Source organism: Ammoniphilus sp. YIM 78166, assembly GCF_004522215.1.
Classification (GTDB): domain Bacteria; phylum Bacillota; class Bacilli; order Aneurinibacillales; family RAOX-1; genus YIM-78166.
Window position 1 is genome coordinate 55,964 of the sequence record NZ_SDLR01000008.1, and the last position, 115,343, is coordinate 171,306.

Here is a 115,343-nt window from a genome sequence, read left to right on the forward strand (position 1 = left end):
ATCTCAGTCTCCAAAAAAGAGGGGGAATTGAACATCGCGGTTTCATCCAATATCACGAATTACATTCTGCCCGGCCTGATCAGAAGGTTCAAAGAGCAGCATCCCTATATCAGGATTAGAATCGTTCAAAGCTCCAATCATCAATTGGTGGATCGGATCAGCGATGGGTATATGGAGCTTGGCATTGCCAATCACTTTGTGAATGAAGGCGGCGTAACGAGCCAATTATGGTTCAAGGATAGAATTGTGCCCATTCTCGCCAAGGGCCACCCTCTATCTGAACGCAAGACACTATGCCCGGAAGATATTAAGCCTTATCTATTTATAGGGTATGCTAGCCATACTCGCAAATGGAAAGTGATCAAGGACTGGTTTGCCCATGCGGGGATTGAACCCCGTGTCGTCATTGAAGTCGATGAGGTGGGTCTAGTGAAAAAATTTGTGAAAAAAATGGGCGCTATCACCTTTTTGCCCTATATTTCAGTCAAAAGGGATTTGAATAAGGGCAGCCTGATCACCATTCCGCCAAATCCGCCGATAAAGGAGAGGGATACCGTTTTTGTGTTCAAGAGAAATCTGGAACTCTCCCAAGCCGCTAAGCTATTTATGGAGTTCGCCCAACATGCAAGAGGGGAGGAGCATCATGGAATTGCTTCATTTGGAAACCTTTGCGAATCTGGTTCAGTATCGTAATTTTAGTCTTGTAGCTAAAAAAATGAATATCTCCCAACCGACCGTAACCGTTAGAATAAAAATGCTAGAGGAAGAATTGGGCGTTGACCTGGTCATCCGCGTGGGCAGAAAAGTAGAAATTACTCCAGCCGGACAAGCCTTTTATGATGCCGTCGACCGGTCTTTGCGCGTTCTACGCGATGGGCTGGAAACGATGAGCAATCCTAGGGAAAACAGCAAGCCTCATCTTTCTTTAGGCGGAACCCATACCGTCAGCTACTATTTCTTATCTGAAATGATCCCGGATTTTTGCCATCAGCTTGACCTGGACCTGTCTCTTTACACCGGTCAGACCGCGGAAGTATTTGAAATGATACTAGATCAGGTCGTAGATATGGGATTTGTCTGCACGAACCTGGAGCATCCTGATTTAATCAAAACCAAGCTTTATCAGGACCTGTTTTATCCTGTTGCTCTTCCCTCACATCCTCTGGCCAAGGAGATAAAAATCAGAATTCTTGACTTGAAGGATGAGCCTTTAATCACGTATCAAAAAGGCAGAAGCCTAAATTATAGAATTGAAAGTTTGTTCAGGGAAGAAGGCCTGCGTTCCAATACGATTATGGAATTGAAATATGTAAATAGCATTAAAAAAATGGTTCTGGAGGGAAACGGAATCTCATTTCTTCCTTGGATTTCTATAGAAAAAGATGTGAGAAATGGGCAAATGGCCGTGCTCCCTTTGGCTCTTGCCAAACCTCTGGCAAGAGATGTTCATTTCGTTTTCCACCGCAAGCATATCCAATCCGAGAAAATTGTTGCCCTAGTTCAATTCGTCAGGGACTACTTAAATTTGAAAGGATTTCCTGTTCATTCCCAATAATACTAGTGTTATTACATCGCTATGCAACGAAAACAGAGAAGAGTATATACTTGGAAATGTAGAAGGAAAACCAAACGAGAAAAGGGGTTGGAAATATTGGGGCGTGAATCGCATTACACAAGCACGAAACCTAGGGTATTCGTTAGAGGACTGGAAGGCAAGTATAACCTAAAGGAAGAATTGAAACGACTCCGTTCCTTGCCAAGAGTCATCCGTGGGGATGAAATCAAATTTATGGACGGCCCGCAATCCTTCAGCAAGCATTTTGTAGAGCCGGTGGATGGCATGACGCAAACGCTTCACATCCATTTGGAAGAATACGCTCCAGGTGGAACCAATCAAAAGCATGGCCACGTAAATGAAGCTGCATTCTATATTTTGGACGGAAAAGGCTACGAAATCCATGATACGATCCGCTATGATTGGGAAGCAGGCGATGTGGCCATCGTTCATAACAACTGCGTTCACCAACACTTTAATGCAGACAAATATAAGCCAGCTCGTGCGCTGGTCATTAAAACCAAGCCGATGTACCTGTTCATGAATATGCTCTTCCAAAAAAATGTGGTAGCACGCCCAACAGAGCCTACTCCTGAAGGAAGAGGATTTGAGCCAAGGCATTATGAGGATAACTTTAATCATCTGGATGACTAATTTGTGGGTTCTAATATCTGAATAATCTAAAAAGTGAGGGGATTTTAAAGATGGCATGGGATGAATCAAAAAAATGGATTCAAGGCGAAGAAAACCAAAAATTTTATCAGGACCTGCTCGATGATGCGGCCACTAAGCCGATTCGCGACCAGCAGCGGAAAAAAATAGTTAAGCCTAAGGACATGCCGTGGGAAATGTCTCGCCAAGGATTACTAAAACATTTAATCAATGAACAAATGAACACCCGAATGGAAACGGTTGACGCTTATATGCAAATCATTCCGCCGGGAAGCAAATCAGGAAAGCACCGCCATTTAGCGGAAGAATGCCTCTATGTTCTAGAAGGGCAAGGCTATGATTTACATCAGGACTGTGATGTGGAAATCGGGGACGTTTATGAGTTTGTTCCTCAAGATGAGGTGAAGAAATTCGAATGGAAGGCAGGGGACGTCATCTATATTCCCCCAAATACGATTCATCAGCATTTTAATGCCAATCCGGATCGTCCTGTCCGATTGATATCAGCTATTAATCGCATCTATAAATATTGTGGATTAAATGACTTGGAACAAATTGAAAATGCTCCTGAATTTGATGAATCGATAGAGCTCAATGACAGAGTCATCGAGCAATACTTAACAAAAAAGGTAACGAAATAACTCTGCTCGGGCTTGATCATAAATAGATATGGTCAAGCCTTCATTGTAAAAGAGAGGAGGTTTAGACTAATGCAGCCCTTGATAGAGGCGTTTGTCACTCTATTTACAGGAGTACACTTCTGGCTCATGATCGGGGGAGCCCTTTTGGGATTGCTCGTAGGCGCACTTCCGGGACTTGGCGGAGGGATGGCTATTGCCTTGCTTCTGCCCTTAACCTACAGCATGGATCCGGGGATGGCCGTCGTGCTACTGATTACGGCCTATGGGGCCAACCCGTTAGGAGGAAGCATACCTGCCATCCTCATCAATACGCCAGGCAGCGGGGAAAATGCCTCCACTACCTTGGATGGCTATCCGTTGGCTAAACAGGGTAAAGCAGGCATTGCCATCGGAGCCGTCATGATGTCCTCAGCCCTGGGTACCATTATTGGGTTCATTGCGCTTATTTTCCTGATTCCCTTTTCGCGCGAAATTGTCTTAGCCTTTTCCTATCCTGAGTTTTTCATGATGGCCTTATTTGGTTTAACTGTCATCGTGATGGTTACCAAGGGAAATCGCGGAAAAGGCATGATTGCAGCGGGCTTTGGGCTTCTCTTTTCTTTTGTTGGCCGCGAGCCAGTCAATGGAAGTTCGCGTTTTACCTTCCACAATATCCATTTGGAAGACGGACTTGCTGTGGTTGCCGTGGTCATTGGACTAATGGCCTTGGGTGAGGCTATTTCACTGTACGCCAAAAATGAAACCGTTTCAAAAAACGATGAAAACATGAAGGTAGATGGCATTCTCAAAGGATTTTGGGAAGCCTTCAGGCATTGGGGAGTGACCTTGCGTTCCTCCATCATCGGAATCATTATTGGAGCGGTTCCAGGCGTTGGCGGTCAAGTTGCCGGCTTCTTGGCCTACGGTCAGGCAGCCCAATTTTCAAAGCACCCCGAGCGGTTCGGAAAAGGGGCGGTGGAGGGGGTCATTGCCAGCGAGGCTTCTCATAATGCCAAGGAGGCTGGTTCCTTCTTGCCTACTCTGGCATTTGGAATACCAGGCAGCTCTGCGATGGCTATCCTATTGGGAGGGCTTATCCTGCATGGCATCTCTCCGGGTCCGGAGATGATGCTGAGAAATCTGGATGTCGTCTATCTACTTATGGTCGCCTGGATGGTCGGGGGAATCGTGACAGCGATTGCGGGGTCCATAGCTGGAAAATATCTAGTGTTTATTACCAAGGTGCCAAGCCAATACATTGCGCCAGCCATTATCTTCTTGACGATCATTGGCGTATACTCCCTAAAGCAATCCATGGTCGATGTCTTCGTCCTGGTGTTTTTTGGGATGCTTGGTTTCCAAATGAAGAAATACGGATTTCCCCGAGTTGCAATGGTCATCGGGTTTGTTTTAGGCTCTCTGACGGAAATCTCTTTTCAGCAAACGGTAAGCGGAATGGGGTATCTGGGCTTTTTCACCAGACCGTTCAGTTTGATTTTGCTTATCCTAACGCTAGTCGCTTTCTTTTACCCTTCATGGCAAAGCCGGAGGCAAGCGAAAAAGCTGCAAAAGCCATGGCAAGATGAGAATGTGTCATAACGGGAAGGAGATGAACCGATGAAAACTCATTTGGAGGAAAAGGTTACTATCGCATGCTTGACGCTGATCGCCTTGGCCTTCCTGATCATTTGTTTCCAGGCGAAAAGCTTCGCCAGCATCCGTGTTCCGCTGTTAATCCTAATCCCAACCTTTTTGGGATTGCTGTGGCAATTAGGCAAAGCATGGATTCCTGCATGGAAAGAATGGACGCTTCAAAAACAAAAAAGCAATGATGAAGCCTTCCGGATGGATGCTGAAGTCATGGAGGAAACAAGCGAGGAAAAAAAAAGACGGCTCCATTTTTCCCTATGGCTTGTATTCGTCACGGCACTCGTCTACTATCTTGGGTTCATATATGCGATCTTTGCGAGCTTATTATTCTATTTCCGAGTCCTAGCCCGCTTTCCATGGTTAAAGAGCATATACGCGACTGCAGGATATCTTGCATTCCTTTATCTCTTCTTTGTAGTCTTTTTGAAGATGGATTTACTATAATTTACCGAATAAAAAGTGAAGAAGGAGGGTTATTAAATGACAAAAAATCGGATTTCCCTCAAATGGGTGGCAATGATTGGCGCTCTTATGTTTATCGCTAGCGGGTGCGGTGGTGCCCCTTCGTCGTCAAATGAAAGCGCGTCCACGGGCAGCCCTCCTGCAAAGGAAACAACGGCTCCTGTGGATCAGGAACAGAAAAAGACAGATTATCCGAAAAAGAACATTACCTTCCTCGTGGGCAGCAAGCAAGGTGGAGGCTATGACAGCTGGGCAAGAGGCATAGCTCCATTCATTGAAAAGCATCTTCCCAATAACGTGAATATTATCGTCCAAAATGATGGCGCAGCCAATGGAAAAGTGGCGGCAACCAAATTGCACCGGGGTGCTCCGGATGGCTATCTCTTCAATATTGTCAATTCCGGCTTAGCGGCTACCGAAGGTGAACCCGGCGTTGAATATTCTATGAAGGAATGGACTTGGCTGGCCTCATTGACGGACGAGTTTCAGGTCATGGTGGCCAGTCCGAAATCCAACATCAAAACGCTTGATGACCTGCTGGCAAGAAACAATAAATTCATTTACTCGTCCTCCGGCTTTTCAGGGACTTCGGGCACATCCTTCCTCATTTTTAGCGATACATTAGGGCTTGGGTTCGATCATATTTATCATGATGGAACAAGTGAGGTCATTCTAAGCCTCGTGCGGGGAGATTCCGATATTACTTTTGGATCACTGGAGAGCGTAATCGATTATATTGAACGCGGCGATGTGGTGCCGATTGTTTACTTTGGGGAAACCAGACACCCTAGCTTGCCGGACCTCCAAACCATCGTTGAAGCAGGGCACCCTGAGCTGGTTGGGCTTGGCGGGAACCGCTTACTGGCTGCCCCTCCTGGGCTTCCGGAAGACATTAAGCAAATCCTTGTTGCATCGATCGAGAAAGCAGTACAGGATCCAGGCTTCCAGAAATGGTTAGAAACAGAGGAGCGGACCGTCGATTATGCAGGCCCAGAGAAGGCAATGGAGCATGTAAACCGTCATATTGACCGATTTAAGAAGCATGGGGAAATTATTTCAAAGTACAATAACTAAATGGAATATGCTTGCCTTTCCCGGCAAGCATATTCTATTGCCTGTTGGGTTGAGGTGCAGGGAGGTACGGGATGATTTTCTATTACATCTTAATCATGAACGTGTTGAACCAGATTGCCTTTAAAGGAAATAAATTCTTGACTACCTTGTTTGCCATAGAGTTAGGGGCTAGTCCTGTTGCCCTTGGGATTCTAGTGGCGCTTTCGTCTTTATTTCCCTTGTTTCTGGCTTTCCACGCCGGCCGGATTTCAGATGTGTTCGGGAATCGGTTGCCTCTACTTTGCGGGGCTGCGGGAGTAGGGCTAGGATTATTTTTGCCCTTCATCTTTAAGAATTTAAGCATTTTATTTGTTTCCCAAATTTTGATTGGGGCATTTTATCTATTTTTTCATGTCGCGATCCAAAATCTAATCGGGGCTCTAAGCGATGATCAATCTCGAACAAATAACTTTTCCTTATTTAGCCTTGGGGGAGCAGGATCAGGCTTGATTGCTCCCCTCTTCGTTGGATTTTCTATCGACTATATGGGACATTCCTTCACCTATTTCTGGCTTAGCCTATTTGCTTTTATCCCGGGCGTTATCCTGCTTCTGATTCCTCTGCCCCTGGGGCTCACCAGGGAGAAAAAAGAAAAAGTGGCCAAGGCTTGGTATCGCTCCGGCATGATGGAGCTGTTGCGAATTGCTCCCTTGCGCAAAGCCATTTTTACAAGTGGAATCATTCTTACGGCAATTGGGTTTTATCAATTCTATTTTCCCATTTACGGCGCATCCATTGGTCTATCAGCTTCGATAATCGGGATCATCTTAAGTATTTACTCCGGCGCCTTTCTTGTTGTGCGCGTCATCATGCCATTCCTGGTTCGAAAGACGAGCGAGGAAACAGTCCTAGCTAGTTCGATGCTATTCGGAAGCGTTCCGTTTTTACTTATGCCGTCTGCGGAGACGACAGTTGCGCTTTCCTTCCTCTCTTTTCTGCTCGGCTTGGGGCTAGGCGCAGGTCAACCCTTATCGATTGTGTTAACCTACAATCATTCCCCGGAAGGGAGAACGGGGGAAGCTCTTGGGACGCGGGTAACCATAAATAAGCTCATTCAAGTCACTATTCCCCTTGCTGCTGGCTTTTTCGGCTCCACTTTTGGGCTAATGCCTATCTTTTTGGGTACCACTGTACTGCTGTTATACGGAGCTGGTAGCAATTCGAAGATTCTTGCAAAGAAAACAGTCCCGGGAGAGAAGTAGGCATGTACCTTTCCTAGGACTGCATTCTTTTTTAATCTTCCATTGAAAGTCTTTCGGAGATCTCCCTACCAGCAGCTTGGGCTTCCTTGATCAGATGGGCTAATTTCTTCCGGTTCACTGCTTGAATGGGAACAGGAATGGAGATGGCGGCAAAAACACAACCCTCAGCATCTCGAATCGGGGCGGCAATGTCAACAATCCCCTCTTGGAACTCTTCCTCACTTACCGCATAGCCTTGGCTTCTGATTTGTTCTAAAGTCTCACGAAAGCGCCTCTCCGTTGTTATGGTTTTCCTGGTGAAGGGTCGGAGTCCGTGATGTATAATTTTGTCAATTAATTCTGCTTCCTGGTAAGCAATAATCACCTTTCCAGAACTCGTACAATAAGCTGGTGCCTTTTTTCCGATATGACCATAGTACTTGACTGCATGGCTTTTTTCGATGGAAAAGATATAAGACACTTCCAGATCTTCAAGAATCATAAATTGAACGCTTTCATTTATCGATGCGACAAGTTTATGAATAATAGGTAGAGACTCAGTAAGGGCGTTTTGCTCCGAGCTTGCGATACTGCTTAGGGTTAGTATTGATTGGCCTAGACGATAACGTCTTGTCTTGGGATTCTGAGTAACAAATTCTTCACTGGCTAAAGTAAGTAATAATCGACTAATTGTACTTTTGCTAAGACCAAGTGAAAGGGATAAATCTGTCACTTTTTTTTCAGGTTCCTCCTGCGAGAAGCTGCGTAAAATACGTAAAGCATTTTTGACGGACCAAAGGAGGTATTCCTCATTTGATTTTCTAGCTTCCATAAGTATCCTTTCTCATTTCGTTATTTGTTAATTTAAAATATTATAAATAATGATACGGGTGTAGTGACCTGTTCTTCTATATGGAAAATAAGGTGATTAAAAAATATAAAAAAACGTTCCGCCTATAAGAACAACCAAACCTACTTTAGTCTAAATTAAAATAAAATTCAAATAACTAATATCTTTATAGAAAGAGGGAGCGTATTATGCACGACCATGAACATGACCACGACCACGAACATGACCACGACCACCATCATGATGAAAATGTGGATGATGGTACAGATGAGGATAATGTCCTCTATAAAATGGAAAATATCAAGCTAGTATCAGTCGGAATTGATATTGGTTCCTCTGGAACACAGGTGATTTTTTCTCTTCTGAAGTTGAAGAGAGCGGCAAAAGATCTTTCCAGCAGATTTGTTGTGGTTTCAAGGGATTCTATTTATCGCTCACCGGTAACTCTGACCCCCTATATAGACTCCGAAAAAATTGATGACCAAGCAATTGGAAAAATTGTAGGAGATGCATACACGGAAGCGGGGATCAAACCAGATGAAGTACATACAGGTGCTGTTATCCTAACAGGCGAAGCGATTCGACGACATAATGCTCGGGCGATTGCAGATGTGTTGGCGGTGGAAGGCGGACAGTTTGTTTGTGCTTCAGCAGGACATAATATGGAAGCACTTTTGGCTGCTTATGGTTCGGGCGCCTCCCATGAATCCTATGAACGGGAATGTCGGATACTTAACATTGATATCGGTGGAGGCACAACAAAACTTGCCATTGTGGAAAAAGGAAGAGTAGTAGAAACGGCTGCCGTTCATATCGGTGGGCGATTGATTGCTTATGATGAAAATAATCGAATTACTAGATTAGAGCCAGGAGGAGCCTTTATCGCCGAGAAGGCAGGTATTCCACTCCAACTCGGCGATAAACTTGAACCTGAAGCACTTGGAAAGATTACATCATGGATGGCTCAAGCGATTGTGGATATCATCCAAAACGAACAATCCGACTCGCCGTTGATGGAACTCTACTTGACTGCTCCCTTGATGAATGTGGGAAAGATTGGAGGAGTCTTGTTCTCCGGAGGGGTTGGGGAGTATGTGTATGGCCGCGAACAGCGATCATTTGGAGACTTGGGTAAGATGCTGGGACATGCGCTAATGCTGAAGGGAGCAACCGGTGAGATTCCTTGGCCTTTGCTTCCGGCAAAAGAGTGCATCAGAGCGACAGTAGTCGGAGCTTCAGAATTTAGCGTTCAAGTCAGTGGAAATACATTGTACCTATCCAATGAAAGCTTGATTCCCAGAAAGAATTTGCAGGTATTAAAACCTTCCTACGAACTTAAGGGCCCCATAGATTCCATCAGCTTGGCACGATCTATAAGGGAGCATTATGAAGCATTTGATTTGATAGAGGGGGAGTCGGAGGTCGCGCTTGCTTTTCAGTGGGTGGGAGAGCCTTCTTACGAAAGGGTATCTGCTTTCGCCGAGGGTCTAGTTGAAGCCCTGCCCCAGACCATACAGAATAAGAAGCCAATCTACGTAGTCTTGGATGGTGACCTTGCGCGGACTGTAGGATCTATCCTTAAAGAGGAATTCCATGTTGAAAATGACTTGCTCACGATTGATAGTATTACCCTTCAAGACTTCGATTTTATTGATATTGGGCAAATGCTTCAACCTTCAGGGACGATTCCCGTTACGGTGAAGTCATTGATTTTTCAGTTATAAATAGTGAAGGAGCTAATCTAATGGACACGCAAAGTGACCATAGAAAGAGCTCCTTTTTTTGTATGTGCTTCTGTGTTAATAGTTCTTCTGATTCGCTTGGTACAACCATGCAATTTTATCACTGGTAATTACTCCTACTCCTACGACTGGATCCCGCATTCCGTTTTTTTATCCAAAATAACCTAAGTTATCCGAGATCTCATTGGCCACTCGAACAAGTTCTTTAGATATAATAGGGATGTTTCGCTCTTTTATTCGGTCTTTCGGGCCGACGACATTAATTGCTGAAATCACGGATCCTGTATAGTCTCTGATTGGAGCAGCGATGGAGAGAATGCCATCACCTAGCTCTTCATTTCCAACGGCATAACCTTGATTCCTGACCAACTTCAGATGGTTTTTAAATGCGGCAGGATCGGTAATGGTACGTTCAGTATAGGGATAGAGTCCTTTTTCAGTGATGAAGCGATCAATGAATTCATCATCTTTATACGCTAAAAGTACCTTTCCGCAACCGCTGCAATGAGCAGGATTATATTTTCCAATATGGGCAAATATGCGGATAGGATGACTGGCTTCAATTTTATGTAAGTATATGACCTCGTATCCGTCGAGCACTCCGATATGCGTAGACTCAGAAAAACGATCAACAAGCACTTTCATAAATGGTAGCGCTTCCCTGTGGAGCTCTAAATTTGTGGTAATAATGGTTCCTAGAGATAAAAAACAGGTTCCTAACCGGTATTTTTGGCTTTCCGGCACTTTGGTAACAAACCCTTCAATCGCCATGGTATGCATGAGTCGCTGGACCGTGCTTTTCCCGATGCCAAGGGATTTTGATAATTCGCGTATCCCTTTTTCAGGCTCTTCCGCGGAAAAGGAACGCAAGATTCTTAGGGCATTCACAACCGATGACAAGATGTAGTCCGGATTGATTTGCATATACTTCTCCTTTCTAATTTTGTTTTGTCCCACATGAAGGGAAGTGCTCCCATAATTAATATATAAACATTATAAAACAAATCATAAAAGAAAAAATAGTCTTAAATTTTTAATTAGTGTCCCGTATGAAGGTTCATAGATCTTTTATGGTGTACGAAATCGAATATAATACTATTAACAAGGTGATAAACAAAAAATAAATACCAAATTGTCCCGCATGAAGGTGCTAGGTACTTTTATACGGTCTAAAGTGAAGGTAGAATTCAGAATATAACCAATACAACAAACAAAAAACAGAATATTGAATATTGATTGTTTAGGTCAGCGTGAAAGAGATGTTGGGTATGGAGAATAAAGAGTTGCTGAAGGGAGTGATGAGACCCTCGGATGAAGGTAGAGGGTGTAGGCCTTTTAAAAAAATCTTTGGTGGTGAAAACAATGTCAGGAAAAGCAAAGTGGTTCACATCCTTGTTCCAAGAAGGGTATAGGGCTGTTCCTCAAGGAATTACTTACTACTTATTTGTTGGGTTAGCACTCGTCCTGTCTGCTTTTGAACTCTGGCTAGGTTCAGTAGGGAATATGAGTCCTTATTATTACAGTGTTGTATTCTTGACTTTTATCCTGCCCATTACCTTATTGACGACGAGAAGCACGAAAAAAGCATCAGCCAATCCAAGTGTTATGGACTATATCTTTGCGGTGCTTACTCTCCTTTCAGGAGCCTATATTGTAATTAACGTCAAGTCATTTCTAACGAGAATCAGTGGGGTGGATCCCCTATCGAACATTGACTTGGCTGCTGCCTTTGTTTTGCTAGCCGCAGTCCTGGAGCTGACGCGGCGGACGCTGGGATTTGGCTTAACAGCTCTTCTCTTAATTGGGATTGGATACGCTTTCTTAGGGCATCTCATCCCTGGAACCTTTGGACATCGTTCGGTAACACTTGAGCGTTTCCTAGAAGAGATGGTGTTTACCGCAAATGGGATTTTTGGATCGCCTGTTCAAGTAGCAGCAACGTACGCGTTCTTATTCATCGCTTTCGGTCACTTTTTTCAGGCCGCAGGCGCAGGACAATTTATTTTCGATATATGTGCCGTGTTTATGGGAAGACGGGTAGGGGGATTGGCGAAGGTTGCTGTTAGCTCAGCAGGGGTATTCGGGAGCATATCAGGAAGTCCATCCGCAGATGTGGCTACAACGGGCTCCATCAACATCCCAATGATGAAAAAAAGGGGATATTCCCCGGTATTTGCTGGTGGCGTAGAGGCAGCTGCAGCATCTGGAGGGACGATCCTACCTCCCATTATGGGTTCCGTTGCCTTTCTAATGGCCGAATTTACAGGGATCGCGTACGTAGATATAGCAATTGCAACGATCTTATGTGCTGTCCTCTACTACGTAGGGATCTACATGCAAGTTCATTTCCGTTCCCTTAAGTTGAACCTGGTTGGCATGGATGATAAAGATATTCCAGACTTCTGGAAAACCTTCAAATCCGGATTCTACTATGTATTCCCAATCATCATTCTTATCTGGGCAATGCATAAAGGGTTTACGCCATCGTTAGCGGCCTGTTATGGGATCGCTGCCATTTTCATCTTTAGCTTCGTGCGCAGGAGCACGTGGATTACACCTAAGCATTTAGTTGAGATATTTACTAGCGTGGTCTACTCCATTGCCCCTTTAACGGTAGCGACAGCTGCGGCGGGAATTATTATCGGGGTTATTAATCTAACAGGAATGGCTGGAAAATTTACTTCTCTCATTTTCACGCTGACTGGAGGAAGCATTCTGCTTTCCTTAATCGTTTCGGCTATGATCTGCATTGTATTGGGGATGGGGATGCCGACGCCTTCCGTGTATGTGTTGGTTGCAGCGTTGGTTGCTCCGGCTCTTATGCAGCTGGGATTAGAATTGTTGCCCGTACATCTATTCCTTGTATTTTTCGCGGCCCTATCTGCCATTACGCCACCTGTGGGTGTTGCAGCCTTTACAGCTGCAGGAATAGCGAATGCAAATCCTCTTTCCATTGGAATTCAAGCGAGTAAATTGGCTTTCGTCGGATTTGTCATTCCATTCATGTTTGTTTATCAACCGAGCTTACTCCTGCAGGGGGATGTAGGAATGATTATTTTCACGGCAATTACAGCGCTATTCGGTGTTTATGCCTTGGCAGCGGCATTTGAGGGTTACTTAATATCCCAGCTGAACCTTGTGGAACGCATTCTATTATTAATTTCAGGGTTAACCATGATCTATCCGGATATCACCCTTAACGCCATTGCGGCCATTGGAATCGCTGTCATTTACATCAGGAGCCGAAACCAGGTGAAACATCAAGTGAAAGTGAAGGCAGGCACAGAAGAACAGCCGGTGGCCCTTACCCATTCTCGATAAGGTAATGCTTAAACCGCATTATTCTATAAATCTATAAAAATCCTAGGGGGAAAAAGTATGAAGAAACGACTTGCTGCATCGTTTATTACCGTAATGGCTAGTTCTCTGCTGTTAATTGGATGCGGAGGACAACCGACTGCTAAGGAACCAAGTCCTGCAACACCCGCTTCACCACAAGCTTCTGCACCTGCTCCAGAAACGCCTGCAGCAACCCAACAGCCGCAAGGTGCAAAAGTCGTCGATTCTATGGTTTTGACCTTGGGTGGTGCCTCACCTGGTGGGTTTTGGTCCCTCATTGGTGAAGGTATTGGGAATATCATTCGTGAAGCCGTACCCAATACCCAATTTAGTTACGTGACAGGAAATGGGGTTTCTAATACGATTCAGGCTGCTAACGGAACAATTGAATTGGGATTGGCTCATAATTTTGAAGTGAAAGCTGGCCTCGAAGGTGCTGAGCCGTTTAAAGAAAAGCTGCCGGCTGTAACGGCCATTGCAACCATGTATAACAATGCACCCCAGCAGTTCATAATGACTCAGGAATTTGCTGATAAGTATGGAATTACTAGCTTAGCAGATATCGCAGAGAAAAAGCCGCCAATTAAAGTAGCTGTGAACCAGAGAGGAAATTTAACCGAAGCTATTAATCGCTATGCTTTTGAAGCCAATGGCTTCAATTATGAAAATATCAAGAGTTGGGGCGGGGAAGTATACTATGAACCTTATAAGCCTGCTGCCGACATGATGAAGGATAATAAAGTTGATTTGTTTGGAGTGCCTGTATTCGCACCCGACGGGAAGATGCTAGAGCTTTTGACTGCTAAGAAGCTAGTCATGCTACCGATAGACGAAAAGGCACAACAATTATTACATGAGAAGTTAGGAATTCCTGCTGGGGTGATTCCTGCTAACTCCTATGAATTCCAGAAAGAAGATGTGGCGACTTCGAACGCCTCTGCTATTCTAACAGTTGATCCGAATTTGTCTATCGATGAAGCATATACAATTACCAAAACATTAGTAGAAAATCTTGATAAGATCAAGGCGCTTCACAAGGATCTTAAGATTTTAACACCTGAGATTATGGCGAATGTCGCGCCGGCCAATCTACATCCAGGGGCAGAACTTTACTATAAGGAAGCTGGCATTATCAAGTAATTATCTATTAGGGTGTTTAAAGAGTTGCTGCTATGAAATAGCAGCAACTCTCAAAAATAATAATCAGGGATACGAGGAGGAGAACGTATGTTAACAAGAGAGCAAAACGATACCTTAACGCAAGTAGGACCAGGCACCCCGATGGGGGAATTGCTTCGCAAGTATTGGTTCCCCATCGGAGCGGTTTCTGAACTTGAGACCAAACCAACGAAAAAAGTTAAACTGCTAGGTGAAGACTTAGTTTTATATAAAGATCGAAGCGGAAACTACGGTCTTGTACAGGAACGATGCCCACACCGCGGAGTATCCATGGTGTATGGGATCCCTGAGGAAGATGGCTTGCGCTGCCAATACCATGGCTGGTGCTTCAATAAAAAAGGGCAGTGTACCGAACAGCCCAATGAACCAGCGGACAGCACCTTTAAGAATCGTATCAAGATCAAGGCGTATCCTGTGGAATCTTTAGGTGGCTTGCTATTCGCCTACCTCGGCCCAGAGCCTGCACCGCTCCTGCCGAAATATGATCTATTTGTCCGCGAAGACGTTATTCGTACGATCGGATATGCGGTAATCCCTTGCAACTTCTTTCAAATTATGGAGAATTCACTTGATCCTGTCCACTTGGAGTGGTTGCACGGCCGATACTTTGAACATGTTTTTGAGCAGCAAAACAAGGACGTTGAAAACTGGTATATCAGCAAGCATCACGTGAAAATCGGATTTGACGTGTTTAAGCATGGGATTATTAAACGCCGCTTATTGGAAGGGCAAACCGAAGATTGCGATGGCTGGAAAATTGGCCACCCAGTCGTATTCCCGAATATGCTTCGAGTAGGTGATGGAGCCATCCATTCTTTTCAAATCCGAGTGCCGATGGATGATAAAAATACGTACCATCTCTGGTATTCCTGCTTTATTCCTGGAGAAGGAGTAGAGATTCCGAAGGATTATCCGATCACCTATTGGGAAGCCCCATTAACAGACGAACATGGCGAGCTCGTTACCGATTACATTGACGGCCAAGATGCGATGGCTTGGGTCACACAAGGTGAAATCGCCGATCGAACAGAGGAAAAGCTGGGAACAAGCGATAAAGGGATCATTATGTACCGCCAGCTTTGTATGGAGCAAATCAGGAAGGTGGAGAATGGCGAAGATCCGATGAATGTTTTCCGTAATCCTGAGGAAAACGAAAACATAGAATTGCCGCAAGAGCATGATATTTTCATGGAAGGGCCGATGCTTTTCAAGGTGGCCAAAGAATGGAACACCCGCTATGCCCCGAACATTGACGAAATTCTTGATATCTTAAAGAAGAAAAAGTCGCCAGCAAACGTAGACTAAGGATCAAATCGGGGTTCCTTTGGATACAAAGGAACCCCCTCTAGAAAGGAGAAACAGCATGTCAAAGAACGAAGAGAAGATCCCAGGAAAGGGAATCCAATTTTGCCCAAGCTGTGCCCACCCTCTCAACGATCCTAAAAGCATATTGAATGAGTATTGGATTTCGGAAGATACGGCCTATTTTTGCTGGTGCAAGAACTGTTCATGGAAGGGCGACATTATTAAGACAACCCGAATGGTAGCCCCAGAGCTCGTTTAGAAAATGGAGGGAGAAATTATGTCAGACCTACAAGAGTTAAGAGAGAAGGTAGCTTTGTCCTGCCGGATCATTGCGATGAATGGTTTGGTAGATGATATTTTAGGACACGTGAGTGTAAGAGTTCCTGGCTCAGATGAGATGCTGCTCAGATGCCGAGGGGAGGAGGAGTATGGGCTACCCTTTACCACCCCTAGCGCTATTCGAAAAATGAATTTTGATGGAGAAGGTCCGGAATTAGGAGACCGATATAAAGCCCCTAAAGAACACCCTATTCATGGGGAAATTTATAAGGCACGCCCCGAAGTCGGCTGTGTCATCCATTGTCATCCGCCGGCAGCCATTTTTTGCAGTATAGCCGAATTGGAGTTCCGGCCGATCTTTGGTGCCTATAACATCCCAGCAATGCGAATGGCTTTAGAGGGAATCCCGCTTTTTCCTAGCTCTGCTTTGATTACGCGTCCGGAAATGGTCACGCCGATGATTGAAGCTATGGGTAATAAGCACATTTTATTAATGAAAGGACACGGTATTACCGTTACGGGCAGAACGGTAGAGGAAGCTACGGTTCGCGCCCTGAATTTTGATGTCTTAGCCAAAGCTACATTAGAGGTGGCTAAAACAGGGAGAACAGCGGAACATATTTCGTTGGAGGATATCGAAGAATTGCCTGATTTAGCGCCACTGCTTCCAGACGGGGATAAATGGGTCTGGAGATATCAAGTGAAAATGCTAGAGGACAGGGGATGGGGGTTAGAGCGATGAAGCTGCGGATTGGAATTGCAGGGTTGGGCATAGCAGGAAGCTCCTTGCTTCCCGCTATCAAGAAGCATCCGCATGTGGAGGTTACTGCGGCGTCGGGCAGAAACAAGGAGAGGCTAGAGAAATTTGCCCATGATTACGGGGCAGATATCCATTACAGTATGGAGGAACTCTGTCAAAACCCCAATGTGGATGCTGTTTACATAGCGACGCCGACTGAGCTTCACAAAGAGCATGTCCTGATCGCAGCTGAACATAAAAAGCACATTATCGTTGAAAAGCCCATCGCTACTTCATTGGAGGATGCAGATGCACTAATTGCTGCAGCAGAGAGCAATGGCGTTCAGATGATTGTTGGGCATTCCCATAGCTTTGAACCCCCTATTCGAAAGATTCGAGAAATTGTTAAGAGTGGGGAAATTGGCTCCCTTCGCATGATTAATAATTGGTATTTCAATGATTGGATCTATCGTCCTCGCACCCCCGAGGAACTGGATACCCGGCTTGGAGGGGGGGTTACTTACCGACAAGGCTCGCACCAATTTGACATTATCCGTTATATCGGAGGCGGAAGATTGCGAAGTGTGCGTGCTATGACCGGAGTTTGGGATCGAGATCGCCCCACAGAAGGAGCCCATGCCGCCTTTTTGGAGTTTGAAGATGGTACGGGAGCAACTGCCGTTTATAACGGGTATGATCATTTCCATACGACGGAACTTACCTTCGGGATTGGTGAAGGAGGTCCTTTAAATACCACTGGTATATACGCCAGCTCTAGAAGAGCAGTTAGAGAAGTAGCTGATCCAGCTATGGAAACACAATTAAAAAGCCAAGCAGGCTATGGCGGATCCCGCGCCAAAAAATATGATTCTGAAGAAATTCATCAGCCATTTTTCGGTTTGACTATTGTAAGTTGTGAGAGAGGGGACATTCGCCAATCACCTAATGGATTATTCGTTTATGGTGAGGATGAAAAAGTAGAGATTCCTTTAAATGAAGAGACAGGACGCGATGTGCTTATTGCCGAGTTATATGATGCGGTGCATAAAGGACGCAAAGCTGTCCACGATGGGCGATGGGGAAAAGCGAATTTGGAGGTTTGTATTGCTGTACTTAATTCAGCAAGAGAGAGAAAGGAAATCTACTTATCCCATCAAACCTCGGTAATAGATTAAAGATACTCTAGCGGAACGGAGGCACTGCGAATGCCATTTATACGCGTGGATATATTGGAAGGACGTTCAGAGGAGATGAAACGTCAGCTAATCACGGAGCTGACCGATGCGGCTGAGCGTGCCTTATCAGCACCTCGAGAGACCATTCGAGTTGTACTCACCGAGATTCCCAAACAATATTGGGCGGTTGGCGGAACCCCCATGTCTGAGCGTCAAGTGAAAAAATAATTTAGAAGGGGACTGTTTTAAATGGGCGTAATGAGAATTGGACGTGCAGAGCTCCGAGTGATGGATATGGAAAAGGCTGTTGATTACTACACCCGCGTGATTGGATTAGAGGAAACGGGAAGAAGGGACGGTCGTGTCTATCTCAAGGCTTGGGATGAGTATGACCATCATAGCTTAATCCTTCAAGAGGCGGATTCTCCTGGAATGGATCACTGTGCTTTTAAGGTTGAAACGCTAGAGGATCTTGCTCGTTACGAGAAGAAGATTGAACACTTTGGCTTAACGCTGAAAAGAGTATCAAACCGCTCCCGTTTGGGAGAAGGAGAGGCAATACGCTTCGAGCTTCCAACAGGGCATCAGGTGGAGCTCTTTCACGAGATTGATTATGTCGGGAAAATCATGGGTTTGGAAAACCCTCATCCTTGGCCAGATAACCTAAGAGGCATTGCGCCGCACCGTCTTGATCATGTTCTTCTGACAGGCGATGATGTCGACAGTACGACTCGTTTTTTTATCGAGGCCCTTGGCTTCCACCAAAGTGAAAAGATCATGAGTGTGGATGGGGAAGTTACGATCGGAAGCTTCTTGTTTACGAATAATGGAAAACCTCATGAGATTGCATTTATTAAAGGTCCGGATAAGAAATTGCATCATGCGGCTTTCTTTGTTGACAACTGGTACGATGTGCTAAAAGGAGCCGATATCCTTTCCAAAAATAATGTTCCTGTGGAAGTAACGCCAACTCGCCATGGGATTACGAGAGGGCTCACCACTTATTTCTTTGACCCATCCGGCAATAGAAATGAAGCATTTGCTAGCGGATACATTACGTATCCTGACTTTAAGACGATTACCTGGACAGAAGATAAGATTGGCCAGGGTATATTCTACCACCGAAGAGAAATGCTAGAGTCCTTTGGGCGGGCATTAACTTAAAACGTATAGAAGGAGGGGGAGAGATGAGTGATCAAGGCAAGTTCGTAACAGCAGGGGGGATTCATACCCATTATCATGAAAGCGGGGAAGGGGAACCTCTTCTCCTGATCCACGGATCAGGACCGGGAGTATCCGCTTGGGCCAATTGGAGACTGGTATTTCCGATCCTTTCTGAAAAGTACCATCTGTATGCGCCAGATGTCGTCGGATTTGGCTATACGGAAAGACCACATGACATTTCGTACTCTGTCGACACTTGGGTGAATCACCTTATTTCTTTTATGGAAGCAAAGGGTCTAGAGAAAGTGTCCATTATCGGCAACTCGATGGGCGGTGCTTTAGCCCTCCAGATCGCCCAGCGGAGGCCAGATCTTGTTCGCAAATTGGTACTTATGGGAAGCGTTGGGATTGAATTTCCGATAACAGATGAATTGGATGCCGTTTGGGGATATACGCCAAGCTTTGAAAATATGAAAAATCTTGTGGCTACTTTTTCATCTAACAGCAGCTTGGCTGACAATGATGATCTTGTCCAGCTGCGCTATCAGGCTAGTATTCAAGAAGGTTTTCAAGAATCCTACGCAGCGATGTTCCCGGCGCCTAGACAAAGGCATGTTAATGCCTTGGCCTTGACTGAAGAAAAGTTAAGGAAAATCGATTGTCCCGTATTGCTAATCCATGGACGTGAAGATCGGATTATTCCACTTGAGTATACAAGCTGGAGAATCTCGCAGTTGATACCCGAAGCCGAGCTTCATGTTTTTTCCCAATGTGGGCACTGGACACAAATCGAAAAAACGAAGCCATTCACGAATCTCGTATCGGAGTTTCTAAGTCGTTAACAGCAGAGGGGGAGACCTATGTATAAGGTTGAATTGGCGGAGCATGAAGAAGTATCCTTCGTATGCTACGAAGGAGAGGATGTCCTAACTGCAGCCAAACGGCAAGGGGTAAGCATTCCTTCCGGTTGCCGAAGTGGCGGATGCGGAATGTGTAAAATTAAAGTACAAGAAGGGGAGTACCAGATTGGCACCAGTTCAAAGGCGGTGCTAACGGAGACCGAGCGAGGCCAGCGTTTTGCCTTAGCTTGCCGAACCTTTCCCAAGAGTGGGCTCTTGCTTTCCAATGTAACGCATGAAGCAGCGGAGCCAAATAGTAAGGAATCGAAAAAAAAAATAAATTCCCTTCGTGACTTCCTTGATTTGCTCAAAAAGCATGCACAATGCATTACTTGGCCAGAGTCAGTCATGCCGGAGCCAGATATCCGTAATATTGCGGTAGCTGGGGCACGGGATGCCAATGGGGGACCTGCCATCCTGTTTGATCAAATAAAAGGATACCCAGGAAAAAGACTGGCTCTTGGTGTCCATGGCAGCTTCGATAATCTTGCCTTATTAATGGGTCATCCAAGAGGAACGACGGTAAAGGAGCTATTCTATGACCTGGCTGATCGCTGGGGAGCGACTAAGGGACAGCTGATTCAGGTTCCTCCAGAAGAAGCGCCTGTTCATGAAGTGCGGATTGAAAAACAAGTTAATCTGTATGACCTCTTGCCATTGTTCAGGATCAACGAGTATGATGGCGGGTTTTATATTGGGAAGGCAAGCATTGTCTCACGAGATCCTCGGGAACCAGATGACTTCGGCAAGCAAAACGTGGGGATTTACAGGCTTCAGGTTCATGGGCCCGATTTGCTTTCATTAATGACCATTCCTAGCCATGATATCGGCAAACAAATCATGATGGCAGAAAAGGATGGCACTCCTTTTAAGATTGCGATTATGCTAGGGAACCATCCGGCGATGACGTTATTTGCCGGGACTCCGCTTGGTTATTCAGAATCAGAATTTACTTATGCATCGGCCATGATGGGGACCCCCCTTTATCTGACGAAATCAGGCAATGGGTTGGATATTTTAGCTCATTCCGAAATGGTGATTGAAGCTGAACTTGTTCTTGAAGAGCGCATATTTGAAGGACCTTTTGGTGAATTCCCGGGGAGCTATAGTGGGGTGCGCAGAGCGCCCATGTTTAGAGTGACGGCCGTTTCTCATCGCAAGGACCCCATTTTTGAGAATATTTATATTGGAAAAGGCTGGACTGAACATGACACTTTAATCGGCTTGCATACCTCGGTACCGGTTTACGCCCAGTTAAGAGAAACCTTTCCTGAGGTTGTTGCAGTCAATGCCCTTTATCAGCATGGGCTAACAGGGATTATCTCGGTAAAAAACCGATTTGGTGGCTTTGCCAAATCCGTGGCCTTGAGAGCCTTGGGTACACCGCACGGAGTGATGTACTTAAAAAACATCATCATGGTCGACGAGGATGTGGATCCGTTTGATCTGAATCAAGTCATGTGGGCTCTATCCACGCGTACGAGGGCAGATGATATTATGGTTCTTGATAATATGCCGATGGTCCCGATCGATCCCTCTGCAGTGGTTCCGGGAAAAGGCCATCATCTGATCATCGATGCAACGAGCTACGCAGCACCCGATACGTCTGGCGACGATGCCAAGATTGTGACCCCGCCTACGGGACGCCACATTGATGACTTAGCGAAGAAAATTAGAGGACTTCAAGAGGAGGCGTTAAAATGAGCGGCTGTCCTCGTTGTGAGAAAAAGCAATTGCGAGTAGAGCATAAGGGGTATGAAAACAATCAATTAGTCTGGACTATTTATTATTGCCACAGCTGCTCTTTTAGTTGGAGAGATACGGAACCAGAAACGACGATTGTCCATCAGAAAAGGGATTCCTTCTTTAGGGTGGAAATGGATCGCAAAGAAAAATACCCTATCGTTCTCCCACCAGGCCTTATTTGATTGTTGCTTTTAGCGATTTATAGCAAATTTTGCTTAAATCGCTCTTCGCCCTTTCGAGATGATGTGAAAACTCCTCAGTCGAAAGGGGGAAGAACATTTAACGCTAAGCTAAAGAAAGAGGGGTTGATCATGAAGATCATCGTGGGTATTACTGGAGCGACTGGTGCTATATTTGGAATTAGACTGCTGGAAGCCTTAGGTGAAGCAGGTATCGAGACTCACCTCGTCTTGTCTAAATGGGCAGAAACGACCATCCGGCTGGAAATGGAATATACGGTAGAGCAGGTTCAAGCGCTAGCCTCTGTTATGCACAGTTCGATGAATCAAGCGGCGTCTATTTCCAGTGGATCTTTTCGAGTGGATGGCATGGTGATCGCTCCATGCAGCATGAAGACACTGGCATCCATTCGAATGGGGTTTGCAGATAATTTAGTGAGCCGAGCAGCGGACGTAATACTAAAAGAACGAAAAAAACTGGTTTTGTTAACGAGGGAAATGCCATTAAATGACATTCACTTAGAAAACATGCTGGGATTGTCACGCATGGGTGCGGTGATTCTGCCGCCGGTTCCGGCTTTCTATAATCATCCTAAGACGATTGAAGATATCGTGAATCACATTGTTGCTCGGACCTTAGATCAACTAGGCATTGATAATCAGCTGACCCATCGCTGGATGGACCGGAAACCGAAAGGAGAAGCACATGTATAAAATTTCAGTAGACCCAGGGTACGGTTATGTCAAGGCGATTAGTGAATCTGGAAAGCAAGTCCGGTTTCCGTCTTTGGCAGCCCCCTCGCACGACCGGTTTCTGACTGGTTTGCTAGACTCATATGGGAACGGAGATCTATATAAGGAATTGGTCGTACACTATGAAGATGAAGATATTGCTGGCGAGTTTTTCGTAGGGGATCTAGCGAAGCATAGTCGGTTTGCTTCTTCTGCCTACGATGAAAACAAAATTAATCATATTCATACCAAAGTGTTCTTGGCCTCGGCTGCTTTGTTATTGGCACCTGATCAAGAGAAGATTTGGATCGGATGCGGATTGCCGCTGGAGCATTTTAAGGTTCAGCGAGAAGAAATGCAGGACATGCTGCACAGCTTTAGGGCTAAAGTTCGGATATTCGGAAAGACGAGAGATATTTCTTTTGAAAAGGTTTCGATCTTTGCCCAAGGGGCCAGTAGTGTCTATGATGCGCTGATGTATCACAATGGTCGTCCACGGTATCCGGAACTGTTAAGAAAAGGCAGCCAGATTGCAATGATCAATTGGGGAACGAGGACGGTGGACGTGGTCGTATTTAAGGTCGATGACGCATTTCAAATCCAGCCCGAGCTGTCATTTACATTGGATGATTATGGGGCAATGGAGATTCGCAGAATGCTGCAGCAAACGTTTAGCAAGGAAACAGGATACACCATTTCCGTATTGGAGGCGGAACAAATATTACAAGATAAAGGCCTCTTTTATTACAAAGGAAAAGAATATAACTTTTCTTCTTATATTACGGTTTTGAAGAAGCATTTGACCAGACTGGTCTTTGATAGTATCAAAAGCCGATGGGGAGCCCAAAGCGGGTTTATCCGAACCGTCTTTTTTTCTGGCGGAACCGTGGAAGATCTAAAGGATGCGGTGGATTTGACCTCTTTCCACCATGATGTCCATCTTGTGGAAGATCCGCAGTTTGCAGATGCAAGGGGAGTGCTGTATATGATGAGACTCCAGCAAATGAAAAGAAAGGGAGATGCATCGCTTGGAAACTTGCAGCCAGTTAGCGCGATGAATCAGGGGTAATGGATTGAAAATAGACTGCCGATTGGAAGAGGGGACGCAGCTGGCCCAGCATCTGCAGAAGCTTCAGGAAATGGGAAGAGGCAAAAAAAGCGAATATATCCGGAATGCGTTGGAGTTTTACTATACTTTTGGCGAGAAGCAAGAAGCCATGATGAACATATTGCTAGAGTTGAAAGAGCAGCAAGAAGCCGTAATGAGGAGGTTAGACAATTTAGAGGAGACGAGAGGCAGAGTTAATAGAGACTGCACTGTGGAAGAAGAGAAAGATCCATCGCTTGGCGAAGGGATATCAGACGATGCGGTCATTGAGTATTTATCCACAGGTATGAAGGATATCGCATTCTAAAGTATAAATAGATCAATCACCCCTTCAAATGAAAGGGTGATTTTCTTTTACCCTTTGTAACCTAATCTCCGAGAAATTTCGTTTGCAGCATCCTTAACCTTGTTCGCATAGGTTGCTAGATTCTTTGAATTCATCCGTTGGACGGGTCCCACTATGGAAACGGCAGCAAACACGTGACTTGATTGGTTTCGTATGGGAGCGGCGATCCCCACTACGCCATCTAGCAATTCAGAACGGCTAATGGCATACCCCTTCTCTCTTATTTCTTTTAGATTCTGCCTTAATTGATCGGGGTTAATGATAGTCGATTTCGTGAAGGGCACCAGTTCTTCGCTTAAGATTTCTTCTAAGGTTTGTTCATCCTGGAAGGCGAGGATGGCTTTCCCTGAACTTGTGCAATACGATGGATTGGACTCACCTACTCGAACAAAAAACCGAACCCTATGGCTAGATTCTACGGTATTTAAATATGTGACCCGTGAACCCTCCAATATACTGACATGTGTAGTTTCATTGATATCCTCCACAATCCTCTGCAAGACGGGTAGAGATTCCCGATGTACATCTAATTGAGAGGTAACGATCGAACTGAGTGAAAGGAGAGAAACTCCTAATCTATATTTTTGGCTTTCAGGATCTTTAACGACAAATCCCTCACTGGCAAGGGTAAGCATGAGTCTGCTAATCGTGCTTTTTCCTACCCCAAGTGTTTTGGCCAAATCAGCCATCCGTTTTTCGGGCTCTTCCATGGTGAAGCTTTTTAAAATCCGAAGAGCGTTTCGAACGGAAGCAAGTGAGTAGTCCCTTTGTGAGGATTCGGTTTGAAGCTCCATGCAGTTAACTCCTTTCCGAAAAGATAAAAGGTTAAAAATATTATGTATTGTTAATTATAGCCTAAAAGAATGTGTGTGACTAGCTGGCATTAAGTTTATACATAAAAATATTGTTGTCCCGCATGAAGGAACCTAGATCTTTTATATTAGACAATGATTAAATAAAATAAGATAAATTTATAAATTCTTACAATGAAAGGGAAAAGATAAAATGATACTAAATCAAATAAAACTAAAAGAACTGATTAAAATCTGGCTTGAAGAAGACATCGGGTTTGGGGATGTAACTACTCATGCAACGATCCCTAATGAAAATAACGGTATTGGTTTAATCGGAGCAAAATCGCAGGGGGTTATTGCTGGCCTTCCCATCGTTCAGGCCATTTTCTCTGAAGTAGATCCACAGCTCGAGTTTAAGCCTTTAGTGGAAGAGGGGCAATGGGTCGAAAAAGGGACGGTACTTGCTGAGGTGAATGGCAAAGTAGCTTCCATCCTAACCGGTGAACGTGTGGCCTTAAATGTCATTCAACGAATGTCAGGGATCGCGACTAAAACTTATCGCTTGGTTCAGGCAGCGAAACAAGGGAATCCCAATATTCGTATTGCGGATACGAGAAAAACAACCCCAGGTTTGCGGATGATTGAAAAATATGCGGTTACGGTAGGTGGGGGTACCAGTCACCGATATGGGTTGTTTGATGCGGTTCTGATCAAGGATAATCATATTAAGGCATCAGGTGGAATTTTGAAGGCCGTTGAACAAGCCAGAAAGGCTATCCCTCACACGATGACTATTGAAGTGGAAGTTGAAAGCATTCCTCAGGTGCTTGAAGCACTTGAAGCCAAGGCAGATATTATTATGTTTGATAATATGTCAATCAAATTAATGAAGGAAGCACTCTCTTTGATTGGTGACCAAGCGTTGACGGAAGCCTCCGGAGGGATTATGATTGACAACATTGCGGATATTGCTGCATTAGGAGTCGATGTCATCTCAATGGGAAGCTTAACGTATTCCGTGGAAGCACTGGATATTAGTCTAGATCTTTTTGATAGGAAAGATAGGGACTAGCGAATATTACTATTTGTAGTGAAAAAAGGTGGATTCCCCCTTCTTTTTTTCAGCCCTGAAGGAAAGAGTACGCGAAGAATAAAAGAGAAAGAGGAGTCGTATGGGAGAATTTTTAGCTATTTTTGCGCTGTTTCTATTCTCAGCTAATATTATATTAACGAAAGTAGCTTCGGGACGACTTGATCTGCATCTGGGATTTCTAATATCCGTCACGGTTAATGTCTTGTTTTCCTTTTTGCTGCTCATCGTACAGTTTGGGTTTCGAGAAGATCCCTTCCAAATGAATTATTTAGGTTTTTTCTTTTTCCTCTTGGCAGGTTTTTTTAATACGTATCTTGGAAGATGGTTTTTCTTTGATTCAATAGCCATACTTGGACCTGCTAAGGCTAGCACCTTTCAGGTGAGTAACCCCTTATTTACCGTTGTGATTGCGTGGGTCTTCTTAGGTGAACGGCTATCTTGGTTGGATGCTCTTTCCATCATTGTAGTGCTGCTTGGATTATTTTTTGTCAGCTATAATCCTGAGCTGTTTTCCAAAAAGCAAACGGCTGCTGCAAGAGAAGTAGTAGAAGTAAATACTCCTGCCCAAGAGAGGCGTTGGTCCTCAAAGTGGAAGCTTTTACTTCAGTCTGGGATTTTCCTCGCTTTTTTCAGTACACTCTCTTATGCTATAGGAAATGTTCTGAGAGGAGCGGCCATTCAGACATGGAATGAGCCCATTTTAGGAGGGTTAATTGGAGCAGCAATGGGCCTTTTTCTTCACTATAGCACTAGTGCCCATAAAAAGAACTTATGGCGATCTCTAAAGCAAGCAGACCGAAAAGGATTTTATTACTATGTAATTAGCGGGATTCTAACCATTACGGCTCAAATTTGCGTAATTGCATCGATGTGGTATATTCCGGTCTCCATTGCTACGCTGATCACCTTATCCACGCCGCTACTGGTAACGCCTATGAGTTACTTCTTGTTGAAAAATCAGGAAGGGATCGGATTACTTACGGTAGTAGGCATTGTCTCTGTCTTAGCTGGAATAACGATGATTGTATTGTTTTAGAAGGTATATAAGGCTGACATCTGTCTTAGACAGATCGTCAGCTTTTTTTATTTGCTTTCATTACATGTCTCGTTATTTCCTCCGCCGCCAGAACCACCCATTTCGTTATCTTAGGTATAGTCCCTTGATGTATGCGCTGGATCGGACCCGCAACCGTCACGCAAGCGATGGCGTAGCCTTGCGGATTTTTGACCGGGGCAGAAACAGAAGAAACTCCGTCATGGTATTCTTCCACACTAATTGCGAAACCTTGTTGTCTAATCTTTATAAGAAGCTGACGTAGGGCTTCCGGTTCTGTAATCGTCCGGGATGTATACTTCTCAAGCTTTCTTTCCAAAAACTGCTCGATCATAGCAGAAGGCTGGAACGCCATCAGCACTTGCCCTGAGCTCGTACAATGGGCAGGATTCTGCTTGCCGACATGGGAGAGGAGTCGGACGGGATGAGAGGAATCTATTTTAGAAAGATAGGTAGATTCCAAATTTTTCAGAACGGCTAGATGGACCGTTTCTTGACATTGATTTCGCAGCTTTTCGAGAATGGGCAGGCTCATTCGGTGGAGAACGTTTCTGGAATGAACGACGCTTCCAAGAGCTAGGATGGAAGTCCCTAATCGATACGTGTGAGACAAGGGATCCTTGGTAAGAAAGCCTTCACTTACTAGGGTGGTGACGAGCCGATGTGCCGTACCTTGTGCTACCCCTAGCTGCTCAGCGATATCTTTGATTCGCCATTCTGAATCTTCTAGAGTAAAAAGGTCTAAAACACTCAAAGCATTGTCCAATGAACTAGCCCTATTTTTTTGCTCCATTTCTTTCACTCCTCGATTAGTAGCCTAGTTTCTTAGATAGCTCGGCAGCGGCTTGTTTAAGCTTTTCGATACACATTGGAATCGCCTCTTGGGTTAATCTTCCTGTTGATCCTACGATATTTAATGCCGCGGTGACCTCACCCGTATAGTCTCTGACGGGAACAGCTAGGCTGGCAACACCGGCATGCAGCTCTTCGATGGCTAGAGAATAGCCATTCTGGCGAACTTGCTTTAAATCTTTCAAAAAGGAACCAGCTTCTGTAATCGTGTTCGGTCCATAGGGAGCTAGAGGGTTTCCTTGAAGGAATTCCTGAATTCTCTCCTCCGTTTGGTAAGCAAGAATGACTTTGCCAGCACTGGAACAGTGGGCAGGATTCCTTTTGCCGATATGAGAAAGCAGCCGTACAGGATGGCGGCTTTCAACCTTATGTAAGTACACAATCTCACGATCTTCTAAGATGCCGATATGAGCGGCTTCGCCGAGCTGTTCCACGAGCCGGTTCAGGAGCGGGATGGACTCACGGTAGATGTCATGGTGAGTCATCAATACTCCGCTTAGCGTTAGTAAAGCTAGTCCAAGTTGGTAGCGATCGTTCTCTATGTTTTTCTCAAGATAGCCTCTATTTGTCAAGGTTGCCATCAACCGATGAGTTGTACTTTTACTGAGCCCTAGGCTTGAAGACACCTCTGTAATCCCCCATTCGGGTCGGTCAGGGGTAAAGAGGCGCAAGATCTGCAGAGCATTTTTTACTGAATGAATGAGATAGTCTCTGGCCATAAGAGCTCCCTAAAAAAATTTTGTTTGTTCCATATTGCAGAAGATTGATCTTCTATAGGGAACGGTTTTATTATACATTGGATTCAGAAGGATTGAAACATTTCTATAACTGTCAGGGGGAGAAATCCATATGCGTACACAAGTTGGAATCATTGGTGCAGGTCCTGCGGGGTTAATGCTGTCTCATCTGCTGCATCTGCAAGGGATTGAATCCGTTATCATTGAGTGCCGAAGCCAGGAAGAAATAGAGGGAACGATTCGTGCAGGCGTTTTAGAGCAGGGAACGGTTGATTTAATGAATGCTATAGGGGTAGGAGAGCGCATGATGCGTGAAGGCCATTTCCATCATGGGATTGAACTACGCTTCAATGGAGAAAGTCATCGGATTAACATGAGTGCGCTTACGGAAGGGAAGAATGTCACCGTATATGCCCAGCATGAAGTAATTAAGGATCTAGTTGCCGCAAGAACCCAAGCGGGGGGTGAGATCTTATTTAATGTGAAGGAGGTCAGCCTGCATGATCTAGATTCAGATCAACCTAAAATTCGTTTTCGCAACCAAGATGGCGATTTGCAAGAGCTAAACTGTGATTATGTGGCAGGCTGCGATGGATTTCACGGCCCGAGCCGACCGATGATTCCTTCCAGTATCCGCAAGGAGTACCAGAAGATATATCCTTATGGATGGTTGGGAATTTTAGTGGAGGCACCTCCGTCCGCACCTGAATTGATTTACGCCAATCATGATCAAGGCTTTGCCCTTCTTAGTACCCGTTCACTGGAGATTCAGCGGATGTATCTTCAAGTCAATCCGAATGATGATATTGCGGAATGGTCGGATGATCGAATCTGGGGACAGCTCCATGAGCGTTTAGCGACGAAGGATGGATGGAAGCTGATTGAAGGCCCTATCATTCAGAAAGGCATTATTGCCATGCGTAGCTTCGTTTGTGATCCCATGCAGTATGGCAGGCTGTTCTTGGCTGGAGATGCGGCCCATATTGTTCCTCCAACGGGAGCAAAAGGATTGAATTTGGCTGTAGCTGATGTTCAAGTTCTCGCTCGCGCACTAGACGCTTTTTATAAAAAAGGCCAAAAAGATTTACTCCAAGATTATACCAAGACATGCCTAAGAAGAGTATGGAAGGCTGAGCGCTTTTCCTGGTATATGACTTCCTTGCTGCATACGGACCCTAAGCATTCTCCCTTTGAACGCCGGATCCAGCTAGCCGATTTGGATTATTTGACCTCTTCTCGTGCCGCGATGACAAGTCTCGCTGAAAATTACGTCGGGTTGCCTATGGAATGGTAAAAAACGATAAAACGCCTCTAAATTACAGAGGCGTTTTATTTCTTACCTTAGTAGTGTTTCTACCCCAAGGTTTGATTGTACGGCAGGAGGCCATGCGCACAAATCAAAGGGGTAGTCAGAACCCGGGACAACTCGATCTTCGCCAACAACATCAATGAGATAAGCTAGACTCGCTTCATTCCATAGAACGGAATCAAACCAGAAGCGGCGTAAATATTGAATAGGTTCCGCTTGCAAGGCTTGAGAGACTATGCTCCATTTTTCATAGCCTTTGTTCAATCTTCCAATCTGATAAGGTAAGAAACCTCCACCGTGGGCAAGAAGGATCTTGGCATCCGGGTAACGGTCTATCATACCGCTAAGCAAAATATCCGTTGCGCAAATCGTCGTTTCCCAAGGAACGCCAATGAGATTGGGCATCATCCGCTGTTTGAGGCGCGGGTCTTCGGCTAGCAAAGGGTGGATAAAAATGACGGCTTTCTGATGATTGGCTTCTTCCCAGAACGGGGCAAAGAATTCATGAGTAAGCATTTTATCCGTTAGTCCAGGACCGATGATGGCACCTTTAAGCCCTAGGTTCATAGCCTCACGCAGTTCCTTTGCTGCTTGTTCAGGGTGGTTAAGGGGAATGGTAGCTAAGGCTGATAACTGGCTAGGATGTTCCCTTACCCATTGGGCAAGAGCGCGATTGTATACAGTAGAAACTTCACTCGTTAAATCGGCTGGAAAGTCATACATGAATAATTGGGGGATTGGTGAAACCAGGGAGTGGGCTACTCCAGCTTTTTGCTGCTCTTCTAGGTAAAGGGCAGGATTGATGAAGGATTCCTTCAATTCAAAGCCCCACTTATTATTAATAGTAAGAAATTCTGCTTGAGCAGGGCTTTTCCTTTCCCACTTAGCGTGGACTACTTCCTGATTTTCTTTCAGCCAGTCTAATACAGCGGGTGGGATGAAATGGGTGTGCATATCGTACATAAGAACCTCTCCTTTATGTTTTATATGTAGAGGCTACTAGTTGCATTTCCAGTAGCCTAAACTTTCGGATATTTCTGCTGCTGCACTTTTAATCTTACTAATAATACTGGTGCTATAAGGATTTAATCGATGGACGGGTCCTATAACCGTTACGGCATAGACCACTTTCCCGGTATAGTCTCGAATCGGGGCGGCAATTGAGGCAACACCATCCGTGATTTCTTCAATACTGACGGCATATCCTTGTCTTCGAATCGTGATTAAAGATTCCAAGAAGTCATTGGGATCCGTGATCGTCTTGGCAGAATATTTTTCAAGGCCTCTTTCCATAAAGCGGTTAATCTCCTCTTTACTCTGATAGGCAAGGATGACTTTACCAGAGCTTGTACAGTGTACAGGGTTTCTTCTGCCAATATGAGAAAGAATTTGCACGGGGTGCTTGCACTCTACACGATTGAGGTAGATCACATCGGAGTCTTCCATCACGGCAATGTGGGCCGTTTCTCCTACATCGTCAACGAGACGTTGCAGTATGGGGAGGGATTCACGATGAATCTCTAGATTCGAAGTGGCCACCGTGTTCAAATGTAAGATGGATAAACCTAAGCGGTATTTTTGTGTTTCTGGATCTTTTACGACGAAGCCTTCGCTGGCTAAAGTAGCCAATAATCGGCTGACTGTACTTTTTCCAATTCCAAGGGATGTGGCTAGATCAGTTACCTTTTTTTCGGGTTCTTCTATAGAAAAGCTGCGCAAGAGTCGCAAGGCATTTTTTACGGATGAAAGCAGATAGTCTTGGTTTTTATTTTCCATCTGAGTCTTCCTTTCATTGAGTTGTTCCATATAAAACAACATTAAACCTGTATAGTATACAACTATTATATTAACATATAAAGCGGCAAACTCAATAGTTTTAAGGCTTTATCGCAACTAATAAAAATATTTTTTATTGTTGCGTATAGCGGAACGCCAGTGTTGCATGGTGAACTGAGGTGAATTATTATTGGAATATAAGAAATGAGAAAATTCACGAATTGATGAATTTATAATCCTAAGGAGGTCCTCCCATGCAGGTTCAGACTACAGTTGATCAAGAAGTTAAGGCTTTTGATTGCTTACATTTTATTAATGGCCAATACGTCGTTTCTCACAATGGAAAAACCTTTAACAACGTAAATCCAGCCAACGAAGAAGTACTAGGCCAAGTTTCCGAGGGTGGAAAAGAGGAAATCGATCTTGCAGTAGCAGCAGCAAAGAAAGCGTTAAATGGACCTTGGAAAAAGATGACGTTAAATGACCGTATTGCAGTGATCCGACGAATTGGTGACATCATCCTAGAAAGAAAGGATGAATTAGCCAAGTTAGAATCATTAGACACGGGTAAGCCTTACTGGTTGGCCAGTACGATAGATATTCCGCGTTCAGCTTACAACTTCCACTTTTTCGCCGATTATTTAAGAGGATTGGGTACAGAAGCCTACCAAACGGATGATGTAGCTATCAATTATGCCATCCGCCGTCCGGTTGGGGTAGTAGGGTTGATCAATCCTTGGAATCTTCCGCTTCTACTATTAACTTGGAAGCTGGCACCATGTTTAGCTGCTGGAAACACCACCGTTATTAAGCCAGCTGAACTGACACCTATGACAGCCACTTTATTAGGAGAGATTTGCCGGGAAGCTGGCGTTCCAGACGGTGTGGTGAATATCGTTCACGGATTCGGTCCTGATTCTGCGGGTTCCGCTTTAACGGAGCATCCGGATGTCGATGCGATTTCCTTCACAGGTGAAACGACAACAGGTAAGGTTATCATGAAAGCAGCTGCGCAGTCTCTAAAGAAGCTTTCATATGAGCTAGGCGGAAAAAATCCAAACATCATCTTCGCAGATTCTGATTTAGATGAAGTGATTGAAACTACATTAAAATCTAGCTTTATTAACCAAGGTGAGGTTTGCTTGTGCGGTTCCCGTATTTATGTTGAGCGACCTGTCTACGAGCAGTTCGTAGAAAAGTTTGTGGCTAAGACCAAGGAGCTAGTGGTGGGGGATCCATTTGATCCAAAAACCAAAGTTGGAGCTCTTATAGGGGAAGAGCATTATAGCCGTGTCATGAGCTATGTGGAGTTGGCGAAGGAAGAAGGAGGCCAAATCTTAACAGGTGGTCGCCGCCCAGAGGGATTGGAAAAAGGATTCTATCTAGAGCCTACCATCATTGCAGGGCTAGACCGCAATTGCCGCGTCGTTCAAGAAGAAATCTTTGGTCCCGTAGTCACGGTGATTCCGTTCGACTCGGAAGAAGAAGTAATAGCGCAAGCAAACGATACTCATTATGGATTGAGCGCATCCATCTGGACGAATGACCTGCGAAGAGCCCACCGTGTGGCAGGACAAATCGAAGCAGGTATTATCTGGGTAAACACTTGGTTCCTGCGTGACTTGCGGACTCCATTCGGCGGAATGAAGCAGAGTGGAATCGGTCGTGAAGGCGGCATGCATAGCTTTGAATTCTATAGTGAACTAACGAATATTTGTATCAAGTTATAGGAGGGAATAACATTGAGTTCGAATCATACCGAGAAAGCCGTTCGTTTTTCTAATCATCTTGCTCAAGCCACCATCCAGCGTCAGGGCGTAGCCCCCCTGACGTCCTTGGATCCTGAGCTTACCATTGAAGAAGCATACCAAGTCCAGCTCGTGACGATCAACAATCTGATTGATAGCGGCCAGCGTGTCGTCGGAAAGAAGATTGGCTTAACCTCACTTGCTATGCAGAAGCTGTTAGGCGTAGACCAACCGGATTATGGACATTTACTCGACAGTATGGTCGTGGAAAATGGCGGAACGATTTCTTTCGAGAAAGTGTTACAGCCTAAAGTAGAAGCGGAGATCGCGTTTGTATTAAAGAAAGATTTGGTGGGTCCGCGCGTAACCGTCTTGGATGTATTGCAGGCGACAGATTACGTGGTTCCTGCGTTGGAGATTGTAGATAGCCGTGTAGCGGATTGGAAAATTAAGCTTCAAGATACGATTGCAGACAATGCGTCATCTGGTCTTTATGTGTTAGGCGGTAAGCCCGTTTCCGTTGATCAGGTAGACTTAGCTTCGCTTGGCGTAGTTCTTACCAAGAATGGAGAGATCATGAATACCGGAGTAGGAGCAGCGGCTCTAGGTCATCCCGCTACTTGTGTAGCCTGGTTAGCAAACAAGCTTCATGAGTTCGGAATAACCCTTCGTGCGGGAGAAGTGATCTTGTCAGGAGCGCTTTCTGCTGCCGTGAACGCAGAGCCAGGAGATCATTTTCAAGCGCGTTTTGCCCATCTTGGTGAAGTGAACGTACGCTTTACGAGCTAAAAGACGATAGAGGGGAGCTAAATCATCATGTCGAAAATGAAAGTCGCCATTCTAGGCTCAGGAAATATTGGAACAGATCTTATGATGAAATTAGAACGATCGGATATCTTGCAATTAACAACGGTGATCGGGATTGATCCGGAATCCGATGGACTTAGACGTGCGAAAGAGCATGGCTATGAAGTGATTAGTACCGGGATCGAAGGTTTTCTTGAACGTCCGGAACTAGCTGACATCGTATTTGATGCCACCTCAGCAAAAGCACATTTGCGCCATGCGAAGTTACTAGAAGAAGCGGGGAAAATCGTACTGGATTTGACCCCTGCTGCAATAGGATCCCTGGTGGTTCCTCCTGTTAATCTTGGCGAACATTTAGACCAAACGAACGTCAACCTTATTACTTGCGGAGGCCAAGCAACTATCCCTATCGTGCATGCGATCAACCGAGTAAGTCCTGTAAGCTACGCGGAAATTGTAGCAACGATTTCCAGTAAAAGTGCTGGACCTGGGACTCGTGCGAATATTGATGAATTTACGCAGACTACTTCACGGGGGATTGAAGTGATCGGTGGTGCAAAAAAAGGAAAAGCCATCATCATCCTTAACCCGGCGGAACCGCCAATTTTGATGAGAGACACGGTTCATGCCTTAGTTGAGGAAGGAACGATGAATGAAGCGGGAGTAACCCAGTCCATTCTGGATATGGTCAATACGGTGCAGTCCTATGTTCCTGGTTACCGTTTGAGAACGGAACCGATTTTTGAAGGAAATCGGGTGACAGTTTTCTTGGAAGTAGAAGGAGCTGGCGATTATTTGCCGAAGTATTCAGGGAACTTAGATATTATGACAGCCGCAGCTGTTAAAGTAGCAGAAGAACTGGCCAAACATCAGATGGCCCATAAAGTGGTGTAAGGAGGGAATGGAGATGACCAAGCAACGTGATATCTATCTAACAGAAGTAGCTTTGCGTGATGGGAGTCACGCGATCGCTCACCAATTTACGGTCGAGCAGGTTCTCGCCGTGGCAAAGGGACTTAACGATGCCAACGTACCCTATATTGAGGTGGCGCACGGGGATGGATTAGCCGGTTCCTCTTTGCAATATGGGCTATCCCGCACTAACGAGTTCGAGCTCATTGAAGCGGCTGTTTCCGTCTGCGATCAAACCAAAGTAGCCGTCTTGCTGTTACCGGGTATCGGAACAGTGAAAGAACTGAAGCAAGCGGCGGACCTAGGAGCCAAGATGGCTCGTATCGCGACACATGTCACCGAAGCAGATGTATCCGCACAGCACATCTATAAATCCAAGGAATTAGGGCTTGAGACGGTTGGATTCCTTATGATGTCCCATATGGCACCTGTGGAGAAGCTGGTGGAACAGGCGAAACTCATGGAGAGCTATGGAGCGGATATTGTTTACACGGTGGATTCAGCTGGAGCGCTACTTCCTCACCAAGTAAAAGAACGCATCCAAGCACTCAAACAAAGTCTAAGTGTTGAAATCGGTTTCCATGCGCACAATAATTTATCTTTAGCTATGGCTAATACGCTCGTGGCGATTGAAGAAGGTGCTACTCGTATAGATGGAAGTGTGCGCTGCTTAGGAGCGGGAGCGGGCAATACGCAAACGGAAGTGTTGGTAGCCGTCTTGGATCGTCTAGGGATCGAAACAGGTGTAGATCTATATAAGATGATGGATATTGCTGAGGATATTGTGGCTCCGATTCTTCAAGTTCCTCAGGAAATTACCCGCGATAGCCTTGTTCTTGGCTACGCAGGCGTGTATTCCAGCTTCCAGCTGCATGCTCAGCGTGCTGCGAAAAAGTTCGGCATTGATTCCCGCGATATCCTCATTGAGCTAGGAAAGCGGAAAGTGGTCGGCGGACAAGAAGACATGATTGTAGATGTAGCAGCCGAGATTGCCAAAAAGCGTCAAGAAGTGGCCGTTCGATAAGGGAGGATAAGCGATGAGTGGATTAGATATCAAAGCAACAGCCGATTTTTTGAATCGCGCTGAGTTAGAAAAAAAAGAGGTTACTAGAATTACGATTGAACATCCGGAGCTATCTGTTAAGGATGCTTATAAGATCCAAGAAGAATTGGTTTCTTTAAAGCTTCAAAATGGAGATCGAATCATTGGGCCGAAGATGGGCTTGACCAGCCAGGCGAAAATGAAGCAAATGAACGTGGAAGAACCAATCTATGGATATGTATTTGATTATATGCTGATCCCTGACGGAGGCACTCTTTCTATGAGAGATGTGATTCATCCTAAGGTGGAAGTAGAGATTGCCTTCATTATGGGGAAAGATCTAGAGGGGCCTGGCGTTACGGGTGCCCAAGCATTAGCTGCTACAGAATACGTGATTCCTGCCTTGGAAATTATCGACAGCCGTTATGAGAACTTTCAGTTTACCTTGTCTGATGTAATAGCGGATAACGCCTCGACTTCTAGGGTCGTGTTCGGTAATCGCATGGTGAAACCGGAAACTCTAGAACTAGATCTAGTAGGGGCAACGCTCTCTATTAATGGAGAAATTAAAGACTTGGGTGCTGGTGCGGCGGTAGTGGGTCACCCTGCAAACTCTGTAGCCATGCTTGCTAATATGTTGGCGAGAAAAGGACAAAAAGTGAAGGCTGGAGATGTAATTCTAACTGGAGGCATAACGGGTGCTGTGTTGTTATCAGTTGGAGATACAGTAACAGCGAAGCTGGACGGACTAGGAGAAATCGGGTTTAAGGTTGCAGAATAATAAAGGTGGAATGACAAGATGCCAATCATCAACATTCAAATTGCTCAAGGAAGAACAGAAGAGCAAATTAAGGAATTGATCCAAAATTTAACGAACACAGCGTCAGAAACGCTAGGAGCACCCAAACAGAATGTTCGGGTGATCGTTACAGAGGTTCCCAAGACCCATTGGGGAATCGGCGGGACCGCCATGTCCGATATTCCTGGGAGATAAAAGCAAAATCTAATTGGGGGAGGGCTCGGAATGACCATTGAATTAGGCGTAATAACAGCACACGTTCCGCGCATTTGCTTTGAAGATCGAGCACCTGCATTCTATCAACCTTTAATTCAAGGAATGAAACAGGTTGCACAACAAATTGAGCGGATGAAGCCGGATGCCGTCATTCTCATTTCTACTCACTGGCAGTCAACCTTTGATCATTTTGTCGATGCCACACCACGGCATAAAGGAGTCTTAACGGCTTTTGAAGCACCTGATCTCATCTCGGATGTAGCCTATGATTACCCGGGAGATGAGGAGCTAGCAACCCAATTGGTTGAAGCCGGATTGAAGGAGAATCTCCGTATTTTGAAGGTCAATGATCCAACCTACGTTTTGGATTACGGGACGGTCGTGCCTCTTCGATATCTCGTTCCAAAAGAGGATATTCCTGTGATTGAGCTTTCCTGCTGCTGGGCTGCCAACCTAGAGGAAACCTATAAATGGGGCAGAGTCATGGCAAAGGTATGTCGTGAAAGCAACAAAAAGATCGTCTTTGTAAGTAGTGGTGCCCTTGCGCATAATCTTGTGCGTGGTCCGGAAAAGATGCCTACTTTGGCGGAACAAGCGATGGATAATCAGTTTATTGAATATCTTAACAAGAATGACTATCAAACGGCTTGGGAGATGCTTCCTCAATATGCAAGAGCAGCGGGTATTGAGGCTGGCGGAAGGCATTTAGCTGCTTTGTTAGGATTCCTTGAAGGAAGCTATCAAAGTAAGTTTCTTGGTTACGGTCAATCTTCAGGCAGTGGAAATGTCATTATGACATTTACTCCGCAATAAACTTAATGTAACCCAGGAGGTCTTAAACCGCCTGGGTTATTTTGATAATCTCCGATGCTCCCTCCGGTGAATGGAGGCGCGGAAAAAGATTAACCGGATCGTATTCCGACTAATTACTAAAAATAGGGTAAAACACACGATATAATCGGAGGAAACTCCGACTATTTCAATATAAATCCCTAGAAACACTCCTCACTGACCAAATAACCGGAATGTCTTCCGTCTAAATGGTTTATTTTGTATGCTCTCATTAGAATAACCGCAATCCCCTCCGGTTGTTTTCACACCCTGCCTGGCATCCACTCTAGCATCGCCCTGGTCGGGTGATATAATGGAGATAATACTTATACATGAATTGGAGAATATAGATGAGGGATTTAAATGTTGAACCGATTAGAGCTGTAGAACGTGCCATCCAAATTTTAAATTGCTTCAGCTTCGAAAGACCTAATCTATCAATAGAAGAGATTGTAGAAAAAACAGGATTAGCAAAAGCCACGGCATACCGTTTACTGTGGACCCTGGAACGAAACGGACTGATCCAGTTTGATCAAAGAGCGAATCAATATCGCTTGGGACATAAATCCATCGAATATGGCGGCATTGTCTTAGAGAATTTAGATATTAGAAGAGAAGCTGAACCTTTCTTATTAGATTTATTTGAGGCCACGGGCCACTCAACCGTTCTCGCCGCACAGCAAGGAAAGAGCCTTCAATATCTATTAAGGTTTGACAGTGATGAAGACTTTCAGCCCCGTAATTTTATTGGGAGAAGAAGAATCCTCCATAACGGAGGATTCGGTATTGTGCTGTTAGCTTATCAGAGTGCTGATTTTGCTTCAGCGTTACTTGATGAATATCCGCTCGTGCCCTTGACTCCTTTTACCTTGGTGGATAAGAAAAAGTTTATGAATCGGCTGGAGGACATCCGAGCAGCTGGCGTTTACGTTGATGCAGATGAAACGTTTGTAGGCTTCACCGCCATAACAGCTCCAGTTTTTCAGGGGAAGGATGTGATTGCTGTAATTGGAATTTCAGGCCCAAGCTTCAAAATGGAAGGACAGGCTAGGGAGGATTTAATCAACCAGGTTGTTGCGACGGCGAACAAAATTTCTCAACAATTGGGCTATTCAAAGCACATCTTTTAATAAGGATGTGCTTTTTGTATTGGTCTAAATCGTTTGACAAGCGGAAAAATTTTATATATATTTTATATATGAAGTCACTTGATGAATTATTGATTCACTAGATGAATTTTAAACAAATAAGTACGATAAATTCTAGGAGGTTTAGAATATGAGGAGAAACCAGTTAGATTTGAAAACATTTAAAGTTTTAAAGCAAAAAATGGACGAAGGCTTGCTCCCGCAATGGGTAACAACGGATCCAGAGATTTACGAGCTAGAACAAGAGCAAATCTTTGCTCGTACTTGGCAATTTCTTGCGCATGAAAGTGAGCTGAAAGAGCCAGGAAGCTATGTCACGCGTTGGATGGTAAACGATCCGATCTTGGTGACGAGAAACAACTCAGGGGAAATTAAGGCGTTCCTTAATTCCTGTCCACATCGTGGAGCTCATTTATGTACAGCTGATTATGGAAAAAGGAAAACGTTTACTTGTGCTTATCATGGGTGGAGCTTTAACAATGATGGGAAGCTTATCGGGATTGTGGCTGGAGATAAGGTCTATGGGGAAGGCTTGGCTAAGGATGAGTGGGGCCTGCGACCAATTCCAAGAGTAGGTTCCTATCGAGGTATGATTTTTGGTAATTTGGACCCGAATGCGATGCCTCTTGAAGATTATCTAGGTGATATGAAGTGGTACTTTGATATCTTGCTCGGAAGAAGTGACGGAGGAATGGAAGTAAGGGGAGTTCCTCATCGCTGGGTGGCAAAAGCCAACTGGAAAGCGACAAGTGAAAATTTCGCAGCTGACCCTTATCATGTTCAAACCACGCACCGTTCCACAGTAGAAATGGGAATTAGCCCATCGGATCCCTTGTATGCCGGTTATGGACATCAAGTGGTGATGAGCAATGGGCACGGGATTAATGTCATTACTTCCGCTACGGGACGCTCAAAGCATACATACCAAGGCATGCCAGAATCCATGTGGCCGATGTTTGACAGAAATCTGACCCCTGAACAAGCAGATATTGCCTCCCGTACGACGGTGTTTGTTGGAGGCGTTTTCCCGAATCTCTCCTTTGTCAGTCCGGTACATGGGACAGGGGGGCATCTGCATAATTATTTGAACTTCCGCGTATGGAGACCGCTAGGACCAGATAAGGTCGAAGTATGGTGTTGGTTCATGATTGATAAAGCTGCGCCTGAGGAATATAAGGAAGAAGCATATAGAGGGTATATCGGTTCTTTTGGTCCGTCGGGTACGTTGGAACAGGATGATACCGAGACCTGGGCTCGTATTGTGGAGGCGAATAAAGGCATTATGGCTAGAGATAAAGAGCTAAACTATAACAGCGTCTCCAATTACCTGATGGGATTTGGCAATGTAGATCCGGATCCCCACTTTCCTGGACCTGGAACCGCTTATCCAACCTGCTATATTGATGCTATCTCACGCAGCATGCATGAGCATTGGCTGGAGCTATTAACGAAGGATTTAGTTGATCTAAAGGAGGAAGTCTAATGAATTTCGAGCTTGCTTACCAGATTTCCAACTTTCTTTACCAGGAAGCATATCTATTAGACCATAGGCAATATGAGGAGTGGCTGGATCTTCTTTCCGATGATATCGTTTACAGAATGCCTCTGCGTGTCACGACAGAAGGGAAAGATGGTGCCAATATCAACAATGATATGGCGTACTTTGAAGAATCGAAAGCATCCCTTACCACAAGGGTGAAGAGACTTTATACCTCTTCAGCCTGGGTAGAGAGCCCGCCAACGCGCCAACGGCATTTTGTTAGCAACGTCTTTGTAGAACCAACAGCAGATGCCAATGAATTCAAGGTGCGAAGCTACTTCTTATACAAGCGCAGCAGAGGATCGGATATTAATACGGAAGAGCTATTTGGGGAGCGAGTAGATGTAATTCGAAGAGTAGAGAATGAGTGGAAGATAGTGTCCCGAACCATTTATCCGGATCAAGCGGTACTAGGGGTTATGAACTTGAGTATGTTTTTATAGTTTATGAGTAATGAAGGTATGTCTCGTGATGAGGCATGCCTTTTTCAATATATAAGTGTGGAGCGGATGGACTCCAATACGGTCGGGTGTGACTAATCGCATCCATTTCCAAAAGTAGTTGACTTCGTTTTCAGATTAATATAAACTGTTTTTAAAAAGTAAAAACTTCATAAATTTATTACCTTTGAAGTGTAAACTTCAAATCTCGCACAATGGAAAGGTGACCTATGGATCCAATGCCTAATCTATTGAAAGAACGAATTCGCATGCATTATGCCTCTTTGACTGAGGGACAGAAGCGAGTAGCGGAATATCTATTAAAGAACTCGGATGAATTAGCCATGGAGTCGGCAGCGGAAATCGGAAAAAAAGCGGGGGTCAGTGAAACCACCGTCATCCGTTTCTGTTACGCGCTCGGGTATGAGGGGTTCACCGAAGTGCAAAAAGAGCGTCAGCGCCAATTGGTGATTTCGAAGAGCAGTTTGGATACCTTTGTTGAAAGCAAGCGCATATTGGCGAAAGATCCTCACTTTTATGCCAAGGTGATGGAAAAGGATCGCGAAAATATCGCGATGCTGATGCGAAATATCGATGAAAAGCAATTCGAAGAGGCGATTCGGTTTTTAGAAGAGGCAACCGATGTCTTAGTTGCCGGGTTGCGCGCGTCCTATCCCGCGGCGCTATGGTTAGGCTTTACGCTGAATATCCTGAGAGGGCGGACAAAGACGTATCGACCGGATGCCGATAATATCTTTTTGCTATCCTCGGAGATGGATCCGACCTGGACGGTCGTCGTGCTATCCTTTCACCGATATGCCAAGGAAAGCCTCGAGATCGCCAAAAAAGCTAAGGAAAGAGGAGCGAAGGTGATTGCTATTACGGATTCACTGCTTGCCCCTGTCGCCAGTCATGCGGATGTGGTGCTCCCGCTTGAAATCGAGCAAACCTCAACAATCGACATAACGGCTCCCTTGTTCTCGGTCCTCAACAGCTTGTTGTCCGGGTACTCGTTGAGAAACCTGGACAAGGTGGAACAGCGCATGAAAGTGTACGATACGACAGGGGATACGAATCCTTATTACAGACAAAATGATCAGTCAGGGGAGAAGTGAGTGAAGCAGGTTATTCTACATTTGCAGGACGAAATTTTCGGGATTTTTGATCATTTGCATCAGCATCCGGAATTGAGCTGGGAGGAGCATTCGACGACGGCGTTCCTTCGCAGCCAATTGGAAGGAGAGGGCTATCGCGTTCAAACCTTTGATGACTGCACGGGTGTGGTCGGGGAAAAAGGCGAAGGTCCTTTTACCGTAGCACTGCGTGCGGATATCGATGCCTTATGGCAAGAAGTGAACGGGAAATGGCAGGCGAATCATTCTTGCGGCCATGACGCTCATATGACGATGGCTCTGGGTGTCATCAAAGTTTTGAACCGATTAGGCACTTCCTTTCCGGGAAAAATCAAAGTCATCTTTCAGCCGGCTGAAGAAAAAGGGACAGGAGCGATCAAGATGGTGGAAAAAGGCGTCTTGGATGATGTGGACTTCTTATATGGCGTCCACCTTCGGCCGATTCAGGAGCTGTCCAGCGGGTATTCGGCGCCAGCCATTTTGCATGGGGCCGCTCAATTTTTGCAAGGGGAGATTCGCGGAAGCGCCGCCCATGGGGCCAGACCTCACCTGGGCGTCAATGCGATCGAAGTAGGAGCCAGCCTTCTTCAGGAAATCAGCAAAATTCACACAGATCCCATCGTTCCGTCCTCGATTAAAATGACCCGATTCCAAGCAGGGGATAAAAGCGGAAATATCATTCCGGATTATGCCGAATTTACCCTGGATGTTCGAGCCCAGACGAATCCGGTCATGGATGTGCTGGTGGATAAAGTGGAGAAGATCGCTCAAGGGCTGTCTTTGATCTATGGGGCGGAGATTCAGATCAAGCCCGGGGTTCGTGTCGCTGCGGCAGTTGTCGACGAAGACGCCCGGGGCTTGATGCAACGAGCCATTGAAGCGGTGGTAGGCCAAGACAAGTGTGTTCCCCCTATCGTTACATCCGGGGGAGAAGACTTCCACTTTTATACGGTACTTAAGCCTGAATTGAAGGCGACGATGCTGGGACTCGGCTGTGACCTGCAGCCGGGGCTGCATCATCCTCTGATGTCGTTTAATCGAAGCGATTTGATGACCGGGATTGAAATTTTGGCGACCGTACTTTTGGAGACATGGCATCATGGTCAGGGGAGGACATCAAATGGGCATTTGGCTGAAGAAGCTTGAAACGCTGATGGAGTTCCAACACATGGCGGATTTGGAGCGTCGAGTTTGGGGGATGGATCCGCTTCCGTACCATCAGACCTTGACCGCAGCGAAAAATGGCGGCATTGTCATCGGGGCGTTTGACCAGGACCAGCTGGTCGGTTTTGTCTACAGCTTTCCGGGCTACGCGAACAGGGAAGCGTATCTTTGCTCGCATATGATGGGGATTGATCCGGGGTACCGCAACCAAGGGATCGGCTACCGCTTAAAAATGAAGCAAGCGGAGGAAGCTCAAAAAATGGGGTATAAGAGGATCCGGTGGACCTATGATCCGCTGGAGAGCCGGAATGGGTATTTAAATATCGCCAAGCTGGGGGCCATCTGCTCCGACTATATCGAAAACTGCTATGGCGAAATGAACGATGAGCTGAATAAAGCTCTTCCTTCCGACCGCTTCAATGTGGAATGGTGGATTGACCATCCTCATGCCTTACAGAGGAAGGACAAGCTTTCTGTGCAGGCGGATGGCCTGTTGTTGGACTGGAGCCTTCGGTCCGACGGTCTTCCGCAAGCGATCTGCAAGGAGGTGGATTCTAATCCATCCACCATACTCTTTGTCCCAGTTCCCGAAGGGTTTCAACAGCTGAAGCAAAGGGACAGCGACCTGGCGATCGAATGGCGCTTAAAAACGCGGAAAGTATTTAGGCAGCATTTCGCGGAAGGCTGGGCGGTCGCCCATGTGCTTCGCCAGCCTGAGGAACCGGTGCAGTATTATGTATTGGTGAAGAGAGAAAGTCTAGCTTTAGAATGAGAGAGAAACCGGAGGTAATCTATGAATATTCAGCGCGTCACCTTGCGTCATCTTCAAATGGATTTGAAAGCCCCTTTTACGACCAGCTTTGGAACCTTTAAAACGAAGGATTTTATCCTGATTGAAGCGGTGGATTCAGAAGGCGCAGTGGGTTGGGGAGAATCTGTCGCTTTTCATTCGCCGTGGTATAACGAAGAAACCTTGAAGACCAATTGGCATATGCTGGAGGATTATTTGCTTCCTCTTCTATTTAAGGAACCGATCCAGCATCCTGGAGAAGTCAGCAGCCGTTTTGCCTTCATACGGAAAAACTATATGGCCAAGGCAGCCATTGAAGGGGCTATCTGGGACCTTTATGCGAAGATGTCTGGTGTAACGTTAAGCCAGGTGCTTGGCGGAGAGAAGAAAGAGATTGAAGTGGGAATCAGCATTGGCATTCAACCAACCGTTCAGGATTTATTGAAGCTCATTGAAGAGTATGCGTCTGAAGGCTACCGCCGGATGAAAGTGAAAATTAAGCCGGGCTGGGATGTCGATGTGATCCGGGAAGTTCGACAGCATTTCCCCGACATCGCCTTAATGGCCGATGCCAATTCCGCGTATCGGTTGACTGATTTCGACCGGTTAAAGGCATTGGATGAGTTTGGCTTGACCATGATTGAACAGCCGCTGTCACCGGATGATATTGTCGATCATGCGAAGCTGCAGGCAGAACTTCAGACCCCGATCTGTCTGGATGAGAGTATTCATTCTTATGAAGATGCGAGAAAAGCGATTGAGCTTGGAAGCTGCAAAATCATCAATATTAAAATCGGACGCGTAGGCGGCTTAAGCGAGTCGAAACGGATTCATGATCTTTGCCTGGAACATGGAATCCCTGTCTGGTGCGGCGGCATGCTGGAATCTGGCGTGGGAAGAGCCCATAACATCGCCATTACCACCCTGGACAACTTTATAATGCCGGGAGACACCGCGGCTTCTTCCCGTTATTGGGATCGGGATATCATTGAGCCGGGAGTCACTGTGCATAATGGACTCATCACGGTTCCGGATCAGCCAGGGATCGGATATGAGGTAAACCGCTGCCAAGTGGAAGAATATACGGTGGCGACGAAGACCTACCGTCCATAAAATTGAATACATTCGAATTTCCGATTGTTTTCAGAATAATAACTTGAATGTTTGATTTTGATTCTATATAATCATATCTATCGTGAAGTTTAGGCTTCTTATAAGTATATTTTTGGAAGTTTGAAATTCAAAAAACAATCACGGGGGGAAGAAATAAACATGACAAGAATAATGAAACCGTTCCTTATGACCTTATTCATCGTGTTGCTTTTAGCGGGATGCGGTGGAGGAAGCGAAACCGAAACGGGAGGAGAGCAAACAGAGGCTCCCCAAGCGGGCGGGAAGCTGAATATCGCGATTAATGCGCAGCCTCCAACCTTAGATCCGCATGTCACGACAGCAACGGCTACATCGGAAGTGGGAAGAAACATTTTTGAAACGCTCGTAACCGTCAATGCGGGCTATAAGCCGGTTCCGATGCTGACTGAGAACGTAGAACAGAGCGAAGATGGAAAGACCTTTACCTTTCACCTAAGAAAAGGCGTCAAGTTCCATAACGGAAAAGAAATGAAAGCGGAAGATGTTGTCGCTTCGATGAACAAATGGGTAACGATTTCCACTCGCGGAAAAACGGTATTGAATGGAGCTGCTTTTGAGGCCACAGACGAGTACACCGTGGTGCTTACGATACCAAATCCGGTGGTGGGCGTGTTGGACACGATTGCCGGAGCCGCGCAATTCGCAGCGATTATGCCGAAAGAAATCGTGGAAGCGGCAGGTCCTGAAGGGGTAAAAGAGTATGTGGGGACTGGTCCTTTCCGATTCACAGAGTGGAAGCAAGACCAATATATCCACCTCACCAAGTTTGACGAATACAGCGCACTCGAGACACCGGCGAGTGGATTGGCCGGAAAGAAAGAGGCTCTTGTGGATGAAATCTTCTTCCATATTGTAACGGATGGATCCACTCGACTGGCAGGTGTGCAAACGGGAGAATACGATGGGGCCACTTGGCTTCCGCGCGATAACTATGCGATGCTGCAAAGCTTGCCTAATGTAAAGACTTCGATTGACATCTATGGCGGTCACTACATTTTCTTCAATAAGAAAGAAGGCGTGCTTTCCGATGTTCGCATGAGACAAGCCGTCAATGCCGCCTTGGACATGGATCAAATCATGTTAGGCACGTTCTCCAGTGAAGAGTTTTATCGCTTAGACCATGGGTACATGCTGCAAGAGCAAGTCGATTGGTATAGCGAAGCGGGTAAGGAATTATATAATGAAAAGGATGTAGAAAAGGCAAAGCGCTTGATGCAAGAAGCGGGCTACAATGGGGAAGAGATCCGAATCCTGACGTCACGCGATTATGATCATGTGTATAATGCGTCCGTGGTGGTAAAAGATCAGCTTGAGAAGATTGGCATGAAGGTGAAGTTAGAGGTTCTTGATTGGGCCACCTTGGTAGACAAGCGCTCCAAGCCGGGTGAATATGAAGCGTTTGTTACCGGAATGCCTTTGTTCTCCACTCCAACGCAAATCGTATCGCTTAATCCGAATTTTGCCGGGTGGACCGAGGATCCGAAAATTGCCGAGTTAATGGCTAAGATCAGCGCCACGCCAACGATCGAGGAAGCCAAGCCCCTTTGGGATGAATTGCAGGGCTATTCTTATGAATATTTGCCTATGACAAAATTCGGTGACTTTTACTTGCTGAATGCATTTTCAGACAAAGTGGAAGGGAATAGCTTCCTAGAAGGCCTTATTCTTTGGAATACGACAAAAAATAAATAACCCCGTTACCCTTTCTGCCCATCACCCTCATCAGGATGATGGGCAGAAAACCATCAGCGGTCTTCTAATCGATAAGTCAACAGAGGGGTGTTCATTTTGAAAGGATATGTATTGAAACGGGTTCTTTCTCTTTTTCCTGTTTTATTTCTCGTATCGATTATCGTCTTTATGATTATCCACCTTACGCCCGGAGATCCCGTTTCGGTCATGCTAGGTGAAGAGGCGAGTCAAGAGGATATCGACCGCTTGCGTGAACAGCTAGGATTGAATCTTCCCATCTACCTGCAGTATTTGAATTGGGCGATGGGCATTTTTCAAGGAGACTTCGGCTACTCGTTCTTCATGGATAAGCCCGTCATCCAGGCCATCTTTGAACACTTGGGACCGACTCTATCTTTAGCTATTCTAGCCGAGTTGATGGCGGTCATCATTGCCATTCCTGTGGGGATTCTCGCTGCCACGAGAAGGGGAACCAAGACCGATCAGACCGTGATGGGGCTTTCCCTGTTGGGCATTTCCTTGCCTAGCTTCTTGCTTGGACTGTTTTTGACTCTTGTGTTTGCGGTTCAGCTGCGCTGGCTGCCGGTTGCCGGTTATCAGCCCTTAAGCGAAGGGCTTTGGACGCATTTGAAGTATTTAATCTTGCCATCGATTGCATTAGGCGCCATGCAGGGTGCCTTGATTGCCCGCATGACGCGGGCGTCCATGCTGGAAATCCTGAATGCCAATTTTATTAAAGCCGCTCGCTCCAAAGGGGTGAAGGAATGGGGCGTGACCTATAAGCACGCGCTGCGCAATGCCTTTATTCCGATTCTAACGGTGATCGGCCAGTCTTTTGGGACGCTGATTGCGGGGGCGGCCGTGACGGAGACGATTTTTAACATTCCAGGAATCGGCCAGCTGATTGTCAATAGTGTAGTCCGACGCGACTATTCGGTGATCCAAGGAACGGTCCTGTTTGTTACGCTCGCTTATCTCTTGATTAATTTATTGATTGATTTACTCTATGGGGTCGTTGATCCTCGCGTCAAATTAAGTCGCAAATAGAAAGGGGGCTTCTTTATGGAAGTGATTCACGATACGGTACGTACGAATATCAAACAAGATATGAAAAAAGAGCAACGAAAGCTGATGATTCGCCGTTACTTATCCAATCGGTTGGCGGTCACCGGGAGCATCATCGTGTTCATCCTCGCCTGCCTCGCTATTTTCGCAGATTTCATCGCAGCGACGGATCCCTATCATATGGAAGTAACGGAAAGACTGAAGGGCCCCTCGGCTGAGCATTGGTTCGGTACCGATAATTTTGGGCGAGATTTATTTAGCCGTGTCGTTTATGGAGCCCAGGTTTCGATGGGGGTAGGGTTTGCGGTCGCAGTGATTACGCTGGTACTAGGGTTGGTCATTGGCCTTTACGCCAGTTACTATTCCTTTTTGGATAATGTGTTGATGCGAATCTGCGATGCGTTGATGGCTTTTCCGGCGATCCTGTTAGCGATTGCGATAATGGCGGCCCTAGGGCCAAGGACGGAAAACGTCATTTTATCTCTTAGCATCGTCTTTACCCCCTATGTGGCACGTGTCGTACGATCCGCGGCTCTCGTCGTTCGGGAACAGACCTATATTGAAGCGATTCGCTCCCAAGGGGCCAGTTCGTGGAGAATCATCTGGCTGCATATCGCACCCAATGTTTTATCTCCCTTGATTGTTCAAGTCACGTTTACGTTTGCCGAGGCGATTGTGGTGGAAGCGGCCTTAAGCTTCCTCGGTGCAGGGGTTCCTGCCCCGGATCCAAGCTGGGGGAACATTTTGTACGATGGAAAAGTGGTCATATTCAATGCTTGGTGGATGACGGTTTTCCCTGGTATTTTGATCATTCTCTCTGTATTGGGCCTTAACCTGTTCGGAGATGGCTTGCGAGATGTACTCGATCCCCATACCACTCAAACGAAAAAATAATCTGGATGGCATACATTTCATTTATGGAGGGGGATTCTCTTGGGTCAACCACATCTGTTGGAAATTAACAATTTATTCACGCATTTTAATACGGAACGAGGCAAGGTGACTGCCGTCCATGGCATTACCCTTCATGTGGAAGAGGGAGAGATCCTGGGCATCGTGGGCGAATCTGGATGCGGGAAGAGTGTCACGTCCCAATCGATCCTGCGTTTGTTTGATGAGAAGTACACGGCAGAATATGATGGTGAGATAAAATTTGCAGGGAAGAATCTATTGAAGCTTCCGATGGCCGAGATGCAAAAAATTCGCGGAAACGATATTGCCATGATTTTTCAGGATCCGTTAAGCTCCCTCAATCCCGTTTACACGGTCGGCAATCAAATTGCCGAAGCGCTGCTTTTGCATCAGAACATCAGCAAAAAAGAAGCGTATGAAAAAGCAGCGGAGTTGCTTCGGTTAACCGGCATTCCCTCGCCGGAAAAGCGGGTTCATGAATATCCGCATGAAATATCCGGGGGGATGAGACAAAGGGTGATGATTGCGATGGCTTTAGCTTGCGAGCCGAAGCTGCTGATTGCCGATGAGCCGACGACGGCATTGGACGTGACGATCCAGGCCCAGATTCTGGATCTAATGCTGGACCTGAACCGGAAGCTGAATATGGGCATTATCCTTATCACCCATGACCTTGGAGTGGTAGCTGAAGTATGCACCCGTGTCGCGGTCATGTATTTGGGACAGGTGGTGGAGGAAGCGGATGTCCAAAGTCTTTTTGCCAACCCGCTCCATCCCTATACCAAAGGGCTGATGAAGTCCATTCCCCATTTGGATGGGGACAAATCGGAGGATCTGCATGTGATTCAAGGCGTCGTCCCTTCCTTGTACAACGTACCCAAGGGCTGCCGCTTTGCCCCTCGATGCGCTTATGCCGATGACCAGTGCCTGAAGGAAAATCCGGAGCTTAGGTTGCATGAAGCAAAACAAAAGGTCAGATGTTGGCATTACGACAAAATCGCTCAGCAGGAGGTGATGTAAACCATGTCCGAGCAACGAAAGCCCATTCTAGAAGTAAAGGGCCTCAAAAAGTTTTTTCCTGTAAAGGATTCTCTGGGCCGGACAACAGGCCAAGTCAAAGCGGTCAATGATGTCTCATTTAAGCTCTATGAAGGAGAAACCTTTGGGTTGGTCGGTGAATCCGGCTGCGGAAAAAGCACCACGGGAAGAACGGTCCTACGGCTGATTGATCCGACGGAAGGGACGGCGGAGTTTAAGGGGCAGAACATTTTCGATTTATCAAATAAGGATTTGCGAAAGGTGAGAAAGGATCTGCAGATGGTGTTCCAGGATCCGTATTCTTCCCTGAACCCAAGGATTCGTATCGGGAATGCCTTGGAAGAAACGATGCTGATTCATGGCCTGGGGAACAAGCAAAGCCGTACGAAAATCGCGATGGAGATGCTCAAAAAAGTGGGTTTGCTGGAGGATCACTATTATCGCTTTCCCCACGAGTTTTCAGGCGGCCAAAGGCAGCGGATCGGCATCGCCAGAGCATTGGTTGCCAATCCCCAAGTGATCGTTTGCGACGAGCCGGTCTCCGCGCTCGATGTATCGGTTCAATCCCAGATTATCAACCTGCTCAGGCAGCTGCAGAAGGAATTCAAATTATCGTATCTCTTCATTGCGCATGATCTCAGTGTCGTTCGACATATTTCCGATCGCATCGGGGTGATGTATTTGGGGAATATGGTCGAGGATGCACCGACAGAAAGCTTGTTTGCCGCCCCGCTTCATCCGTATACGAAGGCATTGCTGTCTGCTGTTCCCTTACCCAATCCGAATGCGAAAAAGGAACGAATCGTATTGAAGGGTGACATTCCTTCTCCGTTAAACCCGCCATCGGGCTGTATCTTTCATACCCGATGCCCTTATGTCACAGAGATTTGCCGAACGGCGGTCCCCGTCCGAAAAGAAGTGGCTCCAGAGCATTTTGTCGCTTGTCATTTAGTAGGTTAATAGTCTGATAGAGAAAGGGATGGTTGCAATGAGAATCGCAATAGGCCAAATTGCACATGAAACCAATACGTTTTCCAGCGTGCCCACAACGGTAGAGCTATTTCAAGCCTGGGAGTGGGATCATCACGAAAAGGTTATGCAGCGTCATGAAGGGGTCGAGGATTACCTCGGAGGCATGATTGAAAAAGGCAAGCAATTAGGGGTGGAATTGGTGCCTACGTTTTCCACCTTTACGGGTCCTTCCGGGATGATTACCCAGCAAACCTATGAAGCGCTGAAACAGGAGCTGATCACCCATATTGTTCGTGCCGGCGAGTTGGATGGGATCTGTCTGGCATTGCATGGGGCAGGCGTTGCCGAAGGCGTCGATGATCTGGAAGGAAGTCTATTAAAGGAATTACGCCAAGCCGTCGGATACGAGATTCCGATTGTCGTAACCCTCGATTTGCATGCCAATTTGACGGACTTGATGGTGCAAGAAGCCAGTGCCCTCTTAGGGGTCAATTTCTATCCGCATACCGATTCCTATGATCGAGGGATGGAAGCGATCGAGCTGCTGGTTCAGATCATTCAGGGGCAATTGGACCCAGTCATGCATCTGGTCCAATTGCCTTTGATCATCCCTACGTCTACGACCCTCCAGTCCCCGGCCAAGGATATTAATGAATGCTGCTGGGAGTGGGAAAAGCATCCCGATGTCGTCGACTGTACTTTTTTCCATGGGTTCCCGTACACAGACATACCGGATGTAGGCGTGAGTGTGCTTGCGATCACGAATGGGAAGGCGGAATTGGCTGAAAAAGCAGCGGCGGACGTAGCTCAGAGCATTTGGGAGAAGAGGCTGGAATTCGCTCCGAATCTTCCGGGTCCTACGGAGGGGATTCGCCAAGCCCTGGCTACTGAGGGCCAGCCAATTGTCATCAATGAAACGTCAGATAATCCAGGCGGAGGAACGCCGGGAGACGGTACCTATCTATTGAGAGCCATGATCGAAGAAAACGCCCCGAATACCTGCTTCGGCTTTATCTATGATCCGGAAGTGGCGAAGTTGGCCCATCAGGCGGGTCCAGGCTCCATGATTGATGTGAAATTAGGCGGAAAAACTGACTCCCTGCACGGTGAACCGTTATCGCTGAAGGTTTACGTCAAAAGTGTGACGGATGGCCAATTTATTCAGTCATCTCCAATGTGGCGCGGCATCCAAGTCAATTTGGGATTGTCCGCAAGGCTGCAGGTTGGCCATGTGGATATCATCGTTTGTTCCGTACGATCGCAGACCTTTGATGAGCAGGTTTTCCTGCTCCATGGCATCGATGTCATGGAATATAAAATTGTTGCTCTAAAATCCAGCCAGCACTTCCGTGCGGCGTTTCAGTCCATCGCTCACGAAATTATTTCGGTGGATTCACCGGGCCTCAGCACGTGTAACTTTGCTTCCTTTAACTATACGCGCCTTCGCCGGCCGATCTTCCCATTAGATCCTGTGGTTGAGGTTCGCGGAAAAGGGGTTTTACCATGAAGAAGCTGGATGGTTTATTCTCGAGACTCCTTGAGCTGTATCCAGAGTTGGTGGAGTTTCGCCGGGATCTTCACATGTATCCTGAGCTTTCGTTCCAAGAGGTGGTTACGCCTCAGAAGGTGGCCGACTACTTATTGGCACTGGGGTTGGACGTGAATACGGGAGTGGGAGGAAGAGGGGTTGTAGGCATCTTGACCGGAGGAAAGCCGGGGAAGACGGTGGCGCTTCGAGCTGATTTTGATGCCTTGCCCATCCAGGATGAAAAAGAAGTGCCCTACAAGTCCCGCATTCCTGGCGTGATGCACGCGTGCGGCCATGATATCCACACGGCAGCGCTGTTGGGTGTAGCGAAGGTCTTGAGTGAAGTAAAAGAGGAAGTTCCAGGAAAAGTGGTTTTTATTCATCAGTTTGCGGAGGAGCAGATCCCCGGAGGGGCCCAAGCGATGATTGAAGACGGATGTTTGGATGCGGTGGATGTGATCTACGGAGCCCATGTCTGGGCAGCCGAGCCGCTTGGCACCGTGGGAGTAGGGGAAGGGGCTATGATGGCTGCCGCAGACTCCTTCGAAATCGAGATTCAGGGAAAAGGGGGGCATGGTGCGACCCCGCATCTCACGGTTGATCCGTTAGTCGCGGGCAGCCAATTGGTCCTGAATCTGCAGCACATCGCTAGTCGCCGCGTCAATCCGCTGCACCCAGTCGTGTTGACGGTCGGCACGTTTAGCGCTGGACAGGCGTTTAATGTGATCCCGGACACCGCCAAAATCACGGGAACGGTTCGTACCTTTGATGACAGCGCCCGGGATTTGATTGAAGATTCGATTAAACAAATCACAGCCTCCACCTGTGAAGGGGCAGGGGCCACCGCAAGAGTAGAATACACGAGAGGCTATCCCGCCGTCTGGAACCATCCAGAGGAAACGAAGAAAGTGGAAGAGTTGGCCAAGCTACTCCTGGGTCCCGAGAATGTCAAGCGATTCGAGCCCATGATGGGAGCCGAGGATTTTGCCTACTACCTGCAAAAAATACCGGGAACCTTCTTCTTCGTCGGGGGAGCCAATCCCGAAATCGGTGCGGAGTATCCCCATCATCACCCCAAGTTTGACGTAGACGAACGTTCGATGATCAACTTAGGTAAATTGTTTATCTCGGCGATTTTTGGGTGAGTCACTGTCACTCACCGAGATTTGTAGATATATAGGCATCCCCCATTTTATATTAGCAAAAGGCTATGTTTTCAAAAACATAGCCTTTTTGGCTGTCAAACTTCCCGTACTAGCTTCCACGGAGGTCACTCCAAAATCTTTAAAACGAATTTTAACACTATTTTCACAGTTTGAAACTTTACAAAGTTTATATTGTTAAAATTATCTAATAATAGTATAATAAAACCACGATACGATATGCGTTTCGCATTGTGGAATGAACAGAACTATCATACAAACCATCAATCGATTTTCTAAGAGGAGGTTCTTAATAGTGAGTGAAGATCACCAGAAATTAAAACTTGAAGTAGCCATGGCTGTACGGATGCTGGAGAATATCGGACTGCTTGATATGAATGGGCATGTGAGCTGTCGAATTCCTGGAACGGACCAATTTTTAATTAATTCCCGCAAAGCCAGCCGCGCGTCTGTCAAGGTATCGGACATTGTATTGTGCGATATGAATGGGAATTTGTTGGAGGGCGACTCGGAACCTCCGAGTGAATACCACATACATACCGAAATTTATAAAAGGCGAGGGGATGTGCAGTGTGTCATTCATAACCATCCTCACTATCAAACGGTACTTGGGATTGCGGATATCGAGATGAAACCGGTATTTGGGATCGGCTCCTTTGTGGCGAATGTGCCGGTGTACGAAAAGTCCAGCTTGGTTAATACCGCAGAGATGGGGGCTGAACTGGCTGAAATATTAGGCGGTGGAACGACCATACAGCTTCGCCATCATGGAACCGTTCTCGTCGCGGATAGTGTGAAGGCTGCTTTTGCCAAGTCTGTATTTATTGAAGAGAATGCCAAGAAACAGTATGATGCCATGCTGTTGCGAACCGATATTCGCGTGCTGGAAGGAGAGAATCTGGTTCGTACGCGAGACACGGCTTGGCAGCCGAGCATTGTGCAAAAGGTCTGGACCTATCATGAAGAGAAGGCCGTTAAAGAAGGAGCTCTAGTGGGGCTTGTTGATTAAGGAAAATTTTAAATTATTCAAGAAGGAGAGAATTGTATGCTAAGCCAACAACAAAATGAATTATTAACCAAAGTCGGACCAGGAACACCGATGGGCAACCTGCTGAGAAGATATTGGATACCCGTGGCTGCCACCAGTGAATTGAAGGATAAACCAACGAAGAAAGTGAGAGTCTTGGGCGAGGATTTAGTCCTGTATCGTGACCGATCCGGTAATCTCGGATTGATTGACGAAAGATGCCCGCACCGGAAAGTATCGATGGTCTATGGAATCCCTGAAAAGGATGGATTGCGATGCCAGTATCATGGATGGTGCTTCAATAAGCAAGGGCAATGCCTAGAGCAGCCCAATGAACCCGCGACCAGTACCTTTAAGGACCGAATTAAAATTAAAGCTTATCCCGTTCAAGAGATGGGAGGACTGATTTTTGGCTATCTAGGACCGGAGCCAGCTCCTTTGCTTCCCCGCTTTGACGGATTTGTAGTAGAGAATGCCGTTCGCATGATCGGAAATGCCGTCATCCCATGCAATTGGCTGCAGATAATGGAAAATTCCATGGATCCGATTCATACGGAATGGCTCCATGGACACTACAACGCCTATATTTTAGAGCGGGACGGCAAGTCCCTGGAAGACGCATTCCAGCGAAAGCATAACAAAATTGAATTTGATGCCTTTGAGTATGGCATTGTGAAGCGCCGATTGTTAGAAGGGCAGACCGAGGAAAGCGATGACTGGAGAATTGGGCACCCGGTTGTATTCCCTTACATGTTAGCCGTAGGAAGCGGAGGTTTAGGGGCCTATCAGTTCCAGATCCGGGTACCGATAGACGACGAAAACACTTGGCACGTATGGTACATGGCTTATGCCCCTGGCGAAGAGGTGGAAATTCCAGAACATTTGAAGGAAATCCCGTTGTATGAGGTCCCGTATAAAGATGAAAACGGAGACTACCTGCTCGATTACATTGATGGGCAAGATATCATGTGCTGGATTACACAAGGGACCATTGCAGATCGTACGGATGAGCGGCTGGGAACTACCGACAAGGGGATCATTGCCTATCGCCAGATGCTGAAGGAACAGATTGCGAAGGTTGAGCATGGGGAGGATCCGATCGGGACCATTCGCGATCCAGAGAAGAACCAGTTTATCGAGCTTCCGTTGGAGCGCCATAAGCACCATTTTAGTGCCGGGTTTAAGAGTGTATTCAGTCGTTTTCAAACGCGGTTTTCTCCAACGATCGCTGAGGTTGTTGAACTGTTCGCGAAAGTGGGAGTGAAGTAATGATGCAGGATCGGTTGCGAAAGCATAGCGAGTGTCCTGCCCCATCCTCCCTCATCCATCCGGATGAGGGGGAACTATCTCAATATTTTACAAGAGTCCAATTCTGCAATTTTTGCGGAAATTCGATGTTGGATCCGCGCAGTTTTATCGTGGAATATTGGCGGTCGGAGCAAACGGTTTATTTTTGCTGGTGCCACTCCTGCCATAATCGTTGGGAGGTAGCTGAAGTAACAAGAATCACCATGATCGAACCGGAAGAGGAAGAGTAGCATTTTTTGAAAACGATGCCAACTTATTGGTGGACAGCTGACTGAAAACTATCTTAATTGGAGGAGTCAAATATGAAAAAAATCTCTCGCAAAGCTTATGTTCCCGCTTTCGTTTCTCTTGCCTTATCCGTGAGTCTGGTGGCTTGTTCCAGCTCGAGCACGGCACCCGTTGCACCCGAGACCACAAATACGAATGCCGGCGTAACCACGCCAGCGGCTACGGCTCAGCCGGAAAGCATTGATAAAGCCAATACGGACCCGCTTAAGGTCACCTTGGCTGGTGGGTCTGTGGGTGGATTTTGGTCTGGGTTAGGCCAAGTCATTTCCAAATCCTTTGCAGATACCTATCCAGGCTCAGCGGCCACCTATGAGCCAGGGAGCGGTGCGGGAAATATCAAGCTCATTGATGAACAGCAAGTTGAGATAGGTCTCGTACAAAACGTTGAAGTGGTGGCTGCTCAAAATGGATTGGCGCCGTTTGCGAAAAAGTACGATGAGATGATGGCCATTGGAACCATCTATAATAATGCTTACATGCAGATCTCGGTACGCAAAAACTTTGCGGATCAGTACGGGGTGAAGAGCCTAGCGGATATTGCGGCCAAAAAAGTGCCGGCCAGAATTGCGATTAATCAACAAGGAAATCTAAACTCCTTAGCAGCCCATTCCGCGTTGACTGCCAACGGCATCACGGAAAAGGATCTGAAAGATTGGGGCGGTTCATTGACCTGGGCTGGCAGTACCCAGCGGTGGGATGCCATGGGAAATCAACGGATGGATATTACCATTGACTTCGTGTTCGCACCAGATGCGAAGGTGCAGGAAAAAGCAGTTCATACTTCCTTGGAGCTTTGGTCCATCGACCAGAAGACAGCGGATGCCATGAAAACAGAGTGGGATTTGCCGGCTCAAACGATTCCAAAAGGCACCTATGAATTCCAACAGGAGGATGTCTTCACGGTTGGCATAAGCGGAATTATTCTCGTTAGCCAAAAAGTGAGTCCGACCGATCAGTACAAAATGGCGAAAGCGCTCGTGGAACAGCTTAGCATTATCCAAGCTCTTCATCCCGCGATGAAAGACATGACAGCTGAGCAAATAGCTAATACGGGATCCATTCCACTCGCTCCTGGCGCCAAGGAATTCTTCCAAGAGATCGGAGCGATCAAGTAATTCCTAACGCCCAAAAATAACGGTGAAGAAAGGTGGTACTGCATTTTGGTTTCACAATCGACAGAACAAGAGCTGAATTGGTTCCAGGCGTTTTTCAAAGAGGGCAATCGCAGGCATTTAACGGGAACCTTTCGCACTCTCATTTTAACCTTAGCCGTCATTTTATGTATTTTCGAGATTTGGCTGGGTGCCATTGGAACCATGGATTTGTACCAATATACGACCATTTTTTATCCTTTGGTTCTCACGGCAGCCTTTCTTCAGTTCAGTTCAACGAGGCGGGTGAAGGGACATCAACCGACGTGGCTGGATATCCTGTTGGCCCTGATTTCCTTGGCTATTGGTGTGTATTTCTTGGTTAATATCGATACCTATTTAAAGCGCATTCCCTTATTTAATCCACTGACACCGACGGAAATGGCGGTGGGGATTGCTACGGTACTGTTAACCCTGGAAGCCACGCGCAGGACCTTAGGCTTTACCCTCACAAGCGTAGTCCTTGTGATCTTGGCTTATGTCTTTTGGGGGCATCATGTCCCAGGCGCCTATTCTCACCGGCCCATTGCTTGGAATCACTTTTTCGACGATATGGTATTTACCGTAAACGGGATCTTTGGAACGCCATTGGGGGTTGCTGCGACTTATGTGTTTTTGTTTGTCCTGTTCGGGGGAGTTTTTACAGCCGCAGGTGGCGGGGATTTCTTCTTTCGCTTAGCGGCCTGTATTTCTGGACGAAGTGTGGGCGGCCCTGCCAAAATTACCGTGATCACTTCCGGCATGTTTGGGATGATTTCCGGCAGTCCGACGGCAGACGTGTTGACAACGGGATCGATTAATATTCCCACGATGAAAAAGATGGGGTATTCACCGGTCTATGCAGGTGGTTTGGAAGCTGCCGCTTCCACAGGTGGAAGTATCTTGCCTCCTATCATGGGGTCTGCCGCCTTCCTTATGGCCGAATATGCTGGAATTGGCTATGGCCAAATCATCATTGCCGCAACGGTACCCGCTATTTTGTACTATTTGGGCATCATGCTCCAAGTGCATTTCCGCTCAAAAAAGCAGAATATGGGGACCTTAGAGGGCGAGGACATTCCAACGTTCGGGACGGTGATGAAAGAGGGATGGGTGTATCTTCTTCCGCTGGTGTTCCTCGTCGTGGGAATTATGAACGGATTACCCGCTTCTTATGTGGCGGTAATGGCAACGGGAATTGTATTCGTTTGCAGCTGGTTTACCCCGAAGTATCGGATCGGCTTGCGGTCGCTGATTCAAATCCTGGAGGAGATCATTCAACGGATCGTTCCGGTAACGATGGCCTGTGCCGCAGCGGGGATGCTCATTGACGGGATTATGCTGACGGGACTGGCGTCCAAGTTTGGATCCCTCATCTTCTCCGTTACATCGGGAAGTATGTTCCTAACGCTTGTGGCGACTGCCGTGCTATGCATTGTGTTCGGGATGGGAATGCCTGTGTCTTCAGCTTATATCTTAACCGCTGTTTTGGCTGCTCCGTTACTGATTAATATGAATGTTTCGGTTATGAGTGCGCATCTGTTCATTGTTTACTATTCTTGCTTGTCGGCGATTACGCCTCCTGTAGCGGTGGCGGCCTTTTCCGCAGCCAGCATTGCCAATGCGGACCCGGTCAAAATCGCTCTCAACGCTTGTAAACTGGCGATCGTGGCCTTTATCATCCCCTTCATCTTTGTCTATGATTCAGCCCTATTATTAGAAGGAAGTATCCTCAACATCGCGACAAGTATTGTCATGGCGGTTTTTGGAGTGTTTGCTTTGGCTGTCGCCGCCGAGGGTTGGTTTAAGTCGGAAATGAACATGCTGGAGCGCGCCGCACTCCTTGCGGGAGGAATCTTGATGATTATACCTGGTTTGATCACGGATCTTGCCGGTTTAATCATCACGCTCATTGTCGTCAGCTTGAATCAGTTCAAGGCGAAAAAAGAATCAGCTGAAGTGATTAAAGCGTAAAAGCGGGGGAATATGGAGGATTAAGGATATGAGAACATTTGAAGATCACTGCTGGAAGGATATGGTGACTCCAGATATATTAGAGATTTATAAACACTATGAGCGGGAAACTTTTATTGGGAAACGGCCCGCCGTATTGTTGATTGATCTGTATAACTTGGTGTATGAAGGAGGGGGTCGTCCGGTCACGGAGGTAGTGAAGGACTATCCGAGTTCATGTGGCATTCATGCTTGGCAAGCGGTTGAACCGACCCAGCAATTGATCGCTTTGGCCCGAACGAAGGGGATTCCTTTAATCTACTCAACGCAAGGCACAAACCAAATTCAGGCGACCTATCGCCAGAAAAATGTCATTTTTGATCATTCCTACGAGATTAAAGAAGAGTTTTCTCCACAAAAAGAGGATGTGATTCTATACAAAGAAAGAGCTAGCTGTTTCTTTGGAACTCCTTTGATCGCTTATTTAACCCAAATGGGGATTGACTCCCTCATTATCTGCGGGGAAAGTACAAGCGGTTGTGTCCGGGCTACAACGGTGGATGCCTATTCCTATGGGTTCCATGCTGTCGTGGTAGAAGAGTGCACGTTTGATCGCAGCTGGCTTTCTCATCAAGTAAGCTTATTTGATCTTCATCATAAATACGCCGATGTCATGCATCTAGACGAAGTGAAAGAACATCTATCCCACCGGCCGAACCTGTGACAGGGCTATGAAAATCTTGCGGACGTGTTAAAATAATAGGTAAACAGAGGGGAAGGATAGGGGGCTAGTAATGAAAGAATCAGGACAGACTGTGCAGTCCGTGGAAAGAGCGATGCGGATTATGGAGTGCTTTACATTAGAAAAGCCCCAGCAGACACTCGGGGAGCTTGCAGCTCAGACGAATCTCTCCAAGAGTACGGTTTACCGCTTATTAAGCACGTTAGAAGGGATCGGTTATATCAAGCAGGATGATCTCACCCAAAAATATAGTCTAGGGTTTAAGGTGTTTTTTTTGGGCTCCGTCGTTACGGGAAACCTCTCTTTACGGGAAACCGCTTTGCCTTTTATGAGAAAGCTCGGCGAGGAAATATCTGAAACCGTGGACCTTAATATTATTGAAGGAGGCCAACGCGTCTGTATAGAGATGGTGGAAAGCTCGGAGCAGATCCGCAATATTGTTAAGGTCGGGCAGCGTAATGCTCTATGGGTAGGGGCCTCCGGTCGGGTTTTGCTAGCGAATCTGGAAGCGGCAGAACGCCAAAACATCTTGCAAGAAGCGGTCAGACAGAACCAGTTAGATATGGATCAGAGTGTCTTGGAAGAAAAGCTGGATCTCATTCGAACGAAAGGCTATGCGATCTCGATCGATGAGCGGGTGAAAGGGTCCTTTGCTATCGCATCGCCCATTTTTACCCATGAGGGGAAGTTAGCAGGTGGAGTTACAGCTGCAGGTCCCATCCATCGCTTGTCTGGTGACCAAACCCCATTCGTTATTCAACAGGTTATGCATACCGCATACCAAATATCGCAAGCCATGGGAGATATCCAGGCGAAAAATCGATATCCTTCCATGATTACCGCATAGGATTACTATAACCGTGACAACGCACTGGCTACATTGGCTGGTGCGTTTTTGTTAGGTTATTAATGATCATCGTAATATTGAAAATAATCAAACGAAATGCTATAATAATTTTAAAGATCCACTATGTGGAATGCATTTCGCAATACGGAATGTGTATATCTATCATTTAAAAACTGTGAAGTTCAAGGAGTGAGAAGATGGCAAACTACCTAAGTAGAGAGAATCCGCTCAGGATGGGAATTTTAGGTTTGGGTATTGCGGGCAGTTCGCTTCTCCCGGCGATGACCAAGCATCCCTATATCAGAGTGGCCGCGGCAGGCGGGAGAAACAAGGAACCGCTTGAGAAATTTGCTTCTGATTATGGAGCCGAATATCACTTGAGCGTAGAAGGATTATGCCGAAGCGATCAAGTCGATGCCATTTACATAGCAACTCCGACGGAGTATCATGTGGAACATGTCAAGATGGCCGCACAGTATAAGAAACATGTCATTGTTGAAAAGCCGTTGGCGGTCACGATGGAAGAAGCGGATGAATTGATCAAGATAGCGGAACAGTCTGGCATACATATGATGGTGGGGCATTCCTTTAGCTTCGAACCGCCTATACGGAAAATAAGAGAGATTATTGAAGAAGGATCGTTAGGTAAAGTGAGGATGATTCATAATTGGTATTTTAATGACTGGATGTATCGACTGCGGACCCCGGAAGAATTAGATACATCCTTAGGCGGTGGAGTCACCTACCGTCAAGGATCCCATCAGTTTGATATCATTCGTTATCTTGGTGGGGGGATGCTTCGAAGTGTTCGCGCCATGACAGGGCAATGGGATGAGACGCGTCCAACTGAAGGGGCGCATGCGGCTTTCCTGGAATTTGAGGATGGGACCGCAGCAACGGCGGTTTATAATGGGTATGATCGCTTTCATACGACCGAGCTGACATTTGGAATCGGCGAGGGGGGGCCATCAGTGAAGCCAGAAGGGTATGCCAGCTCTCGGAAAAACATCCGGAAGATGAGCGATCCCACTACGGAAAAAGCATTGAAGCGTAAAAAAGGATATGGCGGTAATCTAGCTAAAAATTATCAGAATGTTGCGCATCATCAGCCGTTTTTCGGTTTGACGGTAGTCAGCTGTGAACGGGGGGATATACGCCAGTCACCGAACGGTTTGTTTGTTTATGGGGAGGATGAGAAGGTGGAGCTGGAGCTGCAGCCAGAAACTGGACGTGACGTCATGATGGCTGAATTCTACGATGCCATTGTCCAAGATCGCCCTCCTTTGCATGACGGCAGATGGGGAAGAGCGAATTTGGAAGTATGCAACGCCGTTTTGCAATCTGCTAAAGAACGAAAAGAAATATTTCTATCTCAGCAAGTAGCCGTTTCAATAAACAAGTTAGGTGTAGGCTGATCGGGTTCAATTCTCCCGAACGGGAAAAGAGGAGCTTCACCTTGAAACTCTATAGTTTTTTACTCATCATCACTTTATGCTGCGTGGCATTACAGGGTACGCGGCCGATTGTATCCTTATTTGCCGATTCACAGGGGGCATCGTTGACAACCGTTGGAATGTTGGTCTCCGCGTACGCTTTTTTTCCCATGCTGATGGCCGTGAAGGTCGGCAAATGGTTGGATCGTTATGGGGCGCGTCGTATCTGCTTGCTGGGCAGCACGGGGATGCTGGTGGCGATCTTCATTCCTATCCTTTTCCCTTCGCTGGTTTCGCTGTTTATCTCTCAATTCTTGATGGGAGGATGTCAAGTTTGCGTGTTGGTATCTTTGCAGAAAACCGTCGGCAATCTGCCAGGGAATCGAGATAAGCTGATTGCGATGTTTAGCCTTACTGGTTCCATCGGCGAATTTATAGGACCGATCCTGACAGGATTTAGCTATGAGCATTTTGGCTTTCGGGTATCTTTTTCCGTTTCAGCTGCTTTAATCGGAATCGCCCTATTGATTGGCCTAAGGATACCCGCAGCATCTTGGAAGAGTAGTACGGCAGCAGAAAAGATTCCCATGGGTAAGATGTCTTCTTCGTGGACGATGCTGAAAGATCCCAACTTGCGTAAAGCTCTCATAATTAGTGGATTAGTGCTCTATTCCAAGGATTTATTTGTTGCTTATTTTCCGATCTTCGGTACAAGCGCAGGGATGTCAGCAGGGGATGTTGGGATTACGCTGTCCCTTATGGCTTCAATGGCGATTCTGGTTCGGCTATTTCAATTTCAATTGGTTCAAGCTTTTGGTCGAGGGAAGGTCTTAACCACCACGCTGGTCATCAGCGGCCTCGCATTTTTATGTATTCCGTTGACAACCCTGCCGGTCGTGTTCGGGCTTCTCGCTCTGTTTCTTGGAGCGGGATTAGGGCTGGGACAGCCGTTAAGCCTCGTATACGCGTTGAACGTAAGTCCACCGGAGAGGCAAGGGGAAGTTTTGGGCATGCGCTTGACCTTTAATCGGGCTTCTCAATTTATTTCGCCTTTCCTTTTTGGAGCCGTCGGCCGAATAGCAGGAGTTTCATCGATCTTTCTTTTCAGCGGCGTGGTGATCCTGCTAGGAGCCTACTTTACTCGGATGCACAGCAGCAGAAAGGAGCAACCTTTATCCGAAAAGGACAAGGATCCTGTTCGGGTGGAGGATCTAGCCGCTGGAACTCAAGAAAAGTCCATTTGAAACGGTAAGCAATTAAAACTAGAAGGGTGGAACAGAACAAATGTCAAAATTAAATTTAAGCTTTGCATGCTGGGATTATGATCGGATCCGCGCATTGACTGACGGAACGGTTCAGGTAAAAGGTATCGATCTGAATTGGTTGAATATGCCGGTGGAAGAGACATTCTGGAGAATGATGCGCCATCAGGAGTTTGATATTTCCGAATTGTCCCTGTCTTCATACTTGATTGCCAAGGACCGAGGTTATCCTAATTTTACAGCCATTCCGGTATTTATGTCGCGTTTCTTCCGCCATTCCGGCATTTATATCAATAAGCATTCGGGTATTAAGGAACCGGCAGATTTGCGCGGCAAGCGGATCGGGATTCCGGAATACCAATTGACGGCTTGTCTTTGGATTCGCGGAATTTTGCATCATGATTACGGAGTTCATCCAGCGGACATGAATTGGTATACAGGAGGACAGGAAACGCCGGGAAGAATCGAAAAAGTAAAATTGGAGTTGCCGCCAGAGATCAACATTCGTCCAATCAACGAAGAACAAACCCTGAACCAAATGCTTGAATCCGGGGAAATTGATGCTTTGATCGCCCCGCGCGCACCCTCTTGCTTCTTGAAAGGATCGCCTAACGTACAGCGTTTGTTTCCTGATTATATGTCTGTTGAAAAGGATTACTACCAAAGAACGGGCATTTTCCCGATCATGCATGTGGTGGCGATCAAGGACGAAATCTTGGAAAAACACCCGTGGGTAGCGGCCAATCTATACCAGGCTTTCGTAGAAGCCAAACAAAAGGTGTATGAAGGGTTCAAGCAAACCGCTGCATTGAAGGTTACCTTGCCTTGGTTCATATCCGAATGGGAGAACACCCGGGAGCTGATGGGAGAGGATTTCTGGCCGTACGGCTTAGAGAAAAACCGAAAGACACTAGAAGCGGCCGTGACCTATTCCTATGAGCAAGGAATGATTAAAAACCAATTGAAAATCGAAGATCTGTTTGCAAAATCTACGCTGGAAGAATATACGCTGTAAGGTAACGCAGGATATCCTATGCCGATCCACTGCTCTCATGCAAATAAATAACATATAAAGTCAAAAAGCTGCCATTGAGGTAGCTTTTTGCGCTTTAAATATCTCTTGGCCACAAAGGGGATCGAACATGTTATAAGCCCATATTGCTTTTTTAGATTTTGTTTTATGAAAAAATTTAGAAAATTAATTGACAAAAAGTTAACTAAATTATATATTTAAACCATACATAAACAAAAATAAGTAAGTTTAGATAAGTTCTAATGAGAAATTAATCAAGAGGAGGGATAAGAGTGATGGGGATTCGGACGCGAAGTGAAAACGAAGCATGGGCAAGGACGGTCTTAGATCGAGAATGGAAGATGCTCATTGGCGGGGAATTGGTCGAAGCGCAAGAGGGAGAGACCTTTGGCAGCTATTCCCCTGCAACCGGAGAATTTTTGGCAGCGGTACCATACGCCAAAAGAGAGGACGTTGATCATGCTGTAGAAGCGGCCAAAGCTGCTTTTCCAGCGTGGAGCAAGACGCCGGTTTTGGAACGTGTAAGAATGGTTCGTGAGCTGATTGCGCTGTTGAAGGAAAAGGCAGAGATCTTAGGGCTGATTGATGCCGTCGACTCCGGTAACCCGGTGACGGCCATGATTGGCGATGTCCACCTGGCTGCCGCCATGCTCGATTACCAGTGTAATGCTGCGATGGAAGTCAAAGGGGCAACGATTCCTTCCACCTCTCAGCATTGGCATATCACCCGCAGGGAACCCTATGGAGTCGTAGGTCGCATTATTGCATATAACCATCCGATTCTTTTTGCCGCTGCGAAAATCGGGGCTCCTGTACTGACGGGAAATACGCTCGTACTTAAGGTGCCGGATCAGACGCCTTTAGCCCCCTTGCTTCTTGCCGAATATATAAAAGACATTTTTCCGCCTGGAGTCGTTAATATCATATCAGGGGATGGTCTAACTACAGGAGACGCCTTGGTCAGGCACCGCGATGTGAAGCGAATTGCCTTGATTGGTAGCGTACAAACGGGACAGCGCATCCTGCGGTCAGCAGCAGAGGTGGGAATTAAGCATGTGAGCTTGGAATTGGGCGGGAAAAACCCGATGATTGTTTTTCCAGATGCTGACCTGGATAAGGCGGTAGAAGGAGCGGCGAATGGGATGAACTTTTCTTGGAGCCAGGGGCAGTCCTGCGGATCCACGACTCGCTTGTTCTTGCATCAAGCGATCCATGATGAATTTGTAGAAAAGCTGAGGAGGAGGGTAGAAGGAATACGTATCGGTCAGCCGCTCGATCCGGAAACGGAAATGGGTTGCCTAGTATCTGAAGCTCAATTCGACAAGGTGAATGCTTACATTCAGCTTGGAAGGGATGAAGGGGCCGAGTGCATCACAGGAGGAGGAAGACCGCATGGAGCGGAATTTGAAAAGGGATATTTTGTACGGCCTACGATCTTTACTCAGGTTACCAATGACATGCGGATTGCTCAAGAAGAAATCTTTGGCCCTGTGCTTAGCGTGATCCCCTGGTCAGATGAAGAAGAGGTAATCCGCTTAGCCAATGCTACAGACTATGGCCTAACAGCTGCGGTGTGGACTCAGAATATCAATAAAGCGTTTTCGTCGATTGATCAGCTGCAAGCAGGTTTTACTTGGATTAATGGGAGTGCGCGCCATTTTATTGGGGTTCCTTTTTCAGGGCATAAGAGCAGCGGGCTGGATTCGGAAGAAGGGATTGAGGAGTTGATCAGCTTTACGCAAAACAAAACGGTGAATGTGATGATCGGTTAATCGGAAGAATCTTGACCCTGTCTGCATGTACAGGAATAATAGAGGTATTATGGCACCGGGATAGGGGATCGAGATGGATAAGGATTATTTAACAATTAAAGAAGCGGCTAAAATGCTGGGAGTATCCTCAAGCACGCTGAGGAGATTGGAAAAGGATGGCGTGGTGGAAGGGTACGGACTCCATGTTTACTATACGCCAGGCGGGCAACGCCGGTATTACTATAATGAGGTCGAGTATGCGTACAAGAAATGGGGAGTATCTAAGAAAGTTGGTTTCGGGGCAAAACCCTGCATCATCGTGCGGGATTTGATCAGAGCTTTTACCGATGAATCATCGAAGGCTGGCTATGATTTGAGTGAGGTGATTGAGCAGACCCGAATCTTGCTCGAGCAAGCGAAGGAGGAGCAGATTCCGGTGATCTTTGCCATTACCTTTTATGAACCGGGGAATCGCTATTCAGAGATTTGGGCGAAAAAGATTGAATCCAATCAATTGCTGATCAAAGATTCCGTGTGGACGGAAATCGATCCAAGGCTATCTAGCTTTGCATTTGAAGAAGTGATGTTTAGTCCCTATGTATCGCCTTTCTTTCGTTCGCAGCTGGCCGACTGGATAGAAGAGCATGAGATCGATACGGCAATTGTGGCGGGCAACAGTACCAGCGGCTGCGTCAGGGTTACGGTGATTGATGCCCTACAGCATGGACTGCGTCCCATTATCGCTAAGGAAACAGTAGGTGATCGTTCTCCCTTAATTAATGAGACCGCCTTACTGGAATTGGATGCAAAGTATGCGGATGTGGTGTCCATGGAAGAGGTTCTCCGCTACTTTGCGAGTTTGCGGAAATAGACATAATGGGAGGTAGAGGAAGTGAACGGAGCCCAAGCGGTGATTGAAACATTGAAGCGGGAAGGCGTAAAGTACGTCTTTGGCTTACCCGGTACAACGATCATGCATCTATTGGATGCATTATATGATGAAGAAGAGATTCGTTACATTTCGGTGAGACACGAGCAAGTCGCTTCTTTTATGGCGGATGGCTTCGCCCGTTCATCAGGGAAGGTTGGCGTCTGTATGGCATCCCGAGGTCCTGGTGCTGCCAATTTAACCATTGGCATCCATAATGCCTACGCGGAGTCTGTACCGGTGGTTGCGATATTGGGACAAGTATCGGATGAGCTGTATCATCGCGACGCCTTTGAAGAAATGGACCTGGTCAAATTTTTCGAGCCTATTACCAAGTGGTCTTTTGAGGTTCACAACACCCATCGCATTCCCGAGCTTCTGCAGCGGGGAATCCGAACTGCGATGTCCGGTCGGCCGCGACCCGTGGCTGTATCGATTCCGCTGGATGTCCAGTTAAAGGAGGCTGACTTTGCTTTTGGCCCTGCCCTTCGCAGGCATCATCAGATTGTGGATGTGGAAGGCATCCGGAAGGCTCTTCCGATATTGAAGGAGGCTCAAAATCCCGTGATTTTTGCAGGAGGGGGAGTCGCCATCTCAGGCGCTTCGGATGAGCTGGTCCAATTGGCTGATCAGTTGCAGGCGCCCGTTGTGACCACATGGAGAAAAGCGAATGTATTCCCCAATGACCATGCGCTCTATTTTGGGAATGTGGGTCCGGGCTGTCCGCCCGTCAGCTGGGATGTGCTGAAAGAGGCCGATGTGTTGCTTGCTGTAGGGCTTCATTTTTCCGAATTTTCCACCAACCGTTGGACGACGATCTCCGAACATACCAAAATCATTCATGTGGATGTAGACGAAAACGAACTTGACAAGGTGTACATGTCGGAGGTTTCCTTATTGGGGGATGCCAAGGCCACGTTAGCCGAATTGCTGCGCGAACTGGATGGGTACCAAGTGGACTCCGTTCATCGGTCGCTCATCCCAGGCTATCGCGAGCGATTTCGAGCGGAGATACGGCTTCCTGAATGGAAAGAAAATACGCCGGTAGCCTCTTCCGCTGTGATGGAATCCATTGGCCGGATGATGGAAAAGCATGACGTGATCCTCGTCGAGGACGCGGCCACCTTCGGGGCCTGGATGCTGAGATATGGTTCGTTTCAGCCGGGGCAGTATTATGCTGCGGCCGGAGGCTCGATGGGCTGGGGCTTCCCGGCAGCGATGGGCATTGCGCTAGCTCACCCCGATCGCCGTGTAGTGAATGTCACAGGTGATGGCGCCTTTTGGATGGTGGCTCAAGATATGGAGACGGCGGTTCGCGAGAACATTCCGGTGATTAACATTGTATTGAATAATTTCTGCTACGGGAATACGCGAGATCGCCAAAAAACCGCTCATCAGGGCAGGTATATCGGGATTCACTATCAGAATATTGATTTCGCCCAATTTGCTCGATTGCTGGGGGCTCACGGGGAGCGCGTCGAGAGCGCGGATCAGCTCGATCAAGCGATTGAAAGAGCCATTGCCTCCGGCAAGCCGGCCATTATCGACGTGATCCAAGACCAGTGGGAGGGCTTGCCGCCAGGATCCATTCCCGCTGTGGCCAAATAGCCGTTTCTACTTATCAAGGAGGGATCAATGTGAAAAAGCAGCTTTTTGCATCGTTCATTTCGGTATGGGCTGGCATTCTGATTTTAGCTGGTTGCGGGGGACAGCAAGTGGAAACAGCGAAGGAGAATCCTGGAGCAGCCCCAGCTGCACAGCCACAAGGAGCCAAGGTCGTGGAGAATCTATCCCTGACTTTGGCAGGAGGAAATCCAGGCGGGTTTTGGTCTTTGATTGGGGAGGGCGTTTCGAGTGTGCTTCGGGAATCCATTCCCAATACGCAAGCCAATTATGAGCCAGGAGCTGGAGTCCCCAATACGATCAATACGGCAAGTGGAAAAATTACAATGGGGCTGGCTCACAACTTTGAAGTAAAAGCAGCGTTAACGGGAATGGAGCCCTACAAGGAGAAAGTTCCCGAAGTTCAAGCGATTGCAACCGTATACAATAATGCCCCCCAACAGTTTGTCATCACCCAAGAGTTCGCGGACAAATATGGCATTCAAAGTTTGGAGGACATTGCAGAGAAAAAACCGCCCATTCGCGTGGCCATCAATCAAAGGGGAAATATGACCGAGACGATCAATCGCTTGTCCTTTGAAGCAAATGGCTTTACTTACGAGGATATCAAGAGCTGGGGCGGTGAGGTATACTTTGATTCTTACAGCCAAGCCATACCGCTGATGAAGGATAATAAAATTGACCTTTTTGGTGTTCCCGCTTTTGCCCCAGATGGCAAAATTCTAGAGCTTCTAGGCTCGAGGAAAATTGCCTTGCTCCCATTGAATGAGAAAGCCCAAAAGCTCCTGGAAGAGCAGCTAGGCGTCCCTACCGGTGTGATTCCAGCAGGATCCTATGAATTCCTAAAGGAAGATGTCCAGACTTCGCTTTCCTCTGCAATTATTGTGGTTGATCCGAAGATGTCGGTGGATGAAGCGTACACCATAACGAAAACCTTGGTAGAAAACTTGGAGAGAATTAAAGCACTCCATAAAAACTTAAGTGTGCTCACTCCGGAAATCATGTCCAATGTCTCCCCTGCCCAGTTGCACCCTGGAGCTGAGCTATACTATAAAGAAGCGGGATTTAAGTAGTGTGCCTGTCACGCCCCAATTTTGTTGATCAAATTACCATGGCTAACGGGATGTAGCTACACTCCACCTCTAAAGGGTTAAGTCTCTTGACTCTTGAAGACTTTCAGCCCAGTAATTTTATAGGACGAAGAAGGACCCTTCACAATCGAGGCTTTGGCATTGTACCTTCGTGAACTTTTTCTTATTGTCGTTGGCTTTAGGCAGCTCCTGAGGAATATAAGGAAGAAGCGTATAGAGGGTATAACGGTTCTTTTGGTCCATCTGGTACATTGGAGCAGGATGACACCGAGACCTGGGCTCGGAGGAAGTCTAATGAATATCGAACTTATTTTTCAGATTTCCAACTTTCTTTACCAGGAGGCTTATTTATTAGACCATCGGCAATATGTAGAGTGATCTAGAACTTGCGTCTTTGCCAAACCAACCCATAGAAAAAATGGAAATGAAAGTGAGAGATTCGTAAAGAATGAACAAATAAAGCGCTGGAGAGTCCAGCGCTTTATTTGCCGTTTAGAATGGATACTGACGATTTTTCGTTTGGACGGAAACCCACTTGGTAACGGTAAATTCTTCGACCACCCATGGGTTGCCGAATCGGCCTAAACCGCTGGCCTTATTTCCGCCAAAGGGAATGAAGGGAGCATCGTTGACAGTTTGGTCATTGATATGGGTCATCCCGCTATCTACTTGCAAAGCTAAGGCTTCTCCTTTTTCTAAATCGCTGGTAAAAATTGCGGAGCTTAAACCATACGCCGTATCATTGGCAATCGCTATCGCTTCTTCATCCGTTTGAGCCCTAATGATGGTAGCAATGGGTGCAAAAAGCTCCGTTTGGGCTAACTTGCTGGAATTGTCTACATCTGTGAAAACATACGGAGTCAGAACGTTACCCACGCGTTGTCCTTCAAAGGCTACGGTTGCCCCTTCCCGCTTCGCATCTTCAATATACTGAAGGGCTTTTTGCATTTGGGTCTCATTCACTAATGGCCCGATGACAGTTGCCGGGTTGCTTGGATCTCCATAGGGCAGGGATTTCGCTCTTTCTACAAACTTTTGCACGAATTCATCATGCTTATCCTGGTGAACGATAATTCGGTTGATGATCATACAAATTTGACCCTGGTGGATAAACTTCCCGAATACAGCAGCTTTGACAGCTTGATCTACGTCCGCGTCAGATAAAACGACAAATGGGCTGTTACCGCCTAGTTCAAGGGCCACTCTTTTTAAATTTTGTCCTGCGATCCCGCCAATGTGACGACCTACTGCGGATGAACCGGTGAAGCTGATCAACTGGGCATGAGGATTCGTCAGCATCCCATCACCAATTTCCGGAATATCCGTTAAGATAACATTTAGTACTCCATTAGGAAGACCAGCATGTTCAAAAGCCTTCGCGATGATGGATCCGCCGGATAAAGCGACTTGGATATCAGGCTTATGAACAACGCTGTTTCCAAGCGCGATGGCTGGAGCAATGGTTCTCATCGAGAGATTCATAGGGAAATTAAACGGTGAAATGGATGAAACGACGCCAAGAGGCAGGCGATGGATATGATTCAGTTTTCCTTCAACGTGACCAGGGACCTCGCGAACTTTGTAAATCTCGTCCGCATACTTACTAGATTCTTCTAAAAACTCCAGGGTAAGATGGAGTTCAACATTGGCTTTTAAGACCGTTCCGCCTGTCTCCTTAACAATGATTCCCACAATTTCTTGGCGATTTTCCTTTAGATATTCGGCTGCCTTGTGCAGAACCTCCCGTCTTTCTTCAACAGAAGATTTCGCCCACTCTTTTTGTGCTCGATTGGCAATATCGAAAGCGCCTTCAAGCTGTTTGGCAGAAGCCAAGCGTACGGAGGTGATGATAGAATTATCATAAGGGTTTAAGATATCATAGGTACGATCGCTTAAGCCCTCTGTCCATTCTCCATTAATAAAGCTCAGGTTTAGGTCTTCATAACGTGCCATGAAAATACCCCTTTCAGTATGTAATAGTAAAGGAAGCGCTTGCAAGGTGTTGGTTTCATACTCCCTTTTGTTTAAATTCAGCCTATATACTGAATAAATTAAATTATATATTCTGGGTAATAATAGGGTAAACCACCTAATTCTGTTATATGAAACAGCATACAAATTTTTTGGTTGATCCTGTTCCTTTGTGAATCTATCAAAAAATGGTATACTTGATAGAGTATCCTGATAAAGGTGGTGAAAGGCTTGTCCGATCAAGAGAAAGAGAGAACAAAGCCTGCAGGTCTAGAAGAAGGAATTGTAACCGATTTCAAAAAGGATTTAACGTATGGCGACTATCTACAGCTTGAGAACGTATTGAACAGTCAGCATAGGTTGTCTGATCATCATGATGAGATGTTGTTTATTATCATTCACCAAAGCTCTGAGCTGTGGATGAAGCTAATTTTGCACGAAGTGAACGCTGCCATTGAATGCATCCGACTTGATAATTTGGACCCTTCTTTCAAGATGCTTTCCCGTGTATCGCGAATCCAGCAGCAACTGATACAGTCTTGGGATGTGTTATCGACACTGACTCCTGCGGAATATATGGAGTTTAGGGATAAGTTAGGCTACTCATCCGGGTTTCAATCCTATCAAAATCGGTTAATTGAGTTTGCATTGGGACACAAGAATGAAGAAATGCTCAAGGTCTTTTCACACCAGGCGGATCTATATAGAAGGATGGAGTCTGCCCTTCATCAGCCAAGCATTTACGATGTGGCCATACAAGTGTTAGCTCGCCGCGGGTTTTCGATCGACCCGGAGTGCTTGGATCGAGATTGGTCCAGAGACTACCAAGCGAACTCAAGTGTTGAAACGGCCTGGCTATCCGTATACCGAGACGTGGAACAATACTGGGACTTGTACGAACTAGCAGAGAAATTGATCGATATTGAAGACCGCCAGCAGCAATGGCGTTATAATCATATGAAAACGGTTGAGAGAATCATTGGCTATAAGAGAGGAACGGGAGGCTCTTCTGGTGTACACTATCTCCAGCAGAGACTAAGCCATCGATTCTTCCCTGAATTATGGAGTATTCGGACTCTATTGTGAAAAAAGAGGTGTGATCATGCTAGAGCTTCGCTATAAGTGGGAACCCTTTTTAGACTTTGGACAAAGACTTGAACTATCTAAGAACACGGTGGTTTATAGGCAAGGAGAGAGTGGAAAAGGATTCTATTATTTGAGTAAGGGCGGAGTGAAGATTCTGGTCCTTTCGGACAATGGCGACGAGCGCATTGTCAACTATGTTCCAGTAGGGATGCTGTTAGGTGAGCATGGAGTGTACCAAGAGGCTTATCTGACTTCGGCTGTCACGACATCTGATTCGGTTTTGTATTACTTTTCAGACGATGCCCTTTCCAAGGTTTGCTTGGATCATCCCGAGGCGGCTACCCTTTTTACGAATTCTTTAATTTACAAATTTAGAGTTTTGGCTGAGATCATTTCTATGTTGGATAGCCCGGTCGAGCAACAGATGGCTCATTACTTACTTAAACTGATTAAAGAAAACGAGACCGTTGCGATTGATCAAACCTCGTTTGCACAATATATCGGGACATCAAGAATTACGGTGAATAAAACTTTTCAGAAGTGGAAGCAGCAGGGGTTGATTGATATGATCGGTAGGGAGATTAAGATTTTAGATGTCAGAAGGCTAACGCAAATTGGCGAAGCATAGAAAAAAGGGTGGAGAAATTTTTAAAAGAGGTGCAAGCAAGGGTATTCACAAACGCTTTATTAAGTCGCTCTTTAAGTTGTTTTTAACACTTTAATTACATGGAAATTCACAAAAGAAGGGCTTCCATCAACTGTTAGGTTGATGAAGAAGTCCTTCTTTAATTTTGTTTGTGTTATTATGGAGGGATTTTAGCCAGTAAGATATTCTATTATGAATTCAAATAAGACCAGGATTCGGACTGGATCAAGCTTTTTTGGCTCTGCGCTGTCCGAATGAGCCCAGGATTCGGACTCGATCAAGCTTTTTTGGCTCCGGGCTGTCCGAATGAGCCCAGGATTCGGACTCGATCAAGCTTTTTTGGCTCCGGGCTGTCCGAATGAGCCCAGGATTCGGACTCGATCAAGCTTTTTTGGGCTCCGGGCTGTCCGAATGAGCCCTGAATTCGGACTCGATCAGACTTTTTTTTCTCCGCGCTGTCCGAAATAGAAGTGTATTCTTGCCCCTCGTAAGCAACCGTTACCTACGGAGTAGATTCTTTGATTAGAGCCCTTAATAGATGTGGCTTTAAGATGTGAAACTTGCGATCCTGGATTTCTATAATTCCTTCTTTTTTCCATTGCTTGAGGATCTTGTAGACGGTAATCCGGGTTAGTCCGGTGCAGTTTGCGAGGTCTTGCTGCGTGAGAGGAACCTCATGGTTTTTAAAATCATCAAAGATATTGAGGAGTAAAACGGCTATTTGTTGCTCGGAGGTAAGGGCGTTTAAGTTGATCCCTTCTAAAAGAATGCGCATTTTGTGAATGACCGTTTGGGCAAACACAATTCTTAGTTCGGGATGCTTGGCAATCAGTTCTTTGAACTGGTCGCAAGGGAAAAAATAAAGTACGGAATCTTTTACCGTTTGGGCTGTCGTGAAGTGAGCCTGCTGGTCCATGATCTGTACCCCAAGCAACTGGCCGGGAACGACGATATTGAGAATCCGATCCTTTCCTATAGCAGTAGCAGTTACAACTCTTACTAACCCTTTATGTAGATAGTAAAACCCGTCTCCAATGGAGCCTTGCTTATAGATGATACTTTTTCCCTTGACGAATTGTCTTGTTCCTAAACTCAAATAAGGCTCCCAATTGTATGCGCTTTCAAACAGAGTTGCCATGCTATCACTCCTATAGTTATAGATTGGATATGCTCGGATAGAAGAAATTAAAGCCAGCCTTACTTGCCTTTGTCCAGATCCTAGATTTTAGAAGAAAATGGTACTTTTGCGTTCATTATAATTCGTTAACACAATATTTACAATGACTATGTGAAAAAATCCAACAAACTAAAAACTTGAAAATACGTTAATTGCGCTACAGTTGTTTTGATCATTCGGTATTATAATGCAATTGTGAACAAACAAAATGCTACAAGTCAAAACTTAAAATAAAGAGGAGGAATTAGCATGGGAATCCGTACGGGGGCTCAATACATTGAAGCATTAAAATCAAGGAAACCTGAAGTCTGGCTATCCGGCAAGAAAGTGACCAACCTTTTTGATGAACCCGTGTTTAAGCAACCGATTCTCGAAATTGCCAAGCTCTATGATATGCAGCATGATCCAGCGTACCAGGATAAAATTACCCATCTTTGTGAGGAAACCGGAGAAAGAATCAACAACGCTTTCCTCGTTCCGAAGAATTATGAGGATCTTCAGAAGAGAAGAGCGGTTTTTGAAGAATTCGCGAAGGCTACCTTTGGTCTTATGGGAAGAACTCCTGACTTCTTGAATGTGGTACTGACCTCTATGGCATCTAACAGCTGGTTCTTTGAAAAATACAACAAAGAATGGGCAGAAAATATCCAGAACTATTTCCGTCATGTGCGTGATAACGATCTATTCTTAACGCATGCCATCATCAATCCCCAAAATGACCGTAGCAAATCTTCTCATGGACAGCAAGACATGTTTACTCACTTGGGCGTAGTCAAGGAAACACCGGAAGGATTAGTGGTAAGAGGTGCAAAGATGCTGGCTACGCTTGCTCCCATTACGGATGAAGTGATTATCTATACTTTCCCGGGATATCAGCCGGGCGATGAGCGTTATGCGATTTCTTTCGCTTTGCCTGTAGATACTCCAGGATTGCGAATTCTCTGCCGTGAAGCGATGCAGGATGGAACCCGTTCTTTGTTCGATCACCCGCTGGCATCAAGATTCGAGGAAATGGATGCTGTGCTTGTTTTTGATGATGTAGTTGTTCCTTGGAATCGAGTCTTTATCTACAACAACGTAGAAGCGGCCAATCTATTGTATCCGAAGACAGGAATTGCCCAACAGCCTGCACATCAGTCTGGTGTCAGAGGGCTAATCAAGCTTCAATTTGCCACGGAGGTGGCGGTTAAAGTGGCTGATTCCATCGGTGTAGACGGGTTCTTGCATGTTCAAAACGATTTAGGTGAACTCATCCAGGCCGTTGAAACGATTAAGGCGCTGTTGAAGGTGGCTGAGTATGAACATGAGGTAACCGCGCAAGGAGAAGCTATGCCAGATTGGATCGCCCTTGAAACAATCCGAGGATTAATGCCAAAGATGTATCCCCGGGCCATTGAGGTAATGCAAACCATTGGAGCCGGCGGATTATTGATGTCACCGACAGAGGCAGATATGAAGAGTCCGGAAATTTCAGGAGACTTTGAAAAATATTACCTAGGTCGAGCAGGCGTAACAGGAGCAGAACGCATTAGTGTATTTAAGCTCGCATGGGATCTGTGCGGAGAAGCTTTTGGTCAGCGATTACTGCAATACGAGCGTTACTATACAGGGGATCCGATTCGAAAAAGAGCGATCTTCTATAACACTTACAAGAAGCAGCGTTCCTTTACGATGGTTGAAGAAGCATTGAAGGGCGCAGAAGAAGAAAAAGCACTAATATCCAATAACTAGAGGTTAGGAGGAGGTTGAGAATGAAAACACATACCGATGGCGTTCTTCGTTTGCCAGCTTCGGTTATCGCAATCGGTGTCTTTGATGGTGTTCACCAAGGGCACCAGGCTGTGATCCAGCAAGCGGTTGACCGGAGCAGGGAGTTACAGGTGCCGAGTGTGGTGTATACATTTGATCCTCCTCCTCGAGCGTTTTTCCAAGGGGCTCGCATATTAACGCCCCTTCCAGTGAAATTAGAACGGTTAGCCGCCTTACAAGTGGACCATGCGATTGTGGCTCCATTTGATGAATCCTACGCCCGTTGCGGAGCAGGACCGTTTATTGAGCGTTTAGCTAAATTAAATCCACTTGAAGTAAGGGTGGGAGAAGACTTTCGCTTTGGCAGAAACCGTGAAGGAGATATTAACCTGCTTAACCAGCATTTTCAAGTTAAGATAACCCATCCCGTTTGTTGCGCGGAAGGGCAGCGGATATCCTCCACGAGAATTAGACAGTTGATTGCCCAAGGGGAGATCGAGCGATCTTTTTCCTTACTGGGATGGTCCGAACAACACTTTGGTTACGATGAAAGGGGATTGGAAAGATGAAAAGTGAAGCTGTAAAGCGTATCATGCCTCCATTACATCTATGGAAATTTATTGAGGAGCATAAGGACCAACTGAAGCCGCCCGTCAACAATAAGCTGATTTGGAAGGATGCTGAGCTGATGGTGATGCTTCTGGGTGGACCGAATAAGCGACGGGACTTTCACGTGGATCCTTCTGAGGAAATTTTCTATCAGTTAAAGGGAAGCTGCTTTGTAGAGATCATCAATCATGAAGGCAAACGAGAGGTCATTGAAGTCAAAGAAGGCGAAATGTTCTTGCTTCCTGCTAATGTGCCGCATTCCCCTCATCGGGTCCCTGACACGATCGGAATCGTCATTGAGAGAAATCGGGCAGAAGGGGAAATGGAGGATTTTGTATGGTATTGTGACGAGTGCGATCACGAGATGCACCGCGTTACGGTACAGTTAACGAATATTGAAACACAAGTCAAAGAAGCGATTTACAGCTTCAATAGCAACGAAGAGCTTAGGAAGTGCACAAATTGCGGATACGACATGCCGCCGGAAGCGAGTGAGTGGAAATGCGAGTAGATTTTCATACCCATATCATTCCAGAAAATTTTTCGGAGCTGACGAAACATTTTACAGGTGATAAATGGCCTCGACTTGAGCGCACATGCGCCTGCGGCGCTAATATTATGGTGGCTGGAAAGGTATTCCGGGAAGTGACCGATCAAGTATGGAGCCCCGAAAAGCGAATCCACGATATGAATGGTGAAGGTGTGGATATCCAGGTGCTATCTCCAATCCCGGTCACCTTCTCCTATTGGGCACCCGCAGAAGAAGCAGAGCTCATGGCGCGAATTCAAAATGATTTTATCGCAGAAACCGTAAGTCAAAATCCTACCAGATTCATCGGATTGGGCATGGTTCCGATGCAGAATGCAGAAGCAGCTATTCGTGAAATGGATCGTTGCATCCATGAGCTAGGCTTAAAAGGAATTGAAATCGGCACGAACGTAAACGGAAATAATCTGGATGATCCTTCTTTCCTTGAGTTTTTTGAAATGGCAGAGAAGTGGGAAGTTCCGCTCTTTATCCACCCGTGGGAAACGCTAGGAAAAGAGCGGATGCCGCGTCACAACTTGATGTACACGGTGGGAATGCCAAGTGAAACGGCACTTGCAGGAGCAAGCTTAATCTTAGGTGGTGTCATGGATAAGTTTCCTAACCTAAAGATTTGCTTTGCTCATGGCGGGGGATCCCTACCTTACCTCATCCATCGCTTGGATCAAGGTTGGAAGGTTTGGCCGCATCTTCGTCTCATTCAACGGCCTCCGAGTTATTATGCAAAGAAATTCTATTTTGATTCTTTAGTAAATGATCCTGTCAACATTCGCTATCTTGTAGACAACTATGGTTATGACCGCGTCATCATGGGGTCGGATTATCCATTCTTGCTAAGAGAAGTTCCACCAGGCAAGGTCATTGACGACACGCTTGAATTAACAGAAGAACAAAGACTGGCCATGTTGGGCACAAATGCCCTTCGCTTTTTAAATATACCGGTAAAAGAGGCGATACGAAAATGAACCAGCGAACCCTTACACCTGAAGAGCGTCTGGAAGAATTAGGCCTTCGCTTGCCTGAACCGAGAAAAGCTGCTGGCAACTATGTGAGTTGTGTACGAACAGGCAATTTGATTTTCACCGCTGGTCAAGGGACAGATGAGTACCGAGGCAAGCTTGGAGCAGACGTATCCATTGAAGAAGGTTACCTTGCGGCAAGACAATGCATGCTCAATCTCCTAACCGTTATTAAAGAAGAGGTCGGGGAGCTAAGCAAAGTGAAGCGAGTGGTTAAGATCCTAGGGTTTGTAAACAGTACACCTGAGTTTACGGACCAGCCCAAGGTGATGAACGGCTCTTCCGATTTGCTTGTCCAGGTCTTCGGAGAAAAGGGAAAACATGGGCGTTCTGCTGTTGGAATGGCCCAGCTCCCTCACAATAATGCAGTAGAAGTAGAAATGATTGTAGAAATAGAAGAATAGCAGGAGGGTGCCATATGATTCTTAAGAATGCTCAGCTCTTCATCAATGGGGAATATACAGATGCAATATCCGGGGAGACGTTTGATACCATCGATCCGTCCACCAATCAAAAATTGGCTACCGTTGCCAATGCAAGCGAGCAGGATGTCCAACGAGCGATAGAAGTAGCTCAACGGACATTTGAGAGCGGGGTTTGGAGTGAAATGCCAGTCGAGGAACGGGCAAAGATCCTTTGCAAAATGTCCGATCTTGTGATGGAGCGCGTAGAGGATTTAGCACTTGTCGAAACGATGGACGTTGGAAAACCGATTAAGGAAAGCAAGGGCTTCGATATTCCTAGATCTGCATCGAACCTGCGCTTCTTCGCGGAAATGGCCAAGTATGTCCATCATGAGCACTATGAGCAGACCCGACACATGTCTTATTCCAAGTATGCGCCGGCAGGAGTCACGAGTCTGATTATTCCATGGAATCTTCCCTTCATGCAAATGACCTGGAAAGCTTCCGCTGCTCTGGCAGCTGGAAATACCGTTCTTGTAAAGCCAGCGTCCTATACCCCGTTAAGTGCGGTGATGCTTGGAGAGATTGCCAATGAGGCGGGTCTTCCTCCGGGAGTATTAAATATAGTTACAGGTCCAGGCGGAACCGTGGGAACCGCCATGACGACTCATCCGCATGTCCGACGGATTTCGTTTGTAGGAGAATCATCGACAGGAAAAACAGTGATGCGAAATGCGGCTTCCCAACTCATTCCTGTTTCTCTTGAGCTGGGAGGAAAGTCAGCTAATATCGTGTTTGAAGATGCAGATTTGGACGAAGCCGTAGCGGGTTCTCTTGAGGCTATCTTCAGAAATCAAGGAGAAATCTGCTTGGCTGGCTCTCGTCTGCTTGTTCAGGAAAGTATCTATGATACGTTCTTGACTAAATTTGTAGAAGCCGTAAAAGGCATTAAGGTAGGAAACCCTTTAGATGAAGAAACAGATATGGGAGCGCTGGTTTCCAAAAGTCATTTAGAGACGGTCGAAAATTATGTTCAAATTGGCTTGAACGAAGGGGCTAAACTAGCTATCGGCGGCAAGCGGGTGGAAGGTTTGCCGGAAGGAAATTTCTATGAACCTACTGTTCTTTACGATGTAGATAATAAAATGAGAGTGGCTCAAGAGGAAATCTTCGGTCCCGTACTGGTGGTTATTCCATTCAAAACAGAAGAAGAGGCCATTAGAATAGCAAATGATTCGATTTACGGTCTAGCCGGCGTGGTTTGGACGAACGACCTGCGTCGAGCACATCGTGTTGCATCGCGCATTAACTCCGGCTTGCTCTGGATTAATTGCTGGTACTATCGAGATTTAAGAACGCCATTCGGAGGATCTAAAGCAAGCGGCATTGGCCGCGAGGGTGGAAGACATAGTTTCGAATTCTATACCGAAGCTAAGACGATAACCATGAAGCTATAGCATAAAAAAGAGTGGCCTAAAAGCGTCACTCTTTCTTTTCATAAGGAGGAACAGGCTATGAATCTACTAATCGAATCGATTGCCAATGAATTGCTTGAAGCAGAACGGACAAAGGTTGGAATCACGCCGCTGACTCAACGTTATGAAGAATTAACGGTGGAAGATGCATATCAAATCCAGTTGGATGTGATTAAGAAGAAAAGAAGTGAAGGACGACAAGTGATCGGAAAAAAAGTAGGGCTTACCAGCTTAGCCATGCAAAAAATGCTAGGAGTAGATGAGCCGGATTACGGTCACTTGCTTGATGACATGCGGGTGTCGGATGGGGAAAAGGTCAGTATTGCGGATATGTTAAGCCCCAAAATTGAAGCGGAAATTGGCTTTATCTTAAGTCAGGACCTTACAGGACCCCATGTGACCTATCTGGACGTCTTAATGGCAACCAAATACGTAGTACCAACGTTAGAGATCATCGATAGTCGAATTGCAGACTGGAAGATCAAATTGATCGACACGATAGCGGATAATGGTTCCTCTGCCAAAGTGGTTGTCGGAAATAAGCTGAGCACGATTGATGGCTTGGATTTGCGCGCTCTAGGGATGGTTCTTTATAACCATGGCGAGCTCATGGCCACCGGTTCCGGTGCCGCTGCCCTAGGCCATCCTGCTGAAGCGGTCGCTTGGTTAGCTAATAAGCTACATACATTTGGCATTACACTGAAGGCGGGAGAACTGATCCTGCCGGGTGCCCTATCGGGGGCCATGAGCGTAAAGAGTGGAGATCGCGTGTCTGCAGATTTTGGTCCATTGGGTTCGGTTTCAGTTACTTTTGTGTAAAACGGAGGTGGAGACATTGAGTAAAGTGAAAACAGCGATTATCGGCTCAGGCAATATTGGGACCGATCTTATGTATAAGTTAGAACGTAGCGATTGTTTAGAGTTAACTGCGATGATCGGGATTGATCCTGAATCGGATGGGCTAAAGCGGGCCAAGGAGAGAGGATATCAGGTGTTTTCTAATGGCATTCAAGGTTTAGTAGAAAACCCAGATCTGGCGGATATTGTTTTTGATGCTACATCTGCAAAAACACATGTCCGACATGCGAAGGTGTTGCAAGAAATGGGGAAGATCGCCATAGATTTAACCCCTGCCGCACGCGGGCCTTTTGTATGCCCGGCAGTGATTCAAACCTTAAGTTTGGATGCCACAAACGTAAACATGATCACGTGCGGCGGTCAAGCAACGATACCCATTGTTCATGCCGTGAACCGGGTGGCCAACGTGACCTATGCAGAAATTGTAGCAACGATCTCAAGCGAAAGCGCAGGCCCTGGAACCCGAGCGAATATTGATGAATTTACCATTACCACTCGTCGGGGGATCGAGGAGGTAGGCGGAGCGAATCAAGGCAAAGCCATTATCATCTTGAATCCGGCAGAGCCTCCAATTCTGATGAGAGACACGGTCTATTGTGAAGTGAAAGAAATGAATCAAGAGGCCATCCTTCAATCCATTTATGATATGGTAGCCACCGTAAGCCAGTATGTTCCTGGCTACCGATTGAAGCAAGAGCCCATGTTTGACGATCATCGAGTGACGGTGTTTCTAGAGGTAGAAGGGGCTGGAGATTACTTCCCTCGTTATGCAGGTAACCTCGATATTATGACAGCAGCCGCTGCACGAGTGGCAGAGGACTTGGCCCGTCGCAAGCTAGGAATCAAAAATGAGGTGACACGATGAAACGAAATAGCGATAAACCGATTCGAATTACGGAGGTCTGCCTAAGAGACGGCAGTCACGTGATGGCTCATCAATATACAGAGGAACAAGTTCGTCAGGTCGCTCGAGCTCTGGATGATGCGGGGATGCATTATATCGAAGTAAGTCATGGAGATGGGTTGGGAGGGTCGACCCTGCAGTATGGCCGATCTCTCATCGATGAAATGAAGCTGATTGAAGCAGCGGTGGAGGAGTGCCGTCAAGCAACGGTGGCTGTTTTATTGTTGCCGGGAATCGGGACCGTACATGAACTAAAGCAAGCTCGCGAATTAGGGGCCGGTTTGGTGCGCGTAGCTACCCATGTAACCGAAGCGGATATATCCGCGCAGCATATTCATTCCGCAAGAGAATTGGGGATGGAAACGTTAGGCTTTTTAATGATGGCGCATATGGCTCCAGTAGAGAAGCTAGTGGAACAGGCTAAGCTAATGGAAAGCTATGGAGCTCAAGCGGTCTATGTAACAGACTCAGCAGGAGCGCTCCTGCCGGATCAGGTGCGAGAACGGATTCGCGCATTGCGTTCCGCCCTGGATATTGAGGTAGGCTTCCACGGTCACAATAATCTGTCGGTGGCCGTTGCGAATACGATTGCAGCTATTGAAGAAGGTGCGACTCGCATTGATGGCAGTGTCCGTTGCTTGGGAGCTGGGGCCGGCAACACACAAACCGAGGTATTGTTGGCGGTATTGGAACGCATGGGACTTCAGGTAGGGATTGATCTTTACCAAATGATGGATGTTGCAGAAGACATTGTAGGGCCTATGCTTCCCAGATCACAGGAAATTAACAAAGGCAGCTTAGTCTTGGGATATGCCGGCGTGTATTCAAGCTTCCTGTTGCATGCGCAAAGAGCGGGAAAAAGATTCGGTGTAGATCCAAGAGATATACTCATCGAGTTGGGTAAGAGAAAAACAGTGGGCGGCCAAGAGGACTTGATTCTAGACGTGGCGGCTGAGCTGGCCAAAGCACAAAAGCTGGAGGTGTAGAGAAGATGAATCTAACACGGGGTGTTGATGAAGAAATAGTAGACTATTTATTGTCCGCAGAGAAAGAATGCCGTGAGGTCACTAAGATCACCGATCAATATCCAAACCTGACCTTCGAAGAAGCCTATTTGATTCAGGAAAAGCTGATCCAGAGAAAAGAGCAAGAAGGTGCAAGACGCATTGGGCTAAAGTTGGGTTTGACAAGCAAGGCAAAGCAAGAAATGATGGGAGTTCATGAAGCGATATATGGATATCTTACAGATGATATGCTGGCGGTCGAGTGGAAGCCACTGGCGTTCACAAGTTTCATTCACCCTAAAGCAGAGCCCGAGATTGCTTTTTTCATAGGAGAAGATCTTCAAGGAACCCATGTGACAGCAGCGGATGTATTGTCTGTGACGCAGTATGTTGCCCCTGCCATTGAAGTGATAGATAGCCGTTACCAACATTTCAAATTTACTCTTACCGATGTCATAGCAGACAACTGCTCTTCTGCTCGTTTTGTAATAGGAAACAAGTGGTTATCTCCTGCCGGTCTCGATTTGGCGAGCTTAGGGATGGTGATGTCCAAAAACAGTGAAGTCGTTACAGTGGGCGCCGGTGCCGCTGTGCTTGGTCATCCAGCGACTTCTGTGGCTTGGGCGGTAAATAAACTAGGGGCGATAGGAAAAGGTTTGAAGAAAGGGGATATTGTGCTTAGCGGTGCTATATCGGAAGCCGTCGCCTTTGAAGCAGGGGATTCCATTTCCGTACAATTTGCAGAGCTTGGGGGAGTATCCTTTTCTTGTAAATAAATTAATCGAAAGACGCTTAGCTGTAGTGAGCGTCTTTTCTATTGAATCGAAAGTTAATAATATTGTAAATAGATTAATAAGTAGAGTATTATAGATGATAGGTAAACCATGATTCAAGCATGCTAATATTAAAATCCCTAAAAAACGTTAACTAGATTACACTAAGCTTAAATGACTGATATTATAATCAATTTAGAATTGGTCAATGAAAACGAATACAAAGGAAAAGGGGGCAATATTTAATGAGAAAATTTAAAAGGTTGAGCTTGACCCTAATCAGTGCGGCTATGGTGTTAACGGCTTGTGGTGGTGGAGGTTCACAAGAATCAAGCAATGCCGCCACGCCAGCAGCTAACCAGACAGAGGTAAACAAGCCGACATACAACTTTAAGCTCGCTCACATTACCCCCACCGACCATATGTGGCACTTAGCTGCCGAGAAATTTAAGAGTGAGCTTGAATCCAGATCCGGTGGACGAATGAAAATGGAAATCTATCCGAATAGCCAACTAGGAAAAGAAGCGGACATGGTACAACAAATCGAAGCGGGTTCGGTAGATTTCGGTTTAATTACGGCAGCCTATTTAAGCTCGCGTGAACCTTCCTTCACGGCCTGGTTTGCCCCTTATGCTTTTAAAGATTTGCAAAGTGCGAATGATGCGCGCAGTACGGAAGTAGCCAAGAAAATTTTAGGAACCTTAGATAGCCAAGGCCTAAAAGGACTAGACTACTTGTTTGCAGGCCAACGCGTCATGTTGTTCAAGAATCGTGAAGTGCTAAAACCGGAGGATATGAATGGACTTAAGTTCCGTGTTACCCCATCCCCACCTCTTCAGGATTTTTATAAGTCTCTAGGTGCTTCACCGGAATCTATTGCCTTACCTGAAGTGTATGCAGCTGTACAGACAGGGGTAATTGATGGGATGGATATGGATTTAGACGCAGCAATCACGAACAAATATCATGAAGTGACGAAGTTTGCCGCGGTAACCAACCATATGGTTTGGCCAGCAATTGCTATGATGAACAAAGCTTCTTATGAAAAGATGCCGGATGAGGATAAGAAAATTATTGATGATTCAATCAAAGCTGCAGCTGAATTTGCGGTTTCCACGCGGGCTGCCCAAGAAGAGGAGTTTAGGAAGGAGCTTAGCGACAAAGGGATGAAGGTTTATGACATGGATGTTGCTTTATTCGAATCACATATCAAGCAATTTGATGAAAAATATGGACCAACAAACCCTCTCATCCAGGAGTTCATTGATACGTTCCGGAAGTAATATCTATGGGGAGGGAAGTATGTGAAAGCTGTTAGTGATGCCATAGCCAGTTTCGAAAAGAAACTGGCTATGGCCCTCATGTTTGCTATGGCCGTCGTGGTTGTGCTGGCTGTTTTTTTTCGCTATGTATTAAATAATCCGCTTGTCTGGGCAGGTGAGGTTTCGATCTTTCTCTTAGTCGCTATTACATTTCTGGGTGGTAGTTTAGGTCTGAAGTATAAGGCACAGGCTTCGGTAACGATCGTCCTCGAATTTATTCCGGAAGGAGTGAAGAGGTGGGTTCTCATTTTGGGACATGTGTTTATGCTGATCTTTATGTTTGTATTCCTGTACTATAGCTTCAAATGGATCCTGTCCCCTAATGTAGCGGTTCAAAAGTCAAGCGCTATGCTTCTCCCCATGTGGATACCCTACTCGGCTGTTCCTGTAGGCCTTTTATTTGCCACGATTCATCTCTCCTCTAATTTCTTAGATCTGGTGAGGGGGGAGGGAAGCAAATGACCATCATCGTGGTTCTATTATTTATCCTGTTTCTATTGATCGGCATTCCAATCTCTCTGGTTCTTGGTATGACCACGGTCGTTTACTTTTTCACAGCGGGTAATGCTGTTCTAATGGACTCAGCCCCCCAGCGATTATTCTCAGGTCTAGACAACTTCGGGCTGTTGGCTATTCCTCTTTTTATGCTAACAGGCGAATTAATGAATGGTGGTGGTATCACCAGTCGCCTTGTCGTATTTGCTAGGGTGCTAGTCGGTCATGTTCGAGGCGGACTAGCCTATGTAACCGTCATTGCCAATATGTTTTTAGCCTCCATTCTCGGGTCCGCGAATGCTCAAGCGGCCATGATGAGCAAAGTCATGGTGCCGGAGATGGAAAAGGAAGGCTATAAGAGAGAGTTTTCCGCAGCGCTTACCCTAGCGTCTTCTATCGTTGCCCCTATTATTCCGCCGAGTATGATCTTTATTATTTATGGAACGCTTTCTAGTACGTCCATTGGTGGACTGTTTATGGCAGGCATTATCCCAGGGATTATATTTGCCATTGGTTTTACTATGCTAATTGCTTATCTGGGATATAAGTATAAATTCCCGAGAAGTGAAAGATCTAGTGCAAGAATAATTTGGAGATCGTCCATAAACGTATTACCAGCGATGCTCGTTCCGTTAATTATTACGGTGGGGATCCTAACAGGAGCATTCACAGCTACAGAGTCTGCAGCTGTGGCATGTCTTGTAGCTTTTATCGTGGGAAAGTTTTTCTATAAGGAATTGGATTGGCGTAAACTTCCGGACATCCTCATTAATACAGTGATCAGTACGGCTACAGTCACCTTCCTGATTGCCATGGCTAACATCTTTGGCTGGATGATTGCGTTCGAACAAATACCGCAGCTTATCGCCAACTCCATGCTCTCTATTTCCAACAGCCCGTTTGTATTCCTGTTCCTTGTGAATATTTTCTTGCTGTTAATTGGAACGATTCTGGATGGAATTGCGGCCTTGATTATCTTAGTGCCTGTATTGATGCCATTGGTTACCGCTTTTCAAATTGATCCGATTCATTTTGGGGTTATTATTTGTATCAACCTCACGATAGGGTTGTTAACCCCTCCCGTTGGAACAGGTTTATTCATTGTTTCGTCCATAGCAGAGGTTCGATTCGAAAAACTAGTGAAAGCAACGATGCCAATGCTTTTATTAGGTATCGTCATCCTCTTTATTATCACGTACTGGGAGAGTACAACCTTGCTTATTCCTAGATGGTTGGGATTATAAATAGAAAGGGGTGTTCCAATTTTTGGTTTGGAACACCCTTTCTTTTATGGCTTTCGTAAAACGGCCCTCACAGGACTGCCATCTGCCCCTTCGAGAGGTAGAGGCAAGGCAATCAATTCATAGTCTCCTTCTTCTACGTGAGCCAATACTGCGCCCTCTAAGATATGAATGTCGTGTTGAAGGAGGGCATGATGCGCAGGTAGGTGCTTGCTATCCAGCGGATCAACGGATGGGACATCCAAGCCGATCAGACGCACTCCCTTTTCTGCAAGGTAAGGAGCAAGGTCAGGCCTCAGATAACAAATGTCGGTGGGGAAACGGGTAGGGTCTACCCACGAATCTGTTCGAATGAGGATTCGTGTAACTCCATCGAGATTAAAAGGAAAAAGATCTTCTGCCCCAAGGCTCTCTTTTTTAGGTAAATGGACAACTTTGGTCTTACCGACGTAGAGGTTGAGATCCAATTCCAATACTTTCTTTCCTTCGGTATCAAAATGGTAAGGCGCATCGATATGAGTACCAGTATGTGTACTCATTACAACTTTCCCGACATTCACCGACCCACTTTGTTCTTTCGTCCATGTAAGTTCAAAAGAGAAAGGGGTATCCCCAGGCCAGATGGGTACATTGGGATTCAAGCGTTGCGAGATATCAATTAGACTCATGTTGGGCCCCTTTAAGCGACAGTTTCGCGCTTGTTTTCGAATTTTTCATATTGCTTTTCTGTCATAATGATTTTTATTTTCTGAACGGCAGACCATACATCAACAAAAGAAGTATAAAGGGCTACAGGGGCGAGCCGGATGATATTCGGACTTCGGTAATCGGGTATAATTTGATGTTCTTTTAAGGACTTACAGATCCGAATGGCATCTGGATGCTCTATAGAGACATGTCCGCCTCTTCTAGCCTCTTCTCTAGGATTGGCAATGTTAAAGCCAAATGAGGAAAGCTCGTGTTCAATCAGATGCATCATGTAATTCGTGAGCTGCAGGGATTTTTCCCTAATTCGTTCGATTGTCGCCTCCTCAAATAGTTCAAGTGAACCGATTAAAGGAGCCATACTTAAAATATGTGGGGTTCCAATTTGAAAGGCGCCAGCAGTCTCGGCAGGAGAAAGAGTATACTCCATATCAAACTGCTTTTCTTTTGTTGAGCTGAACCATCCAGCCAGACCTGGAAGTTGTCCCCTATGCTTCTGGTGGACGAACAAGCCTCCAACGCCTCCAGGACCACTATTTAAGTATTTATAATTACACCAAACGGCAAAGTCAACCCCCCAGTCATGAAACTGATGTGGGATAGCCCCAATGGAATGGGCAGCATCAATGCCTAGAATGATACCTCTAGATTGGGCCTCCTGGGCTATTCGGCGAATATCAAGAAGCTGACCGCTTCGATAAAGGACAGATGGGAGAAGAATGAGCGCTACGTCCTCTGTCATGGCTGTAATAATATCATCTTCCTCAATGAAGCGACCGTCACGGCTTGGAACTTGTATCAGATGGTTCCTCGGGTCATACCCGCGTAATTGGAGCTGGCTCTGCAGGGCATAGATATCAGAAGGGAAGGTAAGAGCATCTGCAAGGATCTTCGTTCTAGTACCAGCCGGTTGATAGAAGCTAGAAACTAACTGATGGATATTGGTGGTAATAGAACCGGTTACAATGGTTTCGGATGGAAGGGCTCCGATGAGAGGGGCGGTTTTCTCTCCTAGTTTCTCCGCAAGCGTAAACCAAGGATGGAAACCTTTCATCCACCCATCGATGCCTAGTGTCTTCCAGTCTTCAAGGGATTCTAACAATGATCTTTCTGCTCGGCGAGATAACAAGCCAAGCGAATTGCCATCGAGATAAAGGCAGTCCTGGTTTATGTAGAACTCATCTTTAAAGCGGCTTAAGACATCCTGTTGATCTAGTTGCTGTGCTTCTTGAAGAGAGAAGCTGAAATGATCTCGATTCATCGGTCCACCTGCCTTTATTTGATTATTGTGAATAGAAACATCTTACTAAACAGTGTAAGATTATGTCAATTAATTATACTGAGGTGAGGAAAATGAAAGTAGTAGAATATCTCCATCATATTCAGGCGGAAGAGAGAGCTAGCAGAGATCTGGACTATGTATCCTATCTCCAAAGATGCCATGTCCTAAGGATATATTTTGAGAACTGGGATATTCTCAATCGCATTCCACTATCTCTAAAGGAGGAGGATCTGATTGAGAAGCTTGTCCATAGGCGGCGTGGAGGGGTTTGTTATGAACTGAACGGCTTGTTTTACCTTTTATTAAAAGAGCTTGGATATGATGTTGTACTCACATTGGGAACGGTGCTCCAACGAGACGGGAATTGGGCCCTGGAGGACGGGCATATGTTTATCATCGTCGTCTGGGAGCATGAGGAGTATCTGGTTGATGTGGGATTCGGTGGACATAGTCCTCGTCTGGCCGTTCCGTTAGATGGTAGGGAAGTAAGAGATACTGATGGTGACTATCGTGTAATTCGTGAGGGGAATATGCTCTATCTCCAGAAAAAAACAGAGGCGGAATGGTTCATTTTATATCGGTTTGAGAAGGGAAGAAAGGCGTGGACACTCACTGATATAGAACCAATCTGTGTGCTGACAGAGACTTCTCCACAATCTATTTTCAATAGGATGATATTTTTCTCTCGTGTATATGAAAATGGAAGAGTAACGTTGTTAGGGGACACCTTAATAGAGGTAGAGAACGATCATATGGAGAAGAGGAAGCTGGTTGGAGAGGAGATTAAAGAAGCAGCGAAGCGATACTTTCAGATATGTATTTAGATGGAGTATCTAATTCTGCAAATAGTCGAACATTCTCCAACTAAAACCCCTCAAGCAAACTCATAAAGGGTGTCCCGAAGCTCGGGACACCCTCTACCATTATTACTTTACTTCCACGGTCCAACCAAATGGATCCTCAATATTACCAAACTGGATTCCGGTTAACGTATAGTACAAATTACCGGCTAATTCACCAATTTTACCATCATTAATGGTAATTTGCTGGTCTTTCCAGCTAAATTCACTGATTGGGGAAATGACAACCGCCGTACCGGTCCCGAATGCTTCTTCTAGGGTGCCATTGGCATGAGCTTCGTAGATTTCTTCAATCGAAATTCTTCTTTCGGTGACATTGTAGCCCAAATGCTTAATCAATTGAATAACAGATCTACGAGTGATCCCATCTAGAATACTTCCGTTTAGAACAGGTGTTACGACCTCTCCATTAATCTTGAAAAATACGTTCATGCTTCCGACTTCTTCAATATACTTTCTGTCTACACCATCTAACCAAAGAACTTGGGAATATCCTTTTTCATTCGCTCCCCCTTGAGCTCGAAGGCCTGCAGCATAGTTACCTGCTGTTTTGGCTGTACCGGTTCCACCTTGTACGGCACGTACATAATGGTCTTCAACAAAGATCTTTACAGGTTGAATGCCTTCTGCGTAGTAAGCTCCAACAGGGGACATAATGATCAATAATTGATAGTGATTGGAAGGGGAAACCCCTAGGGATGGCTCAGTGGAAATAACGTATGGACGAATGTATAGGGAGGTTCCTTCTTCAGAAGGTACCCATTCTTGATCTAGCTTTACTAGTTCCTTCAGCGCATGAATCATAAACTCTTCCGGGATGGCTGGAATACAAAGGCGCTCGTTGGAATGATTCAATCGTTTCATATTCTGCTCAGGGCGGAATAGAAGAATGCGATTATCTTTTGTTCTATATGCCTTTAGTCCTTCAAAGACCGTTTGTCCATAGTGAAAGACTTTAGCAGCAGGGTGTAAGGTTATGTTCTGGAATGGTACAATTCTAGGATTATACCAGCCTTGGCTTGTTTCATAGTCCATAATGAACATATGATCGGTATAGTATTTCCCGAATCCAAGCTGAGTTTGATCGGGTTTGGTTTGCTTAGAGCTTGTTGTCGTAATTTGAAGATCATAGGCCATGGATGATACATCTCCCTAATATAAATTATCTATTGTTAGTAATAGGACTACCGTAATTGTCGTTTTATTCTGGAACTATATTTAGACTATAACTATATTAATATACTCTAAATATAATTTCTATAAAAATTATCTATATTTTTTGGTAGATTCTGTGGTGAGATCGAATCCTAGTATGGTAAAGACCCTGCAGAGCCATGCAAGGTCTTCGTCTTAAGGTCTATTTTAAGTTTTCGGGGTTAAGGGCCTCTAACTCGGGGATGACAAATCTTCCGTCTTTTCGAATAAGCCTTCCATCAAACCATATTTCCCCGCCGCCGTATTCTGGGCGCTGAATACAAACGAGATCCCAGTGGACCGAGGACTTATTTCCATTTGGTGCGTCATCATAGCATTGGCCAGGGGTAAAATGAAAGCTCCCATCGATCTTTTCATCAAATAGAATATCTTTCATTGGGTGTTGAATATAAGGGTTCACACCAATGGCAAATTCACCTATGTAACGGGCTCCTTCGTCCGAATTGAGCACCTCATTAATTCGAACATTATCGTTGGCTGTTGCTTCTATAATTTTACCGTCCTTAAATACAAGGCGAACGTTCTCAAATGTATATCCATTGTAAGGAGAAGGAGTATTATAGGTTATGACTCCGTTGACCGAATCTCGAACTGGGGCAGTAAAAACCTCACCATCCGGAATATTCAGGTTTCCTGCACATTTGATGGCTGGTATGTCTTTTATGGAAAAGGTAAGATCGGTTCCCTCCCCTTTAATATGAACACGGTCCGTATGAGTCATCAATTCAACAAGGGCATCCATGGCTTCTGACATCTTACTGTAATCTAAATTGCACACTTGGAAATAAAAGTCTTCAAAAGCTTCTGTACTCGTATTCGCTAACTGAGCCATGGAAGAGTTCGGGTAACGAAGTACGACCCATTTCGTATGAGGGACACGAATATCGTTCACAGGACGGGTCACTTTTCGAGAATAGAGATTTATTTTCTCACTGGGTACGTCCGCATGTTCGTTAATATTGACATCTGCCCGGATGGCAATGTACGCATCCATTTGCTTCATACGGTAAGTTTCCAGATCCGCTTGCAGTTCTAGCTGCTCCTCGCTAGCTCCTAGCATGATTTCTCTTACTACTTTGGGGTCGGTAATTTGAACAAAAGGTTGGCCGCCCGCGGCGTAGACTTCTTTCACCACTAATTTAAGGAGATCAGATGCTTCTCCTCTCATTTCAATCAGTACTTTTTCCGCAGGTTGGATACGAGTGGAATATTGAATTAGGTTTTTTGCAAGCTGCACTAATCGTGGATCTTTCATAACTACCCCCCAGATTTCTCATTTGTTTTGCTATATTCATGCGTTTCCCTTATTCATTCTAACTTTCTAATACGAAAAAACCAAATGTTTTTGTTCGGCATTTATTGCACTTTGTGTTTAAGTAAGGTTTGAAGTTTCTGACTTTTGTCTATAATGAAGAATATTACCAGACTTCTAAGGAGGAACGTGCAATGGAACAAGCAGATCGTTATATGAGTGAGGATCCGTCCGCTATATTCTCAATTCATGTGGGGCAAACCTTTAAGCCTTATGTTTGGAAGGCTAGCCATGATATGGATTTTCGCTCAGAATGCTTGTATTGCGATTCGGAGACGCTTAAAGGATACAAGGTGGAAGACGAATTTGGAAATTTGGGTCGCATCGCCACATGCCCAGATTGTGACCGTGTAAACGCCAAATACTAAAGGACTAGTCGACATAAGATCTCTTCGTGTAGAATGATAGGAGCTAACGAGGAGGTCTTTGTTATGGTTTATTGGTGGAGATGGTTGCCGGCAGCTGGCTGGATGGGCGTAATCTTCTACTTGTCGTCTCGTACAGGCAGCGAGCTTCAAGGAATGTTTCCATTTTTTAATAGCTTTAATTTCGGTCATGTTGTGGCCTACTTTATTCTTTCCATCTTTTTTTACTGGGCCTTATATCCTTTCCGTAGCGGAAAGATAGACATTCGGCTCCTTTCGGTTGGACTCTGCTTGTTATACGGGATTTCTGATGAGTGGCATCAGTCTTTTGTACCAGGCAGGATGCCCGACCTGTTCGACATCGTAAATGATGTGATAGGGGCGTCTCTTGGTATGCTGGCTGTGACGTTTTTCCAGAAGAAAATTTTAAAAAGATAAATCTATCAAATTTGTGACAATGGATGAAAAATACCGTGTTATGTATATCTTCCCTTTCCTTGCATGTGATTTAATCAAACTATGGGGGAATGAATGAAGGGGAGGTTATGTAAATGGATGCACAAACGATTACGATGATTGGTTTAGTATTATCAATGGCTATCCCAGTAACACTTATTGGAGTCGTATTTATCAAGTCAAAAAAGAAACCAACTGAGAATTAAACTGGCCTCTTAGAGGTCAGTTTTTTTTACGTATTTATGGGTACACTGGGAAGAAAAAAGGAGTGGTAGCATGTCACGGCAAATTCGACCATTACTTTTTCTTATTCTTGTGTGTGGTTTATTGACTTCCACCCTTCAGCCCACCACGTCGACAGCGGAGTCTGAAGGAAAAGGCCAAGCTCTCATTGTGGGCTCGATTGGATCACCTTCCTTACTCAATCCCTATTTTTCTGCAGATGCATCAAGCGCTCAAGTGGAATCCCTACTCTTTAATGGCCTCGTGAAATTTGATGAGAAACTGAATCCTGTACCGGACCTGGCAGACAGATGGGAGGTATCTAAGGATGGATATAGCTGGACTTTTCATCTTAAGAGGGGGATCTTATTCCATGATGGGGAAGAGCTGACATCAGAGGATGTTGTTTTTTCTTATAATATACCGAGACGGCCAGGCTATACCGGTCCTAGGGGATCGGATTTTGAAAAAATCAAAGACATTAGAGTAGTTGACCGCTATACCCTAAATATCACGCTGAAGGAGCCTTATGCGCCCTTTCTAAGCACTTGCGTCTATGCTATATTACCAGCGCACTTGTTAAAACAAGTACCGGCTGAAAAATTAGCAGAGCACCCCTTTAGTACAAAAAGCCCCGTTGGTACAGGTCCTTACCGTTTTGAGAGGTGGAAGGATGGTCAATTTGTACAGCTTTCTGCTTTTCCATCTTATTTTGATGGAGTCCCGCAAATCCAGAAGCTTTACTTTCGAATTATTCCAGACCAAAACGCTCAGCTCATCCAGCTTCACTCGGGAGGGATAGATGTGATGGGGGTACCAGCTACCGATTTGGCTGTGGGAAAGCTGTTCGAAAAGCAAGGAAAGATTAAGCTCCACTCCAGTCCTACTCTTTCTTATACGTATATTGGTTATAACCTCAACCATCCCTTTTTTCAGGACACGCGAGTGAGGCAAGCTTTAACTCATGCCTTGGACCGGGAGCAAATCGTGAATATTGTTCTAGAAGGAGAGGGACAGGTTGCACACACGCATGGCTCACCGCTCAGTTGGGCTTATGCAGCCCATGCTCCCAAATTTCCTTACGATCCGAAGAAGGCAAGGGAGCTACTGGCTCAAGCCGGCTGGAATGATACGGATGGGGATGGAGTCTTAGATAAGGATGGGGAGAAATTCTCTTTTGTTCTTCAAACGAACCAAGGAAATAAAATGAGAGAAATGGTCGCGCAAATCGTTCAAGAGCAGTGGGCGCAGATAGGGGTCGAGGTAAAGCCTAGATTGATGGAATGGAGTGCCTTCATTAACGATTATGTGGAGACGAAAAAGTTTGATGCTGTTATGCTGGGCTGGTCTTTAGGCATTGATCCTGATCCTACGGCAATCTGGCATAGTAAGGAAGCGGAAAAAGGCTTAAACTTTGTTTCCTTTAAAAATAAAGAAATTGACCGTTTACTCGAAGCGAACACCAGAGAAATGGACAGAGAAAAGCGGAAGCGGATTTTGATACAGCTGCAAGAACGGCTGGCACAAGAGCAGCCCTATACCTTTCTTTATTACGCGAATTCCATTATGGCCTATCCGGTAAACTTGGAAGGGGTATTCAATCATCCTGCTGGAGGGTTTTATAAGATCCAACATTGGCGTTATCATTGAGGAAGCTTCCTTTTAGCTTCCTCTTTTCTGTTCTTCTAAACTTGTCCTCCTAAACATATGTTTTTAATACAAATGTCATCGGAGGAGCAGTGAGGATTTTGCAGATCTATATCGTGAAACGTTTATTCCAGGCGATCCCTTTGATGCTCGGGATCACGCTGATTTCCTTTGCCTTGATGTACTTGGCGCCAGGTGGTCCCACTGACGTCATGATGGATCCTAAAATTAAGCCAGAGGACAAGGAAAAGATGATGGCGGCTCTTGGGCTTGATCAGCCGGCCTGGATTCAATATTTGAGATGGTTAGGGAACTTTATTCAAGGCGACTGGGGCACTTCGTTTATTCGCAAGATGCCTGTCTTGGACTTGATTGTGGAGCGGCTTCCCCAAACACTTTTATTAATGGGCTTCTCCTTTTTGTTTGCCGCCGTACTCTCCATCCCCATTGGTATCTTGGCCGCCCGAAAGAAAAATACATGGGTTGACTACACTTCTACTTTCATTGCGTTTCTTGGACTGGCTACGCCTAACTTTTGGCTAGGAATTCTTCTCCTGATGACCTTTTCTGTCTATTTTAATCTCCTCCCAGCGGGCGGTATTCACGGATTTGGGAGTGGAAGTGGAGGAGTATGGGATTATCTCAAGCATCTCATTCTCCCTGCTCTGACGCTTGGAACAGCGGATATGGCAGGGCTCACTCGATATACCAGGTCCAGTATGCTCGAGGTATTGGGTCAGCAATATATGACCACGGCGCGTTCAAAAGGACTAAGGGAGTGGATCGTCATTTATAAACATGGATTACGAAATGGCTTGATTCCCATCGTAACCGTGTTTGGCTTAAGTCTTCCCTCCTTTTTTGGCGGGGCGGTGATTGTAGAGAAGATCTTTTCCTATCCAGGTATTGGATTACTTTTCCTCGATGCGGTGTTTCAAAGGGACTACCCCGTCATTATGGCAATTACCACGATTTCCGCTTTCTTGGTGGTCATCGGGAACTTGGTGGCCGATATCCTTTATGCACTGCTTGACCCTAGGATTGAATATAAATAGACAGCCAATTCCAAAGGAGTGAAAAGCCATTGCGGAAGCTGACGTTTAAAGAGTTTATGCATATTGAATCCAAAGAAGTTCAACGAGGGTGGAGTAGAGAAGTCGTTAATAAGTTTACGAAGAATCGATTAGCTGTGGCTGGTGCTCTCATCTTGTTTGTCATTTTAATGGCCACACTGCTAGCGCCATTCATAACCCCTTTTCACCCGGCGGAACAGAATTTATTAAATCGTCTGCAATCCCCTTCCTGGTCCCATCCATTTGGAACGGATGAATATGGAAGAGATATTCTTTCGAGAGTACTTTATGGAGCAAGGGTTTCTTTGCTAGTTGGGTTTTCTTCCGTGGCCGGCGCTCTTTTTATCGGCACCTTTATTGGGGCCTTAGCGGGATATTATGGCGGTTGGCTGGACAACGTATTAATGAGAGTAGTGGACTTATTTAATTCCTTTCCTTCGATCTTTTTGCTCATTACCATTGTTACGCTACTAGAGCCCAATCTCTCTAATATTGTGGCCGTTTTTATCCTCTTGGGGTGGACAGGTACAGCGAGACTGGTCCGTGGAGAGTTTCTCAAATTAAAAGAAGAGGATTTTGTATGGGCAGCGCGAAGTATAGGAATGTCGGACATGCGTATTATGTTTTTACATATGCTTCCTAATGCCGTAGCCCCGATCATTGTGGCCGCTACCCTGGGGGTAGGCGGAGTCATACTCGCTGAATCTGGACTTAGCTTCTTAGGGTTAGGGATTCAGCCCCCGATTCCTAGCTGGGGGAATATGCTGCAGGGAGCCCAAAGCTTATCTGTCCTTGTGTTGGCGCCATGGTACCCCCTTTTTCCAGGACTCATGATTTTGGTTACGGTCCTTGCTTTTAATTTTATTGGGGATGGTCTACGAGATGCCTTTGATCCCAAGCTTTAAACTTTATTTTAGAATTTCATAGAAAAGTTTTGCAATTATTGTTATCCTCTTATATAATGGCAATAACCACTTAAACACTTAAACGCATACACGCATTAAAGTGTAAATGTACGATGAAGAGAAAGAGGAGGAAGAACAGTGAGTAGGAGAAGAGCGACTGCAAAAATTGTTGATTGCACCATCCGTGATGGAGGTCTAGTAAATAATTGGGATTTTAGTGTGGAATTTGTCCGAGATGTTTATAAATCCCTGAGTGAAGCCGGCGTCGATTATATGGAGATCGGGTACAAGAACTCTCCTAAATTATTAAAGGCCGACAATGTGGGGCCTTGGCGTTTTCTTGATGAGGAACTGCTTAAGAAGACCATAGGCGAAAAAACGCATACGAAGCTTTCGGCTCTTGTGGATGTCGGAAGAGTAGATGAGAATGATATTGTACCGCGCAGTGAGAGCTATCTTGATATGATACGAGTTGCTTGCTATATCAAGGAAGTGGATAAAGCACTCGAATTGATTGAGAAATTCCATGCGTTAGGATATGAAACCACCATCAATATTATGGCCGTATCCAATGCAACTGAAGTAGCACTTTCCAATGCCTTAGATTTAGTGAATGAAAGCAATGTAGATGTTGTCTACATTGTGGACTCGTTCGGAAGTTTATACGGAACGGATATCGAATACTTAGTAAGCAAATTCAAGAAACACGTGCCAAACAAAGAATTAGGAATCCATACGCATAATAATCTTCAACTTGCTTTTGCCAACTCTATTACTGCAGAGAGTAAAGGCGTCAATTACTTAGATGCATCCATTTATGGTATGGGAAGAGCGGCTGGTAACTGCCCAACAGAATTACTGGTCAACTACCTGGAGAATCCTAAATACGATGTACGTTCCATTATGGGTGTTATTGAAAGAAGATTGATTCCGTTGCAACAGCAAGTAGAGTGGGGATATATCATTCCTTACACCATCGCTGGTATGTTGAATGAACATCCTCGTGTGGCGATGGCGTTACGCAACAGCGAAGATAAGGATAAATACCTTGATTTTTATGACCAGCTGACATCGGTTGAGACTCAAGTGAATATTCCGGCAGCTAAAACAGAGAGTAAGGTAAATTCTTAGGAAGTGGAGAAAAAGTAGAAGAGGCTTCTTCTACTTTTTCTTTTCCCTTTCGTCTAATGACAATAAATATGCTTTAAGTTATAATACAAATATTTCGAAAAAATGATAAAAACTTAAAGGTGGAGAGAGAACATGAGCAATGAGCAGTTAGATAGCTTAAGAGCCCAGTTGGATCAATTAAACTTGCAGATTCTTGACTTATTAAACCAAAGAGCGGCCCTTTCTCAAGAAATTGGGAAAGTGAAATTGTCCCAGGGTACTAACAAGTTTGATCCTGAGCGGGAAAGACATATGTTAAATCTCATAACAGAGCGTAATAACGGGCCGTTTACGGATGCTACCGTTCAATATTTATTCAAGCAGATCTTCAAGGCGTCGTTGGATCTTCAACAAGTGAGCAATAAGAAGACCTTATTAGTCAGCCGCAAAAAACAAGTGGAAGATACTGTTGTTCAGTTAGGAGATATTAAAGTAGGGGAAGCCGGAAAGCCCCTGCTGATTGCAGGCCCATGCTCTGTTGAAAGTTTGGAACAAGTGCGTGAAGTGGCAAAAACGCTGAAGGCACAGGGAATTAGCATTCTTCGCGGAGGAGCTTATAAACCGCGTACATCCCCTTATGACTTCCAGGGATTAGGTGTGGAAGGACTCCAAATTCTGCGCCAAGTGGGTGACGAATTCGGGTTGAAGGTGATTAGTGAAATAGTTACTCCTGCAGATATAGAAGTCGCAACACAATATGTGGATGTTATCCAAATCGGTGCTCGAAATATGCAAAACTTTGAACTGCTGAAGGCAGCAGGCAAGGTCCAAACCCCTATTCTATTGAAGCGCGGCCTTTCTGCAACCATCGAAGAGTTTATTTATGCGGCAGAGTACATCCTTAGCAATGGAAATACAAATGTGATGCTGTGTGAGCGCGGGATTCGTACGTATGAAAAAGCCACTCGTAATACCCTCGATATTTCAGCGGTTCCGATTCTTAAGCAAGAAACACATCTACCTGTCTTTGTAGATGTTACCCACTCTACTGGTCGAAGGGACTTGCTCTTACCTACAGCAAGAGCAGCGCTGGCCATAGGAGCAGATGGGGTCATGGTAGAAGTCCATCCAGATCCGGAAACTGCCCTATCCGATGCGAAGCAACAGCTTAGCATTCCGCAATTCAATGAATTCTTGACCCAACTAAAGGATACGAAGATAGCATCAATCTAGAATGGGAAAACCACCAGCTCGAAAGAGTTGGTGGTTTTTTTGTATGATTATGACCCAATGTGCTAAGACTAACCATAATCATCTTAAATCGAAAATCTTGAAAATCATATGAAAACGAATTGCGTGATGGAGAATTTTGTCGTATGATAACAATAAAATTATGAAAATATGAAAACCAATTTTTGGATATTTGAGGAGGGTTATTTATGCCCATTACCATTTATGATGTAGCAAGAGAAGCCGGTGTATCCATGGCTACCGTTTCAAGGGTTGTAAACGGAAACCCGAATGTTAAGCCAACCACGAGAAAGAAAGTATTAGCCGCTATTGAACGGTTAGGCTATCGTCCAAATGCCGTGGCGCGCGGATTAGCAAGCAAGAAAACAACGACAGTTGGGGTGGTTATCCCGGATATCGCTAGTGCGTTTTTTGCTGAGCTTGCCAGGGGAATAGATGATATCGCAAGTATGTACAAGTACAATATCATTCTTTGTGATTCAGACCAACGCTTGGAAAAAGAAGTTCATCTGATCAATACCTTGTTAGAGAAACAGGTGGATGGGATTGTGTTCATGGGTCGCGAAATTACAGACGAACATTTACAAGTGTTTAACACTTCGTCTGTTCCTATTGTCTTGGCAGGAACTAAAGAAAGCTCGGAGGAACATCCTTCTGTTAATATCGATCATCGTCAGGCAGCTTATGATGCCACGATGCGACTCATTCAAGGCGGCCACAGTCGCATTGCCATGGCAGCAGGTCCGTTCCAGGATCCTCTGGCTGGAGTTGAGCGATTTGAGGGCTATAGACAAGCCTTGAAGGATTCGAACCTTGATTTTAGACAAGAGTATGTGATTAGTGGGAAGCTTTCTTATGAGGCAGGACTTGAGGCTGCGCAAGCGTTTATGTCTTTAGAAGAACCACCGACTGCTATTTTTGCAGCAAGCGATGAAACGGCGGTAGGAGTTATTCATGGCATGCAGGACATGGGGAAAAATGTTCCTCAAGACTTAGAGGTTATAGGCTTTGATAATATCCGTTTATCCGAGATGGTTCGCCCTAAGCTTACCACCGTGGTTCAACCGATGTATGACTTGGGCGCCGTTGCGATGCGTTTACTTACCAAATACATGAATAATGAAAAGGTGGATAATCATATTGTTGTTCTTCCACATCGCATCGAGGAGCGTCAGTCGACGAAGGAATTGAATTAGGTAAGGGAGGATAAACAAATGATCGGGATTATTGGTGCGATGGATGAAGAAATCCAGCTCTATAAAGAGGTTATGGAGAATGTTTCAGAGACGACCAAAGCAGGAATTACCTACTATACCGGTATCTTACATCAAAAAGAGGTAGTCTTGTGTAAGTCTGGTGTCGGGAAAGTCAATGCAAGCATCTGTACACAAATTTTGATTGATCGATTTGGAGTTCAATCCGTGGTATTTACGGGCGTCGCGGGCGCTTTAAATCCTAGGTTAGAAATTGGGGATATTGTGGTATCGACAGATTGCCAATATCACGATATGGATGTGACACCATTAGGCTTTAAGAGAGGTGAGATCCCTTTTTCCGAGAAGTCTATCTTCCGAGCTGACGATGGGCTTGTCCAACTCGCATTGGAAGCAGGGAAAGGCGTGATTGAAGGTAATATCATTACCGGACGAATACTCTCCGGAGATCAATTTGTTGCCAGCCGCGACTTGGTAAAGCAGCTTCACGAGGAGCTTCATGGAGATTGCACGGAGATGGAAGGGGCAGCGGTTGCTCACGTATGCGACTTAAATGATGTTCCTTTTGTGATTGTTCGAGCCATGTCCGATAAAGCGGACGGTTCAGCACATATTAATTTTCCTGAGTTTACTGTTTTAGCCTCGAAGCGCTCCTACGAGATGGTTTCTCGAATGTTGCCAAACATATAGGAAACAAGGACTGACTCCCTTAATTTTGGGAATCAGTCCTTTATTTTTTCAAGCGCGTGGAGAAAACAACATGGATTTATCCATCGTTAAGCGATTCTTGCTGGTGATCTCAGCTCTCCGGGGAATGTCGGGCAAGACATGAGGATGGTCTAACATATGCATAGGAAGCTGAACCGGGCTTTCCGCTTGCCAATGGGATACCCAGTCCTCAGGCAGAAGGGGATTTCCGTGTATTGCGCGATCACTTAGTTCCGCCCATAAGAGCGACCAGGCTCTTGGAACCACTCTCCAAATATCGTAGCCACCACCGCCCGTAGCAATTAATCTTCCCTCACATAACTCATGTGCAAGATGATGGGCTAGTTTTGGAATTTGGCGATAGATCTCCATCGAACAAGACAAGTGAGTTAATGGATCTAAAAAATGGCTATCACATCCGTTTTGAGTAACAATCACATCAGGCTTAAACCCTCTTGCTACCTGTGTTGTTACGGTTTCATAGACCTCTAGCCATGAATCGTCTTCGGTAAACGGTTCCAATGGCACATTAACGGTATAGCCGTAGCCTTGCCCTTCGCCTCGTTCGGTCACATTGCCTGTGCCAGGGAATAGATACTTGCCTGTTTCGTGAAACGATAACGATAAGACGTTAGGATCATCATAAAAAGACCATTGTATCCCGTCCCCATGATGTGCGTCCGTGTCAATATAAAGTACGCGGGCATCATAATGCTTGCGAAGAAAAGCGATAACAACGGAGCAATCATTGTAGACGCAAAAGCCCGAAGCCCTCCCGCGAAAGCCATGATGCAGTCCGCCAGCTAAATTCACGGCATGATCAGAAGTTCCAGACATAACGAGCTCTGCCGCTCTAAGGGTTCCTCCAACCACTAGGGAGGTGGCTTCATGCATGTTAGGAAACGTTGGCGTATCTTCGGTTCCTAGCCCATAGCTTGCCGCAATAGGGAGAGGATACTCACTATGCCCTGATTCCCTTACCACACGAATATATTGCGGATCATGTATTAAGGCTAATTCTTCATCTGTTGCATAACGTGGAGGAACGACTTGTGAATCGTCAATGAGATTGGATTTCTTAAGCAAGTCGAAGGTGATCTGGAGCCTTCTTTGATTGAAGGGGTGATCCTCATTAAATTTATAGCTTAGGTATTCTGGGGTATAGATAAAAAGGCTTGAGGAATTCATATACCTGCTCCCGGCTCTTTTGGCCAAATAACATGATAACCTGCTGATTCTAATGCATTTTTCACTTTGCGCGTATCGATAGTCTGAACTCGGAAAACGAGGTTCTTTTTCCCGTGATGGCGGCCTGGGAAGACCAGAACACTGGTTACATTTGTGCCGATTCCTTTAAACACAGCGGAAACGTCAGCGAGCATTCCAGGTTGGTCGTTTACTTCGACTTCTACATGAGAACTTGGATATTGTACGCCCATAAGCTCAACCAAGGTATGAAGAATATCAGTCTCTGTAATGATCCCCAAAAGGATATCCTGATCAACGACAGGCAGGCAACCGATCTTGTTTTCATATAGACAGAACGCAGCCTCTTCTACGAAATCAAGGGGGTGGGCCGTGATAACATCACGATGCATGATCTCAGAGACCGGCCGGTTATAGATATCATTGTTAGCTGTCGAGTCAAACTTAGAGGGGCATGCGTCACGAAGATCACGATCCGACAAAATCCCAACGAGTTTATTTGTCTCATCAACTACTGGTAGGTGACGAATACGATGTTGGGCCGCAACTAGCATAGCCAAGCGGAGTGAGTCACTAGGCTTAACGGTAATGACGTTTCGATTCATAATGTCCTCAATTAACATAACGTCCAATCCCCCTTCTATCCTAAAACAAATGAGTCATCTTTTCCTAATTATACATAATCTGCCTGATGAAAAGAATACTTTGCGAAAATTGACACAAATATAAAATAAAAAAAGTTTAAGATTAAAATTGAGAAAATTAAATATTATGATATAATAGGGGATAAGACAGCAAAGATAAATGACATAATTAGACAAAAATAAAAAATGTAGTGGGGAGTTGAAACAAAATGCAAGCGATAACATTACAGGCTGTTGAGGGAAAAAACAATCTAGTAAGCTATGAAGAGTCCTACAGCAACTTCGATTGGAAAGAAGTTGAAAAAGAGTTTACCTGGTATGAGACGGGTAAAGTGAATTTGGCATACGAGGCTATTGACAGACACTGTGAAACAGCTAGAAAGAACAAGGTGGCCTTATACTATAGCGATGCGAAACGCGATGAAAAATATACTTTCCTTGAAATGAAAAAGAATTCTAATAAATTTGGAAACGTTTTAAGAAATTTAGGCGTTGCCAAGGGAGACCGTGTGTTTGTATTCATGCCTCGTTCCCCTGAATTATACTTTAGCGTATTAGGCGCAATTAAAGTAGGTGCCATTGTTGGACCACTTTTCGAAGCGTTTATGGAAGCAGCAGTTAGAGACCGTTTAGCTGATAGCGAAGCTGTGGCGATCATTACAACTCCAGAATTATTGAAGAGAGTTCCTGTTGCTGAACTTCCTGCACTGAAGCATGTTATCCTAGTAGGTTCCGAGGGAGAGCTTCAAGAAGGACAAGTAAGCTACGAAGCAGCCATGGAGGCAGCTAGCAACAAATTAGAAATTGAGTGGGTTGACCGTGAAGACGGATTAATCCTACATTATACATCAGGTTCAACAGGCAAACCAAAGGGTGTTCTTCATGTGCATAACGCCATGATTCAACACTATCAGACAGCAAAATGGGTGCTTGACCTTCAAGAAGAAGATATCTATTGGTGCACTGCAGATCCAGGCTGGGTAACAGGTACTTCCTATGGCATCTTCGGACCATGGCTCAATGGTGCGTCCAATGTTGTACGAGGCGGTCGCTTCAGTCCACAAGATTGGTACTCCACCATTGAGAAATATAGCGTAACGGTTTGGTATAGTGCACCTACTGCATTCCGCATGCTTATGGGTGCTGGAGATGAGTTGGTTAAGGATTATGATCTTTCTACGCTGCGCCATGTTCTCAGTGTAGGAGAGCCTCTTAACCCTGAGGTCGTACATTGGGGAATGAGAGTGTTTAATAAGCGCATTCACGATACTTGGTGGATGACCGAAACAGGTGCTCAGATTATTTGTAACTATCCTTCTATGGCAATTAAGCCTGGTTCCATGGGTAAGCCAATTCCAGGTGTAGGAGCTGCAATCGTGGATGATGAAGGCAATGTATTGCCTCCTAACCGTATGGGGAACCTTGCGATTAAAGTTTCCTGGCCATCCATGATGAGAAAAATCTGGAATAACCCTACGAAGTATGAGGAATATTTCAAACTAAGTGGATGGTATGTATCTGGAGATTCAGCTTATATGGATGAAGATGGGTACTTCTGGTTCCAAGGTCGTGTAGACGATGTAATCATGACTGCAGGAGAGCGGGTAGGTCCATTTGAAGTAGAGAGCAAGCTTGTAGAGCATCCAGCAGTAGCAGAAGCAGGCGTCATCGGCAAGCCAGACGCAATTCGTGGGGAAATTATTAAGGCGTTTATTGCATTAAGAGCAGGTTATGAGCCTTCCGACGAGCTATTGGAAGATATCCGTAACTTTGTTAAAACAGGATTGGCTGCCCATGCAGCACCTCGTGAGATCGAAGTGAAGGATAAGCTGCCTAAGACTCGTTCTGGTAAGATCATGCGCCGTGTGTTAAAAGCATGGGAGCTAGGGCTTCCTACTGGTGACTTATCTACAATGGAAGACTAATGAACGTTCAATACGAGCTGGTATTTGCCAGCTCGTATTTGTTATCCTCTTGATATTGCCCAGAAAATGATGATCCAAATGGGTAAGCTTAGGATAATGCCATTGAATAACCCTTTATAAAAAGCAGCCGACACTCTCGGTTTTTCTTGTTCCATGAGTTCTCCTCGTTAGATTGGATTTGTTTCCATTATCTCCATAGTAGTTCTAATGCAAACAAAAAAAGCCTTGCTAAACTAAAGCAAGGCTTCTTCTTCAAATCATGTTACCCTTATCCTCTTGGTACAGGAGGAGATGTCATATCAGGTACTTGCTGTAAAGGATCTAAAGGAACAATATCATCCAATGGCGTTCGGGTATCCGGAGGTGAAAAATCACCGTCTTTAGGTCCCTCATCAATAGGAAGAATGCTGCCATAGGTTACAGCTTGTGAAGGACTTGATTCTTTGCCTGATACATCAACTGCAGTTACATAGAATACACCTTGTTGACTTAGGTTCATCGCTTTGTCATTAGGCTGGTGGACCACTCCGATCTTCTCGAATGAGGTTCCTAGCGTAGAGCGGTAGATTCTATATCCTACGATATCTGCTTCAGGGTTAGTATTCCATGTTATTCTGCCAGACTGAACAGCGACACCCTGAGGTGGTGATGGAACATTACCGTCATCCACACGCGGATCTTCCCTATTTGGGAGTCTCTTATCCCAGTCAAGTGTCTTAAACGACATCTTATACTTTTCAGGATTAGTCGGCAGCTGTACAGGCTCAGGTGCCTTGAGGCCGATTCGGTTTAGAACCATATCCTCTGGAGTTCCCGCTTTAGCTAAGTAGAAATCTCCGTTGTAAGGAATGACCTTTCCCTTAATATGAACATCACAGGTTTCTGTTGGCACAAACTTTTGGTTAAATAACTCCGTGACAACCGTTCCCGCTTCGTGGCATAGGTCTGTCGGAAGCTTCCCTGATATACTGCAAACCGCTCTGCTCACAATTCCTTCAGGCTGGACAAACTTCGAATCTGTTGGATAGCGCTCAGGATAAAGTTCAAACAATCCATTCATCATCCTGGCCCAGATTTCCGTTGATCTCGCCGTTTTAGATTTTGGAAGTGGGTAAGGGATGTCATAACCAATCCAAACCCCTAGAGTTACTTCGGGGGTATACCCAACAAACCAGGAATCGATGTCATCGTTTGTGGTTCCGGTTTTTCCGGCAAAATCTCGGTTGCCTTTGACTAATCGTTGCAGGGCAGCGCCAGTACCGCTTTTTACCACTGTACGCATCATATCTGTTGATAAGTAGGCTGTTTGCTCAGAGAAAACCATCTGTGGTGTTTTCACATGTTCAAAAATCGTTTCCCCATCCGAATTCTCAATTTTTTCGATTAGATAGGCATCTAAAAATGAACCTTGATTGGGAAAAACGGAGTAGGCATTCGTAATTTCTTCAACGGTCAGACCTTGAGTGAGACCACCAATCACACCAGTCTTAGCTTGGAAGTCATTCACTCTAGCGTTATCCTTTGGTGTTACAAGGGTTGTTACTCCCATCTTTTCCACGAAGTCGAGGGACTCAGGTATACCTACATTCAGGTAGGCTTTGATAGCTGGGATATTGTAGGACCATTTTAAGGCTTCCCGGACTGTAATTAACCCTTGGAACCTGTTATTCCAGTTTGCTGGGTAATGGGGCGGATTGCCAACGCCATTCTCTAATGCAATGGGAGCATCATCAATGGCAGAGCCAGGTTGCAATAATCCTAGTTCAAATGCGGGTGCATAGGCTGCAATGGGCTTCATAGCTGATCCTGGCTGTCTAGGCCGCATCGTATGGTTGACCTGTGAAACCTCAAAGTTGCGTCCACCTGCAAACCCTAAAATGGCACCAGTCTTATTATCAAGTAAGGTTGCCCCTACTTCCTCGAGTGCATCTTTAACCTCTTTATACTCAGATCCAAATCGAGCCTTGTAGGTTCTGTTCGGACCGAAGAACTCAGGGTTCTTAGCAATACTATCCATCATTTCAATAATATCTTTATCAATGGTGGTATAGATGTGGTAACCGCCTCGAAGGATTTCCGTACGTTTTTGATCAATGAGCTGACGATATTCTTGACGAGTCATGTCGTCTCGGTTTAATGCAGGATCTTTCGCGATATCGCGGTCCACAAGGACCTTCGCCGCACGATCTTCAATTTCCATCATGAGAAAAGGATACTGACTATAGGCCCGTGCTTTCTTTTCCGCAAGGTTAGCTTGAATATCGTAGGCAAGGGCTTCATCGTATTGTTGCTGGGTTATGTAGCCATTCTCTAGCATGCGGCCTAAGACAATCTTCTGCCTTTTTTTCCCTGCCTCCAGTCCCCCTGGATTGTATTCTTCAAAAGGTACATAGCGGGAGGGAGCTTGGAGCATTCCTGCGATATAAGCAGATTGTGGAATGTTTAGCTCTTTTACGTCAATTCCAAAAATCCCCTTCGCTGCTGCTTGAACCCCATAGATGTTGGATTTATTTGCGCTATAGCCAAAGTACATCTCATTCATATAGGCTTCAAGGATCTGATCCTTAGAGAACATCCGCTCAATACGCAGAGCTAGGAAAATTTCTTTTGCCTTGCGCTTGTGGCTGACTTCAGGCGATAAAATCGTTTGTTTAATCAACTGCTGGGTAAGAGTACTGCCTCCGGTCTGGACGGGGCTTCCCATAATATCCTGTAGGGTGGCCCGGGTAATAGCTTTAAGATCAACGCCGCGATGCTCATAGAAATGTCTGTCTTCTGTAGCTATGATGGCATTAATTAAATGGGGAGACACTTCTTCTTTCTTTACTAAACGGCGGTCTTCCTCTGCTCGCAGTTGTCCGATCAAGGCTTTATCACGGAAGTACGCAAACCCCGTAAGGTGATTTGAGAATACATCGTCACTTATGGTCTCATAAGAACGGACAGGATCGTCTTTTACAAGGGATGCCACATAGCCTGCTGCAGCACCTCCAGCAAAAAGCACACCCATCAAAATAAGTAATGTGGTTAATTGTGTAATTCCCCAGAGGATTCGCCAGACACGTCGGCCTTTGGTAGGCTTGTCCTTGGATTGATTCTGCATGGTCATAAATTCCTCCCTAGATGTTGCCCCATACCTTCTATTATACCACAATCTTGCAAAATAAGGTGAATTTGCGTTGCATTTCCTTTTGTTTTATGGTAATCATATTAATATGATCTTTTATACGGTAACAGTGAGAGGACTTAGTATTTTCTATTTTATGGTTGCAGAGAGTCGGTGTAAGGTGCAAGCCGTCCCAGGAATAGAAGAGAATTACACCCTGGAGTTACCCACGACTGAAGAGTGGAAGAATCCATACGATTCTTCAATTAGGGTGGTACCGCGAGCAAACATCTCGTCCCTAAGTGGATGAGGTGTTTTTTTGTATTTCTAGAGGAAAGGTGAGTGCTTTCATGTCAACAGAGGCAAACAAGGTTACTTTAACGGAAGAGCAGAAAAAAGAGGTTCAACGGCAGTTATCGCTGATCCAAAGAGGAATTGCTGAAATCGTTCCGCAGGATGAATTGGTAAAAAAGCTCGAAAAGTCAGTGTCCACAGGTAAACCGCTCAAAATCAAGCTTGGTCTTGATCCTACAGCCCCTGACCTGCACGTTGGGCATACGGTAGTCCTTCATAAGCTTCGTCAGTTTCAAGAGCTTGGTCATACGATTCAACTGTTAATCGGTGATTTTACAGGTCGGATCGGAGACCCGACAGGGAAGTCAGAAACAAGAAAACAGCTTACAGAAGAGGATGTTAAGCGGAACGCTCAAACGTATGTGGAGCAATTCGGCAAAGTCATGGATGTTTCTGAGCTGAAGGTGTTCTACAATAGCTCTTGGCTGTCCACAATGAATTTTGAAGCCGTGGTCCGCTTAGCCGCAAATGTTACCGTAGCACGGATGCTCGAGAGGGATGACTTTTCCAAACGCTACCAAACCAATCAACCGATTAGTATCCATGAATTTTTCTATCCCTTAATGCAGGGCTATGACTCCGTTGCGTTAGAAAGTGATATCGAGCTTGGGGGAACGGATCAGAAATTTAACCTTCTAATGGGTCGCCAATTACAGAAGGAGTATGGAAAAGAACAGCAGATTGCGATCATGATGCCTATCCTTGAGGGATTAGATGGCGTTCAAAAGATGAGTAAGAGCTTGGGTAATTACATTGGGATTGGAGAGGCTCCCAATGAGATTTATGGGAAAACCATGTCCGTGCCGGATGAGCTGATGTTAAAGTATTATGAATTAGTTACAGATATCTCCAATGAAGATCTACAAGCTCTTCGAGCGGGGTTAGAAGATGGCAGTGTACATCCTCGCGATGCCAAAATGAACCTGGCCAAGCGATTTGTCCTGATGTTCCATGGAACGGCCGCAGCAGAGGAGGCTGAAGAACACTTTAAGCGAGTATTTCAACAGCGGGCTCTTCCTACAGATATCCCTGAAGTGAAGCTGTCTCAGGAAAGCTTAGAGAATGGCCAAATTTGGATTGCCAAGCTATTAGTAGAGCTCGGTTTAACGCCTTCTTCCGGTGAAGCGCGCCGAATGATCCAACAAGGTGGAGTCAAAATTAACGAAGAAAAAATGGAGGACGTGCAAGCTCAGATTCAAGTAGAAAACGATATGATTGTACAAGTCGGGAAGAGGAAGTTTGCTAAAGTTGTACTTTCATAACGCCCATGGACGATATAGTCGGAGTTTTATTCGGTTAAAGAGAATTAACCGAATAAGCTCTGGTCCATTTTAACCAGGCCATCATAGTGAAAAACAAAAAAAGGCTAGTCGCCCACAAGTCAGAGGTACTGACCTAGGGAGACTGCCTTTCTTATTAACGAGAGTAGAACTCGACGATAAGCGTTTCGTTAATTTCGGAAGTTAGCTCATCGCGCTCAGGAAGACGTACATAAGTACCTTCTAGAGTGTTGTCATTGAAGCTTAGGTAACCTGGAAGATGAGTGCGAGCTGCTAAAGCATCTTTCACGATCTCAAGGTTTTGGCTCTTCTCGCGAAGACCAATCACATCACCTGGTTGTACACGGTAAGAAGGAACGTTTACTTTCTTTCCGTTTACTGTAACGTGTCCATGAACGACTAATTGACGAGCAGCTGGACGAGAAGCAGCTAGACCTAAACGGTAAACTAGGTTGTCCAAACGGGATTCCAATAGTCTCATGAAGTTAGCACCAGCAACACCTTGTAACTTCGTTGCTTGAGTGAACAACTTGCGGAAAGGCTTTTCGTTCATGCCATACATATGACGAAGCTTTTGCTTTTCTTGTAATTGAACACCATATTCGCTAAGTTTGCGACGAGTTTGTCCATGTTGTCCTGGTGGGTAGTTGCGCTTAAGATCTTTTCCAGTACCATCTAAGGAAATGCCTAGACGGCGAGAAAGTTTGTGACGCGGTCCTGTATAACGTGCCATTATTCATATCTCCTTTATTATAGATTATCAGGTGTTTGCTTCCGGTAAGCTAGTTTATTCTTAACCTGCACCCAATTCGGACGGTAGCGTTTCCGCAGTGTGCTCCATAAGGCAGACCAGCCGCGGTCCCTATGGGAATAAACTAAAGAGGGTAGATTACCGTTTTTACCTAAAATCATTGCTACCCTAAAATAAAACACATAAACAACATTATAACTGCTTTAGGTTTAATGTCAAGTAAAATGCTCTACGTCGTTAAAAGGTAATGAAAAGGAGCCACGAATAGCATATAATGATCACAAGAATCAGAATTAAGGGGTTTTTATTGTGGCTAATCACTTTTACTTAATCCGACACGGTGAAACCGATTGGAATCGTCTAGAGAAACTTCAAGGTCATACCGACATTCCACTCAACCAGCAAGGACTTCGGCAAGCGGAGTTAATTGCACAAAGATTGTCGAAACTGCCTCTTAAGTTAGTTTGTTCGAGTGACCTGAAACGCGCCATGCAAACAGCCAAACAAATCAGCTCGTACCACTCCCATATTCCTTTTCTTCAATTTGAGCAGTTCCGTGAACGAAACTACGGGGAATGGGAAGGATTAAGCTACGAAGAGATCAAACAAAAATTCCCTTTTTATGAACCCGGTCAAAAGCTTGGGGGACACTATGGTATCGAGAAATTAGAAGACATGCAGGACAGAGCTCTAAGAAAGCTTGAGGAACTGAGTAGCCTTTACCCTTCCTCGCATATTGCGGTCATTAGTCACGGCGGGTTAATTAATGCTCTACTTGCCTTAATGACTAAGGGTGAGCATGGAACAGGGAAAACCAAACTTAACAATACATCCTATAATCATTTAACTTACCAGAAGGGGAACTGGAGTGTCCATACAGTCAATGATGCTTCCCACCTGGAATAAGGAAGCTGGAAATGAGGGACTAGCTCGTGTCTATGGAAGAGAGTCATCCACTTTCTTTTTCAAGAAAAGCAGTACTTATTGAAGCGTTTAATACAATAGCGGCAAAAATGTCTCCTCAGCGATTCCTCTCTACAAGCGGGTTTATTTTCTTGTGTGACGAAGCAGGCCAACTCGTTCGCCATCAGGAGATGAGCCTGTCTTATGAAGTGCAGCAGAATGCAGAAATGTCACTTGATAAGAGGAATCCGTGGTATGAGGTAACTCAAGTTGACGATAACCTCGTTACTTCCCTCATCCATTATTTTGGTGATGTCGAGGGTACCTCCTATTATCTGGGGCTTAAAGTGGTAGGTAGATTTTCTCAGGAATGTCTGCATGAGTATTTGTTAGGGCTTATGGTAGCTATTGAAGAGAGAATCGAGCTAACTCGAAGTCATGAGATCCTGTTTGAGATCACCAAAAAGATACATTCTTCTATTGATGTTGATGAGGTTCTTCATTCTATCGTTAGTAACATCAATGGCCTGTTTCCCTCTATGCAGACGGACTTGTGGCTCTCCCACGACTCGAGCACCACGTTGTCTTTTCGGACCTTTAACTTTGATATGGGGACGGAAGAAATTAGCTTGCGCGCCTTCATGGAAGGCAACGTCATGATGGTCCAAAATGAACAGCCGTCAGATGGGCATGTGGTTCGGTTAGCTGCACCGCTGCGAGGCAAACAGGGAATTTATGGCGTGTTGGAAATGTACGCTGACCAGCAAGTTCAAATTACTTCTAAGGATATCGAATTGATTACTATACTCGCGGATACAGCTGGCAATGCCTTTGAGAATGCTCAGTTATATCAACAATCCCAAAAACTAATCCAGGAGTTATTATTAATTAATGGCATGGCCAAGCAACTAACCAAAACGCTTAACCTTGATGAGATACTGAAGTATGTACTAGATAAACTATTGGAAACCTATGAAGCCGAGTATTGCGTAATCCTTCATTATTTGCCTAAAGAAGAACGATTCGTAGTCCTTGCTTCCAGCCATCCAGAACATATCGGAAGGTCCGTAAAAAATGTAGGAGAGTTAGCCCGCATGACCCAATCAAGAGAGGGTCTCATAGTCTCAGATGCTGTTCTGGGGGAAGCATTACTTAGTTCATACCGCTCCCTAATGGGAGTTCCTTTGGTGAGTGGATTAGATGTTGAAGGAGCGATTCTAGTGACGGATAGTAGGGCTAGCGCTTTTTCTTTTGACGACTTCAAATTGCTGGAAATATTAACTCAACATGTAAACTTAGCCATAAAAAACGCTTCTCTTCATAAAGAAGTGGAGCGGATGGTGATAACGGACAATCTAACGAAGCTGCATAATCGAAAGTTTCTAAATGACCGCGTATCTATATCGGTAAAGCAGGATAAACAAGGGGCGTTAATCTTGATAGATATTGACCATTTTAAGAAGGTCAATGATACCTATGGTCATCAGGTTGGGGATGAGATCTTGATTCAAGTGGCCGATATTCTTATGAACAGTGTAAGAAAGTCTGATATTGCAGCGAGGTGGGGCGGAGAAGAACTGGCCGTCTACCTCCCAGGTCAAACCTTGGAAACAGCTCTGGAGGTATCCGAGCGTGTAAGGTCGAGGATTGAGCAGCAAACAGAGCCGCGCGTGACGGTTTCTCTTGGGGTTGCCGCTTGGCGTGAAGATCTGCAGGAGGAAACCGTTGAGTCTTTATTCTATTCAGCGGATATCGCCTTATATGAGGCTAAGCGAAGTGGGCGAAATCAATTTCGAGTTGCGGTTACTTCATAAGCCACCCGTCTGGGTGGCTTATTCCATTGGGCTGTGTAAAATTAACGAGTACATCAGAGGATGGTGATCGGAAATAAGGGAGGCTTCCGAAAATACGTTCTCAAATATGAAGTTAGGTGAATGAAAGATGTAATCAATCTGTACATCTTTATCGTGGTGTCTATAAGTGGTAACTTGAAGTTGTTGCTCAAATACAGGATCTATATATTGACTGCGGATAAATTCCATGGAGGTCTCCATTGGCTTCGCATTAAAATCACCCAAAAGAATCTTAGGACCGGTTGTTTTAGACATCATCGTAGTGAGGGTGTTAATTTGCTCTGTCCTTTCGTGGTAGTTTAAGCCTAAATGCGTAGCGTACACATCAATGCTCTGTGTACCCCTGCGAATCTGAGCCCGCAGCACTCCTCTCTTTTCTAAACGACTGGGGAGGGCGGTGTATTCATATTCAGTGATTGGAAACTTACTGAGGATAGCGCTTCCATAAGAGCCGATAACGAAGTTGATATTAGGAATGAAGACATAATTCATTTCTAACTGAACACCCAACTGCTTGGCTTGATTCTGAAAGTGAGTTCGAGGCAAGCGGTAATCAATTTCTTGGAGAGCGATGATATCTGGGTCCATGGATCTAATTTGGCTGATGACCGTACTTAGGTCCACCTGACCATCGAAGGAACGTGCACCTCTAATGTTATAAGTCATGACCTTCAAGGGCTGAACCTCGTCAAGCTCATAATCAAATAGATTGCTGATGAAACAAAGGCTGGATGATAGATATAGCGGGAGAATGAAGGAAAGTGTGGTGAGAAAAATCAGCGACGTTGTTTTTTTCATGTTTCTCCCCTGTGGCAAGTTTATTTAATTTTAGAATAACAAATTAACTGAATCATTTAAAGTATTAGTTTTATTGTAAAATATAGAAAAAAAGTTAAAATTTCTATGTACTCTCGGCGGTAAAATCGAATACAATATAGGGAAGGAGGTGAAAAAAATGGAAAGGGTTCTATATCGGTTGGAAAACGCTTTCATAATGGTGGTTGCCTTTTATGTGTTTTTGATTTACGGTACAACTTGGACGGGATTTCTGTTTTTTCTAGCTATGCCTAAGCTGATACACCTACTTCCGGTTTCATGGCTCAGGAATAAAGCCTACGAATGGGTTCATCGTGTAGTCGTCTCTTTGCTCCATTCCTATTCCATTGCCCTGGTTGTAGCCCTTTTTACCTTCTTGTTTATGGATCTAGTCCTTTGGTCACTATTAGGATGGATCGTTCACATCGCGATTGATAGAGTGATAAAATATAGAGAAAAGGACGTCCCGCATCCGTTATTCCAAATTAGAGGATAAATCGGACTACTATATAAGGGGGATTTTCATCGTGAGCAAAACAGCTAATCGTACGAAAGTACATATTGTCCGTGCAGCGGTTGAGCTTTTTTCCATCCAGGGGTTTGGTGGTACGTCAATAAGAGAGATATCAGAAGTTGCGAAGGTAAACGCTGCATTAATCAGTTATCACTTTAAGAATAAGCAAGGGATCTTAGAGTGGATTATGATCGATTATTTTGAGAGGCTTTTTAAGGAATTAGAGTC

Annotated in this window: 110 protein-coding genes and 1 other annotated feature (2 of these 111 running past the window's edge); of the genes, 92 read left to right on the forward strand and 18 right to left on the reverse strand. The window is 45.5% G+C overall.

Annotated features, from left to right (window positions below; translation table 11 throughout):
- The 8 genes from EIZ58_RS27460 to EIZ58_RS27495 all read left to right on the forward strand — a co-directional run.
- Positions 1 to 693: the 3' portion of a LysR family transcriptional regulator gene (locus tag EIZ58_RS27460; protein WP_134704176.1), read on the forward strand. Its footprint begins 243 nt before the window's first position; 693 of the gene's 936 nt are visible here — the last part of the coding sequence; the start codon falls outside the window, past its left edge; it ends in the stop codon at positions 691 to 693.
- Positions 644 to 1,555, forward strand: coding sequence for a LysR family transcriptional regulator (locus EIZ58_RS27465; RefSeq protein ID WP_167578004.1), 912 nt, complete (start codon positions 644 to 646; stop codon positions 1,553 to 1,555). Before EIZ58_RS27460 ends, EIZ58_RS27465 begins: the two co-directional genes overlap by 50 nt.
- Before the next feature lie 96 nt (positions 1,556 to 1,651).
- On the forward strand, positions 1,652 to 2,209 hold the full coding sequence (locus EIZ58_RS27470) for a cupin domain-containing protein (RefSeq protein ID WP_205672371.1): 558 nt from the start codon (positions 1,652 to 1,654) through the stop codon (positions 2,207 to 2,209).
- A 50-nt stretch (positions 2,210 to 2,259) separates the two neighbouring features.
- Positions 2,260 to 2,868, forward strand: coding sequence for a cupin domain-containing protein (locus EIZ58_RS27475; protein WP_134704179.1), 609 nt, complete (start codon positions 2,260 to 2,262; stop codon positions 2,866 to 2,868).
- Between the two features lie 69 nt (positions 2,869 to 2,937).
- On the forward strand, positions 2,938 to 4,446 hold the full coding sequence (locus EIZ58_RS27480) for a tripartite tricarboxylate transporter permease (RefSeq protein ID WP_134704180.1): 1,509 nt from the start codon (positions 2,938 to 2,940) through the stop codon (positions 4,444 to 4,446).
- Positions 4,447 to 4,464: 18 nt separating this feature from the next.
- Positions 4,465 to 4,941 (forward strand): tripartite tricarboxylate transporter TctB family protein, encoded by a 477-nt coding sequence (locus tag EIZ58_RS27485; protein ID WP_134704181.1) that lies wholly within the window; start codon positions 4,465 to 4,467, stop codon positions 4,939 to 4,941.
- A 36-nt stretch (positions 4,942 to 4,977) separates the two neighbouring features.
- Positions 4,978 to 6,033, forward strand: coding sequence for a tripartite tricarboxylate transporter substrate binding protein (locus EIZ58_RS27490; protein ID WP_134704182.1), 1,056 nt, complete (start codon positions 4,978 to 4,980; stop codon positions 6,031 to 6,033).
- Between the two features lie 71 nt (positions 6,034 to 6,104).
- Positions 6,105 to 7,274 (forward strand): MFS transporter, encoded by a 1,170-nt coding sequence (locus tag EIZ58_RS27495; protein WP_134704183.1) that lies wholly within the window; start codon positions 6,105 to 6,107, stop codon positions 7,272 to 7,274.
- A gap of 31 nt (positions 7,275 to 7,305) precedes the next feature.
- On the opposite strand, the gene EIZ58_RS27500 is transcribed toward EIZ58_RS27495, so the two are convergent.
- On the reverse strand, positions 7,306 to 8,085 hold the full coding sequence (locus tag EIZ58_RS27500) for an IclR family transcriptional regulator (RefSeq protein ID WP_134704184.1): 780 nt from the start codon (positions 8,083 to 8,085) through the stop codon (positions 7,306 to 7,308).
- Positions 8,086 to 8,291: 206 nt separating this feature from the next.
- On the opposite strand from EIZ58_RS27500, the gene EIZ58_RS27505 reads away from it, so the two are divergent.
- Positions 8,292 to 9,827 (forward strand): ethanolamine ammonia-lyase reactivating factor EutA, encoded by a 1,536-nt coding sequence (locus EIZ58_RS27505; RefSeq protein ID WP_134704185.1) that lies wholly within the window; start codon positions 8,292 to 8,294, stop codon positions 9,825 to 9,827.
- A 168-nt stretch (positions 9,828 to 9,995) separates the two neighbouring features.
- Here EIZ58_RS27505 and EIZ58_RS27510 read toward each other — a convergent pair whose 3' ends face one another.
- Positions 9,996 to 10,769: an IclR family transcriptional regulator gene (locus tag EIZ58_RS27510; RefSeq protein WP_134704186.1), complete on the reverse strand. Its 774-nt coding sequence runs from the start codon at positions 10,767 to 10,769 to the stop codon at positions 9,996 to 9,998.
- A gap of 438 nt (positions 10,770 to 11,207) precedes the next feature.
- On the opposite strand from EIZ58_RS27510, the gene EIZ58_RS27515 reads away from it, so the two are divergent.
- The 14 genes from EIZ58_RS27515 to EIZ58_RS27580 all read left to right on the forward strand — a co-directional run bounded on the left by EIZ58_RS27515 (position 11,208) and on the right by EIZ58_RS27580 (position 23,996).
- Positions 11,208 to 13,166, forward strand: coding sequence for a TRAP transporter permease (locus EIZ58_RS27515; RefSeq protein WP_167578005.1), 1,959 nt, complete (start codon positions 11,208 to 11,210; stop codon positions 13,164 to 13,166).
- A gap of 57 nt (positions 13,167 to 13,223) precedes the next feature.
- On the forward strand, positions 13,224 to 14,324 hold the full coding sequence (locus tag EIZ58_RS27520) for a TAXI family TRAP transporter solute-binding subunit (protein WP_134704188.1): 1,101 nt from the start codon (positions 13,224 to 13,226) through the stop codon (positions 14,322 to 14,324).
- An 87-nt stretch (positions 14,325 to 14,411) separates the two neighbouring features.
- Entirely contained in the window at positions 14,412 to 15,668 is a 1,257-nt protein-coding gene (locus EIZ58_RS27525; RefSeq protein WP_134704189.1) for an aromatic ring-hydroxylating dioxygenase subunit alpha, read from the forward strand.
- 58 nt (positions 15,669 to 15,726) lie between these two features.
- Entirely contained in the window at positions 15,727 to 15,927 is a 201-nt protein-coding gene (locus tag EIZ58_RS27530; RefSeq protein WP_134704190.1) for a hypothetical protein, read from the forward strand.
- Between the two features lie 18 nt (positions 15,928 to 15,945).
- Positions 15,946 to 16,689 carry a 3,4-dihydroxyphthalate decarboxylase gene (gene phtC / locus EIZ58_RS27535; RefSeq protein ID WP_167578006.1) on the forward strand — a complete coding sequence of 248 codons (744 nt, stop codon included), beginning with the start codon at positions 15,946 to 15,948 and terminating at the stop codon, positions 16,687 to 16,689.
- A complete protein-coding gene (locus tag EIZ58_RS27540; protein WP_240689437.1) occupies positions 16,686 to 17,861 on the forward strand; it encodes a Gfo/Idh/MocA family protein in 1,176 nt (391 codons plus the stop codon). Before phtC ends, EIZ58_RS27540 begins: the two co-directional genes overlap by 4 nt.
- 30 nt (positions 17,862 to 17,891) lie before the next feature.
- Positions 17,892 to 18,089: a 2-hydroxymuconate tautomerase gene (locus tag EIZ58_RS27545; protein WP_134704193.1), complete on the forward strand. Its 198-nt coding sequence runs from the start codon at positions 17,892 to 17,894 to the stop codon at positions 18,087 to 18,089.
- 21 nt (positions 18,090 to 18,110) lie between these two features.
- Positions 18,111 to 19,025 (forward strand): catechol 2,3-dioxygenase, encoded by a 915-nt coding sequence (locus EIZ58_RS27550; protein ID WP_134704194.1) that lies wholly within the window; start codon positions 18,111 to 18,113, stop codon positions 19,023 to 19,025.
- Positions 19,026 to 19,048: 23 nt separating this feature from the next.
- Positions 19,049 to 19,867, forward strand: coding sequence for an alpha/beta fold hydrolase (locus EIZ58_RS27555; RefSeq protein ID WP_134704195.1), 819 nt, complete (start codon positions 19,049 to 19,051; stop codon positions 19,865 to 19,867).
- Positions 19,868 to 19,885: 18 nt separating this feature from the next.
- Complete coding sequence (locus tag EIZ58_RS27560) at positions 19,886 to 21,628, forward strand: non-oxidative hydroxyarylic acid decarboxylases subunit C (protein WP_134704196.1); 1,743 nt, start codon at positions 19,886 to 19,888, stop codon at positions 21,626 to 21,628.
- A complete protein-coding gene (locus EIZ58_RS27565) occupies positions 21,625 to 21,852 on the forward strand; it encodes a non-oxidative hydroxyarylic acid decarboxylases subunit D (RefSeq protein WP_134704197.1) in 228 nt (75 codons plus the stop codon). The genes EIZ58_RS27560 and EIZ58_RS27565 overlap by 4 nt, the downstream gene beginning before the upstream one ends.
- Before the next feature lie 129 nt (positions 21,853 to 21,981).
- Positions 21,982 to 22,563: a non-oxidative hydroxyarylic acid decarboxylases subunit B gene (locus tag EIZ58_RS27570; RefSeq protein ID WP_134704198.1), complete on the forward strand. Its 582-nt coding sequence runs from the start codon at positions 21,982 to 21,984 to the stop codon at positions 22,561 to 22,563.
- On the forward strand, positions 22,556 to 23,650 hold the full coding sequence (locus EIZ58_RS27575) for a ParM/StbA family protein (RefSeq protein WP_134704199.1): 1,095 nt from the start codon (positions 22,556 to 22,558) through the stop codon (positions 23,648 to 23,650). The genes EIZ58_RS27570 and EIZ58_RS27575 overlap by 8 nt, the downstream gene beginning before the upstream one ends.
- A gap of 4 nt (positions 23,651 to 23,654) precedes the next feature.
- Complete coding sequence (locus tag EIZ58_RS27580) at positions 23,655 to 23,996, forward strand: hypothetical protein (RefSeq protein WP_134704200.1); 342 nt, start codon at positions 23,655 to 23,657, stop codon at positions 23,994 to 23,996.
- Between the two features lie 47 nt (positions 23,997 to 24,043).
- On the opposite strand, the gene EIZ58_RS27585 is transcribed toward EIZ58_RS27580, so the two are convergent.
- A complete protein-coding gene (locus EIZ58_RS27585; RefSeq protein ID WP_134704201.1) occupies positions 24,044 to 24,829 on the reverse strand; it encodes an IclR family transcriptional regulator in 786 nt (261 codons plus the stop codon).
- Between the two features lie 211 nt (positions 24,830 to 25,040).
- Between EIZ58_RS27585 and nadC the strand changes: the two genes are divergently transcribed.
- Both nadC and EIZ58_RS27595 read left to right on the forward strand, forming a co-directional pair.
- Positions 25,041 to 25,901 (forward strand): carboxylating nicotinate-nucleotide diphosphorylase, encoded by an 861-nt coding sequence (gene nadC, locus EIZ58_RS27590; protein WP_134704202.1) that lies wholly within the window; start codon positions 25,041 to 25,043, stop codon positions 25,899 to 25,901.
- A 100-nt stretch (positions 25,902 to 26,001) separates the two neighbouring features.
- Positions 26,002 to 26,958 carry a DMT family transporter gene (locus EIZ58_RS27595; RefSeq protein ID WP_134704203.1) on the forward strand — a complete coding sequence of 319 codons (957 nt, stop codon included), beginning with the start codon at positions 26,002 to 26,004 and terminating at the stop codon, positions 26,956 to 26,958.
- 37 nt (positions 26,959 to 26,995) lie between these two features.
- On the opposite strand, the gene EIZ58_RS27600 is transcribed toward EIZ58_RS27595, so the two are convergent.
- Both EIZ58_RS27600 and EIZ58_RS27605 read right to left on the reverse strand, forming a co-directional pair.
- A complete protein-coding gene (locus tag EIZ58_RS27600) occupies positions 26,996 to 27,769 on the reverse strand; it encodes an IclR family transcriptional regulator (RefSeq protein WP_134704204.1) in 774 nt (257 codons plus the stop codon).
- Between the two features lie 16 nt (positions 27,770 to 27,785).
- Positions 27,786 to 28,547 carry an IclR family transcriptional regulator gene (locus tag EIZ58_RS27605; RefSeq protein WP_134704205.1) on the reverse strand — a complete coding sequence of 254 codons (762 nt, stop codon included), beginning with the start codon at positions 28,545 to 28,547 and terminating at the stop codon, positions 27,786 to 27,788.
- 130 nt (positions 28,548 to 28,677) lie between these two features.
- Here EIZ58_RS27605 and pobA point away from each other — a divergent pair, with 130 nt between their 5' ends.
- Complete coding sequence (gene pobA, locus EIZ58_RS27610; RefSeq protein ID WP_134704206.1) at positions 28,678 to 29,859, forward strand: 4-hydroxybenzoate 3-monooxygenase; 1,182 nt, start codon at positions 28,678 to 28,680, stop codon at positions 29,857 to 29,859.
- Between the two features lie 42 nt (positions 29,860 to 29,901).
- Here pobA and EIZ58_RS27615 read toward each other — a convergent pair whose 3' ends face one another.
- Positions 29,902 to 30,837 carry an amidohydrolase family protein gene (locus EIZ58_RS27615; protein WP_134704207.1) on the reverse strand — a complete coding sequence of 312 codons (936 nt, stop codon included), beginning with the start codon at positions 30,835 to 30,837 and terminating at the stop codon, positions 29,902 to 29,904.
- A 36-nt stretch (positions 30,838 to 30,873) separates the two neighbouring features.
- On the reverse strand, positions 30,874 to 31,650 hold the full coding sequence (locus EIZ58_RS27620; RefSeq protein ID WP_134704208.1) for an IclR family transcriptional regulator: 777 nt from the start codon (positions 31,648 to 31,650) through the stop codon (positions 30,874 to 30,876).
- 254 nt (positions 31,651 to 31,904) lie between these two features.
- Between EIZ58_RS27620 and EIZ58_RS27625 the strand changes: the two genes are divergently transcribed.
- The 35 genes from EIZ58_RS27625 (at position 31,905) to EIZ58_RS27795 (ending at position 70,140) form a co-directional block, all read left to right on the forward strand.
- Positions 31,905 to 33,380, forward strand: a complete 1,476-nt coding sequence (locus EIZ58_RS27625; RefSeq protein WP_134704209.1) for an aldehyde dehydrogenase — start codon at positions 31,905 to 31,907, stop codon at positions 33,378 to 33,380.
- A 72-nt stretch (positions 33,381 to 33,452) separates the two neighbouring features.
- On the forward strand, positions 33,453 to 34,187 hold the full coding sequence (locus EIZ58_RS27630) for a 2-keto-4-pentenoate hydratase (protein ID WP_240689440.1): 735 nt from the start codon (positions 33,453 to 33,455) through the stop codon (positions 34,185 to 34,187).
- Positions 34,188 to 34,214: 27 nt separating this feature from the next.
- On the forward strand, positions 34,215 to 35,099 hold the full coding sequence (locus EIZ58_RS27635) for an acetaldehyde dehydrogenase (acetylating) (RefSeq protein ID WP_134704211.1): 885 nt from the start codon (positions 34,215 to 34,217) through the stop codon (positions 35,097 to 35,099).
- A gap of 13 nt (positions 35,100 to 35,112) precedes the next feature.
- Entirely contained in the window at positions 35,113 to 36,141 is a 1,029-nt protein-coding gene (gene dmpG / locus EIZ58_RS27640; RefSeq protein WP_134704212.1) for a 4-hydroxy-2-oxovalerate aldolase, read from the forward strand.
- A 13-nt stretch (positions 36,142 to 36,154) separates the two neighbouring features.
- Complete coding sequence (locus EIZ58_RS27645; RefSeq protein ID WP_134704213.1) at positions 36,155 to 36,940, forward strand: 2-keto-4-pentenoate hydratase; 786 nt, start codon at positions 36,155 to 36,157, stop codon at positions 36,938 to 36,940.
- An 18-nt stretch (positions 36,941 to 36,958) separates the two neighbouring features.
- The gene (locus EIZ58_RS27650) at positions 36,959 to 37,153 is read left to right on the forward strand and encodes a 4-oxalocrotonate tautomerase (RefSeq protein ID WP_134704214.1); all 195 of its coding nucleotides are present in this window, start codon (positions 36,959 to 36,961) and stop codon (positions 37,151 to 37,153) included.
- Between the two features lie 30 nt (positions 37,154 to 37,183).
- On the forward strand, positions 37,184 to 37,987 hold the full coding sequence (locus EIZ58_RS27655) for a DODA-type extradiol aromatic ring-opening family dioxygenase (RefSeq protein ID WP_134704215.1): 804 nt from the start codon (positions 37,184 to 37,186) through the stop codon (positions 37,985 to 37,987).
- A 368-nt stretch (positions 37,988 to 38,355) separates the two neighbouring features.
- Entirely contained in the window at positions 38,356 to 39,135 is a 780-nt protein-coding gene (locus tag EIZ58_RS27660; RefSeq protein ID WP_134704216.1) for an IclR family transcriptional regulator, read from the forward strand.
- A gap of 148 nt (positions 39,136 to 39,283) precedes the next feature.
- Positions 39,284 to 40,636 carry an aromatic ring-hydroxylating oxygenase subunit alpha gene (locus EIZ58_RS27665; protein WP_134704217.1) on the forward strand — a complete coding sequence of 451 codons (1,353 nt, stop codon included), beginning with the start codon at positions 39,284 to 39,286 and terminating at the stop codon, positions 40,634 to 40,636.
- Positions 40,636 to 41,136 (forward strand): 3-phenylpropionate/cinnamic acid dioxygenase subunit beta, encoded by a 501-nt coding sequence (locus EIZ58_RS27670; RefSeq protein ID WP_134704218.1) that lies wholly within the window; start codon positions 40,636 to 40,638, stop codon positions 41,134 to 41,136. The genes EIZ58_RS27665 and EIZ58_RS27670 overlap by 1 nt, the downstream gene beginning before the upstream one ends.
- Before the next feature lie 236 nt (positions 41,137 to 41,372).
- The gene (locus EIZ58_RS27675) at positions 41,373 to 42,248 is read left to right on the forward strand and encodes a MurR/RpiR family transcriptional regulator (RefSeq protein WP_167578007.1); all 876 of its coding nucleotides are present in this window, start codon (positions 41,373 to 41,375) and stop codon (positions 42,246 to 42,248) included.
- The gene (locus EIZ58_RS27680; RefSeq protein WP_134704220.1) at positions 42,249 to 43,412 is read left to right on the forward strand and encodes a M20 peptidase aminoacylase family protein; all 1,164 of its coding nucleotides are present in this window, start codon (positions 42,249 to 42,251) and stop codon (positions 43,410 to 43,412) included. It begins immediately after the preceding gene.
- Positions 43,387 to 44,202: a GNAT family N-acetyltransferase gene (locus EIZ58_RS27685; protein WP_134704221.1), complete on the forward strand. Its 816-nt coding sequence runs from the start codon at positions 43,387 to 43,389 to the stop codon at positions 44,200 to 44,202. The genes EIZ58_RS27680 and EIZ58_RS27685 overlap by 26 nt, the downstream gene beginning before the upstream one ends.
- A 21-nt stretch (positions 44,203 to 44,223) precedes the next feature.
- On the forward strand, positions 44,224 to 45,333 hold the full coding sequence (menC, locus tag EIZ58_RS27690; RefSeq protein WP_134704222.1) for an o-succinylbenzoate synthase: 1,110 nt from the start codon (positions 44,224 to 44,226) through the stop codon (positions 45,331 to 45,333).
- 159 nt (positions 45,334 to 45,492) lie between these two features.
- Positions 45,493 to 47,064 carry an ABC transporter substrate-binding protein gene (locus EIZ58_RS27695; protein WP_134704223.1) on the forward strand — a complete coding sequence of 524 codons (1,572 nt, stop codon included), beginning with the start codon at positions 45,493 to 45,495 and terminating at the stop codon, positions 47,062 to 47,064.
- Between the two features lie 96 nt (positions 47,065 to 47,160).
- On the forward strand, positions 47,161 to 48,111 hold the full coding sequence (locus tag EIZ58_RS27700; protein ID WP_134704224.1) for an ABC transporter permease: 951 nt from the start codon (positions 47,161 to 47,163) through the stop codon (positions 48,109 to 48,111).
- Positions 48,112 to 48,126: 15 nt separating this feature from the next.
- Positions 48,127 to 49,023 (forward strand): ABC transporter permease, encoded by an 897-nt coding sequence (locus EIZ58_RS27705; RefSeq protein WP_134704225.1) that lies wholly within the window; start codon positions 48,127 to 48,129, stop codon positions 49,021 to 49,023.
- Between the two features lie 39 nt (positions 49,024 to 49,062).
- On the forward strand, positions 49,063 to 50,061 hold the full coding sequence (locus EIZ58_RS27710) for an ABC transporter ATP-binding protein (RefSeq protein ID WP_134704226.1): 999 nt from the start codon (positions 49,063 to 49,065) through the stop codon (positions 50,059 to 50,061).
- A 3-nt stretch (positions 50,062 to 50,064) separates the two neighbouring features.
- On the forward strand, positions 50,065 to 51,039 hold the full coding sequence (locus EIZ58_RS27715; RefSeq protein ID WP_134704227.1) for an ABC transporter ATP-binding protein: 975 nt from the start codon (positions 50,065 to 50,067) through the stop codon (positions 51,037 to 51,039).
- Between the two features lie 28 nt (positions 51,040 to 51,067).
- A complete protein-coding gene (locus EIZ58_RS27720) occupies positions 51,068 to 52,558 on the forward strand; it encodes a M81 family metallopeptidase (RefSeq protein ID WP_134704228.1) in 1,491 nt (496 codons plus the stop codon).
- Positions 52,555 to 53,724: a M20 metallopeptidase family protein gene (locus EIZ58_RS27725; RefSeq protein ID WP_134704229.1), complete on the forward strand. Its 1,170-nt coding sequence runs from the start codon at positions 52,555 to 52,557 to the stop codon at positions 53,722 to 53,724. Before EIZ58_RS27720 ends, EIZ58_RS27725 begins: the two co-directional genes overlap by 4 nt.
- Positions 53,725 to 54,037: 313 nt before the next feature.
- Entirely contained in the window at positions 54,038 to 54,751 is a 714-nt protein-coding gene (locus EIZ58_RS27730; RefSeq protein WP_167578008.1) for a class II aldolase/adducin family protein, read from the forward strand.
- A gap of 36 nt (positions 54,752 to 54,787) precedes the next feature.
- The gene (locus EIZ58_RS27735; RefSeq protein WP_134704231.1) at positions 54,788 to 56,038 is read left to right on the forward strand and encodes an aromatic ring-hydroxylating dioxygenase subunit alpha; all 1,251 of its coding nucleotides are present in this window, start codon (positions 54,788 to 54,790) and stop codon (positions 56,036 to 56,038) included.
- A 2-nt stretch (positions 56,039 to 56,040) separates the two neighbouring features.
- Positions 56,041 to 56,307, forward strand: coding sequence for a hypothetical protein (locus EIZ58_RS27740; RefSeq protein ID WP_167578009.1), 267 nt, complete (start codon positions 56,041 to 56,043; stop codon positions 56,305 to 56,307).
- Positions 56,308 to 56,379: 72 nt separating this feature from the next.
- Positions 56,380 to 57,480 carry a TAXI family TRAP transporter solute-binding subunit gene (locus EIZ58_RS27745; RefSeq protein WP_134704233.1) on the forward strand — a complete coding sequence of 367 codons (1,101 nt, stop codon included), beginning with the start codon at positions 56,380 to 56,382 and terminating at the stop codon, positions 57,478 to 57,480.
- Positions 57,481 to 57,525: 45 nt separating this feature from the next.
- Entirely contained in the window at positions 57,526 to 59,469 is a 1,944-nt protein-coding gene (locus EIZ58_RS27750; protein ID WP_167578010.1) for a TRAP transporter permease, read from the forward strand.
- A gap of 28 nt (positions 59,470 to 59,497) precedes the next feature.
- Positions 59,498 to 60,172 (forward strand): isochorismatase family protein, encoded by a 675-nt coding sequence (locus tag EIZ58_RS27755; RefSeq protein WP_134704235.1) that lies wholly within the window; start codon positions 59,498 to 59,500, stop codon positions 60,170 to 60,172.
- Positions 60,173 to 60,242: 70 nt separating this feature from the next.
- Positions 60,243 to 61,037 (forward strand): IclR family transcriptional regulator, encoded by a 795-nt coding sequence (locus EIZ58_RS27760; RefSeq protein WP_134704236.1) that lies wholly within the window; start codon positions 60,243 to 60,245, stop codon positions 61,035 to 61,037.
- 197 nt (positions 61,038 to 61,234) lie between these two features.
- Positions 61,235 to 62,452, forward strand: a complete 1,218-nt coding sequence (locus tag EIZ58_RS27765) for a Gfo/Idh/MocA family oxidoreductase (RefSeq protein ID WP_134704237.1) — start codon at positions 61,235 to 61,237, stop codon at positions 62,450 to 62,452.
- 41 nt (positions 62,453 to 62,493) lie between these two features.
- Entirely contained in the window at positions 62,494 to 63,714 is a 1,221-nt protein-coding gene (locus tag EIZ58_RS27770; protein WP_134704238.1) for an MFS transporter, read from the forward strand.
- 40 nt (positions 63,715 to 63,754) lie between these two features.
- Positions 63,755 to 64,747 (forward strand): PhnD/SsuA/transferrin family substrate-binding protein, encoded by a 993-nt coding sequence (locus EIZ58_RS27775; RefSeq protein WP_134704239.1) that lies wholly within the window; start codon positions 63,755 to 63,757, stop codon positions 64,745 to 64,747.
- 293 nt (positions 64,748 to 65,040) lie between these two features.
- Entirely contained in the window at positions 65,041 to 66,537 is a 1,497-nt protein-coding gene (locus EIZ58_RS27780; RefSeq protein ID WP_205672373.1) for an aldehyde dehydrogenase family protein, read from the forward strand.
- Positions 66,538 to 66,610: 73 nt separating this feature from the next.
- A complete protein-coding gene (locus tag EIZ58_RS27785) occupies positions 66,611 to 67,387 on the forward strand; it encodes an isochorismatase family protein (protein WP_134704240.1) in 777 nt (258 codons plus the stop codon).
- A gap of 21 nt (positions 67,388 to 67,408) precedes the next feature.
- Positions 67,409 to 69,052, forward strand: coding sequence for a thiamine pyrophosphate-binding protein (locus tag EIZ58_RS27790; RefSeq protein WP_134704241.1), 1,644 nt, complete (start codon positions 67,409 to 67,411; stop codon positions 69,050 to 69,052).
- 29 nt (positions 69,053 to 69,081) lie between these two features.
- Positions 69,082 to 70,140: a TAXI family TRAP transporter solute-binding subunit gene (locus EIZ58_RS27795; RefSeq protein ID WP_167578011.1), complete on the forward strand. Its 1,059-nt coding sequence runs from the start codon at positions 69,082 to 69,084 to the stop codon at positions 70,138 to 70,140.
- A 510-nt stretch (positions 70,141 to 70,650) separates the two neighbouring features.
- Here EIZ58_RS27795 and EIZ58_RS27800 read toward each other — a convergent pair.
- Complete coding sequence (locus EIZ58_RS27800; RefSeq protein WP_134704243.1) at positions 70,651 to 72,111, reverse strand: aldehyde dehydrogenase family protein; 1,461 nt, start codon at positions 72,109 to 72,111, stop codon at positions 70,651 to 70,653.
- Between the two features lie 249 nt (positions 72,112 to 72,360).
- On the opposite strand from EIZ58_RS27800, the gene kynA reads away from it, so the two are divergent.
- Positions 72,361 to 73,215 carry a tryptophan 2,3-dioxygenase gene (kynA, locus tag EIZ58_RS27805; RefSeq protein WP_134704244.1) on the forward strand — a complete coding sequence of 285 codons (855 nt, stop codon included), beginning with the start codon at positions 72,361 to 72,363 and terminating at the stop codon, positions 73,213 to 73,215.
- Positions 73,216 to 73,231: 16 nt separating this feature from the next.
- Entirely contained in the window at positions 73,232 to 73,843 is a 612-nt protein-coding gene (locus tag EIZ58_RS27810; RefSeq protein ID WP_134704245.1) for a Crp/Fnr family transcriptional regulator, read from the forward strand.
- Positions 73,844 to 74,363: 520 nt separating this feature from the next.
- Here EIZ58_RS27810 and EIZ58_RS27815 read toward each other — a convergent pair.
- Positions 74,364 to 74,999: a Crp/Fnr family transcriptional regulator gene (locus EIZ58_RS27815; protein WP_134704246.1), complete on the reverse strand. Its 636-nt coding sequence runs from the start codon at positions 74,997 to 74,999 to the stop codon at positions 74,364 to 74,366.
- A gap of 288 nt (positions 75,000 to 75,287) precedes the next feature.
- On the opposite strand from EIZ58_RS27815, the gene EIZ58_RS27820 reads away from it, so the two are divergent.
- The 13 genes from EIZ58_RS27820 (at position 75,288) to EIZ58_RS27880 (ending at position 87,441) form a co-directional block, all read left to right on the forward strand.
- A complete protein-coding gene (locus EIZ58_RS27820) occupies positions 75,288 to 76,769 on the forward strand; it encodes a 4-hydroxyphenylacetate 3-hydroxylase family protein (protein WP_134704247.1) in 1,482 nt (493 codons plus the stop codon).
- Between the two features lie 20 nt (positions 76,770 to 76,789).
- Positions 76,790 to 77,356 (forward strand): FAD synthetase family protein, encoded by a 567-nt coding sequence (locus EIZ58_RS27825; RefSeq protein ID WP_134704248.1) that lies wholly within the window; start codon positions 76,790 to 76,792, stop codon positions 77,354 to 77,356.
- Positions 77,353 to 77,907, forward strand: a complete 555-nt coding sequence (locus tag EIZ58_RS27830) for a 3-hydroxyanthranilate 3,4-dioxygenase (protein WP_370297822.1) — start codon at positions 77,353 to 77,355, stop codon at positions 77,905 to 77,907. Before EIZ58_RS27825 ends, EIZ58_RS27830 begins: the two co-directional genes overlap by 4 nt.
- The gene (locus tag EIZ58_RS27835) at positions 77,898 to 78,908 is read left to right on the forward strand and encodes an amidohydrolase family protein (RefSeq protein WP_134704305.1); all 1,011 of its coding nucleotides are present in this window, start codon (positions 77,898 to 77,900) and stop codon (positions 78,906 to 78,908) included. Before EIZ58_RS27830 ends, EIZ58_RS27835 begins: the two co-directional genes overlap by 10 nt.
- A complete protein-coding gene (locus EIZ58_RS27840) occupies positions 78,905 to 79,366 on the forward strand; it encodes a RidA family protein (protein WP_134704249.1) in 462 nt (153 codons plus the stop codon). The genes EIZ58_RS27835 and EIZ58_RS27840 overlap by 4 nt, the downstream gene beginning before the upstream one ends.
- A 14-nt stretch (positions 79,367 to 79,380) precedes the next feature.
- A complete protein-coding gene (locus EIZ58_RS27845; protein ID WP_134704250.1) occupies positions 79,381 to 80,823 on the forward strand; it encodes an aldehyde dehydrogenase in 1,443 nt (480 codons plus the stop codon).
- Between the two features lie 57 nt (positions 80,824 to 80,880).
- Positions 80,881 to 81,660: a 2-keto-4-pentenoate hydratase gene (locus EIZ58_RS27850; RefSeq protein WP_134704251.1), complete on the forward strand. Its 780-nt coding sequence runs from the start codon at positions 80,881 to 80,883 to the stop codon at positions 81,658 to 81,660.
- Between the two features lie 16 nt (positions 81,661 to 81,676).
- Positions 81,677 to 82,564, forward strand: coding sequence for an acetaldehyde dehydrogenase (acetylating) (locus EIZ58_RS27855; protein WP_134704252.1), 888 nt, complete (start codon positions 81,677 to 81,679; stop codon positions 82,562 to 82,564).
- Positions 82,561 to 83,589 (forward strand): 4-hydroxy-2-oxovalerate aldolase, encoded by a 1,029-nt coding sequence (dmpG, locus tag EIZ58_RS27860; RefSeq protein ID WP_134704253.1) that lies wholly within the window; start codon positions 82,561 to 82,563, stop codon positions 83,587 to 83,589. The genes EIZ58_RS27855 and dmpG (EIZ58_RS27860) overlap by 4 nt, the downstream gene beginning before the upstream one ends.
- 5 nt (positions 83,590 to 83,594) lie before the next feature.
- Positions 83,595 to 84,383, forward strand: coding sequence for a 2-keto-4-pentenoate hydratase (locus EIZ58_RS27865; RefSeq protein WP_134704254.1), 789 nt, complete (start codon positions 83,595 to 83,597; stop codon positions 84,381 to 84,383).
- A 242-nt stretch (positions 84,384 to 84,625) separates the two neighbouring features.
- Positions 84,626 to 85,663 (forward strand): TRAP transporter substrate-binding protein, encoded by a 1,038-nt coding sequence (locus EIZ58_RS27870; RefSeq protein WP_134704255.1) that lies wholly within the window; start codon positions 84,626 to 84,628, stop codon positions 85,661 to 85,663.
- Positions 85,664 to 85,684: 21 nt separating this feature from the next.
- Positions 85,685 to 86,164, forward strand: coding sequence for a TRAP transporter small permease (locus tag EIZ58_RS27875; RefSeq protein WP_134704256.1), 480 nt, complete (start codon positions 85,685 to 85,687; stop codon positions 86,162 to 86,164).
- Positions 86,161 to 87,441 carry a TRAP transporter large permease gene (locus EIZ58_RS27880; RefSeq protein WP_134704257.1) on the forward strand — a complete coding sequence of 427 codons (1,281 nt, stop codon included), beginning with the start codon at positions 86,161 to 86,163 and terminating at the stop codon, positions 87,439 to 87,441. The genes EIZ58_RS27875 and EIZ58_RS27880 overlap by 4 nt, the downstream gene beginning before the upstream one ends.
- A 44-nt stretch (positions 87,442 to 87,485) precedes the next feature.
- On the opposite strand, the gene kynB is transcribed toward EIZ58_RS27880, so the two are convergent.
- Entirely contained in the window at positions 87,486 to 88,106 is a 621-nt protein-coding gene (kynB, locus tag EIZ58_RS27885; RefSeq protein WP_134704258.1) for an arylformamidase, read from the reverse strand.
- Positions 88,107 to 88,117: 11 nt separating this feature from the next.
- Positions 88,118 to 89,404: a kynureninase gene (kynU, locus tag EIZ58_RS27890; protein WP_134704259.1), complete on the reverse strand. Its 1,287-nt coding sequence runs from the start codon at positions 89,402 to 89,404 to the stop codon at positions 88,118 to 88,120.
- A 92-nt stretch (positions 89,405 to 89,496) separates the two neighbouring features.
- On the opposite strand from kynU, the gene EIZ58_RS27895 reads away from it, so the two are divergent.
- The gene (locus EIZ58_RS27895) at positions 89,497 to 90,249 is read left to right on the forward strand and encodes an arylamine N-acetyltransferase family protein (protein ID WP_134704260.1); all 753 of its coding nucleotides are present in this window, start codon (positions 89,497 to 89,499) and stop codon (positions 90,247 to 90,249) included.
- A 102-nt stretch (positions 90,250 to 90,351) separates the two neighbouring features.
- Here EIZ58_RS27895 and EIZ58_RS27900 read toward each other — a convergent pair whose 3' ends face one another.
- Together EIZ58_RS27900 and EIZ58_RS27905 are read right to left on the reverse strand one after the other, a co-directional pair.
- A complete protein-coding gene (locus EIZ58_RS27900) occupies positions 90,352 to 91,422 on the reverse strand; it encodes a branched-chain amino acid aminotransferase (RefSeq protein WP_134704261.1) in 1,071 nt (356 codons plus the stop codon).
- 220 nt (positions 91,423 to 91,642) lie between these two features.
- Positions 91,643 to 92,755, reverse strand: coding sequence for an aminopeptidase (locus tag EIZ58_RS27905; protein ID WP_134704262.1), 1,113 nt, complete (start codon positions 92,753 to 92,755; stop codon positions 91,643 to 91,645).
- Between the two features lie 191 nt (positions 92,756 to 92,946).
- On the opposite strand from EIZ58_RS27905, the gene EIZ58_RS27910 reads away from it, so the two are divergent.
- The 9 genes from EIZ58_RS27910 (at position 92,947) to EIZ58_RS27950 (ending at position 101,745) form a co-directional block, all read left to right on the forward strand.
- Entirely contained in the window at positions 92,947 to 93,180 is a 234-nt protein-coding gene (locus tag EIZ58_RS27910; protein ID WP_240689438.1) for a hypothetical protein, read from the forward strand.
- A gap of 63 nt (positions 93,181 to 93,243) precedes the next feature.
- Complete coding sequence (locus tag EIZ58_RS27915; RefSeq protein WP_134704263.1) at positions 93,244 to 93,615, forward strand: VanZ family protein; 372 nt, start codon at positions 93,244 to 93,246, stop codon at positions 93,613 to 93,615.
- Between the two features lie 294 nt (positions 93,616 to 93,909).
- Entirely contained in the window at positions 93,910 to 95,505 is a 1,596-nt protein-coding gene (locus EIZ58_RS27920; RefSeq protein WP_134704264.1) for a peptide-binding protein, read from the forward strand.
- 98 nt (positions 95,506 to 95,603) lie between these two features.
- On the forward strand, positions 95,604 to 96,557 hold the full coding sequence (locus EIZ58_RS27925) for an ABC transporter permease (protein ID WP_134704265.1): 954 nt from the start codon (positions 95,604 to 95,606) through the stop codon (positions 96,555 to 96,557).
- Between the two features lie 56 nt (positions 96,558 to 96,613).
- A complete protein-coding gene (opp4C, locus tag EIZ58_RS27930) occupies positions 96,614 to 97,480 on the forward strand; it encodes an oligopeptide ABC transporter permease (RefSeq protein ID WP_134704307.1) in 867 nt (288 codons plus the stop codon).
- Between the two features lie 138 nt (positions 97,481 to 97,618).
- On the forward strand, positions 97,619 to 98,611 hold the full coding sequence (locus EIZ58_RS27935) for an aldolase catalytic domain-containing protein (RefSeq protein WP_134704266.1): 993 nt from the start codon (positions 97,619 to 97,621) through the stop codon (positions 98,609 to 98,611).
- Positions 98,612 to 98,743: 132 nt separating this feature from the next.
- Positions 98,744 to 99,823, forward strand: coding sequence for a bifunctional 3-deoxy-7-phosphoheptulonate synthase/chorismate mutase (locus EIZ58_RS27940; protein ID WP_134704267.1), 1,080 nt, complete (start codon positions 98,744 to 98,746; stop codon positions 99,821 to 99,823).
- Positions 99,824 to 100,029: 206 nt separating this feature from the next.
- Complete coding sequence (ccpA, locus tag EIZ58_RS27945) at positions 100,030 to 101,037, forward strand: catabolite control protein A (protein ID WP_134704268.1); 1,008 nt, start codon at positions 100,030 to 100,032, stop codon at positions 101,035 to 101,037.
- An 18-nt stretch (positions 101,038 to 101,055) separates the two neighbouring features.
- On the forward strand, positions 101,056 to 101,745 hold the full coding sequence (locus EIZ58_RS27950; protein ID WP_134704269.1) for a 5'-methylthioadenosine/adenosylhomocysteine nucleosidase: 690 nt from the start codon (positions 101,056 to 101,058) through the stop codon (positions 101,743 to 101,745).
- A 48-nt stretch (positions 101,746 to 101,793) separates the two neighbouring features.
- Here the strand turns inward: EIZ58_RS27950 and EIZ58_RS27955 are convergent, their stop codons facing one another.
- Complete coding sequence (locus EIZ58_RS27955) at positions 101,794 to 102,951, reverse strand: acetoin utilization protein AcuC (protein WP_134704270.1); 1,158 nt, start codon at positions 102,949 to 102,951, stop codon at positions 101,794 to 101,796.
- Positions 102,948 to 103,592 carry an acetoin utilization AcuB family protein gene (locus EIZ58_RS27960; RefSeq protein ID WP_134704271.1) on the reverse strand — a complete coding sequence of 215 codons (645 nt, stop codon included), beginning with the start codon at positions 103,590 to 103,592 and terminating at the stop codon, positions 102,948 to 102,950. The genes EIZ58_RS27955 and EIZ58_RS27960 overlap by 4 nt, the downstream gene beginning before the upstream one ends.
- Positions 103,593 to 103,822: 230 nt before the next feature.
- Between EIZ58_RS27960 and acsA the strand changes: the two genes are divergently transcribed.
- The gene (gene acsA, locus EIZ58_RS27965) at positions 103,823 to 105,538 is read left to right on the forward strand and encodes an acetate--CoA ligase (protein ID WP_134704272.1); all 1,716 of its coding nucleotides are present in this window, start codon (positions 103,823 to 103,825) and stop codon (positions 105,536 to 105,538) included.
- 268 nt (positions 105,539 to 105,806) lie between these two features.
- Here the strand turns inward: acsA and EIZ58_RS27970 are convergent, their stop codons facing one another.
- The gene (locus EIZ58_RS27970; protein ID WP_134704273.1) at positions 105,807 to 108,647 is read right to left on the reverse strand and encodes a transglycosylase domain-containing protein; all 2,841 of its coding nucleotides are present in this window, start codon (positions 108,645 to 108,647) and stop codon (positions 105,807 to 105,809) included.
- Between the two features lie 118 nt (positions 108,648 to 108,765).
- Positions 108,766 to 108,947, forward strand: a binding site (T-box leader).
- Positions 108,948 to 108,994: 47 nt separating this feature from the next.
- On the opposite strand from EIZ58_RS27970, the gene tyrS reads away from it, so the two are divergent.
- Positions 108,995 to 110,260, forward strand: coding sequence for a tyrosine--tRNA ligase (tyrS, locus tag EIZ58_RS27975; RefSeq protein ID WP_134704274.1), 1,266 nt, complete (start codon positions 108,995 to 108,997; stop codon positions 110,258 to 110,260).
- A 154-nt stretch (positions 110,261 to 110,414) separates the two neighbouring features.
- Here tyrS and rpsD read toward each other — a convergent pair whose 3' ends face one another.
- Entirely contained in the window at positions 110,415 to 111,011 is a 597-nt protein-coding gene (gene rpsD / locus EIZ58_RS27980; RefSeq protein WP_134704275.1) for a 30S ribosomal protein S4, read from the reverse strand.
- A gap of 327 nt (positions 111,012 to 111,338) precedes the next feature.
- Here rpsD and EIZ58_RS27985 point away from each other — a divergent pair, with 327 nt between their 5' ends.
- Both EIZ58_RS27985 and EIZ58_RS27990 read left to right on the forward strand, forming a co-directional pair.
- A complete protein-coding gene (locus EIZ58_RS27985) occupies positions 111,339 to 111,935 on the forward strand; it encodes a histidine phosphatase family protein (RefSeq protein WP_167578012.1) in 597 nt (198 codons plus the stop codon).
- A 32-nt stretch (positions 111,936 to 111,967) separates the two neighbouring features.
- Positions 111,968 to 113,746: a sensor domain-containing diguanylate cyclase gene (locus EIZ58_RS27990; protein WP_240689441.1), complete on the forward strand. Its 1,779-nt coding sequence runs from the start codon at positions 111,968 to 111,970 to the stop codon at positions 113,744 to 113,746.
- Positions 113,747 to 113,764: 18 nt separating this feature from the next.
- Here the strand turns inward: EIZ58_RS27990 and EIZ58_RS27995 are convergent, their stop codons facing one another.
- Entirely contained in the window at positions 113,765 to 114,583 is an 819-nt protein-coding gene (locus tag EIZ58_RS27995; RefSeq protein WP_134704278.1) for an endonuclease/exonuclease/phosphatase family protein, read from the reverse strand.
- Positions 114,584 to 114,740: 157 nt separating this feature from the next.
- On the opposite strand from EIZ58_RS27995, the gene EIZ58_RS28000 reads away from it, so the two are divergent.
- A complete protein-coding gene (locus tag EIZ58_RS28000) occupies positions 114,741 to 115,097 on the forward strand; it encodes a DUF4260 family protein (protein ID WP_134704279.1) in 357 nt (118 codons plus the stop codon).
- 31 nt (positions 115,098 to 115,128) lie between these two features.
- Positions 115,129 to 115,343: the 5' end (the start) of a forespore capture DNA-binding protein RefZ gene (refZ, locus tag EIZ58_RS28005; protein ID WP_167578013.1), read on the forward strand. 415 nt of this gene lie beyond the right edge of the window; only the first 215 of its 630 coding nucleotides appear in the window; its start codon is at positions 115,129 to 115,131; the stop codon falls past the right edge of the window.

Coding starts and splice junctions, on each gene's coding strand:
- EIZ58_RS27480 (WP_134704180.1), top strand. CDS start 2,938: ATGCAGCCCTTGATAGAGGCGTTTGTCACTCTATTTACAGGAGTACAC.
- EIZ58_RS27960 (WP_134704271.1), bottom strand. CDS start 103,592: ATGTTAATTGAGGACATTATGAATCGAAACGTCATTACCGTTAAGCCT.
- tyrS (WP_134704274.1), top strand. CDS start 108,995: ATGTCAACAGAGGCAAACAAGGTTACTTTAACGGAAGAGCAGAAAAAA.
- EIZ58_RS27490 (WP_134704182.1), top strand. CDS start 4,978: ATGACAAAAAATCGGATTTCCCTCAAATGGGTGGCAATGATTGGCGCT.
- EIZ58_RS27740 (WP_167578009.1), top strand. CDS start 56,041: ATGCAGGATCGGTTGCGAAAGCATAGCGAGTGTCCTGCCCCATCCTCC.
- EIZ58_RS27895 (WP_134704260.1), top strand. CDS start 89,497: ATGAAAGTAGTAGAATATCTCCATCATATTCAGGCGGAAGAGAGAGCT.
- EIZ58_RS27705 (WP_134704225.1), top strand. CDS start 48,127: ATGGAAGTGATTCACGATACGGTACGTACGAATATCAAACAAGATATG.
- EIZ58_RS27545 (WP_134704193.1), top strand. CDS start 17,892: ATGCCATTTATACGCGTGGATATATTGGAAGGACGTTCAGAGGAGATG.
- EIZ58_RS27775 (WP_134704239.1), top strand. CDS start 63,755: ATGTCAAAATTAAATTTAAGCTTTGCATGCTGGGATTATGATCGGATC.
- EIZ58_RS27605 (WP_134704205.1), bottom strand. CDS start 28,547: ATGGCCAGAGACTATCTCATTCATTCAGTAAAAAATGCTCTGCAGATC.
- EIZ58_RS27840 (WP_134704249.1), top strand. CDS start 78,905: ATGAACCAGCGAACCCTTACACCTGAAGAGCGTCTGGAAGAATTAGGC.
- EIZ58_RS27940 (WP_134704267.1), top strand. CDS start 98,744: ATGAGCAATGAGCAGTTAGATAGCTTAAGAGCCCAGTTGGATCAATTA.
- acsA (WP_134704272.1), top strand. CDS start 103,823: ATGCAAGCGATAACATTACAGGCTGTTGAGGGAAAAAACAATCTAGTA.
- EIZ58_RS27810 (WP_134704245.1), top strand. CDS start 73,232: ATGCTAGAGCTTCGCTATAAGTGGGAACCCTTTTTAGACTTTGGACAA.
- ccpA (WP_134704268.1), top strand. CDS start 100,030: ATGCCCATTACCATTTATGATGTAGCAAGAGAAGCCGGTGTATCCATG.
- EIZ58_RS27910 (WP_240689438.1), top strand. CDS start 92,947: ATGGAACAAGCAGATCGTTATATGAGTGAGGATCCGTCCGCTATATTC.
- EIZ58_RS27845 (WP_134704250.1), top strand. CDS start 79,381: ATGATTCTTAAGAATGCTCAGCTCTTCATCAATGGGGAATATACAGAT.
- EIZ58_RS27755 (WP_134704235.1), top strand. CDS start 59,498: ATGAGAACATTTGAAGATCACTGCTGGAAGGATATGGTGACTCCAGAT.
- EIZ58_RS27650 (WP_134704214.1), top strand. CDS start 36,959: ATGCCAATCATCAACATTCAAATTGCTCAAGGAAGAACAGAAGAGCAA.
- EIZ58_RS27550 (WP_134704194.1), top strand. CDS start 18,111: ATGGGCGTAATGAGAATTGGACGTGCAGAGCTCCGAGTGATGGATATG.
- EIZ58_RS27615 (WP_134704207.1), bottom strand. CDS start 30,837: ATGTACGATATGCACACCCATTTCATCCCACCCGCTGTATTAGACTGG.
- EIZ58_RS27800 (WP_134704243.1), bottom strand. CDS start 72,111: ATGGCACGTTATGAAGACCTAAACCTGAGCTTTATTAATGGAGAATGG.
- EIZ58_RS27825 (WP_134704248.1), top strand. CDS start 76,790: ATGAAAACACATACCGATGGCGTTCTTCGTTTGCCAGCTTCGGTTATC.
- EIZ58_RS27995 (WP_134704278.1), bottom strand. CDS start 114,583: ATGAAAAAAACAACGTCGCTGATTTTTCTCACCACACTTTCCTTCATT.
- rpsD (WP_134704275.1), bottom strand. CDS start 111,011: ATGGCACGTTATACAGGACCGCGTCACAAACTTTCTCGCCGTCTAGGC.
- kynU (WP_134704259.1), bottom strand. CDS start 89,404: ATGAATCGAGATCATTTCAGCTTCTCTCTTCAAGAAGCACAGCAACTA.
- pobA (WP_134704206.1), top strand. CDS start 28,678: ATGCGTACACAAGTTGGAATCATTGGTGCAGGTCCTGCGGGGTTAATG.
- EIZ58_RS27485 (WP_134704181.1), top strand. CDS start 4,465: ATGAAAACTCATTTGGAGGAAAAGGTTACTATCGCATGCTTGACGCTG.
- EIZ58_RS28000 (WP_134704279.1), top strand. CDS start 114,741: ATGGAAAGGGTTCTATATCGGTTGGAAAACGCTTTCATAATGGTGGTT.
- EIZ58_RS27505 (WP_134704185.1), top strand. CDS start 8,292: ATGCACGACCATGAACATGACCACGACCACGAACATGACCACGACCAC.
- EIZ58_RS27570 (WP_134704198.1), top strand. CDS start 21,982: ATGAAGATCATCGTGGGTATTACTGGAGCGACTGGTGCTATATTTGGA.
- EIZ58_RS27725 (WP_134704229.1), top strand. CDS start 52,555: ATGAAGAAGCTGGATGGTTTATTCTCGAGACTCCTTGAGCTGTATCCA.
- EIZ58_RS27560 (WP_134704196.1), top strand. CDS start 19,886: ATGTATAAGGTTGAATTGGCGGAGCATGAAGAAGTATCCTTCGTATGC.
- EIZ58_RS27865 (WP_134704254.1), top strand. CDS start 83,595: ATGAATCTAACACGGGGTGTTGATGAAGAAATAGTAGACTATTTATTG.
- EIZ58_RS27745 (WP_134704233.1), top strand. CDS start 56,380: ATGAAAAAAATCTCTCGCAAAGCTTATGTTCCCGCTTTCGTTTCTCTT.
- EIZ58_RS27870 (WP_134704255.1), top strand. CDS start 84,626: ATGAGAAAATTTAAAAGGTTGAGCTTGACCCTAATCAGTGCGGCTATG.
- EIZ58_RS27820 (WP_134704247.1), top strand. CDS start 75,288: ATGGGAATCCGTACGGGGGCTCAATACATTGAAGCATTAAAATCAAGG.
- EIZ58_RS27830 (WP_370297822.1), top strand. CDS start 77,353: ATGAAAAGTGAAGCTGTAAAGCGTATCATGCCTCCATTACATCTATGG.
- EIZ58_RS27475 (WP_134704179.1), top strand. CDS start 2,260: ATGGCATGGGATGAATCAAAAAAATGGATTCAAGGCGAAGAAAACCAA.
- EIZ58_RS27635 (WP_134704211.1), top strand. CDS start 34,215: ATGTCGAAAATGAAAGTCGCCATTCTAGGCTCAGGAAATATTGGAACA.
- EIZ58_RS27850 (WP_134704251.1), top strand. CDS start 80,881: ATGAATCTACTAATCGAATCGATTGCCAATGAATTGCTTGAAGCAGAA.
- EIZ58_RS27585 (WP_134704201.1), bottom strand. CDS start 24,829: ATGGAGCTTCAAACCGAATCCTCACAAAGGGACTACTCACTTGCTTCC.
- EIZ58_RS27685 (WP_134704221.1), top strand. CDS start 43,387: ATGGGCATTTGGCTGAAGAAGCTTGAAACGCTGATGGAGTTCCAACAC.
- EIZ58_RS27695 (WP_134704223.1), top strand. CDS start 45,493: ATGACAAGAATAATGAAACCGTTCCTTATGACCTTATTCATCGTGTTG.
- menC (WP_134704222.1), top strand. CDS start 44,224: ATGAATATTCAGCGCGTCACCTTGCGTCATCTTCAAATGGATTTGAAA.
- EIZ58_RS27765 (WP_134704237.1), top strand. CDS start 61,235: ATGGCAAACTACCTAAGTAGAGAGAATCCGCTCAGGATGGGAATTTTA.
- EIZ58_RS27720 (WP_134704228.1), top strand. CDS start 51,068: ATGAGAATCGCAATAGGCCAAATTGCACATGAAACCAATACGTTTTCC.
- EIZ58_RS27540 (WP_240689437.1), top strand. CDS start 16,686: ATGAAGCTGCGGATTGGAATTGCAGGGTTGGGCATAGCAGGAAGCTCC.
- EIZ58_RS27955 (WP_134704270.1), bottom strand. CDS start 102,951: ATGAATTCCTCAAGCCTTTTTATCTATACCCCAGAATACCTAAGCTAT.
- EIZ58_RS27595 (WP_134704203.1), top strand. CDS start 26,002: ATGGGAGAATTTTTAGCTATTTTTGCGCTGTTTCTATTCTCAGCTAAT.
- dmpG (WP_134704212.1), top strand. CDS start 35,113: ATGACCAAGCAACGTGATATCTATCTAACAGAAGTAGCTTTGCGTGAT.
- EIZ58_RS27530 (WP_134704190.1), top strand. CDS start 15,727: ATGTCAAAGAACGAAGAGAAGATCCCAGGAAAGGGAATCCAATTTTGC.
- EIZ58_RS27500 (WP_134704184.1), bottom strand. CDS start 8,085: ATGGAAGCTAGAAAATCAAATGAGGAATACCTCCTTTGGTCCGTCAAA.
- phtC (WP_167578006.1), top strand. CDS start 15,946: ATGTCAGACCTACAAGAGTTAAGAGAGAAGGTAGCTTTGTCCTGCCGG.
- EIZ58_RS27785 (WP_134704240.1), top strand. CDS start 66,611: ATGGATAAGGATTATTTAACAATTAAAGAAGCGGCTAAAATGCTGGGA.
- EIZ58_RS27715 (WP_134704227.1), top strand. CDS start 50,065: ATGTCCGAGCAACGAAAGCCCATTCTAGAAGTAAAGGGCCTCAAAAAG.
- EIZ58_RS27600 (WP_134704204.1), bottom strand. CDS start 27,769: ATGGAGCAAAAAAATAGGGCTAGTTCATTGGACAATGCTTTGAGTGTT.
- EIZ58_RS27665 (WP_134704217.1), top strand. CDS start 39,284: ATGAGGAGAAACCAGTTAGATTTGAAAACATTTAAAGTTTTAAAGCAA.
- EIZ58_RS27555 (WP_134704195.1), top strand. CDS start 19,049: ATGAGTGATCAAGGCAAGTTCGTAACAGCAGGGGGGATTCATACCCAT.
- kynB (WP_134704258.1), bottom strand. CDS start 88,106: ATGAGTCTAATTGATATCTCGCAACGCTTGAATCCCAATGTACCCATC.
- EIZ58_RS27780 (WP_205672373.1), top strand. CDS start 65,041: ATGGGGATTCGGACGCGAAGTGAAAACGAAGCATGGGCAAGGACGGTC.
- EIZ58_RS27675 (WP_167578007.1), top strand. CDS start 41,373: ATGCCTAATCTATTGAAAGAACGAATTCGCATGCATTATGCCTCTTTG.
- dmpG (WP_134704253.1), top strand. CDS start 82,561: ATGAAACGAAATAGCGATAAACCGATTCGAATTACGGAGGTCTGCCTA.
- EIZ58_RS27465 (WP_167578004.1), top strand. CDS start 644: ATGGAATTGCTTCATTTGGAAACCTTTGCGAATCTGGTTCAGTATCGT.
- EIZ58_RS27900 (WP_134704261.1), bottom strand. CDS start 91,422: ATGGCCTATGATCTTCAAATTACGACAACAAGCTCTAAGCAAACCAAA.
- EIZ58_RS27990 (WP_240689441.1), top strand. CDS start 111,968: ATGGAAGAGAGTCATCCACTTTCTTTTTCAAGAAAAGCAGTACTTATT.
- EIZ58_RS27670 (WP_134704218.1), top strand. CDS start 40,636: ATGAATTTCGAGCTTGCTTACCAGATTTCCAACTTTCTTTACCAGGAA.
- nadC (WP_134704202.1), top strand. CDS start 25,041: ATGATACTAAATCAAATAAAACTAAAAGAACTGATTAAAATCTGGCTT.
- EIZ58_RS27510 (WP_134704186.1), bottom strand. CDS start 10,769: ATGCAAATCAATCCGGACTACATCTTGTCATCGGTTGTGAATGCCCTA.
- EIZ58_RS27525 (WP_134704189.1), top strand. CDS start 14,412: ATGTTAACAAGAGAGCAAAACGATACCTTAACGCAAGTAGGACCAGGC.
- EIZ58_RS27625 (WP_134704209.1), top strand. CDS start 31,905: ATGCAGGTTCAGACTACAGTTGATCAAGAAGTTAAGGCTTTTGATTGC.
- EIZ58_RS27920 (WP_134704264.1), top strand. CDS start 93,910: ATGTCACGGCAAATTCGACCATTACTTTTTCTTATTCTTGTGTGTGGT.
- EIZ58_RS27620 (WP_134704208.1), bottom strand. CDS start 31,650: ATGGAAAATAAAAACCAAGACTATCTGCTTTCATCCGTAAAAAATGCC.
- EIZ58_RS27495 (WP_134704183.1), top strand. CDS start 6,105: ATGATTTTCTATTACATCTTAATCATGAACGTGTTGAACCAGATTGCC.
- EIZ58_RS27760 (WP_134704236.1), top strand. CDS start 60,243: ATGAAAGAATCAGGACAGACTGTGCAGTCCGTGGAAAGAGCGATGCGG.
- EIZ58_RS27915 (WP_134704263.1), top strand. CDS start 93,244: ATGGTTTATTGGTGGAGATGGTTGCCGGCAGCTGGCTGGATGGGCGTA.
- EIZ58_RS27835 (WP_134704305.1), top strand. CDS start 77,898: ATGCGAGTAGATTTTCATACCCATATCATTCCAGAAAATTTTTCGGAG.
- EIZ58_RS27520 (WP_134704188.1), top strand. CDS start 13,224: ATGAAGAAACGACTTGCTGCATCGTTTATTACCGTAATGGCTAGTTCT.
- EIZ58_RS27660 (WP_134704216.1), top strand. CDS start 38,356: ATGAGGGATTTAAATGTTGAACCGATTAGAGCTGTAGAACGTGCCATC.
- EIZ58_RS27880 (WP_134704257.1), top strand. CDS start 86,161: ATGACCATCATCGTGGTTCTATTATTTATCCTGTTTCTATTGATCGGC.
- EIZ58_RS27970 (WP_134704273.1), bottom strand. CDS start 108,647: ATGACCATGCAGAATCAATCCAAGGACAAGCCTACCAAAGGCCGACGT.
- EIZ58_RS27565 (WP_134704197.1), top strand. CDS start 21,625: ATGAGCGGCTGTCCTCGTTGTGAGAAAAAGCAATTGCGAGTAGAGCAT.
- EIZ58_RS27655 (WP_134704215.1), top strand. CDS start 37,184: ATGACCATTGAATTAGGCGTAATAACAGCACACGTTCCGCGCATTTGC.
- EIZ58_RS27735 (WP_134704231.1), top strand. CDS start 54,788: ATGCTAAGCCAACAACAAAATGAATTATTAACCAAAGTCGGACCAGGA.
- opp4C (WP_134704307.1), top strand. CDS start 96,614: ATGCATATTGAATCCAAAGAAGTTCAACGAGGGTGGAGTAGAGAAGTC.
- EIZ58_RS27645 (WP_134704213.1), top strand. CDS start 36,155: ATGAGTGGATTAGATATCAAAGCAACAGCCGATTTTTTGAATCGCGCT.
- EIZ58_RS27575 (WP_134704199.1), top strand. CDS start 22,556: ATGTATAAAATTTCAGTAGACCCAGGGTACGGTTATGTCAAGGCGATT.
- EIZ58_RS27905 (WP_134704262.1), bottom strand. CDS start 92,755: ATGAAAGATCCACGATTAGTGCAGCTTGCAAAAAACCTAATTCAATAT.
- EIZ58_RS27815 (WP_134704246.1), bottom strand. CDS start 74,999: ATGGCAACTCTGTTTGAAAGCGCATACAATTGGGAGCCTTATTTGAGT.
- EIZ58_RS27515 (WP_167578005.1), top strand. CDS start 11,208: ATGTCAGGAAAAGCAAAGTGGTTCACATCCTTGTTCCAAGAAGGGTAT.
- EIZ58_RS27950 (WP_134704269.1), top strand. CDS start 101,056: ATGATCGGGATTATTGGTGCGATGGATGAAGAAATCCAGCTCTATAAA.